We start from the raw sequence: 115,343 nt of genomic DNA, 5'->3' as shown, positions 1-115,343 counted from the left end.
CCGGCACGTCGGCCGACGACACGCCCGCCATGGGCTCGTCGAGCAGCACGACGCGCGGCTCGGTCGCGAGGAGCACCGCGATCTCGAGCTTGCGCTTGTCGCCGTGGGACAGGTCGCCGGCCGCGACGTCGGCGCGGCGCGTGAGCCCCACCGTCTCCAGGTGCCGGTCCGCCTCCCGCGTCGCGGCATCGCCACGGCGCGGGAAGCGCAGCACCGACAGGGCGCCGCCGAGGCGCCCCTGCGCGGCGAGCCGCACGTTCTCCCGGACGCTCAGGCGCGGGAACAGGCTCGACGTCTGGAACGTGCGGCCCAGCCCGGCGCGGGCGCGCGCGGCCACCGAGGTGGTCGTCACGTCCGCGCCCTCGAGGAGCACCGCCCCGCTCGTCGGGCGGTGGATCCCCGACACCAGGTTGAAGAGCGTCGTCTTGCCCGCGCCGTTCGGCCCGATCACTCCGAGCATCTCGCCCCGCCCGACGGCGAGGCTCACGCCCTGGAGGATGCGCGCCCCGCCGATCTGGAGGCCGAGGTCGCGGACCTCGAGCGCGGGGAGGGTGTGCGGCTCGCCCACGTCAGCCCGCCTCGGCCGGCGCGACGTCCTCGCCCGGCACCTCGGTGACGAGCTCGGGCACCCAGGCGTCGCCGTCGGCGACGAGCTTCACCTGGTACATCGGCTGGATGAGCGCGTGGTCGGACGCGCGGACCGTCGTGGTGCCCTTGGGGCCGTCGAAGCTCCAGCCCTCGAGCGCGTCGACCATGGCGTCGACGTCGTCGCCGCCCTCCTCGATCGCGTGGACGATCATCTGCGCCGCGACGAACCCGTCGGGCGTGAAGAGGTCCGCCTGCTTGCCGGCCTCCTCGACCGACGCGAGCATCGCGGCCTCGACCTCGGTGCCCGCCGCGCCCGGGAAGTAGTGGTTGAGGAAGTCGACCTTGCTCGCCGCCGCGCCGTACGCGCCGTAGGTCGCGACGTCGCCGAGGCCGGTGACGACCGTCGTCGAGTCGAGCACGCCCTGCTGGTCGAGGCCCTGCCACATCGCGCCCGACGTCGCCCCGGCCCACGCGACGAACACGAGGTCGGGCGCGGCGTCGACGATCTGGTGCGCGAACGGCGTGAACTCCGTCGCGTCCTCGGGCACGAGCACGCTCGTCACCTCGGCGCCCTGCGCGCCGAGGACGGCCTCGACCGCAGCGAGGTTGCCCTGGCCGAACGCGTTGTCCTGGGCGAACACGACGACCTTCGCGCCGTCGGGGTCGACGAACGTGCCCGCGGTCGCGACGTCCTGGAGCGACTGGCGGCCCGAGCGGAACGTGTAGTCGTTGATGCCCGTGAGCGCGTCGACCGCGGCCGGGCCGGAGATGTAGAGGACCTTGTTCTGCTCGGCCTGCTCCGCGAGCTTGAGCGCCACGCCGGACACGACCGTGCCGCCGAGGATCTGGTAGCCCTTGCCGATGAGGTCCTTCGCCTGGCCGACCGCCTTGTCGGGGTCGCCGCCGTCGTCGTGGAACGTCACGTTGACCGGGCGGCCGTCGACCTCGCCCGTGCCGTCGGTCGCGTAGTCGAGGCCGGCCTGGAAGCCCTCGTAGTAAGCCTCGCCGTAGGCCGCGAGCGGCCCGGTCTTGGAGTAGATGATGCCGACGTCGACCGGGTCGGCGCTCGTGCTGCTCTCGCCTCCGGTCGTGTCGCCGCCGGTCGCGTCGGTCGGCGCGCACGCGGCGAGCACGAGGCTCGCGGCCGCGAGCGCGGCGACGGCGAGTGCCGGCCGCTGGGACTTCTTCGTCCGCATGACTTCGCCCTTCGTTGGGTGGTCCTGGGGGGAGCGCCACTCAAACATGAGAGGCGATTCAGGTTGCGGGAATCATGGATCGGCCACGGACGCGGTGTCAACCCGCGCCGGTCACGATCCGGCCACGAGGTGCACAAGCGGATGTTGACAGGTGATTCAGGTCACACGTAACGTCCGGTGCGCCCGGGTCCGGCGCGCGACGGTGCGCGCCGCGGCGCGTCCCGCGCCGCTGGCGACCCGACCTCGACGTGGAGGTTCAGATGGTCACGCACTCCCTCAGGCGGCGCGCCCGCCGGTCCGCGGCCGCGCTCGCCCTCGGCACGGCGCTCGCCGTCGTGCTCGCGCCGCTCGTCACGGCCCCCGCGTCCGCGACCGGCTCCTGGTCCCAGCGCTCCGCGGGCGGCATGTCGGTCGAGCTGTACCGGCCGACGACCGAGCCGGCCCTCCCCGGCGGTCGGGCGCTCATGGTCTCGCTGCACGGCTGCGTCCAGACCTCGCAGGTGCTCAAGAACGCGGGCAACTGGGCCGCCACCGCCGACGACCACGGCATGGTCGTCGCGGTCCCCGCCGCGCCGAACGGCGGCGTCCTGCTCGGCTGCTGGGACTACTACGACACGAACCACAGCCGCACGAGCCCCGCGCGGCACGACGACAACCTGCTCGACCTCGTCTCGGCGCTGCTGGCCGACGCCTCGCTCGGCATCGACCCGGACCAGGTGTACATCAGCGGGCTGTCGTCCGGCGGCGGCCAGGCGATGGTCATGGGCTGCCTCGCGCCCGACGTGTTCGCCGGCGTCGGGATCGCGGCCGGTCCGACCGTCGGGACGACGTCGGGCCAGATCGGGAGCGTCGCGACGACCCTCGCCCAGGCGCGCTCGACGTGCCGGACGTTCGCGGGGACGCACGCGCCGGACTTCGGCTCGCAGGTGACGTCCGTCGTGTTCGGCAGCGCCGACACGACCGTCGCGACCGGGTACGGGACGCTCAACGCCCAGGTCATGGCGGACCTCTACGGCGCCGGGACCACGTCGTCGTTCTCGCTCGCCGGGCTCGCGGGGGCGAACACCGCGGGCTCCGGCTCGCTGTGGTCCGACGCCGACGGCCCGCGCGTCTCGCTGATCCGGAACACCGGGCTCGCCCACGCGTGGCCCGCGGGCGGCGGCCCGGGCGGGTCGTACGTCGCGACGAACAGCGTCGACTACCCGGCGTACCTCACCGACTTCCTGTTCGCGAACAACCGCCGGGTCGACCGCGGGCCGGGCACGGGACCGGACCCGGACGTCGTCGCCCCGACGGTCGCGATCACCTCGCCGGCCGCGGGCTCGACCGTGACCGGGACCGTGCGGGTCGGGGTCGCGGCGTCGGACGACCGGGCCGTGGACCGGGTCGAGCTCAGCGTCGACGGCGCCGCGCTCGCGACGCTGCGCACCGCCCCGTACGCCTACGACTGGGACACGACGGCGCTCGGTGCGGGCGCGCACGTCGTCGCGGCACGCGCGGTGGACGCCGCGGGCAACGCGACGACGGCGCAGGTCACCGTCACGGTCCAGGCGCCGAGCGGGCCGTGGTGCGGGACGGCGACGAACGCCCAGCACCAGGCCGCCGGCCGCGCGGTCTCCTACGGCGTGAACCCGTACAACCCGTACTACGCGGTGGGCTCGCTCGCCTACCTCGGCCAGGGCGACGCGACGGTCACGACGCTGCGCGAGACGGCGCCCGGCCGCTACGAGGTAGCACCGACCTGCTGAGCGGAAGCCTCCAGGTGCCGAACCCGGGGATACGGGCGAGCTGGGCCGCTACGTCGCCCACAACCCCGGGTTCGGCGGCCCGGCGACCCCTGGGTCCGAGCGGGTCGCGTCAGTGCTCGAGGCGGTCCTTCGCGTCGCCGATGTGGTCGGTGACGTCGTCCGGCAGGTCGTCGAGGTTCATGTCGTCGGTGCGCGCACGCCGGGCGTCCCAGCGCAGCGCGACCGCGGCGAGGGCGGCGGCGATCGTCGACGCGGCGAGGACGGCGATCTTCGCCGCGTCGGTGTGGGTCGAGTCGGGGAACGACAGCTCCGCGATGAGGAGCGACACGGTGAACCCGATCCCGCCCAGCAGGCCGACCGGCAGCAGGTCGCGCACCCCGATGCCGGGCGCCAGGCGCAACGGGGTGAACCGCGTGACGAGCGCCGTCACCCCGAGCACGCCCACGAGCTTGCCCAGCACCAGGCCGAGGACGATCGCGAGCACGACCGGTTGACCGAGGACGTCACCCCCGCCCCCGACGAACGTCACGCCCGCGGCGAAGAACGCGAACACGGGCAGGGCGATCCCCTGGGAGAAGGGGCGCAGGGCGTGCTCGAACCGGTGCGTGCGCGACTCGGCCTCGCCGTGCATCGCGAGCGCCGGGACGGTGAAGCCGAGCAGGACGCCCGCGATCGTCGCGTGCACGCCGGACTCGTGCACCAGCACCCACGCGACCACCGCGACGGGCACCAGCAGCCACCAGCGCGTGCGCCGGGCCCGCACGAGCGCGGCGAACAGCGCGACCGCGACGAGCGCGAGGCCGAGGAACCCGATGCGCAGGTCCTCGGTGTAGAAGACCGCGATGACGATGATCGCGAGCAGGTCGTCCACGACCGCGAGCGTCAGCAGGAACGTGCGGATCGCGGTGGGCAGCCCGCGCCCGAAGACGGCGAGCACACCGAGCGCGAACGCGATGTCCGTGGCCGTCGGGATCGCCCATCCGTGCAGCGCGCCGTCGTCGCCCGCGAGCAGCACGACCGCCGTGAAGATCACCGCCGGCACGGCCATCCCGCCGACCGCCGCGAGCATCGGCACGCCCGCCTGACGCGGGCTCCGGAGGCTGCCCGCCACGAACTCCTGCTTGAGCTCGACGCCCACGACGAAGAAGAAGATCGCGAGCAGCCCGTCGGCGGCCCAGGTCTCGAGGCTCAGGTCGAGGTGCAGGGGCAGCGGGCCGATCGAGGCGGGCCCGACGACCGTCTCCGAGAGGGTCGTGTACGCGTCCCGCCACGGCGAGTTCGCCCACAGCAGCGCGAGCAGCGCCGCGCCGATGAGCAGCGCCCCGCCGGTGGTCTCCCTGCTCACCCAGCGGCGCAGCCGCGCACGGGGCGACGGCTGGTCGGTCGGCGGGGTGGGGTGGGTGCCGGAGGGCGGGGTGGCGTGGGTCATCGTGCTCCCGGGGTCGCTGTCGAGTCGCACGGCCCGCGGACGCGAGACCGTGGCCGACCAGACTTCCCGGCACACCGCCCTCGATTCTACGGGGCCGTACCCCGCGCGGCCGACGTGCCCGGCTCGCGATCATCCTCCCGGGCGACGCCGCGCGCGGCCAGCGCACGTGAGGATCCATGGGTGCCCGACGCCGTCCCTCGCCCCACGCCCGACCTCACGCCGACAGGGCTCACCGGCTCCGCCCCGGCCCCGGCGCCGTCCCCGGAGGCGTCGACGTCGCCGGAGGCGTCCACCGTCGTCGGGCCGACGGCGCTCGACCGCTGGCTCCTGTGGGGCGGGTCGCCGGTCGTGGGGGCGGTTCTCGCGTTCGGGGTGCTGCACCTCGCGGGCTGGATGGCGGGTCTGCCCTGGGCCCCGTTCCAGGGCCTCGCACGCGCGATCGACGAGCTCCTCGGCGAGCGCGGCGCGCTCGGTATCGGGATCTGCCTCGCCGTCGGGACGCTCGCCGGGCTGGCGTTCGCCGCGCACGCGGTGCGGGACATCGCGCTCGTGACCGTCGACCCCGAGCGCACGACCGTGACCCTGCGCGACGAGCGCACCGAGCTGGACCGGGGCGACGTCACCGCCGTGCTCGTCGACCGCAAGGACCTCGTCGTGCTCGGCCGTCGTGCGGCGGCGACCGCCGACCGGCCGGCGTCGCCCGCGTCACCCGCGGCGCGCGCGTCGACCCCGGCCGCCAGCACCGCGGAGGGTGATCCTGACGACGCCCCGGTCGTCGAGCTCCTGCACGTGCGCACGGAGCTCGCGACCGACCGTCTCGCGAGTGCGTTCCGATCGCACGGCTGGCCGTGGCACGACGACGACCCCTGGGCGGAGGAGTTCCGACGCTGGGTCCCCGGCGACCTCTCGCTGCCGCCGAGCGCCGACGCCGTGCTGCGCGCCCGCGCCGCCATGCTCCGGTCCGACAAGACGTCCGACGCCGCGGACCTGCGGCGCGAGCTCGCCCGCCTCGACGTCGTCGTGCGCGACGTCGACAAGGTCCAGCACTGGCGCCCGGCCACCCCGCCCAGGTTGAACCATGGTCTGCCGAGGTAGAGCCCTGGTCGCGCGAGGTAGAGCCCTGGTCGCGCGAGGTAGAGCCCTGGTCGCGCGAGGTAGAGCCCTGGTCGCGCGAGGTAGAGCCGTGGTTCTTGTGCCCGACGGCGCGTGGTTGCGTGGGGTGGTCGGGGTGGGTGGTGGTGCCGCGTCTACCATCCGCCGCTCGTTCCTCGCGGCTCCCGCCAGGCCCGCCACGACGCGGCACCACCACCCACCCCGCCCTACGTCGTCTCGCCCTGGTCGTCGCTCACCCCGGGCGACCACCCGCCGTGTCGGTCTCGCGAGCCCGGGTCCCGTCGCCGCATCCGGTCTCGGCGCGACACTTCCCGCATCGCCGCATCGCCGCATCGCCGCATCGCCGCATCGCCGCATCGCCGCATCGCCGCACTGCCGCGCCGCCGCGTCGTAGGTCGCGCCACGGCCGCGACCGTCCCGGTCGTCGCGACGTCGCACGAGTCGTCGCGAGGTCGCGCCGCGCAGGTGGTCGGCGCTGGGCCAGGGCGGCTGACGAGCCGTGGTCGCCTGTTCGGCGGGCAAGGACCGGCTGGCCGGCTCGCCGCCGAGCCATGGTGAGACGACGGCCGAGCGGTGGGGGTGGGCTCGGATGCGAAGGGGCGTGAGAGCGGCGCTCCTCGAACCCACGGCCGAAGGGCCGGGACGACGGCGCCGCAGCCCCGAGCACCGAGACCACCGGCGCCGCGGACCCGACCCCGCGAGCTTGAAGCCCGACCGCGCCCACCTCGCCGGACCACGGCTCTACTTCGTCGGACCACGGCTCTACTTCGGCGGACCATGGCTCTACCTCGCGTGACCACGGGTGTAGCTCGGCGGGTCCGGTCAGGCGGGGGTGTCCTCGGCCAGGGTGAGGAGGCGGGTCATGGTGTTCCAGTTGCGGCCTGTCACCGGGGTGCCGGCGGCCTTCGAGAGGACCGCGGTCGTGAGCTTCGAGCGGCCGATGCCGTCAGGGTAGGCGACGTAGAGGACGCCGTTGGCGACGGCCGCGCGCTCGGTCCCGCCGCGGTCGTCGAGCGCGGCGGCGCCGTCCGGGTCGACCGGGGTCTCGCCCACGAGGACGAGGAGCGCGGCGGGCCGCTCCTGCGCGTCGTCGGGGAGGGGGTTGCCGCGCACGATCTTGCGCAGGCGCTCTGTGGTGAGCACGGCGACGGCGGCGTCGACGCCGAAGCGTTCGGCGACGGCGTCGTGCAGGAGACGGGCGACGTCGTCGGGCCCGGACGCGCCGGACGTGCCGGGCGCGAGGACGAGGTTGCCGCTGTTGACGACCGTGCGGGCGTGCGCGAACCCGAGCTCGCCCGCGAGCTCGCGCAGCGCGGTGGACGGAACCTTGCGCCCGCCCACGTTCACGGCGAACAGCAGGGCGACGTAGGCGGTCACGACGACGCCCCCGGTCGTCGGTGGGACCACGGCGCGGCCTCCTCGAGGCGAGCGGCGAGGTCGAGGAGGAGCGCGTCGCCGCCGTGGTCGGCGCCGAGCATGACGCCGACCGGGACGGTGGTGGAGGTCCCGTCGGGGTCGGTCACGCGCACCTCGCCGAGCGGGAGCGAGATCGCGGGGCGGCCCGTGAGGTTCCAGACGCTCGTCCACGGCGTGAACGCGGTCTGGGCCGCGAAGTCGGCGGCCGGGTCGTCGTCGGCCCGTTGGCTCCCGACGAGCGCGGGGGGCTGGGCGAGCGTGGGGGAGAGCACGACGTCGACCCCGCCCCAGGCGGCGGCGACCTCCCGCGTGAGCTGCTGCACGCCGGCGAGGGCCGTGGCGTACGCGAGCCCGCTCACGCCGCGCCCACGCTCGCGCAGCCACCGGGTGAGCGGCACGAGCAGGTGCTCGCGGTCCGGGGGCACCGGGGCCTGGAGCGCGCCGACCGACCACAGCGCGGCGAACGCGTCCCAGCGCTCGGCGCCGAAGGGTGGGGGCAGCTCGACGACGTCGTGCCCGAGCCCGGCGAGGAGCGACGCGGTCGCTCGGGCGGCGTCGACGCACGCCGGGTGCACGGGAGCGTCGGCGGCGATCACGGGGTCGAGCAGGAGCCCGACCCGGAGCCGCCGCCCGCCCGGCGCGGCCGCGAGGCGTGCCGTGAAGGTCTCACCCGGCCACGGCCGGGCGAGCACGTCGAGGAACGCCGCGGCGTCGCGCACCGACCGGGTGAGGACGCCGTGCGTGGCGAGCCCTGCGCCGTCGACCCCGTACGGCCCCGGGCTCACGAGCCCGCGCGACGGCTTGAGCCCGACGAGCCCGCAGGCGCTCGCCGGGATGCGCAGCGACCCACCCCCGTCGCTCCCGTGCGCGACGGGGACGACGCGCGCGGCGACGGCCGCCGCCGCGCCTCCGCTCGACCCGCCCGCGGACCGCGCGAGGTCCCAGGGTGTCCGGGCCGTGGGCCCGACGTCGGGCTCGGTGTAGCAGGGGAGCCCGAGCTCGGGGGTGGTCGTCTTGCCGACCATGACCGTGCCCGCGGCGCGCAGGAGCGTCACGACGCCGTCGTCGTAGGGGGCCGGGACCGGGTCGATCGCTGCTGATCCTGCACGGATCGGCACGCCCTCGACCATCGTGAGGTCCTTGACCGGGCAGGGGACGCCGAGGAACGGGGGGAGCCCGTCCGGACGACCGGGCGGGGCCCCCTCGACCGCGCTCCCCGCGCGCCGCGCCGCGACGAGCGCCGACTCGGCGGCGAGCGCCTGCGTGCGCGCGAGGTCGGCGGCGAGGACGGCGAACGCGCCGACGTCTGCGCCGACGCCCCCGGCGGCGTCGAGAGTGGCGTCGAGCACCTCGGTGGGGGAGGTGCCGCCGGTGCGGAGCGCGCGGGCGAGGGCGGTCGCGTCGAGGTCGAGCAGCTCGGTGACGCTCATGGCTCGTGAACCTACGCGGCGGGCCACGACCGCGCGAACCGTCCGGGGTCGACTCCGCGCCCGGTCGAGGCGTATATTCCAAGCGGAATATTCCACACGGACCTCCCCGTCCGGGCCGCTCGCCCGCACCGTCCGTCGCTCCCGTCCGTGAAACCGTCCCCGGAGACGACCGTGCCCGCACCGCGCCTCAGCCCCACGGCGACCCTCGTGCTCGCCGTGCTGCTCGACCAGCCCATGCACCCGTACGAGATGCTCGTGCGTCTGCGCAAGCGGCGCGACGACCGTCTCGTCCGGCTCAACCCGGGCGCCGTGTACCACGCGGTCGACCGGCTCGAGCGCGACGGCCTGGTCGAGCGCGCGGGCGTCGACCGCGACGGCAACCGGCCCGAGCGCACGGTCTACGCCATCACGGACGCGGGGGTCGCCGCGCACCACGACCGCACGCGCGAGCTCGTGCGGGAGTCGCCGCCCGAGTACCCGGCCTTCCCCGTCGGGCTCGCGCTCCTGCACGACCTCCCGCGCGACGACGCCCTCGCCCTCCTGCGGGAGCGTCGCGCCGCGCTCGCCGCCGCGATCGATGGGGTGCCCGAGCACCTCGACGGCGTCGTGGCGCGCGGGCTGCCTCGCCGCATCCTGCTCGACGCGTCCTTCCAGCTCCACCAGACGGCGGCCGAGATCGCGTGGCTCGACGCGACGATCGCCGACGTCGAGTCGGGCGCGCTGAGCTGGACCGAGGAGCCCGCGGACGCCTTCCGCTTCCCCCGCACTGCCTCACCTCAGGAGACCTCGTGACCACTCCCACCCCGGGCAGCAGCCCGAGCACGGCCCCGGCGCCCGCCGACGCCGGCTCGCGCGTCGTGCCCCTCGTCGACCTCCACGGCCGCAGCGCCTGGAGCATCCTGCCGCCGCTGATCCTCGGTTTCTTCATGATCATGGTCGACACGACGATCGTGAACATCGCCGTCCCTACGCTCCAGACCGAGCTCGACGCGTCGCTCGTCGCGGTGGGCTGGGTGAACAGCGCCTACCTGCTCTCCTACGCGGTGCTGCTCCTGCTCGCCGGGCGCCTCGGCGACCGGTACGGCCCCAAGCCGGTGTTCGTCGTCGGTCTCGCGGTCTTCACGCTGGCGTCGGCCTGGTGCGGGCTCTCGGGCTCCATCGAGATGCTCATCGCCGCGCGCGTGGTCCAGGGGGTCGGCGCGGCGCTCATGACGCCGCAGACCATGGCGATGATCACGCGCGTCTTCCCGCCCCGGCAGCGCGGCGCGGCGATGGGCCTGTGGGGCGCCACCGCCGGGGTCGCGACGATCGCCGGACCGCTGCTCGGCGGCGTGTTCGTCGAGTCGTGGGGCTGGGAGTGGATCTTCTTCGTCAACGTGCCGGTCGGCGTCGTGGCGCTGTGGTTCGCGCTCGTCCGGCTGCCGCGCCTCGCGACGAACAAGCGCTCGTTCGACGTGCTCGGCGTCGTGCTCTCGGTCGTCGGCCTGTTCGCCGTCGTCTTCGGCCTCCAGGAGGGGGAGACGTACGACTGGGGCACCATCACCGGACCGATCACTGTCTGGGGCGTCATCGGTGCGGGGCTGCTCGTGCTCGTGGGCTTCGTCCTGTGGCAGCGCCGCCTCGGCGACGGCGCGCTCCTGCCCCTCCGACTCTTCCGCTCCCGCAACTTCTCGCTCGCGAACGTCGCCGGCATGTCGGTCTCGTTCGCGATGATCGGGATCTTCTTCCCCCTGACGATCTTCCTCCAGTCGATCCTCGGCCTGTCGCCGCTGCACGCCGCCCTCGTCAACCTGCCGGGGTCCCTCGTGTCGGGGATCGTGGCGCCGCTCGCGGGACGCCTGTCCGACCGGGTCCCGGCCAAGTGGGTCGTCGCGACGGGCTTCGGCGTCCTCGCGGTCGCGATCGGCTGGCTCGCCGCGGTCGTGGGCCCCGGGGTGTCGGTCGTGACGATCGTGCTGCCCATGACGCTGTTCGGCATCGGCACCGGGTGCGTGTTCTCGCCGCTCGCCAACCTCGCGACGTCGGGCCTCGACCACCGCACGGCGGGAGCCGGGGCGGGCGCGTTCAACACCACGCGCCAGGTCGGCGGCGTCATCGGCTCCGCGGCGATCGTCGCGACGCTCACCGCGCGTCTGGCCGTCACGCTCCCCGCCGCCGCGCAGGATGCGGCGGCCTCGATCCCCGAGCAGTTCCGCCGGCAGTTCGTCGACGGGTTCGCGAACGCGGGCTCCCTCCAGGGCGGTGCGGGCGGGTCGTTCGACCTCCCGCCGGGGGTGCCCGACGACGTCGCGCGCCAGGTGACCGACGCCGCCACCGCCGCGTTCCACCAGGGGTTCGCGACCGCCGTCGGACAGACGCTCGCGGTCACGGCCGCCGTGCTCGTCCTCGGGTTCGCGTGCGCGGTCGCGATGGCGCCGAAGCACGTCGAGCACTGAACCCCCCAGAGCGGCCTGTGCGGCACGACATCGACCCTCCGAGGGTCGATCTCGGGCGCCCGGGTCGATCCCGTGGAGCACTCGTCCGGGCCGCGGCGTGAACGGAGGGTTAAACCTCGCCCCGGAGGTGTGTCGGGGGTGGTGAGCGGAATCACACGGGCGTAGTTTCGAGGGGATGGACGGCACCACTGCCGTCCTCCGGGAGGCCAGCCGATGGGGTTCACGCTCCGCCCAGGAGGGCCGGCACCGGCGCTGCTGAGCCGTGGCACCCACGGCCCGACGGCCGGTCGCCCGCCTCGCCCAGAGAGAGAACGGCGCCCGCGCGCCGGAGGGGAGCCCTCGTGGTCCATTCCTCACCCACCCCCGGTACCTCACCCACCTTGCAGGACGATGCGAGCGACGACGCGCGCCGTACGTTCGTCGTCGACACCTCCGTCCTGCTGAGCGACCCCCGCGCGATCGGGCGGTTCGCCGAGCACGACGTCGTCCTCCCGGTCGTCGTCATCACCGAGCTGGAGGCCAAGCGCCACCACGCCGAGCTCGGGTACTTCGCCCGCAGCGCGCTGCGCATGCTCGACGACCTGCGCGTCAAGCACGGTCGGCTCGACGCCCCGATCCCCGTCGGCGACGTCGGCGGCACCCTGCGCGTCGAGCTCAACCACACCGACCCGGACGTCCTGCCCGCCGGCTTCCGGCTGGGCGACAACGACACGCGCATCCTGTCCGTCGCCGCGAACCTCGCGGCGGAGGGGCACGACGTGACGGTCGTGTCCAAGGACCTGCCGATGCGGGTCAAGGCGTCGGCGGTCGGGCTGCGCGCGGAGGAGTACCGCCACGAGCTCGCCGTCGACTCGGGCTGGACGGGCATGGGCGAGATCTCCTTCACCGACGCGGAGGCCGCGGCGCTCTGGGAGCACGAGTCCGTCGAGCTGACGAGCCTCGACCCGGAGGTCGTCGAGGCCGCCGGGCCGCTGCACTGCCACACGGGCCTCGTCGTGCACTCGCCGCGCGGCTCGGCCCTCGGCCGGGTCACCGCGGACAAGCACGTCCAGCTCGTGCGCGGCGACCGCGAGCTCTTCGGGCTGCACGGTCGCTCGGCAGAGCAGCGCGTCGCGATCGACCTGCTCCTCGACGAGTCCGTCGGCATCGTGTCGCTCGGCGGCCGGGCAGGGACGGGCAAGTCGGCGCTCGCGCTGTGCGCGGGGCTCGAGGCGGTGATGGAACGCCGCCAGCACCGCAAGGTCATGGTGTTCCGCCCGCTCTACGCGGTGGGCGGCCAGGAGCTCGGGTACCTCCCCGGTTCCGAGGCCGAGAAGATGAACCCGTGGGCGCAGGCGGTCTACGACACGCTCGGCGCGCTCGTCTCGCCGCAGGTGCTGGACGAGGTGATCGACCGCGAGATGCTCGAGGTGCTGCCGCTCACGCACATCCGCGGGCGCTCGCTGCACGACGCGTTCGTCATCGTCGACGAGGCCCAGTCGCTCGAGCGCAACGTGCTGCTCACGGTCCTCTCCCGCATCGGGCAGTCGTCGCGCGTCGTCCTCACGCACGACGTCGCGCAGCGCGACAACCTGCGGGTCGGGCGGCACGACGGCGTCGCCGCGGTGATCGAGGCGCTCAAGGGCCACCCGCTGTTCGCGCACGTCACCCTCACACGCTCCGAGCGCTCGCCCGTCGCGGCGCTCGTCACGGAGATGCTGGAGTCGATCGAGGTCTGACCCGCCGCGAGGTAGAGGCCTGGCGATGACCAGGCCTCTACCTCGCGGTACCCGGCCTCTACCTCGGCGGGCCGGGGACCTTCCTCGTGCGGGGGCGGGAGCGTGGGTGGACGAGGACCACGGCGAGGACGCCGACGACGGCACCCAGGACCGTGTCGAGCGCGCGGTCGAGCGCGAGCGCGGCGGGGGCGGCCGGGTGCGCGAGCGAGGTCATGAGGAGCGCCATGGGCGTGATGGTGAGCATCGCGAGCCCGTAGTGGCGTCCCACGATCGTCTCGGTCACGGTCTGGAGCACCACGACGACCGCGGCCGTCCCCCAGAAACCGAGCGGCGCCGCGAGCAGCGGCCACGCGAGCAGCGCGCCCGCGACGGTGCCGGCCCCGCGCTGGACGGCCCGCACGACGGCGTGGCGCGTCGACTCGCCCTGGAGGACCGCAGTCGAGCCCATGGTCGCCCAGGCCGCGTGCCCGAGGCCGGCGACGGCGGCGACCCCGCCGGCGACGAGCCCGGCGACCCCGACGCGCGCCGTCGCGAGCCGCCACGGGCCACGGGCGCGGGACCGCGCCTGGGCGGTGAGCGAGGCACGGACGGGCGCCGTGGCGTCCTCGCGCGGCACGCCCAGGCCGTCGAGCGCCCGCTCGATCTCGTCGAGCTCGCGGGAGAGCGCGGGGACGGCGCCTCGGGGCAGACGCCACGACGCGTCGTCGGCGAGCACCTCGCGCGCCCGGGCGACTGCGGCGCGCGCGGCGTGCGTGCCGCGTGCGCTCGACGCGGGGTGCCCGGTGGGAGGTCGTGCGTCCGTGGCACGGGTGGGACCCACCTCGCGCCCGACCGAGGAGGCGGCCGCCGCCTCGCGAGCGACCACCTCGACGGCGTCGGCGGCGCGCCGGACGGCGAGGCGTGCGGGCGCCGTCGGCCGCACGAGCGCACCGGCCATGCAGACGAGCCACGCGAGGAGCGCGCCGGACGCGCCGGCGAGCACGCGGGGACCGAGGTCCACGAGCGTGGGGGAGCCGGCGAGTCCGGCTCCGGCGGCGAAGACGACGATCGTCGCGCCCGGCGGGCCGGTCCGGGCGAGGAAGCAGAAAGCGGTCGCGCCCGCGGCGAGCGCCGCGACCGCCGACGTCGTGGCGAGCGCGGGCGCGCCGACGACCGCGAGGAGGGTGAACGCCGCGATCGTGGCGGTCATGAGCGCGCCGACCGTGGCGAGGAGGCTGGCGCGGCGGCGGTAGGGGTCGTACCGGCCGTAGAGCGACGTGAGCGCGCCGAGCGACGCGAACGCCGCGAGGTCGGGTCGGCCGAGCAGGCCTGGGAGGGCGATCGCGAGGGCGACCGCCGCACCGCACCGCAGGGCGGCGGCGAGCGTCGCGTCGGCCGGGCTCGCACGCAGCGCGGCCCGCAGGTGGGCGGGGTCGAGGACGTCCTGGGCCGCGGTGCGCACCGGCGCGAGCGCGGCACGCGCGGGGGCGGGGAGGGGAGTGAGGAGAGGCATGTCCTCTCCAGGCTACCGGTGCTTCAATGATGTTTTACCAGTGAACTACTGTGATGCCCGCCCTATCCTGGGACCGTGGACTACGTGGACCGCGTGCGTGCGGAGTGGGCCGAGCAGCGACCGGACCTCGACACCTCGACCTCCGCCGTCGGGGCGCGGCTGCGCCGCGCTGCCGGTCTCCTCGAAGGCGCGCTCGAACGCTCTGCGGCACGCCACGACGTCTCGCGTGCGGAGTTCGACGTGCTCGCCGCCCTGCGACGCGCCGGGAGACCGCTGCGCGCGGGCGAGGTCACGACGATGACCGGCGCCCCCGGTGCGTCGATCACCAAGCGTCTCGACCGGCTCGAGCGCGCCGGGCTCGTCGAGCGGACCGTCGCCGAGCGGGACCGCCGCGGCGTTCTCGTCGCCCTCACGCAGGACGGCGTCGCGCTCGTCGACGAGGTGTTCCCGCAGCAGCTCGACCGGGAGCGCGCGGCGCTCGCGGACCTCGACGACGCCGAGCGCGCCGAGCTCGCGCGACTGCTGGGCGTCGTCCTGCGCCGCCTCGACCCGGTCGACTACTGACCGTCCGCGGCCGCAGACGCCGAGAGCCGGGCGGGATGCGTGCGCACCCCGCCCGGCCCTCGGGCGCGACGTTCGGTCCGGCGGATCAGGCCTGGGGCGGGCGCGTCATCGACAGCACGTCGAGCGCCTCGTCGAGCTGCGCCTCGGTGACCTCGCCGCGCTCGACGAAGCCGAGGTCGATCACGGCCTGGCGGACGGTGAGGCCCTCCTTGACCGAGTGCTTCGCGACCTTCGCCGCCGCCTCGTAGCCGATCACGCGGTTGAGCGGCGTGACGATCGACGGCGAGGACTCGGCGAGCGCGAGGGCCCGCTCGACGTTGGCGGTGATGCCCGCGACGGTCTTGTCGGCGAGCACGCGCGACGCGTTCGCGAGGAGGCGGATCGACTCGAGCACGCCCTGCGCGATGACGGGGATCTGGACGTTGAGCTCGAACGAGCCCGACGCGCCGGCCCATGCCACGGTCGCGTCGTTGCCGACCACGCGCGCGGCGACCATGAGCACGGCCTCGGGCACGACGGGGTTGACCTTGCCCGGCATGATCGAGCTGCCCGGCTGCAGGTCCGGGATGAAGATCTCGCCGAGGCCCGTGTTCGGGCCCGAGCCCATCCAGCGCAGGTCGTTGCAGATCTTGGTGAGCGACACCGCGATCGTGCGCAGCGCGCCGGAGAGCTCGACCAGACCGTCGCGCGAGGACTGCGCCTCGAAGTGGTCGCGCGCCTCGGTGAGGGGCAGGCCCGTGTCCTCGACGAGCAGCGCGATGACGCGCTGGGGGAACCCGGCGGGCGTGTTGATGCCCGTGCCGACGGCGGTGCCGCCGAGCGGGACCTCCGCGGCGCGGGGGAGCGCCGACTCCAGACGCTCGATGCCGTAGCGGATCGCGGCGGCGTAGCCGCCGAACTCCTGGCCGAGCGTCACGGGCGTGGCGTCCATGAGGTGCGTGCGCCCCGACTTCACGACGGTGGCGAACTCCGCCGACTTCGCCTCGAGCGCCTCGGCGAGGTGGCCCAGCGCGGGCACGAGGTCGCGCACGACCCCGGCCGTCGCGGCGACGTGCACCGACGTGGGGAAGACGTCGTTCGAGGACTGCGACGCGTTGACGTGGTCGTTCGGGTGCACGTCGCGCCCGAGCGAGCGCGTGGCGAGCGTCGCGAGGACCTCGTTCGTGTTCATGTTCGACGACGTCCCGGACCCGGTCTGGTAGACGTCCACCGGGAAGTGCGCGTCGTGCGCGCCCGACGCGACCTCGTCGGCCGCGGCGACGATGGCGGCGGCGACGTCCTCGTCGAGCACGCCGAGCTCGGCGTTCGCCCGGGCCGCGGCCTTCTTCACGCGCGCGAGGGCCTCGATGTGGCCGCGCTCGAGCGGGGTGCCGGAGATCGGGAAGTTCTCCACGGCGCGCTGCGTCTGCGCGCGGTAGAGAGCCTGCGCGGGGACGCGCACCTCACCCATGGTGTCGTGCTCGATGCGGTACTCGGTCGTCGGTGCGGCCTCGCCGGCGGCGGCGCCGGAGGCCTCGGGAGATGCAGTCATGGGGCCATCCTGCCGCACCGCCTGCGGGCGCCCGCAACCCGCGTGACCGAGGTCACGCGGGCCGCGGGGCGGGCTGATCCCGCGCCGCCGTCGGGGCCTCAGGCGTCGGCGAGCGGTGCCTCGCCGACGTCGCCCACGACGTCGACCAGGTGGGCGCGGCCCTCGGCGAAGTCGTACTCGACGCCGACGATCGCGCAGCGCCCCTCCGCGACCGCGGCCGCGAGGCCGGCGGAGTACGAGTGGAGCATGTCGACCGTGTTGCGCACGTGCTCACGGCGCAGCACGGCGGGGTCGAGGTTCTCCAGCGAGCCGTTCCCGGCGCCCGTGATCTTCGCGATCGACGGGATGACCCGGTCGACGACGGCCCGGACGAAACCGTCCGCCTGGGCGCCCGTCGTGAGCGTCTCCACCGCGGCGCCCACGGCGCCGCACGAGTCGTGCCCGAGGACCACGACGAGCGGCGCGGACAGGATCTCCACGCCGTACTCGATCGACCCGAGCACGGTCGTGTCGACGACGTGCCCCGCGGTGCGCACGACGAACATGTCGCCGAGGCCCTGGTCGAAGATGATCTCCGCCGCGACGCGCGAGTCGGAGCACCCGAACAGCACGGTGTGGGGGTGCTGTGCTGCGGAGGTCTCACGCCGTCGGTCCGCACCCTGCGACGGGTGGAGCGGGGCGTCGGCGACGAAGCGGTCGTTGCCGGCTCGCAGCGTCGCCCACGCCTCGGCGGGGGTGAGCGAGCGGACCGGCTGTGCGGGGGCGGGAGAGGTCATGGCTCCCATCATCGCGCAGGTCGGGGCGTGCCCGACGTGCCCGTTCGCATGGCGGGCCGGGCCGGGGAGCGGTATCCATGAGGGGTGACACCCCGGAGACGGGGAAGCCGCGACCGAGGGGAGCTGACGTGCGTCGACGCACCCGAGCGCTCGCCGTCCTGGTCGCCGTGGGGCTCGTGGCGCCGCTCGCCGCGTGCGGCCCGGGCGACGACGGGACGCCGGTGCTCACGTGGTACATCAACCCGGACAACGGCGGCCAGGCCGACATCGCCGCCTCCTGCACGGAGGCCGCCGGGGGTGCGTACCGGATCCAGACCGAGCTCCTGCCGCGCGACGCCGCGTCGCAGCGCGAGCAGCTCGCCCGCCGCCTCGCGGCGAAGGACTCGTCGATCGACATCATGAGCCTCGACCCGGTGTTCATCGCCGAGTTCGCGGAGGCCGACTTCCTCGCCCCGGTGCCCAGCGACGTCGCCGACGCGACCACGCAGGACGTCGTGCAGGGCGCGATCGACGCGTCGACGTGGAAGGACGAGCTGGTCGCCATCCCGTTCTGGGCCAACACCCAGCTCCTCTGGTACCGCAAGTCGGTCGCCGAGGCCGCAGGGCTCGACATGTCGCAACCCGTCACGTGGGACCAGATCATGAAGGCCGCGCAGGACCAGGACAAGCTCCTCGCGGTCCAGGGCGCCAAGGCCGAGTCGTTGACGGTGTGGATCAACGCGCTCGTCGAGGGCGCGGGCGGGCACATCCTCGAGAACCCGGAGGCGCCGGCGGACGAGGTGAAGCTCGGCCTCGACACCGACGCGGGCAAGGCCGCCGCGACCATCATCGGCGAGATCGGCACGTCCGGCGTCGGCGGCCCGGGGCTCCCGAGCGAGGACGAGCCGGCATCCCTGACGAAGTTCCAGGGCGACCGCGGGTCGTTCATGGTCAACTGGCCGTTCGTCTGGTCCTCCACCCAGGGCGCGGTCGACGCGGGGTCGCTCGACCAGTCCTTGCTCGACGACATCGGCTGGGCCCTCTACCCGCAGACCGCCGAAGGCGAGGACGCCCGCCCGCCCTACGGCGGCATCTCGCTCGGCATCGGCGCGTTCGGCAAGCACACCGACCTCGCGTACGAGGCGGCGCAGTGCATCGTCAGCCCGGAGAACCAGGCCGAGTACTTCGTCACCAACGGGAACCCCGCCGCGAGCATCGAGGCCTACGACGACCCCGACGTCCAGAAGGCGTTCCCCATGTACGACGTCATCCGCGACTCGCTCGACCAGGCCGCCCCGCGCCCGCAGACGCCGTTCTACAACGAGGTCTCCACGGGCCTCCAGCAGACGTGGTACCCGCCGGCGTCCGTCGACCCCGACACGACGCCGCAGGAGTCCACCGAGTTCATCACCGCCGTCCTGCGAGGGGAGCGACTCCTGTGAACGCCGGACCTCCTGTCGAGCCCGCACCCCGCGGCCGGCACGCCTCCACGCCCTCGACCACCACCGAGGACGCGCCGACCCGCCGCGAGGACGGGTCCCGTCGTGAGTCCCGGGCGGACTCCCGCGGCGCGCCCGATGCCGCCGCGAAGGCCGCGCGCAGCGACCGCGCCCGCGCCGAGGCGCGCCTCGGGTGGTACCTCGCCGGACCGGCGTTCGTCGTCATGCTCGCCGTGACGCTGTACCCGATCCTCCAGGCGGTCTACGACTCGCTCTTCAACTACAAGCTCACCGCCCCGGACGACCGCGCGTTCGTCGGTCTGAACAACTACGTCGTGATCCTCACGGACTCGGTGTGGTGGCGCGACCTCGGCGTCACGCTCTTCATCACGGTCGTCACCGTGCTCATCGAGCTCGTCCTCGGGTTCGCGCTCGCGCTCGTCATGCACCGCGCGATCAAGCGCCTCCGCGGGCTCCTGCGCACCGCGATCCTCGTGCCGTACGGCATCATCACCGTCGTCTCGGCGTTCGCGTGGTTCTACGCGTTCGACATCACGTCCGGGTACGTCAACCACTGGTTCGACTGGGTGCCTGGCATCGGACCGGACCTCAACTGGTTCGCGCAGCAGGGCACGAGCCTGTTCGTCATCATCGCGTCCGAGGTGTGGAAGACGACGCCGTTCATCTCCCTCCTGCTGCTCGCCGGATTGGCGCAGGTGCCGGGCGACCTCGAGGAGGCTGCCAAGGTCGACGGCGCGACCGCCTGGCAGCGGTTCACGCGAGTCATCGTGCCGAACATGAAGGCCGCGATCATGGTCGCCGTGCTGTTCCGCGCGCTCGACGCCTTCCGCATCTTCGACAACGTCTTCATCATGACGAACGGTGCGAACGGCACCGAGGTGCTGTCCCTGCTCGCCTACCGGACCTCGATCGGTCAGCTCCAGATCGGCATGGGCTCGGCCATCTCGGTACTGCTGTTCCTGTGCGTCGTGCTCATCTGCTTCATCGCGATCAAGCTCTTCAAGGTGGATCTCGCCGGCGCGAGGGGGGAGAAGTGATGGGCAGCGTCCTCAGCACCCGAGCCAAGATCTGGTGGGCCGTCATCACGGTCGTCGTCCTCGTCGGGGCGCTGTTCCCCGTGCTGTCGATCTTCATGACGAGCTTCAAGGGCCCCAGCGACATCAATTCCGGGACGTTCCTGCCGCCGCAGTGGAGCACCGCGAACTACGAGCAGATCCTCGCGAGCGGCGGGTCCGCCCAGGAGCTGTTCCTCTCCGCGCTGCGCAACTCCATCGGCATCTCGCTCATCGCGACCGTCATCGCCGTCGTGCTCGCGACGCTGTGCGCGTACGCGATCGCGCGCCTGAACTTCCCGGGCAAGCGCCTCATCCTCACGACGGCGCTCGGCGTCTCGATCTTCCCGGTCGTCTCGATCGTCACGCCGCTGTTCAACCTGTGGCGCAACATCGGCCTGTACGACACGTGGCTCGGCCTCATCATCCCGTACCTGTCGCTCACGCTCCCGATCTCCATCTGGACGCTCGCGGCGTTCTTCCGGCAGATCCCGTGGGAGCTGGAGCAGGCGGCCCAGGTCGACGGCGCGACCCCCTGGCAGGCGTTCCGCAAGGCCATCGTCCCGCTCGCCGCGCCCGGCGTCTTCACGACGGCGCTCATCGCGTTCTTCATCGCGTGGAACGACTTCGTCTACGGCATCTCGCTCACGTCGACGAGCGCGGCCCGTCCGGTCCCGGCGGCGCTCGCGTTCTTCACCGGCGCGTCGTACTTCGAGGAGCCGACCGGCGCGATCTCCGCGGCGGCCGTCGTCGTGACGATCCCGGTCGTCGTGCTCGTCGTGCTGTTCCAGCGCCAGATCGTCTCGGGTCTGACCCAGGGGGCGGTGAAGGGATGAGCACCACCGATCGCCGCTCGGCCGCCCGGCAGCCGACCCCGCAACCCGCCGCGGCACCGCCGCTTCCCGCCCGCGTCGTCGGGCACCGTGCCGCACGCCGAACCCGAGGAGAGAGCTGATGGCGTCGATCACCCTCAAGGACATCGTCAAGCGCTACGGCGACGGGTTCCTCGCGGTGGACCGCGTGAACCTCGACATCGCCGACGGCGAGTTCGTCATCCTCGTCGGGCCGTCCGGCTCGGGGAAGTCGACGGTCCTGCGCATGATCGTCGGGCTCGAGGACATCACGTCCGGCGAGCTCGACATCGACGGAACGCGCGTCAACGAGAAGGCGCCGCGCGAGCGCGACCTCGCGATGGTGTTCCAGAACTACGCGCTCTACCCCCACCTCACGGTGGCCGAGAACATCGCGTTCCCGCTGCGCCTCGCCAAGGGCAAGCACAGCGAGGAGGAGATCCGCGAGAAGGTCGAGCGCGCGGCCGACATGCTCGACCTGCGCGAGCACCTCGACCGCAAGCCCGCGAACCTCTCCGGCGGCCAGCGCCAGCGCGTCGCGATGGGACGCGCGATCGTGCGCGACGCGAAGGCGTTCCTCTTCGACGAGCCGCTGTCGAACCTCGACGCGAAGCTGCGCGGGCAGACCCGCACCGAGATCGCGCGGCTCCAGCGGCGCCTCGGCACGACGACCGTCTACGTCACGCACGACCAGACCGAGGCCATGACGCTCGGCGACCGCGTCGCCGTGCTCCGGCGCGGCGTGCTCCAGCAGGTCGCGAGCCCGCGCGGGCTCTACGAGCAGCCGGTCAACCTGTTCGTCGCGGGGTTCATCGGCACGCCGCCCATGAACTTCCTGCCGGGCGAGGTGTCGGGCGGGCGGATCACGCTGCCGTTCGGCGAGTTCGACATGCCGGAGAACGTCGCGTCGGTCGTGGGGGACCGCGGACTGGTCATCGTGGGGCTGCGTCCCGAGCACTTCGAGGACGCGCGGCTCGTCGACCCGTCCAAGAAGGACCGGGGCCACACCTTCGAGGTCCAGATCGACGTCACCGAGTGGCTCGGGGCGGAGCTCTACGCCTACGTGCCGTTCGACATGCACGAGTCCGTGAAGGGCCAGCTCGAGGAGCTGGACCGCGAGCTCGACGGCGAGGGCCTGCGCAGCCAGTTCGTCGTCGCCCTCGACTCCGCGTCGCGCGTGCGCGACGGCGACACCACGGAGCTCTGGTTCGACCCGACGAAGATGATGATCTTCGACCCCGAGACGAGCGAGAACCTCACGCGCGACGACGCCGAGGCCGACCGCATCGAGGAGGAGAACGCCGAGGACCGCCGGCGTTCGCTGGAGCGCGCGCAGAAGCAGGAAGCCCAGGTCTGAGGGCGCCCGGCGGCGGGCGCCGCCCGGGCGGCTCGCCCGGGCGGCGCCTGTGTGTCCCCGATGCGCGCCGGCCGCCGATCAGGCGGACGCGAGCTCGGCTCGGCGGGGCGGGTTCGCGCCGGCGCGCGAGACGGTGACGGCGGCGACGGCGGCGCAGCGTTCGAGGAGGGCGGTCAGCGTGGCGGGGTCGATCGCGTGCAGGGCGTCGCGCCGGTCCGCGCCGAGGAGGCCCGCGTCCCAGAGCCCGTCCAGGAGCGCGCCCATGAAGGAGTCGCCCGCCCCGACGGTGTCCACGACGTCCACGCGGGGGGCGGTGACGCGCTGCTCCCCGGCGGCGGTGAGGGCGAGGGCGCCCTCGCCGCCGAACGTCACGACGACGAGCGCGGGGCCGAGCGCCAGCCACCGGTGGGCGAGGTCGACGGGGTCGGTCTCGGGGGCGAGCCAGGCGAGGTCCTCGTCGCTGACCTTGACGACGTCGGCGAGCGTGACGAGCGCCTCGATCCGGGTGCGGGCGTGGGCGGGGTCGCCCATGAGGGCGGGGCGGGCGTTGGGGTCGTAGGTGATCGTGGCGGTGGCGCGGGCGGCGGCGACCAGGGCGCGCACGTCGGACGCTCCGGGCTCCAGGACGGCGGCGATCGAGCCGGTGTGCACGGCGAGAGTGCGGGCGTCCGGGGCGGTGCTGGCGGGGACGCGCCACTCCAGGTCGAAGTCGTAGGTCGCGGCGCCGTGGGCGTCGAGGTGGGCGGTGGCGACGCTCGTCCGGTCGGCGTCGGTGCTGCCGGGGGCGAGGGTCACGGCGGAGTCGTGGAGCCAGGCCCGGATCGCGTCGCCGTGCGCGTCGGTCCCGAGCCAGGTGGCCAGGCGTGCGTCGCGGCCGAGCCGCCCGAGGGTGAGGGCGACGTTGGCCAGGCTCCCGCCGGGGTGCTCGTCGACGCTGCCGTCGGCGCGGTGCACGACGTCGATCAACGCCTCTCCGACGACGAGCACGTGCTCGCCCTGCGCAGGGGCGCCGTCGGTCGCGGGGGCGGCGGGGGAGGTGGTCATCGGTCGTCTCCGGTGGTGTCGTCGGGGGTCTCGTCGGGCTCGTCGTCCGTGCGTCCCTCCGGGGCGCGTGCCGCGTCGAGCCGGGCACGCGCGCCGTCGAGCCACTCCTGGCAGCGCGCGGCCAGCGCCTCGCCGCGCTCCCAGAGCGCGAGCGACGCCTCGAGCGGCTCGCCGCCGGCCTCGAGCCGCGCGACGACCTGCACGAGCTCGTCGCGCGCCTGCTCGTAGGAGAGCGTCGCGACGTCGGGCGTGACAGCGTTGTCAAAGAAAGTCACGGCAGTATTCAACCCCATCTGTGCGTCGTGGTCGGACCGGGCGTCCGGGAGCCGGACACCTCGGGGTGCGGGACGCGCCTCACGACGCGTCCCGAGAAGCGCCGGTCGCGGGCCCGTCGTCGTGCGTGGCGGTGACCGCCGCGTCGAGCGCACCGCGAGCGAGCCGCACGTGGACCACGTCTCCCGCCGCCACGTCGTCGGGGGAGCGGACCACGTGGCCGTCCGTCCGCTGCACGACGGCGTACCCCCGCTCGAGCGTCGATGCCGGCGACAGCGCGCGGACCTGGGCCTCCAACCGGCCCACCTCGCCCGAGGCGCGCACGAGCCGCGTGTCGAGGGCGCGTCGAGCGCGGTCGCGCAGCCCGGCCACGCGCTCGGCGTGGTCGGCGAGCATCGTGTGGGGCGCGGCCAGGACCGGGCGGGACCGGACGCCGTCGAGCAGGGCTTGTTCCCGCGCCACGCGCCCCGCGATCGCCGTCCGCAGGCGCTGACGGCCCTGCGCCACCCGGGCCCGTTCCTCCGCGACGTCCGGGACGACGCGCTTCGCCGCGGCCGTCGGGGTCGACGCGCGGTAGTCCGCCACGAGGTCGAGGAGCGGGCTGTCCGTCTCGTGCCCGATCGCGCTCACGAGCGGGGTCCGGCACGCCGCCGCGACCCGGACGAGGGCCTCGTTCGAGAAGGGCAGCAGGTCCTCCACCGCGCCTCCGCCGCGCGCGACGACGATCACCTCGACGTCCGGGTCGGCGTCGAGCGCCCGGATCGCGTCGCCGACCTGCTGGACGGCGTGCGCGCCCTGGACCGCGACCTCACGGATCTCGAACCGGACCCGGGGCCAGCGGGCGCGGGCGTTGACCACGACGTCGTGCTCCGCCTTGGACTCCCGGCCGCACACCAGCCCGACGACCTTCGGCAGGAACGGCAGCGCCCGCTTGCGGTCGGCGTCGAACAGCCCCTCTGCGGCGAGCACGCGCTTGAGGTGCTCGATGCGTGCGAGAAGGTCGCCGACGCCCACCGGACGGATCTCGCGCGCCTGGAGCTGGAACGTGCCGCGCCGCGTCCAGAAGACCGGCTTGGCGTGCACGACGACGTGGGCGCCCTCCGCGAGCGGCGTCCCGTCGAGCACGCGCGTGGCCGCGGCCACGGGCAGCGACATGTCCAGGTCCGTGTCGCGCAACGTGAGGAAGGCGGTCGACGTGCCCGGTCTCCGGTTGAGCTGGACGATCTGCCCCTCGACCCACACGGGTGCCATCCGCTCCACGTACTGCTCGATCTTGCGGGCGAGGAGCCGCACGGGCCACGGGTGCTCCGCGCTCGTCTCGAGCGCGCGCGCCGGCAGCGGGCCGCGGTCCCCGGGCCGAGGAGACCGCAAGGACGGCGTGCCCGGCCGCGGGACGTCGTCGGGCTGGGGGAGCGAGGTGGTCACGGGACCAGCCTGCCGCACCCCACCCACGCCCACCCGGCGCGCCCACCGCTCGGAGCGGGCGTCGCCGTCGCCGGGCGACCGCTCACGGCGCGAGCAGGTCGACCGTCACGAGCGTGTACCCCTCGGCGCGCAGGTCGTCGATGATGCCGGGCACGGCGTCGACCGTCGTGGTGTGGATGTCGTGCATGAGGACGACGCTGCCCGGCCTGGCGCCCTCGACGGCCCGTCGTCGGGTCTCCGCGGCGTCCTTGGTCTTCCAGTCGAGGGTGTCGAGGTTCCACAGGATCACCTGGAGCCCCGTGCGCGTCGCCACCGACCGGACGCGCTCATCGACGTCGCCGTACGGAGGCCGGAGGAACGTGGGCGTCTCGCCGGACGCCTTCGTGATCGCCTCCTGCGTGCGCTCGAGCTCGGCGCGCACCTCGTCGTCGTCGAGCGTGGTGAGCTGCGGGTGGTCCCACGTGTGGTTCGCGAGCAGGTGGCCCGCGGCGGCGGTGTCCCGCACCACGTCAGGGCGCTTCTCGACGTTGGTCCCGACGAGGAAGAACGTCGCGGTGACGTGCTTCTGCGCGAGCGTCTTCAGCAGGCGCTCGGTGTCCGCGCCCGGCCCGTCGTCGAAGGTCAGCGCGACGCACCGGTCGACCGTGCAGTCCACGCCCTGCGCGCGCCCCAGCTCGCGGCGCTGTTGCAGCGTCAGCGCCAGCCGGTCGCTCCACACCGCCTCGGTGGCGTCGAGCACGGCGTCCCGCTGCGCCACGGTCTCGGCGACGGGGGCACCGCCCGCGCCGGCCTCCAGCGTGCTGCCCGCGGCCGCGAGCGCGGCGTCGAGCGACGTGCGGTGCGCCTCGTCGGAGACGAGCCCCGCCGACTCGGTGAGCACCGGGCGGCCCTCCTCGACGGCGTCCTCGAGCCCGTCGTACACCCACTGCTGCCACGCCGACGCGACGTCCTGCGTCGCCCCGACGACCGCCGCCGTCGCGTCGTCGAGCGCCTCGGGCGACGGCGTGGATTCCGTGACGACCTCGAACCGGCGCTCCGGCAGGGTGCGGGGGAAGAAAGGGTTCGGGCGCGTGAGCGCGTCGACCGTGCGGTCCTCGACCGGGTACTCGACGGGCGCGCCGACGAGCGTCGCGGCCTCCGGCAGCGCCGCCGCCAGCGGGTCGCGCACGGCGGGGTCCTCGACCTGGCCCTCGCTCTGCGCCAGCACGGCGCCACCGACCACCCCCGCCACGGCGAGCGTCGCGAGGCGGGGCAGGTAGGCCGCCTCCGCCTGGGCGCGGGCGGTCACGGCGTCGCGCTCGGCCTGCGCGACGTCGGCGTGGTACCGCTCGACGGACCCGACCCACCGGTCGTGCTCCAGCGACGCCGCGAGGACGAGCGCCCCCGCCACCACGACCGCGACGGCGGGCACGAGCCACGGCCACACGCGGCGCCGTCGCGTCGGCTCGGCGGGATCTGCGGGTCCCCCGGACGCGCGGTGGTCGGACGCGTCAGGGGTCTGGGGGTCGGTCGGGTCGAGGTCGTCGGCCATCACTCGATCCTCCGGGGCGGTCGGAGGTCCGGCGACCCGGAGCGCCGTCCCACCCGGGTGAGATCCGTCTCCCGTCCCGGTGTCCGTGCCCCTCGTGCGGGCGAGTCGCGGAGGGACGGTGGAGCAGCGGCGTCGGTGCTGTGACGAGCGCGGGAGGAGCGCGGGCGCGGCCGGCGGTGACACGCCTCACCGGGGTCGGTGCGCGAGCGCTCGCCTAGACTCGGTGGCGTGAGCGACCTCCCCGCCGGCTCGTCCGCGCACCCGTCCGACCGCCCCGCCGTCCCGTCGGAGGCGGCCCTGCAGAACGCGGCACCCCGCAAGCGCGTCCTGCTGGCCGCGCCGCGCGGCTACTGCGCGGGCGTGGACCGGGCCGTCGTCGCGGTCGAGAAGGCGCTCGAGCACTACGGCGCGCCGGTGTACGTGCGCAAGGAGATCGTGCACAACAAGTTCGTCGTCGAGACGCTGAGCGAGCGCGGCGCGGTGTTCGTCGAGGAGACCGACGAGGTGCCGGAGGGCGCGCGCGTCGTGTTCTCGGCGCACGGCGTCTCGCCCGCGGTCAAGGCCGCCGCGGCGGCGCGCAACCTCGACACGATCGACGCGACGTGCCCGCTCGTGACCAAGGTGCACAAGGAGGCCGTCCGTTTCGCCAAGGACGACTACGACATCCTCCTCATCGGTCACACGGGGCACGAGGAGGTCGAGGGCACGGCGGGCGAGGCGCCCGACCATGTCCAGGTCGTCGACTCGCCCGACCACGTCGACGACGTCGTGGTCCGCGACCCCGACAAGGTCGTGTGGATCTCGCAGACCACGCTCTCCGTCGACGAGACCATGGAGACCGTCCGCCGGCTGCGGGAGAAGTTCCCGACCCTCCAGGACCCGCCGAGCGACGACATCTGCTACGCGACGCAGAACCGCCAGGTCGCGGTGAAGAAGCTCGCGCCGGACGCGGACGTCGTCATCGTCGTCGGCTCGGCGAACTCGTCGAACTCGGTGCGCCTCGTCGAGGTCGCGCTCCAGGCGGGTGCCGGGGCGTCGTACCGGGTCGACCGCGCGAAAGAGATCGACCCGGCCTGGCTCGACGGCGCGACGACCGTCGGGGTGACGTCGGGCGCGTCGGTGCCCGAGATCCTCGTGGACGACGTGATCGCCTTCCTCGCGGAGCGGGGGTTCGGCGAGGTCGAGGAGGTGCGCACCGCGACGGAGGACCTCATGTTCTCGCTGCCTCGCGAGCTGCGCGCGGACCTCAAGTCGTCCGGGTCCGACGGCGGTCGTCCGACCCGCGGGGGCCGCACCTCGCTCTCCGTCCAGCCCGTCTGACGGTCGGGGTCGCCCGCCGCCGCCGGCACCGGGCGGGCGGTCAGGCGCTCGCCCCGCCGGCCGACGGCTCCCGACGGGAGTCCTCACGGTCCTCGGGGCGCTCGTCGATCGCGACCACGGACTCGTTGACGGACGCGAGCAGCTCGGGCGCGCTCACGGCGCTGAGCTGCGGGTTCACCGTCGGCGGCGTCGTGAGGTCGTCGTCCACGACGTGCAGGTCCGCGAACCGGCGCGCGCTGACGAGCACGCGCGTCTCGAGCGAGCCGACCGTCCGGTTGTAGGAGTCCGCGGCGCTCTGGAGCTGGCGTCCGAGCTTGGCCAGGTGCGAGCCCATGACCGCGAGGCGGCCGTGCAGCTCCTTGCCGAGCGTGAGCACCTGCTGCGCGTTCGTGGCCAGGGCGTCCTGTCGCCACGCGTACGCGATGGTCCGCAGCATGGCGACCATGGTCATGGGCGTCGCGATGACGACGTTCTTGGCGACGGCGTGCTCGAGCAGCGACGGGTCCTGCTCGACGGCGGCCGAGAGGAACGACTCCGCCGGGACGAACATGACGACGAACTCGGGCGCGGGCCCGAACTGGTCCCAGTACCGCTTGGCGCCGAGGTCGTCGACGTGCTTGCGCATGTGGCGGGCGTGCGCGGCGAGCCGGTCGGCGCGCACGGCGGGGTCGGTCGCGCCCTGCGCGTCGAGGTAGCCGAGGAACGCGACCTTGGCGTCGACGACGACCTGCTTGCCTCCGGCGAGCCGCACCACCATGTCGGGGCGCAGCGCGCCGTCGTCCGTGGCGACCTGGTCCTGCTCCACGAAGTCGACGTGGGGGAGCATCCCGGCCGCCTCGACCACGCGGCGGAGCTGGAGCTCGCCCCACGCCCCGCGCACCTGCGAGGACCGCAGCGCGGTGACGAGCTGCGAGGTCTCGGCGCGCAGCAGCTCCGACGCGTCGCGGACCCCGCGCACCTGCTCGGCGAGGCTGCCGTGCGCCGCGAGCCGCGCGCGCTCGGCCTCGGCGACCTCGGCCCGCACCTTCTCGAGAGCGCCCGCGAGAGGTTCCACGAGGTGCCGCACGGCCTCCTCGCGGCGCTCGAGCTCGGCCGCGCCCTGCTCCTGGCTGCGGCGCAGGCGCTCCTCCGCCTGGACGAGGAACTGCTCGGTGCCCGCGGCCAGCACCTTGCGCGAGAGCGCCTCGAACTGCGCCTCGAGCCGGCGGTGGTCGCCCTGGACCTCCTCGACGCGGCGCTCGGCCGCCGCCCGCAGCTCGGCGAGCTGCTGCTCGTGCGTCGCCCGCGCGAGGTCGAGGCGCTCGTCAGCGCTGCGCTGCGCCGCGCCGAGCTGGCGCACGAAGCCCTCGCGCTCGGCCTCCAGCCGCTCGGCCAGACCGGCGCCGCGCGCCGCCTCCTGCTGCGCCTGCCCCAGGAGCTGGGTGAGCCGGCGGACCTCCGCCGCGGCGGCGTCGGGCGAGGCGCGCCGCACGGTGAGGACGAGCGCGGCACCGCCGACGAGCCCCAGCACGAGGCCGACCGCGAAGAGCAACCATCCCGAGGTGTCCATGGCGGCACCTTCCCACGGGGGACCGACACGACGGCTCCCGACACGTCGCGCGCGCCCTCGTGGACAGGTCGTGACAAAAGGCACCGGCCGAGGTCGGAGGCCTCGGCTACGTTGGCCGCATGGTCGATCCCACCCCCGTACCACCCGTCGCGCCGGCCAGCGCCCCCGCACCAGGCCTGGCGCACGGCGCCGCACCAGAGCCGCTCCCCGGCACGCCGCCCGGCCTCCCGACGCCGCCCGACCCCGCTGCCGCGCTCTCGCTGCGCGGTCTGTGGAAGCGGTTCGGCGAGAAGATCGCCGTCGCCGGCATCGACCTGGACGTCCCTGCGGGCTCGTTCTACGGGCTCGTCGGGCCCAACGGCGCGGGCAAGACGACGACGCTGTCCATGGCGACCGGGCTGCTGCGCCCCGACGCGGGCTCCGCGCACGTGCACGGCACCGACCTCTGGGCCGACCCCGTCGCGGGGAAGCAGCAGCTCGGCGTCCTGCCCGACGGCGTCCGGCTGTTCGACCGGCTGACCGGCGCGCAGCTCGTCACGTACGCGGGCCTGCTGCGCGGCATGGACCGGGACACCGTGGCCGAGCGCACGGCAGAGCTGCTCGCGGCGCTCGACCTCGCCAAGGACGCGAACACGTTCGTCGTCGACTACTCCGCGGGCATGACCAAGAAGATCGCGCTCGCGACCGCGCTCATCCACGCCCCGCGGACGCTCGTCCTCGACGAGCCGTTCGAGGCCGTCGACCCGGTCTCGGCCGCCAACATCCGCGACATCCTCGCGGGCTACGTGGCGAGCGGTGGGACGGTCGTCGTCTCGTCGCACGTCATGGACCTGGTCCAGCGCATGTGCGACCACGTCGCCGTCGTCGCGGGCGGGCACGTCCTCGCGGCGGGCACGGTCGACGCGGTGCGCGGCGACCAGAGCCTGGAGGACCGTTTCGTCGACCTCGTCGGGGGTCGGCAGAGCACGGAGGGCCTGGCGTGGTTGCGCAGTTCGTAAGGCTCAAGCTCACCCTGATGGGCAACACGTTCCGACGGAGCGTGTGGCAGACCATCGGGTTCCTCGTCGGGGCGCTCTACGGGCTGTTCGTCGTCGGGATGCTGGTCGTCGGGATGGTGGTCCTCGGCACGGACGACCCCGCGCTCGCGGGGTCGATCATGATCCTCGTCGGGGCGCTCGCCGTCCTCGGGTGGTGGGTGATCCCGCTCTTCGCGTTCGGCGTCGACGCCACCCTGGACCCGCAGCGCTTCGTCCTGTTCGGCATCCCGCAGCGCCGGCTCCTCGCCGGGCTCGCCGTCGCGGGCGTCGTGTCGATCCCCGGGATCGTGACGGCGGCGGCCGCGCTCGGTGTCTCCTTCGCCTGGTGGCGCACGCCCCTCGCGGTGCTCGCCGCGCTCGTCGGCGCCGTCCTCGCGGTGGCGCTGTGCGTCGTCGGCTCGCGGGCCGCGACGACGGCGCTGGCCCCGCTGCTCGAGTCGCGCCGCTACCGCGAGGTCGTGACCATCGCCGCGTTCGTGCCGCTCGTCCTCGTCGGCCCGGCCTTCGCGTGGGTCGGCTCGCAGCTCGGCGAAGGACCGGTGGACGGCGACGCGGTGCGGGGCATGGTGTCGCGACTCGCCGAGATCGCGGCCTGGACCCCGTTCGGCGCCCCCTGGGGCCTGGGCGCCGCGGTGCACGACGGCGCGTGGGGCCTCGCGCTCGCGCGGCTCGTCGTCGCGCTGGCCACCCTCGCGCTGGCGTGGGTCGTGTGGGACAAGGCGCTCGCCCGCGCGCTCGTGACCCCGCCCGCGGCGGGTTCCGGGGGACGGGCCAAGGGGCTGGGCTTCTTCTCGCGGTTCCCCGCGACGCCGACCGGGGCGGTCGCGGCGCGCACCGCGACCTACTGGCTCCGCGACCCGCGATACTCGGGGTCGATCGCCGTCGTCCCGCTCATCCCGGTCGTGCTGCTCGTGGTGGGCGGCGGTTCGGGCTCTGAGATCTTCCTCGCGCTCGCGCCGTTCACCGCGTGGATCCTCGGCTTCTCGATCTCGGCCGACATCGCGTACGACCACACGGCGTTCGCGCTGCACGTGTCGACGGGGGTGTCCGGCCGTGCGGACCGGTGGGGCCGCGCCCTCCCGGTGCTCGTCGCCGGGGGTGCGGTGTCGCTCCTGTTCGCGGTGGTCTCCGTCGCCGTGGCGGGACGCTGGGACGCGCTGCCCGCGCTGGTCGGCCTGACCGTCGGCACGCTCCTGGTCGCGACCGGTGTCTCGAGCGCGACGTCGGCGCGGCTGCTGTACCCGGTGCCCAAGCCCGGCGACAGCCCGTTCAAGCAGCCGCAGGGCGCCGCGATGGCGACGCTCGTCGCGCAGTCGGTCGCGATGCTGCTCGTCCTCGCGCTGTCGCTCCCGTTCCTCGTGCCTGGTCTCGTCGCGATCCTGGCCGACGTGCCGGTCGTGGGCTGGGTGACGCTCGTCGTCGGTGTCGCGGTCGGGGTCGTCGTCCTGCTCCTCGGCGTCCGCTGGGGCGCCCGCGCGTACGACCGGCGCGCGCCCGAGCTGCTCCAGAAGGTGATGTCCGCGGCCTGAGCCCCGGGCCGGGGTCCGCGCACCGCGGCCCCGGCCCGTAGACTCGGGCGACGTGGCACTCACTATCGGCATCGTCGGCCTGCCCAACGTCGGCAAGTCCACCCTGTTCAACGCCCTGACGCGCAACCAGGTCCTCGCCGCGAACTACCCGTTCGCGACGATCGACCCGAACGTCGGCGTCGTCTCGCTCCCCGACCCGCGGCTCGACAAGCTGGCCGAGATCTTCGGCAGCCAGCGCATCCTGCCCGCGACCGTGTCGTTCGTCGACATCGCCGGGATCGTCAAGGGCGCGAGCGAGGGGGAGGGGCTCGGCAACAAGTTCCTCGCGAACATCCGCGAGGCCGACGCGATCTGCCAGGTGACGCGCGCGTTCGCCGACCCGGACGTCGTCCGCGTCGAGGGCTCGACGGACGCCGAGGGAGACATCGAGACCATCAGCACCGAGCTGATCCTCGCCGACCTCCAGACGCTCGAGAAGACGGTCCCTCGCCTCGAGAAGGAGGTGAAGATCAAGAAGGGCGACGCAGCGCTCCTCGACGCCGCCCAGAAGGCGCAGGCGATCCTCGAGGCCGGCACGACGCTCTTCCAGGGCGCCGCCGCAGCCGGGCTCGACCTCGCCGACGTCGCGAGCCTCCAGCTCCTCACGGCCAAGCCCTTCATCTACGTCTTCAACACCGACGACGCAGGACTCGCGGACGACGGCATGCAGGACCGCCTGCGCGCGCTCGTCGCGCCGGCCCAGGCGATCTTCCTCGACGCGAAGTTCGAGTCCGAGCTCGTCGAGCTCGAGCCGGACGAGGCGAAGGAGATGCTCGCCGAGTCGGGGCAGGACGAGGCCGGGCTGGACCAGCTCGCGCGCGTCGGGTTCGACACCCTCGGGCTCCAGACCTACCTCACCGCGGGTCCCAAGGAGGCGCGCGCCTGGACCATCCGCAAGGGCTGGACCGCGCCGCAGGCCGCGGGGGTCATCCACACCGACTTCGAGCGTGGCTTCATCAAGGCCGAGGTCGTCTCCTTCGAGGACCTCGTCGCGACGGGGTCCGTCGCGGCCGCGCGCGCCGCGGGCAAGGCGCGCGTCGAGGGCAAGGACTACGTCATGGCCGACGGTGACGTCGTGGAGTTCCGCTTCAACGTCTGAGTCCAGGTCACGGGCCACGGCGCCCGCCGCATCGTGAGATGCGGCGGGCGCCGTCGTGTCGGGGCAGCGGCGTTTCGCGCGTGTTTCGCTGCCGTCGCGAGGTGGAAACGCACCCGTACCGGCCAGTATCAACTCGGTAACGATCGACCGCAGCAACCGGGCAAGGGGGAGAAGCCACGCAACTTGCTGGGTAGCGTTGCCTCAAACCGTGGTGGGCATACCCGTCCACGCGCGCCGACACCAACCGGACGCGCGGGCGACGGGGCGGCCGGGGGGCGAACGACGCCCGTCCGTCCGCGCCCACCATCCCTTGGAGGAGGAACATTGAAGATCAGGCGCACGAGTGCCGCCCTCGCGGTGACGGTCACCGGAGCACTGCTGTTCTCGGCGTGCAGCGGCACGTCGGGTGACGGCGACACCGAGACCGACGACGCGGGTATCAACACCGAGTCGGCCGTCACGGTCGCGTGGGAGGCCCCCCTCAACGAGCTCAACCTCAGCTCGTCGAACGGCAACGCGACGCAGAACGCGATCATCAACTACGTGCTGAACTCCGGCTTCAGCTACTACGACGCCGACCTGAACCTCGTCCAGGACGAGTCGTTCGGTACGTACGAGAAGGTCTCGGACGACCCGCTGACCGTCAAGTACACGTTCGGTGACGACACCAAGTGGTCGGACGGCACGCCGGTCGACGCGACGGAGCTGCTGCTCGACTGGGCCGGCCAGTCCGGCAAGTTCAACACGGTCGAGGCCGAGACGGACCCGGAGACCGGCGAGGTCACGAACCAGGCCGAGGTGGACGCTGGTGTCTACTTCGACGGCTCGGACCCGGGTATCGCCCTGATCTCGCAGAACCCCGAGATCTCCGAGGACAACAAGTCCATCACGGTCGTCTACGACAAGCCGTTCGGTGACTGGGAGCTGAGCTGGACGAACGAGTTCGTCCCCGCCCACGTCGTCGGCCAGAAGGCGCTCGGCATCGAGGACGCGGAGGAGGCCAAGGCCGCCGTCCGCGACGCGATCCTCAACAACGACACCGCCGCGCTGTCGAAGATCTCGAAGTTCTGGAACGAGGGCTTCCAGTTCACCTCGCTCCCCGAGGACCCCTCGCTGTACGTCTCGAACGGTGCCTACACGCTCGAGGACTACAAGGAGAACCAGTACCTCACCCTGAAGGCGAACCCTGACTTCAAGGGCAAGAACAAGGGCTCGGTCGACACCATCACGGTCCGCTACATCGACGACCCGATGGCCCAGGTCCAGGCGCTCGAGAACGGTGAGGTCGACCTCATCGGCCCGCAGGCCTCGGCCGACGTCCGCACCGCGCTCGAGGCGCTCGACGGCGTCGAGACCCACTCGGGCATCGAGGGCACGTACGAGCACGTCGACCTGGTCTTCCAGAACAAGGGTCCGTTCGACCCGCAGACCTACGGCGGCGACGCGGAGAAGGCCAAGGCCGTCCGCCAGGCGTTCCTGCTGACGATCCCGCGCCAGACGATCGTCGACAACCTCATCAAGCCGCTCAACCCGGACGCCGAGGTGCGCAACTCGAACATCCTCATCCCGGGCTCGCCGAACTACGACCAGATGGTCGCCGAGAACGGCTCGGACTTCTACGACCCGTCGAAGGCCGCCGAGAACATCGAGAAGGCGAAGCAGCTGCTCGCCGACGCCGGGGTCGCCACGCCGGTCAAGGTGCGCTTCGCGTACAACAACGAGAACACGCGCCGCGTGAACGAGCTCGCGCTCATCACGGACACCGCGTCGCAGGCCGGCTTCGAGATCGTCGACACGGGCCGTCCGGCCGCCGAGTGGGGCACCCTGCTCGCCACCGGCCAGGACCAGTACGACGCCTCGCTCTTCGGCTGGCAGTCCACGTCGACCGCGGTCACCGAGTCGGACGCGAACTTCCGCTGGACGCCGAACCCCGGCGTCAACAACTACGGCCAGTACAACAACCCGGCCGTCGACGCCGCGCTGGACAAGCTCCAGGTCTCGACCGACCCCGAGGAGCAGTTCCAGCTCCAGCTCGAGGTCGAGAAGAACCTGTGGGCGGACGGCTTCGGTGTGACGATCTTCCAGTTCCCGGCCATCCAGGGCTGGGACGAGAACCTGAAGGGCGTCGAGTCGATCACGATCAGCCCGACGATCTTCCACGGTTTCTGGAACTGGACGTTCGAGGGCTGAGAGTCCTGAACACCGCCTGACGAGGCCCGTCGCCGTCCGCGAGGACGGCGGCGGGCCTGTCCGGACGCAGGAGACCGGGGGTCTCCGACGGCCCGCCGTCGGGACCCCCGGTCCTCGCGTGCTCCCGAACCCCGACGTCCTCACCACGGCGTCCCGTGCCCCTCGGTTCACGATCGCGCGAGACCCGCGCGTAGAATCGACCGGCCCCAGACCCGGGGTCCCTACCGACCAGCGAGGTAAGACCTCCGATGTTCTCCTTCATCTCGCGGCGTGTGCTGGCAGGGTTGGCGACCCTCCTCGTGTCCACGTTCGCGATGTTCCTGCTCGTCGACGCCGCGATCCGGCCGTACATCTTCATGGATCTCGAGTCGAGCACGAAGCCCAACAAGGCGCAGCTCATCGCCCAGCGCACCGCCGAGCTCGACCTCGACACGCCCTCGGTGATCCGCTACTTCAAGTGGCTCGGCAACTTCGTCACCGGTGACCTCGGGACGGCCTGGCAGAGTGGCCAGTCCGTCACGACGCTTCTCCAGGGCGCGGTGATCTCGACCATCCAGCTCGTCGCCGCGGCGACCGTCCTCGCCGTCGTGTTCGGCGTCATGGTCGGCATCGTCAGCGCGCTGCGGCAGTACAGCACGTTCGACTACCTGACGATCTTCGTCTCGTTCGTGCTCTACTCGCTCCCGGCCTTCTGGGTCGCCGTCCTGCTCAAGCAGTGGGGCGCGATCGGCTTCAACGACTTCCTCCGGGACCCGAACCTCTCGATCCTCGTGATCGCCGTGATCGGCGTCGTGATCGGCCTGTTCTGGTCGCTCGCCTTCGGCGGGACGCTCAGGCGCCGGCTCACCGTGTTCGCGATGGGCTTCGCCGCCAGCGCGCTCGCGCTGCTCTACCTCCAGCTCTCCGGGTGGTGGGCCGAGCCGAACCTCGGACCGGTCATCATCATCGTCACGGGCACGGCCCTCGCGTTCGCGATCACCGCCCTCGTGTCCGGGCTGAAGAACCGCCGCGCGCTCTACGCGTCCCTGACCACGGTCCTGGTCGGCGTCGTCATCTACTTCCCCATCCAGTCCGTCCTCAAGCAGGTGGACAACTGGTGGCTCGTGCTCGTCCTGGGGGTCGTCGCCGTCGGCGTGGGCATCGGGATCGGGTACGCGTGGGGCGGCCCGGACAAGGGCGTGTCCGCGCGTGCCTCCGGCATCACGGCGTTCCTCGTGGCGTCGATGATCTTCGTCGACAAGGTCATGGGCGTCTGGCCCGCGTACTTCAACGCGACGGCGATCAACGGCCGGCCCATCCCGACGATCGGCAACAGCACGCCGAACCTCGGCGGGAACTTCTGGGTGCAGGTCCTCGACCAGTACACGCACCTGCTCCTGCCGACCATCGCGCTCGTGCTCATCCAGTTCGCCGGCTACACGCGCTACTCGCGCGCCAGCATGCTCGAGGTGATGAGCCAGGACTACATCCGCACGGCGCGCGCCAAGGGCCTGCCGGAGCGGACCGTCGTCATGCGCCACGGCTTCCGCAACACGCTGATCCCGCTCGCGACGATCGTCCCCATCGACGTCATCACCCTCCTGGGCGGCGCGATCATCACCGAGAAGGTCTTCGCCCGACCAGGCATGGGCCTGCTCTTCCTCAACTCGCTGCAACGAGGCGAGATCGACCCGGTCATGGCGTACCTCGTCATCGTCGCGGCCCTCGCCATCATCGCCAACATCGTGGCTGACCTCATCTACGCAGCCCTCGACCCGCGGATCCGGGTGAACGCATGAGCAACACACCGAACGACGCGTCGCAGAGCGGCGCGACCGAGAACCAGATCGAGCTCCTCGAGGTCGAAGGACTGTCCCAGGGGCAGATCGTCCGACGGCGCTTCTTCCACCACAAGGGCGCGGTCGTCGCGCTCGTCTTCCTCGTGGGCATCGTCGCGCTCGCGATCACGTCCATCGGGATCGGCGGCTGGGACGGGTGGTACGCCTACAAGGCGTCCGGTCAGGGCTCCACGTACCCGCTCGTCAACGGGGGAGCGCCCTCGCCCGAGCACGTCTTCGGTCAGGACGAGGCCGGCCGCGACGTGTTCGCGCGCGTCATGCAGGGCACGCAGACCTCGCTCCTCGTGGTCCTCTCGGTCGGCGTCATCGCGACGGTGGCCGGCGTCCTCTTCGGCGCGCTGTCCGGGTACTACCGCGGTCGCGTCGACTCGTGGCTCATGCGCTTCACGGACCTCGTCATCACGATGCCGGTCATCGTCATCGGCGCGGTGCTCGCGCTCCTGTCGGGCGGCAGCAACGCGCTCATCCTGGGTGCGTTCCTCGGGCTCGTCCTGTGGCCGCCGCTCGCGCGCCTCGTGCGCGGCGAGTTCCTCTCGCTGCGCGAGCGGGAGTTCGTCGACGCCGCCCGCGTCGCGGGCGCGAGCGACCGGCGGATCATCTTCAAGCACATGCTGCCCAACGCGGTGGGCGTGATCATCGTCAACGTCACGCTGCTCATGAGCTCGGCGATCCTGCTCGAGACGGCGCTGAGCTACCTCGGCGTCGGCATCCAGGCGCCGGCGACCTCGCTCGGCAAGCTGATCAGCGACTACCAGGAGGCGTTCGCGACGCGACCGTGGCTGTTCTGGTGGCCGGGTCTGTTCATCGTCGCGATCGCGCTGTGCGTCAACTTCATCGGCGACGGTCTGCGTGACGCGTTCGACCCGCGCCAGAAGCGGATCCCGTCGGAGCGCAAGATGGCGCGCGCTCAGCGCGTCGCGCGTCCCACGGCCGCCGCCGCGCCGGGCGCGACCGGTGAGGCCGGGGCGAGCTGATGACCGCCGTCGTCGCCGCCCGCCCGGGAGGTCGTGGACCTCTCGGGCGGCGCGGCGCGCCGACGAGGTCAGGCGGTGAGCGCCACGACCGTCCCCACGACGAGCGCGCCCAGCACGGCGAGCTGCACGACGTGCCACGTAGTGCGGGCACCGGGAGCCCCCGGCACCGCACGGTCGAGGTGGCCGGCGGCCGCGAGCAGGCCGTGCCGCTGCGTGACGGCCTCGGCGACGGCCTCGGCGTTCGCGCCGGTCACCACGCGCTCGCGGTCCACGGGGTTCCTGCGGGAGCTGCGCAGCCAGCGAGCCGATCCGCTCGACCGGGGTGCCGCCCAGGCGGTCACCGTGCCGCCCTGGTAGCGCACCTCGAGCGAGTACCGGGTCTCGACGCCCTCGTACACGGTCCACGGCACGTGGACCGTGCGGGCGACGTTGCGGACCTCGATCCCGCCGTCGGACACCTCCACGGCGGGACGCCAGAACAGCATCCAGACGAGGTACGTCACGAGCGCGGCGGGGAGCAGAGCCCCCAGGACCGCGACGACGTCCCCCGTCACGGCCGTGACCACGACCAGGGCGACGGCGACGGCGCCCGTCGCCAGCGTGAGGACTCGGCCGTACGTCGAACGGAAGACCAGCGTGGGACCCATGCGCCCATGCTCGCAGAGTCGAGGCGCCACGAGCGCCGGCTCCAGCAGGAAGGACACTGATCAGCGTGGCCATCGAGACGTCTCCCGCGGCCCCGGCCGCGCGCCAGGGCAGCCCCGTGCTGACCGTGCGCAACCTCGGCGTGGACTTCTACGTCGACAAGGCCTGGTACCCCGCGGCCACGGACGTGAGCTACGACCTCCACTCCGGTGAGGTCCTCGCGATCGTCGGCGAGTCCGGCTCGGGCAAGTCCCAGTCGTCGCTCGCGCTGCTGGGCCTGCTCCCGCCGAACGGTCGCGCGCGCGGCTCCGCCAAGCTCGGCGACCGCGAGCTCATCGGCATGTCGCACGGCTCGCTGCGGCACGTCCGCGGCAAGGAGATCTCCATGATCTTCCAGGAGCCGATGACGGCGCTGAACCCCGTGTACACGGTGGGCTTCCAGATCGTCGAGACCATCCGGACGCACTTCAACGTCGGCCCCGCCGACGCGAAGAAGCGCGCGATCGAGCTCCTGCGCCTCGTCGAGATCCCGGAGCCGGAGCGGCGCTTCGACGCGTACCCGCACCAGCTCTCCGGCGGCCAGCGCCAGCGCGCCATGATCGCCCAGGCCCTCGCGTGCGACCCCAAGCTCCTCGTCGCGGACGAGCCGACCACGGCGCTCGACGTCACGGTCCAGGCCGAGATCCTCAAGCTCCTGCGCGACCTGCGGTACCGGGTCGACGCGGCGATCATCCTCATCACGCACGACATGGGCGTGGTGGCGGACATGGCCGACTCGATCATGGTCATGAAGGACGGCCAGGTCGTCGAGCGCGGCACGTCGGCCGAGATCTTCGGCGCGCCGAAGCACCCGTACACGGTGCGTCTCCTCGAGGCGGTGCCGCACCTGGGCTCCGCGCGTGAGGCGACCACGGCGACGGACCGCGTCCCGGCAGCCGGGGCGCAGGAGCGCCCGCTCGTGCTCGACGCGCAGGACATGGTCATCGAGTACCCCGGCCGACGCCGCCAGGCCGCCTTCCGTGCGGTCGACGAGGTGTCGATGCAGATCCGCCAGGGCGAGGTCCTCGGGCTCGTCGGCGAGTCGGGATCGGGCAAGACGACGATCGGTCGTGCGGCCGTCGGCCTCCTCCCGGTCACCGGGGGGTCGCTCGAGATCGTCGGCAGGAACATGGTGGGCGCCACGTCCAAGGACCTCAAGCCGCTGCGCACCGAGGTCGGCATCGTGTTCCAGGACCCGGGGTCGTCGCTCAACCCGCGCCTGCCGATCGGTGAGTCCATCGGTGAGCCGCTCATGCTGCACAAGGGCGTGAAGGGCAAGGAGCTCAGCCGTGAGGTCGAGCGCCTGCTCGACCAGGTCGAGCTGCCGCGCGCGATGCGCAACCGCTACCCGCACGAGCTCTCGGGCGGTCAGCGCCAGCGCGTCGGCATCGCCCGTGCGCTCTCGCTCGAGCCCAAGCTGCTCGTGGCGGACGAGCCGACGTCGGCGCTCGACGTGTCCGTGCAGGCCAAGGTCCTGGACCTCTTCACGGACCTCCAGCGCGAGCACGGCTTCGCGTGCCTCTTCATCTCGCACGACCTCGCGGTCGTCGAGATGCTGTCCGACCGCATCGCCGTGATGCACAAGGGCAAGCTGGTCGAGGTGGGCGCGACGTCGCAGATCGTGCACGCTCCCCAGCACCCGTACACGCAGCGGCTCCTCGCCGCGGTGCCGGTGCCGGACCCGGCGGCGCAGCGCGAGCGCCGTGCCGCGCGCGACGCGCTGCTCGAGGCGGCGGCGCGCGACATCGCGAACGACGAGCTGTCGTCGCTCGTGGACGAGGAGCGCTCGCTCGCGGAGCAGCGCGACGACATCGACCACGAGCGGAGCGCGCCGCCCACCGCGGGCGCCGGGTTCTGACCGCACCCCCGCACCGACGTGCGGGACCGGACGACGCCTCGGGGGCGGCTGCGCACGCAGCCGCCCCCGAGGCGTTCCGGTTGCCGGGGGGACCGCGCGCGACAAGCCTTGAGCCCATGAGCGCGCCGGAGCACGAGACGCCCCCTGAGCCCTCCGACGTGGGCTCTCCCGCCCGCGGAGCCACGGCGGCCGACGACCTCGACAGCCCGCGCACCGGGAGACCCGACCCTCGGGTCTTCTACCCGGCGGCCGGGATCATCCTGCTCTTCGTGCTCGCGACCATCCTCTTCACCGACACGGTGACGGCGCTCATGGACACGCTCCAGCGCGACGTCATCGGCGTCTTCGGCTGGTACTACGTGATCGTCGTGGCGGGGTTCGTCGTCTTCTCGCTGTGGATGGGCCTGAGCCGATTCGGCGACATCGTGCTCGGCAAGGACGAGGACGAGCCCTTGTTCCGGCTCCCCGTGTGGTTCGCGATGCTCTTCGCGACGGGCATGGGGATCGGGCTCGTGTACTGGGGCGTGGCGGAGCCGCTGTCGCACTACGTGAGCCCCAAGCCGGGCGTCGAGGGGAGCGACCCGGCGCTCGCCCAGGCCGCCATGGGGCAGAGCTACCTCCACTGGGGCGTCCACGCGTGGGCGATCTACGTCGTCGCGGGCCTCGCGCTCGCGTACGCGATCCATCGCAAGGGCAGGCCGGTGTCGATCCGCTGGGCGCTCGAGCCGCTGTTCGGCGACCGGGTGAAGGGTCGGCTCGGTGACGTCATCGACGTCGTCGCGATCATCGGCACGGTGTTCGGGGTGGCGACGTCGCTCGGCTTCGGCGTCCTCCAGATCGCCGCCGGCCTCGGGTACCTCGACGTGGTGCAGCCGAGCACGGCCCTAGAGATCGGGCTCATCGCGGCGATCTCCGCGCTCGCGACGATCTCGGTCGTGTCAGGGCTGGGCAAGGGGATCAAGTGGCTGTCCAACGGCAACATGATCCTGGCCGGGGTCGTCCTGGTCCTCGTGCTGGCCCTGGGGCCGACCCTCTTCCTCCTGCGCGAGTGGGTCCAGTCCCTCGGCTACTACGTCCAGAACATCGTCCGGCTGTCGTTCGACACGACCGCTTTCCAGGGCGAGGCCGGGCTCGAGTGGCAGTCGTCGTGGACGATCTTCTACTGGGGCTGGTGGATCTCCTGGGCGCCGTTCGTGGGTGTCTTCATCGCCCGGATCTCGCGTGGGCGCACGGTGCGCGAGTTCGTCCTCGGGACCCTGCTCGTCCCGACGATCGTCACGACCCTGTGGTTCTCGGTCTTCGGCGGGTCGGCCCTCTACCGCGAGCTGACCGAGCCGGGGAGCATGCTCGTCGACGGCGCGGTCGACACCGACACGACGCTGTTCCAGCTCTTCGACGGCCTGCCGCTCGGGAACGTCCTCTCGGTCGTGGGGATCCTGCTGATCGTCGTGTTCTTCGTGACGTCGTCGGACTCCGGATCGCTCGTGGTGGACATGCTCGCGAGCGGGGGCAACCCGAACCCGCCCACGTGGAGCCGCATCTTCTGGGCGGGCGTCTCGGGGCTGCTCGCGATCGCGCTCCTGCTCGCCGGCGGGCTCCAGGCGCTCCAGACCGCGGCGATCCTCATCGCGCTGCCGTTCTCCGTCGTCATGATCGGGATGGCGGTCTCCACCGTCCGCGCCCTGCGTGCGGAGCACGCCGCGATCCTGCGCGCGGAGCGCAGGGCGGCGCGCACGGCGCTGACGGAGCACGTGACGACCCGCGTGTCGGAGAGCATCTCGGAGCAGTGGGAGGAGCTCTACCCGGACCGCCCGGACCGGTGGCGCACGCTGGGTCGGCGCCCGCGCAAGGGCTCGCCGCCGTGACGCCGTCGGCGCCGCGGCGGGATCGGCGCGGAGACCGGGCGCGGCGAGCGCGGCGGGGGAGTGACGCGGGTCATGGTGGCGGGAAGCGCGACCCGGTAGGATAGCCGTGCCCGGGTGACGGCCCGTGCTCCGTGATGCCGCGGCGGGCTGCTCCCGCGCCGTGCGCGCAGAGGTGGCCGGCCGTCGTCGCCCCTCGAACCCCACGAAATGAGAACCGTAGATGTCTGTGCGCTCCGACCTGCGCAACGTGGCGATCGTCGCCCACGTCGACCACGGCAAGACCACGCTCGTCGACGCGATGCTGCGCCAGTCCGGCGCCTTCTCGGCGCACCAGCACGTGGACGACCGCGTCATGGACTCCGGTGACCTCGAGCGCGAGAAGGGCATCACCATCCTCGCGAAGAACACCGCGGTCCGTTACGCCGGCCCGGCCGCCGCCGCGGTGGGGGAGCCCGACGGCATCACGATCAACGTGATCGACACCCCCGGCCACGCCGACTTCGGCGGCGAGGTCGAGCGCGGCCTGTCGATGGTCGACGGCGTCGTCCTGCTCGTCGACGCGAGCGAGGGCCCGCTCCCGCAGACCCGGTTCGTGCTGCGCAAGGCGCTCGCCGCGAAGCTCCCGGTCATCATCGTCGTCAACAAGGTCGACCGTCCGGACTCGCGCATCACCGAGGTCGTCGCCGAGGCCACGGACCTGCTGCTCGGCCTCGCCTCCGACCTCGCGGACGAGGTGCCCGACCTCGACCTCGACGCCATCCTGGACGTCCCCGTCGTCTACGCGTCGGCCAAGGCCGGGCGCGCGTCGCTCGACCAGCCCGTGGACGGCCAGCTCCCCTCGAACGAGGACCTCGAGCCGCTCTTCACGACCATCCTCGAGAAGATCCCCGCGCCGACGTACGACGAGGGCGCGCCGCTCCAGGCGCACGTCACGAACCTCGACGCGTCGCCGTTCCTCGGCCGCCTCGCGCTGCTGCGCATCTTCAACGGCGAGCTCCGCAAGGGCCAGGTCGTCGCGTGGGCCCGGCACGACGGCACGCTCCAGAACGTGAAGATCACCGAGCTCCTCGAGACCAAGGCGCTCGACCGCGTCCCCACGGAGTCGGCCGCGCCCGGCGACATCGTCGCCGTCGCGGGCATCGCGGACATCACGATCGGCGAGACGCTCACCGACCCCGAGGACCCGCGGCCGCTCCCGCTCATCACCGTCGACGACCCGGCGATCTCCATGACCATCGGGATCAACACGTCGCCGCTCGCGGGCAAGGGCGGCAAGGGCCACAAGGTCACGGCGCGCCAGGTCAAGGACCGTCTCGACTCCGAGCTCGTCGGCAACGTCTCGCTGCGCGTGCTCCCGACCGAGCGCCCCGACGCCTGGGAGGTCCAGGGCCGTGGCGAGCTCGCGCTCGCGATCCTCGTCGAGCAGATGCGCCGCGAGGGCTTCGAGCTCACGGTCGGCAAGCCGCAGGTCGTCACGCGCACGATCGACGGCAAGACGCACGAGCCGATGGAGCGCATGACCATCGACGTCCCCGAGGAGTACCTCGGGAACGTCACGCAGCTCCTCGCGCAGCGCAAGGGCCGCATGGAGACCATGTCCAACCACGGCACCGGCTGGATCCGCATGGAGTTCATGGTCCCGGCGCGCGGGCTCATCGGCTTCCGCACGCGCTTCCTCACGGAGACGCGCGGCACGGGCATCGCGGCCTCGATCTCCGAGGGCTACGAGCCGTGGGCAGGGCACATCGAGACCCGCACGACGGGCTCGCTCGTGGCCGACCGCGCCGGCAAGGTGACGCCGTTCGCCATGATCAACCTCCAGGAGCGCGGCTCGTTCTTCGTCGACCCCACCCAGGAGGTCTACGAGGGCATGATCGTCGGCGAGAACTCGCGCAACGAGGACATGGACGTGAACATCACCAAGGAGAAGAAGCTCACGAACATGCGGTCCTCGACGGCCGACAACTTCGAGAACCTCATCCCCCCGCGCCACCTCACGCTCGAGGAGTCGCTCGAGTTCGCGCGCGAGGACGAGTGCGTCGAGGTCACGCCCGAGGTCGTGCGCATCCGCAAGGTGCTGCTCGACCAGACCGAGCGCGCCCGCGCGGTCTCGCGCGCCAAGCGCGCCTGACGTCGCCTCACGGGTGACCGTCCCGTCCTTCCGGCAGGCCGCCGTCGAGCCCGACGGCGGCCTGCTGGCCGTGCACGCCCACCCGGACGACGAGACGCTCGCCACGGGTGCGCTCCTCGCGACGTGGGCGCGCTCCGGGCAGCGCGTCACCGTGGTGACGTGCACCCGCGGCGAGCGGGGCGAGGTGATCGACACGCCCGCGCACCCGACCGGCGTCGGTCACCTCGAGGGCGACGGCCCCGCCCTCGCCGCGCACCGCGAGGGTGAGCTCGCCCGCGCGCTCGCCGCCCTCGGCGTCGCGGACCACGTCTTCCTCGACACGGTCGCGCTCCCCGCGGCGAGCGCGGTGCCCGACGCCGCGGCCCCGCCTCGGTTCGAGGACTCCGGGATGGCCTGGGTCGCGCCGGGCGTCGCGAGCGCCGCGGAGGACCTCCCGCCGCGGGCGTTCGTCGGCGTCGCGCTCGACGAGGCGGCCGCGCGGCTGGCCGCCGTCGTGCGCGACCGCCGTCCTGCCGTCGTCGCGACGTACGAGCCCGGGGGCGGCTACGGGCACCCCGACCACGTGCGTGCGCACGACGTGACCGTCCGGGCGCTGCAGCTGCTCGAGGACGCGGGCGAGCCCGTGCCCGCGCTCTGGCTCACCGTGGCCCCCGAGAGCGCGGTGCGCGCCGCGCGACGAGCCCTGGCCGTGCACCCCGCGGTCCGGGCGCTCCTCGCGGCCGACGCCGACCTCGTCCTGCCCGACCCGGACGACGACCTGCCGCCGGTCGCGCGCCCCGAGGCCTCGCTGCCTCCGCTCGTGACCGTTCCGGTGGCGCCCGTCCTCGACGAGCTTCTTGCCGCGATGCGGGCGCACGCGACGCAGGTCCAGCGCGTGACCGCCGCGGTCGGCGCAGCGGCGTCGGGCGCGGGGGAGGACCCCGTCGGCCTGCTGGGCTGGTACGCGCTCAGCAACGACGTGCTGGCCCCCGTCCCTTCACACGAGTTCTACGCTCCCTCCGGCGGCGCTCTCCCGGGCGACCAGGTCCGGCCCTGGTCCACGCGCTAGCCTGGGGCCCGTGGAGACCGGTATGGGGCGGCTCGTCGGCCGCGGGGTGGCGTGCGCGCTCGTCGGTGTGATCGTCGGGCTCGTCGGTACCGTCGCGCACCGGGCGCACCTGCTCGGCGTCGACCTACCAGGAGACGTCGGGCTGGGCATCGTGCTCGCGCTGCTGACCGTCTTCGCCGCCGGCACCCTCGCCCGCGCCTGGGGCGGCATGGCCGGCCTGCTCGGCTACGGCATCGGGTGGGTCGTCGTGGTCCAGCTGCTCTCGCTCGAGGGCCCCGGCGGTGACGTCCTCGTGCCCAGCGAGCCGGTGGGGTACGTCTGGATCTACGGGGGCCTGCTCGTCGTCGCGGCGGTCGCGTTCCTGCCGCGCTCGTGGTTCAGCGACCGACCCGTTCGGTCGGCGCTCCACGGCCGTCCCACCAGGCACGACGGACCCGAGGACCCCCTCGCGTCCCGCTAGAATTCGCGGTGCGGATCCCCGCACACCCCTCGTCGTCGCGCGCTCGATCGCGCGCCTTTCGTCACGGAGACAGTGGATGGGTCAGCCGACCGACCGAGACGCCGAACTCGACTCCCCGCAGGGCGTTGCGCCCGGTCAGGTGCCCGAGCCCGCTGTGCCCGGTCAGGAGCCCGCTCGGGCGTCGGAGCCGGTGCCCACCGACGAGGCCTGCGCCGAGGTACCCGCGACCGACGACGACGCCGCGGGGGCCGAGGCCGACGCGGTCCGCCCCGACGAGACGGACGAGGACGCGGCGCCGGTCGAGGACGCGGCGCCGAGCGAGAAGGATGAGGCTCCCGTGGTGGCGGAGCCGGACGACGTGCCCGAGGAGCCCGCGGCATCGGTCGGTCAGGACGAGGACTCCGCGGAGCCGGTGACGGCGGCCGACCAGGGCGCGACGGTGGAGACCACTGCCGACCAGGTCGAGGAGCCGCGCGTCGCGACCGAGGAGTCCCCCGGGGACGTCGCCGACGAGGCCTTGCCGGAGCCCGCCGAACCAAGCCCGCCCTCGGCCACGGACGTGCCCGAGGTCGCGGAGCGAGCCGCGGCCGAGACGCCCGCGGCTGACGAGGACGTCGCCGTCGTGGCTGCAGAACCCGAGGGCGACCCGGCCGGCGACGGCGCTCCTGAGGCGACCCCGCCCGCCGACGCGGCGGTGACGGCAGAGGGGCAGGCCGACGTCCCCGGACCGGAACCCGTACCGGCGCCCGAGTCGTCGACGGGGGTGGACGGCGACGGGGCGCCTGCGGCGCAGGACGACGACGAGGACGAGCCGTACGTCCCGCGGGTCTTCGCGTTCGACCCCAGCGTGCCGGCCGTGCTCGTCCCGCCGCCCGCTCCCGAGGCGCAGCCCGCCGCGGCGACGGGCGACCCGGGCGCCGAGCACGCGGCCGCCCCCGCTGCAGAGCAGGACCCTGCGGAGCCGGGCGCCGTCGCCCCCGACAGGGTGGCCGCAGCGGTGCCCGTGGCGCAGGAGCCTGACGTCGAGCAGACGGCGGTCGTGCCGGTGGTGCCCGCGACCGAGGCCGCGCCGGGTGCCGCGGAGCCGGCCCCGCCGACGCCGGCGGACGCCACGCAGGTGATCCCGCCCGTCGACCCGTGGTCGCGCCCGGCCCCTGTCGTCCGGACGTCGGTCCGGCCGACCGCCCCGGTCGGGTCGGAGGCTGCTGGGGACCCGACGGCGACCCCGGCGGTCGCGCCGACGGCAGGCCTGGGGAGCGCGTTCGGCCCGGTCCCGCCCGACGACTCCCGCGAGACCTCGCCCTTCGAGGGCTTCGAGGAGGAGGCTCCGCGCCGCGGCTGGGTGCGCGGCCTGCTCTGGACCGGCGTCGGGGTGCTCGTCCTCGGCGGCCTGTACACCGGCGCGCAGTGGTTCTACTCGGACAAGGTCCCGAGCGGGACGAGCGTCGCCGGCGTGGACGTCGGCGGCCTGACCCGGACGGCGGCGCAGGACACGCTCGAGGCCGAGCTCGGGCCGCGTGCGGCCGAGCCGGTCGCGCTCACGGCGGGCGAGGCGAGCACGACGCTCGACCCGGCGGCCGCGGGCCTGACCTTCGACGCCGCGGCCACCGCCGAGGAGCTCACGGCCTTCTCGATGAGCCCGGCCCGCCTGTGGCAGCACCTCTTCGGCGGTGAGGACGAGGCCCCGGTGGTGGCGGTCGACGACGCGGCGCTCGACGCCCAGGTCGAGGCGCTGCGCGGGAGCCTCGAGATCGCTCCCGTCGACGGCACGGTCCAGTTCGTGGACGGCGCCCCGACGAGCACCCCGGCCGCCGACGGCTCGGCGCTGGTGACGGACGAGGTCCCGGCGGTCATCACGGAGAGCTGGCTCGTCACGGACGGGCCGGTGACGCTCCCGACCGAGCCTGTGGAGCCGGCGATCACGCAGGAGGAGACGGACGCCGGGCTCGCGCAGGCGGAGAAGGTCGTGTCCGCGCCCGTCGTCGTGTCGGTCGGGGGCCAGAACGCCGAGCTCCCGCCGGAGGCCCTCGCCGCCGCCGCGTCGTTCCCGGCGACGGACGGCGTGCTCACGCTCACCTTCGACGGGGCGACGCTCGTGGACTCCGTGGTCGACCGGACGAACGACCTGCTCACCGCCGCGGACGACGCGCACTTCGTCTTCCAGGACGGGGCCCCGGTGATCGAGGGCGGGGAGCCCGGGACGACGATCGACCCGGCAGCCATCGCGGCGGCCGTCACGACGGCGGCGTCCGGCGACGAGCGGACCGCGACGGTCGAGCTCGTCGAGTCGGACCCCGAGCAGTCGGTCGCGGCGCTCGAGGCGCTCGGGATCAAGGAGAAGGTCTCGGAGTTCTCGACCCCGGTGCCGAACGTCCCGGTCCGCACCGCGAACCTGCGCCGCGGCGCGGAGAAGGTGACGGGGACCCTCGTGAAGCCGGGCGAGACGTTCTCGCTCGTCGACACGCTGTCGCCCATCACGCTCGAGGGCGGCTACTTCGCGGCGGGCATCGTCGAGAGCGGGCGGCACACGGAGGGTGTCGGCGGCGGTCTGTCGCAGATGGCGACGACCACGTACAACGCGGGCTTCTTCGCCGGGCTCGAGGACGTCGAGCACCGGCCGCACAGCTACTGGTTCGAGCGTTACCCCGCGGGGCGCGAGGCGACGATCTTCGTCGGGTCGATCGACATGAAGTTCAAGAACGACACCCCGTACGGCGTCCTCATGCAGTCCTGGGTGGGCGGCGGCGAGCTGCACGTCGCGATCTGGAGCACGAAGTACTACGACGTGGAGACGTCGTCGAGCGGCAAGTCGAACGTGGTCCAGCCGACGACGGTCACGCACTCGGGGGCCGACTGCGCTCCCACGCCCGCGGGCAGCCCGGGCTTCTCCATCACGAACTACCGCAAGGTCTACCGCGAGGGAGAGCTCGTCAAGGACGAGTCCTACCGGTGGACGTACAAGCCGGACAACGCGGTCGTCTGCGAGTAGACGCCCCGGTCCACCACACACACGGAGGTCCCATGCTCGGACGGAGCGAACGGGAGTCGGGCGCGCAGGCGCTGCTCGCGGCCACGGCGGCCGGCTGGGTCGAGGGCGACCCCGCCGAGGCGGACGCGCTGCTCGACCTCGGGTCGACGACCGCCACGCTGTCGACCGTCGCGAGCATCGACGGGCTGTCCGCCGTCGTGCACCTGGGGCACCCGGCGCAGCCGTCGCACGAGCTGGAGCGGGCGCTGCTCGCCGCGCCGCCCTCCCTCGTGCTCACAGGGGCGTCGGCCGTCCCGGCGCAATGGGTCTGGGTCGGGCGCTCGGGCGCCGCGCGGGACCTGACGGGGCACGTCGTCGTGGACGAGGCGGGCATGCGCGACCGCCGCCACGTGCTGCGGACGATGGGCGTGAGCCCGTCCCTCGTCCCGACGCGGACGAGCCTGGAGGAGCGCATCGCGCTCGCCGGCCCCGACGGCAGCCTCGTCGTCGAGCGCTCCGTCGCCGCGGGACCGCTCGCCGCGCTCGGGTACGCGGAGCTCGCCGGGAGCGAGGTCCTCGGCGACGGCGCGCCCGTCTGGTACGGCCTCCTGGAGAGCCGGGGCGCCGTGCCGCGGGCCGAGGGCGTCGCCCAGGTCTGGCTCGCGTTCGGGCCGCGGGACGACCACCGCGGCTCGCTCCAGGAGACGCTCGCGCTCGTCGCCCAGGCCGGCATCGACCTCCAGCACCTGCGCAGCCACCGCTCCCAGGCCGGGCCCCACATCTTCTTCTGCGCATTCTCCTGCCCCGACGCGGAGACGCTCGACGGTCTCCTCGCAGGCTTCGCGGAGCGGGGCGTCGCGCACCGCCTGCTGGCAGTCCTGCCCGGGCAGGAGTTCGTGCCCGGGCCGGACGCGCTCGCGCCGCGCTGGGCGTCGGCGCCGGACCCCGTGCGCGCGTGAGCGTCGTCGGCTACCTCGGCCCGGAGGGGTCGTTCACCCACCAGGCGGCCGCCGTGTGGTGCGCCGACCACGCGGACGGCCAGGCCGACCGGTCCACCGGCCTCGCCGCGCGCACGACGGTGGCGGACGTGTTCGCCGGGGTCGCCACCGGAGAGCTCGCGCGCGGCGTCGTCGCGATCGAGAACACGGTCGAGGGCTACGTGGTGCCGTCGCTCGACGCGATCGTCGGGAGCGCGACGGTCGTCGCGGTCGACGAGGTCGTGCTCGACATCTCGTTCGACGCGTTCGTACGGCCCGGCCACGCGGAGCTGACGGAGGTCACCGCCCACCCGCACGGCCTCGCGCAGTGCCAGGAGTTCGTCCGCCGGACGGGCCTCGCCCCGCTCGCTGCGTCGTCGAACGCGGCGGCGTGCCGGGACGCCGGGCCGCACCAGGTCGCGCTCGGGCCGACGATCTGCGGCGAGCTCTACGGGCTGGAGACGTTCGAGCGCGCGGTCGAGGACTTCGCCGGCGCCCGGACGCGCTTCCTCGTGCTCGCCCCGCGGACGGAGGCGTCCGCGACGCTGGAGGACGCGCGCACGCGCGGGGACCGTCCGTGGCGCACCATGCTCGCGGTGACACCGGTCGTCACGGGGCCGGGCGTGCTCGCCCGGATCACCCGGTCGTTCGGCGAGCGCGGCGTCAACCTGTCGAGCCTCATCACGCGACCGCTCAAGGCGGTGGCCGGCACGTACGTGTTCGTCCTGACCGTCGACGGCGCCCCGTGGGACGCGCCGGTCCGCGCCGTGCTCGACGACCTGGTCCGGGCGGGGGACTCGCTCAAGACGCTCGGGGTCGTGCCCGCGCGCGGCGAGCTGGACGAGTCGGTGCACGCCGACGTCGACGTCGCGCACGTCCCGGTGGGCAGCGTGGACGCCTCGTCGGACCCGGCCGCGCTGGCGGCGGGGCTGCTGTGGTGACGGTCGACGCCGCGTCGGCGGCGGGCGCCGGGCTGCGGGTCGGGGTCGTCGGGCTCGGGCTGGTCGGCGGCTCGGTCGCGCGGCTCCTGCACGAGCAGGGCATCGACGTGACCGCCCACGACACGACGGCCACCACGCGCGCCGCGGCCCGCGCCGCGGGCCTCCGGGTCGTCGGCGACGTGGCCGACGTGTGCGCGGCGGAGCCCGACGTCCTCGTGCTCGCGGTCCCGCTGCGGGCGATGCGGGCGGTCGCGACGGAGGTCGCGCGGCACGTGCGCGGCGCGACCGTCGTCACCGACGTCGGGAGCGTGAAGGGCGCGGTGCGCGACGCCGTCCTCTCGGCGGGTCTCGACGCACGCTACGTCGGGGCGCACCCCATGGCCGGCACCGAGCACTCGGGGTTCGAGGCGTCCGACCCGGGGATGCTCGACGGCGCCCGGTGGGCGGTCACGGTCGACGGGGCGACGCGCCGCGAGGCGTTCGTCACGGTGCTGCGGCTCGTGACCGGGCCGCTCGGCGGGACGGTGCACGTCCTCACCGACGACGTCCACGACGAGTCGACGGCGCTCGTCAGCCACGTCCCGCACGTGCTCGCCACCGAGCTCCTCGGCGTCGTCGCGGACGCCCCGGTGCGCGACGTCGCGCGCGGGCTCGCCGCGGGCAGCTTCCGCGACGCGACGCGGGTGGGGCGCACGGACCCGCGGCGGACCGAGGCGATGGTCACCGACAACGCCGCCTGGGTGGCGTCCGCGCTGCGTGTCGTGGTGCGTGACCTCGAGCAGCTCGTCGCGGCGCTCGAGTCGAACGCCCCGGTGGGGGAGTTCTTCGACCGACCCGACCCCGTGCGCGCCCCGGCCGGAGAGCCGGGGACCGGTGAGCGCCTGCGCGTCGTGCTCGACGACGCGGGGGACTGGCGTGGGGCGGTCGCCGCGGCGGGGGCCCGAGGGGCCGTCGTCGTGGCCGTCGAGGACGACGCGGTCGTCGTCGCCTGAGGCGCCGGACCGCCGGGTCAGGCGGGCCGACGTGGTGGGCGCGGGGGGACGGGCTTGCCGGCCACGATCGCGTCGAGCGGGACGACGACCAGAGGCGGGACGGCGTCGTGCACGCCGTGACCCCGGTGCGGCGGGGCGGCGCTCCCGCCCGCGTCCTCGCGCAGCACCAGCTCGGTCGCGGTCGTCCGCACGACGACCCCGATGACGTCCGTGAGGGGCTTGCCCGCGGCGGCCGCCTCGTCGGCGGTGAGGCGACGGCGGACGACCACCCGGGTGCCCGGGGCCCACGCGGTCCAGGGTGCGTCGGGCACTGCAGGCGCTCCTCGGGTCTGTGACGTTCGTCCACGGGCTGGTCAGAGAGGGTCGGGCACCGCCCGACCTGAGCGATACTAGTCCTGCGTCTCCCTGTCGTGACCTCGCCCCTCGCCGGGTCGGGGTCCGGACGAATCCAGAAAGGTACTCGGTCGTGACTTACGTGATCGCTCAGCCGTGCGTGGACGTCAAGGACAAGGCGTGCATCGAGGAGTGTCCTGTCGACTGCATCTACGAGGGCAAGCGGTCGCTGTACATCCACCCCGACGAGTGCGTCGACTGCGGCGCGTGCGAGCCGGTCTGCCCGGTCGAGGCCATCTACTACGAGGACGACGTCCCGACGGAGTGGAGCGACTACTACCGCGCCAACGTCGAGTTCTTCGACGACCTCGGCTCGCCCGGCGGCGCCGCGAAGATGGGTCTCATCGAGAAGGACGACCCGATGATCGCCGCCCTGCCGCCGCAGGCCTGAGCACCCCGCACCGCCGCACGTGGGACTCGCCGACCTCTCCGGTCTCGCCTATCCCTGGGACACGCTGACCCCGTACGCGGAGCGCGCCCGCGCGCACCCGCGCGGCGTCGTCGACCTCTCGATCGGGACTCCCGTCGACCCGACGCCCGCCGTCGTGCGTGACGCGCTCGCCGCGGCGTCCGACGCGCACGGCTACCCGACGACGCACGGGACCCCGGCGCTGCGCGAGGCCGTCTCCGGCTGGTTCGCCCGCCGGCGCGGCGTCCCGGGCCTCGACCCCGACGCCGTCCTGCCGACCGTCGGCAGCAAGGAGCTCGTCGGGCTGCTGCCGTCGCTCCTGCGCCTCGGGCCAGGCGACGTCGTCGTGCACCCGCGCACCGCCTACCCCACGTACGACGTGGGCGCGCGCCTCGCCGGCGCGACGCCGCTCGCGACCGACGACGTCGACGAGTGGGCGGGCAGGGCGGACGTGCGCCTCGTCTGGGTGAACTCCCCGAGCAACCCGACCGGCCGCGTGCTCGACGCCGCCCACCTCGCGCGGGTCGTCGCCGCGGCGCGCGAGATCGGCGCGGTCGTCGCGAGCGACGAGTGCTACGCGGAGCTCGCGTGGGCCGAGCCCTACGCGTCGCAGGGCGTGCCGAGCCTGCTCGACCCGGCCGTCTCGGGCGGGTCGCACGACGGGCTCCTCGTCACCTACTCGCTCTCCAAGCAGTCGAGCATGGCCGGCTACCGGGCCGCGTTCGTCGCCGGCGACCCCGCCCTCGTCGCCGACCTGCTCGCGACGCGCAAGCACCTCGGCATGATCGTGCCCGCGCCCGTCCAGGCGGCGATGGTCGCCGCCCTGTCCGACGACGCGCACGTCGCCGCGCAGCGCGACGTGTACGCGCGCCGGCGCGAGGTGCTCGTCGCGGCGCTCGGCGACGCCGGGCTCCAGGTCGACCACTCCGACGCGGGCCTCTACCTGTGGTCACGACCGGCGGGGGACGACGGCGGCGACTGCTGGCGGACCGTGTCCGACCTCGCCGACCTCGGCATACTGGTGGGGCCCGGGGCGTTCTACGGACCGGAGGGCGCGGGGCACGTGAGGGTCGCGCTCACCGCGACCGACGAGCGCGTCCACGAGGCCGCGGCTCGACTCTCCGGAGCCTGATCTCTGGCGTGACCTGCCTCACAGAGGTGTGGTGTTCTCGTGACGGTTCAGGATTGGTCACGTGCGGGTGAAGCGGGGTACGGTCGACCGCGCGGCAACGGCGCGAGCAGCAGCAGGAAGGGAACCATGACCACCACTCAGCAGGCGAAGGTCCGCCTCCTCGTCGACGACCAGGCGCAGGACCTGCCCGTGGTCGCGGCGACCGACGGCAACGACGGCATCGTCGTGTCCTCCTTGCTCAAGTCGACCGGCCTCGTGACCGTCGACCCGGGCTTCATGAACACGGCGTCGTGCGAGTCGAGCATCACCTACATCGACGGTGACGCCGGCATCCTGCGGTACCGCGGGTACCCCATCGAGCAGCTCGCCGAGCAGTCGAGCTTCCTCGAGGTGGCCTACCTGCTCATCCACGGCGAGCTCCCGGACACCCCGACCCTCGAGGCCTTCGTCGAGCGCGTCAACCGCCACACGCTCGTGCACGAGGACTTCCGGACCTTCATGGGGACGTTCCCGCGGGGCGCCCACCCGATGGCCGTGCTCTCGTCCGCGATCAACGCGCTGTCGACGTTCTACCCCGAGTCGCTCGACCCGTTCGACGACGAGACCGTCGAGCTCGCGACGGTCCTGCTCCTCGCGAAGTCGCGCACCATCACGTCCTACCTGCACCGCCGCCGTGTCGGTGAGCCGCTGCTGTACCCCGACTACTCGCGCGGCTACGTCGACGACTTCCTGCGCATGACGTTCGCGACGCCGTACCAGCAGTATGAGGCCGACCCGGTCGTCGTCGACGCGCTCGACAAGCTGCTCATCCTGCACGCCGACCACGAGCAGAACTGCTCGACGTCGACCGTCCGCGTCGTCGGCTCGTCGCACGCCAACCTCTACGCCTCCGTCGCGGCGGGCGTCAACGCGCTCTCCGGCCCGCTGCACGGCGGCGCCAACGAGTCCGTCCTGACGATGCTCGACAAGATCGCGGGTGCCGAGTACGACGTCGACACCTTCATGAAGAAGGTGAAGAACAAGGAGGACGGCGTCCGCCTCATGGGCTTCGGCCACCGGGTCTACAAGAACTACGACCCGCGCGCGGCCATCGTCAAGAAGTCCGCGGACGCCGTGCTCTCGACCCTCGGCAAGAAGAACCAGCTCCTCGACATCGCCATGGGCCTCGAGGAGATCGCGCTCAACGACGACTACTTCATCGAGCGCAAGCTCTACCCGAACGTCGACTTCTACACGGGCCTCATCTACAAGGCCATGGGCTTCTCGCCCGCGATGTTCACGCCGCTCTTCGCCCTCGGCCGCATGCCCGGCTGGATCGCGCAGTGGCGCGAGATGATGAAGGACCCGCAGACCAAGATCGGCCGCCCGCGCCAGGTCTACGTCGGCGAGACCGAGCGGGACTACGTCCCGGTCTCCGACCGCTGACACCCGCTTCCCGGTCGCCGCGTCGCTCACCCCACGGTGAGCGGCGCGGCTTCCGTCGTTCTGGCACGCGTGCACGACGAGTGCGACGACGGCGGTCGACCGGCGCTCCTCGGGCCGTCGTCAGGACTCGTCGGGGACGGCGACGTGCACGCGAAGGAGGCCGGGGTCGAGCGGGGCGAGCTCCTCCGGGTCGAGCGCGGTCCAGGTCGAGTCGTCGCGGGACCAGCGGCGGTCGCCCACCTCGACGGCGACGACGTTCGTCGCGTTCGCGGTGGCGACGGCCCATTGGGCGACCGCCCACGCGGCGCGGTCCGGACCGCCGTCCTCGCCCGCGGCGAGCAGGCCCGAGGCGTCGACCTGCACGGTGCCCCCGTCCCCGCCGTCGAACGGGGACACCCGCGCCCCGTCGCCGAGGTCGCGGGCGACACGGTCCTGGAACGGCTGCGTCGCCGCGCCCTCGGACGGGACCTCGGTCGCGGCCACGGGCGCGAGGTCGCACGTCAGGGAGGCGGGGGACCAGCCCGTGAGCGCGGACGCCCAGGCGCGGGACCGGGGTTCGTGCTGCGCGTACGCGTCGGGGAACGCGGAGCGCTGGACGGTCTGCGCCGCGACGGTGACCTCCATGGCCTCGTAGCCCTCGACCGTCTCGAGCACGTCGTAGAACGCGTCGGTCGAGTACACGGGGTCCATGATCTGCTCGACGGTGCCCCAGCCCTGGGACGGGCGCTGCTGGAACAGGCCGACGGAGTCGCGGTCGCCGTAGTCGATGTTGACGAGCCGGGACTCCTGGAGCGCGGTCGCGAGGCCGATCGTCGCGGCGCGGGCCGGGAGCCCTCGGCGCACGGCCGTGCCTGCGACGAGCGCCGCGTTGTCCGCCTGGGTGACGGACAGGTACCAGGTGCGGCCGTCGGCGGCCGCGGCGCAGCGCTCGGCGACGGGCGTCTCGTCGTCGAGCCGGTTGAGGGCGACGACGACGCCGCCCACCGCGACCGCGGCCACCGTGAGGAGGGTGACCGCGGCGCGGAGCGGGCGACGCCGGGGGCGCGCACGGCCGACGTCCGGCAGGTCCCGGGGGCGGGGGGCTCGGGTCGTGGTCATGCGGGACGCCGTCGTGCTCGTCGGTGGGGGGTCAGTTCGCGTGCAGCGCGGCGTTGAGCTCGACGCCGGCGCCCGTGCGGGACACGGCCTCGACGCCGCCGGTGAGCGAGTTGCGGCGGAACAGGATGCCGGAGCGGCCGGAGAGCTCGCGCGCCTTGACGACGAGGGGCTCGCCCGCGGCGTCGGCCTGGCCGACCACGGTCACCTTGGTCCCCGCGGTGACGTACAGGCCGGACTCGACGACGCAGTCGTCGCCGAGGGGGATGCCGAGGCCTGCGTTGGCGCCGAGGAGCGAGCGCTGCCCGACGGAGATGACCTCGCGGCCACCCCCGGAGAGGGTGCCCATGATCGACGCGCCGCCCCCGACGTCGGAACCGTCGCCGACGACGACGCCCGCGGAGATGCGGCCCTCGACCATCGACGTGCCGAGCGTGCCGGCGTTGAAGTTGACGAATCCCTCGTGCATGACGGTCGTGCCGGGAGCGAGGTGGGCCCCGAGCCGCACCCGGTCGGCGTCGGCGACGCGGACGCCTGAGGGGACGACGTAGTCGACCATGCGCGGGAACTTGTCCACGCCGTACACGGTCACGGTCTGCCCGGTCGCGCGCAGGCGCAGGCGCGTCTCCTCGAAGCCGTCGACCGCGCACGCGCCGTGATTGGTCCAGACGACGTTCGTCAGGACGCCGAAGAGCCCGTCGAGGTTCTGGCCGTGCGGGGGGACGAGGCGGTGGGAGAGCAGGTGGAGGCGCAGGTACGCGTCGGCGGTGTCGGCGGGGGCGGCGTCGAGGTCGATCTCCGTCCGGACCACGACGACGTCCACGCCACGCAGCTCGTCGCGCTCGGCGAGCGCGTCGAGCGAGGCGGGGACGGTCGTGTCCGCCGGGGCGGCGCCGAGCGCCGGGGCGGGGTACCAGACGTCGAGGGTCGTGCCGTCGTCGGTGACGGTCGCCAGGCCGTAGCCCCACGCCGTACGCGGCTCGGACGCGGCCGCCGAGGGGGCGGTCGCGGGGGTCGCAGAAGTCATGCGCCCCACCCTATCCGCCGCCGGTAGGGTGCTGGCGTGACCTCTCCCACCGCTGCCGCCCTGCCCGTGCTCGACCTTCGCGGCGATCTCGTCGCCCTCTTCCGCGCGGTGTGCGACACGCCGTCGGTGAGCGGCGACGAGCGTGCGCTGGCGGACGCGGTCGAGACCGCGCTGCGGGCGTGCCGGCACCTCGAGGTCGTGCGCGACGGCGACACGGTCGTCGCGCGCACGGCGCTCGGCCGGGAGCGGCGCGTCGTGGTCGCGGGCCACCTGGACACGGTGCCGCTCACGGACCCGCCGAACCTGCCCACGCGCGTCGTGGGGGAGGGGGCGCACGCCGAGGTCTGGGGCCGTGGGACGGTCGACATGAAGGGCGGCGTCGCGGTCGCGCTCGCGCTCGCGGCCGAGCTGGACGCCCCGGCGCAGGACGTGACGTGGGTGTTCTACGACAACGAGGAGGTCGCGTCCGACCTCAACGGGCTCGGGCGCCTCGCGCGCAACCGTCCCGACCTGCTCGCGGCCGACTTCGCGGTCCTCGGCGAGCCGACGTCCGCCGGCCTCGAGGGCGGGTGCAACGGCACGCTGCGCGTCGACGTGCGCGTCCCCGGGGTCGCCGCCCACTCCGCGCGCTCCTGGACGGGCGCCAACGCGATCCACGCGGCGCACGAGGTGCTCGACCGCCTGGCGGCGTACGTCCCGCAGCAGATCGAGGTCGACGGTCTGGTCTACCGCGAGGGCATGAACGCGGTCGGCATCTCCGGTGGGATCGCCGGCAACGTCGTGCCGGACGAGTGCGTCGTCACGGTGAACTTCCGGTTCGCGCCGTCGCGCACGGTCGGCGAGGCGGAGCAGCACGTGCGCGAGCTCTTCGCCGGCTTCGAGGTGGTGCTCACCGACGCTGCGCCGGGCGCCCGCCCCGGTCTCGACGACCCGCTCGCGGCGGACTTCGCCGCCGCGGTGCTGGGCGTGACCGGCGGAGCGCCGGCGCCGAAGTACGGCTGGACCGACGTCGCCCGCTTCGCGGAGCTCGGCGTCCCCGCGGTGAACTTCGGCCCCGGGGACCCGTTGCTCGCGCACAAGGACGACGAGCGCTGCCCGGTCGGCGAGCTCGCGCTGTGCCGCGACGCGCTGCGAGCGTGGCTCACGGCCGCCCCCGCGGCATAGGCTCGTGACCATGAGCGACACGGTGCGTGACCAGGGTTCCGACGACGGCCTGCCCCAGGCGGGCACGGGGTACCGGAAGGGGCCGGTGCTGCTGCGCGGGGACCAGATCCCGCGCCAGACGACGGACCAGCGACTCCTCGACACGGGCGGCAGCGCGGACTGGGTCCACTCGGACCCGTGGCGCGTCATGCGGATCCAGAGCGAGTTCGTCGAGGGGTTCGGCGCGCTGGCGGAGGTCGGCCCGGCCGTGTCGGTGTTCGGCTCGGCCCGGACCAAGCCGGACCACCCGGACTACGCGCTCGCCGAGGACGTCGGCCGTCGCCTCGTCGACGAGGGTTTCGCGGTCATCACGGGCGGGGGCCCGGGCATCATGGAGGCGGCCAACAAGGGCGCGTCCGAGGCGGGCGGGCTGTCGATCGGTCTCGGCATCGAGCTCCCGTTCGAGCAGGGCATGAACCGGTACGTGAACCTCGGCGTGAACTTCCGCTACTTCTTCGCCCGCAAGACGATGTTCGTCAAGTACGCGCAGGGCTTCGTCGTCCTGCCCGGCGGGTTCGGCACGTTCGACGAGCTCTTCGAGGCGCTCACGCTCGTCCAGACGCACAAGATCACGGAGTTCCCGGTGGCGCTCGTCGGCACGGACTACTGGAGCGGGCTCCTCGAGTGGGCCCGGACGGCCGTCGCCGGGCGCGGCATGATCAGCGCGCACGACCTGGACCTCGTCCACCTGTGCGACGACCCTGCCGAGGCCGTCGAGTACGTGTGCGACCGCGGTGCCGAGCTGCGCGCCGAGGAGCTCGAGGCGACCGAGGAGCTCGCCCGGGCGCAGGCCGGCGACGCGAGCTGACGGCCCCGGCGCGATGACCCCACCCGGCCCCGCCGCGCCCGGGGAGCCGTCGGGCGGGCACCCCGCCGACGCACCCGAACCGCTGCCTCCCCTCGGGGTCCCACCTCGCGGCACGTCGCTCGTGCTGCGCGGGCGGGTCCTCGAGCGGCCCGCGGTGATGGCGATCGTCAACCGCACCGACGACTCGTTCTACGCGGGCGCGCGCCAGCTCGACGACCGGGAGGCTCTCGCCGCGGTCGAGCGCGCGGTCGTCCAGGGCGCCGAGATCCTCGACGTGGGGGGAGTGCGCGCAGGCGTCGGTCCCGTGGTGACGCCCGACGAGGAGGTCCGTCGCGTCGTGCCGTTCGTGGCTCGGGTGCGCGCGGAGTTCCCCGACCTGCTCGTGAGCGTCGACACGTGGCGGGCGGAGGTGGCGCACGAGGCGGCGCTCGCGGGCGCCGACCTCATCAACGACACGTGGGCGGGCCACGACCCGCGCCTGGTCGAGGTCGCGGGCGAGCACGGTGTCGGGGTCGTGTGCTCGCACACGGGGGGCGCGACACCCCGCACCGACCCGTTCCGCGTCGCCTACCCCGCCCGGCCCGGTGCCGCCGACCCGCGCGACGGCGTCGTCCAGGACGTGGTGGCGACCCTCCGGGCGGCGGCGGAGCGTGCGGTCGCGTGCGGGGTCCCGCGGGCGTCGGTCCTCGTCGACCCCACGCACGACTTCGGCAAGAACACGTGGCACTCCTTGCACCTCCTGCGTCGGACCGAGGTCCTCGCGGGCCTCGGGTTCCCGCTCCTCATGGCCCTGTCCCGCAAGGACTTCGTGGGCGAGACGCTCGACCTGCCGGCCGACGAGCGGCTGGAGGGCACCCTCGCCGCGACGGCCGTCGCCGCGTGGCTCGGCGCGCGCGTCTTCCGCGCGCACGACGTCGCGGCGACCCGGCGCGTCCTGGACCTCGTCGCCGCGGTGCGCGACGAGGCGCCTCCGGCGGCCGCCCTGCGAGGCCTCGCGTGACCACGCGGCGCGCCGCGGCCGGCCCGGGCGAGCGTGCGCGGCTGCGGCGTCCGGCCTCCTGGCCGTGGTGGGCGCAGGTCCTCGCGGTGTACGGCCTTGCGCGCGCGGTGAGCGCGGTGATCCTCCTCGTCGTCGCGAGGTCCCAGGAGGCGAACCCCTGGACGGACGCCGCGCCGTCGTACCTGCCGTACGTCGCGCGCATGTGGGACGCGAGCTGGTACGAGCAGATCTACGCGTCCGGCTACCCCGACACGCTCCCTGTGGGTCCCGACGGCGCCGTCGAGCAGAACGTCTGGGCGTTCTTCCCGCTCTTCCCGGCGCTCGTCCGTGCCCTCGACGCCGTCACCGGTCTGGGGTGGGACGTGCTCGCGCCCACGGTCGCGCTCGTGTGCGGTGCCGGCGCCGTCTTCGTGATCCACCGGCTGGTCGCGACGGCGGGCGCCGCGGCCGTCGAGCGCCGGCCGGGCCTGCCGCTGGCGACCGTCCTGCTCGTGAGCGTCTTCCCGTCCAGCCCCGTCCTCCAGGTCGCGTACACGGAGTCCCTCGCGCTCCTCCTCGTGGCGTCCGCGCTCCTGCTGCTGGCGCGCCTCCGCTACGGGTGGGCCGCGCTCGTCGTCGTCCTCCTCGGCTTCTCTCGCGCCGTCGCGCTGCCGATGGCGGCGGTCGTCCTGTGGCACGGGATCGTGCGCTGGCGGCGCGGCGACCTGCGCGGGCCGGACGCCGCGCGGGTGAGCGGTCTCCTCGCCGTCGCCCTGGCGAGCGGGTTCGTGTGGCCGTGGGCGTGCAGCGTCGTCACGGGCGTGCACCAGGGGTACTTCCGCACGCAGGAGGCGTGGCGCGGGGGAGCGGAGGTCGTGCCGTTCGTCCCGTGGGTCGACGTGTCGCGGTGGCTGATGGGCGACGTCGGCCCGTGGGCCCTCGCGCTCGCGCTGCTCGCGACGGCCGCCCTCGTGCTCAACCCCGTCGCGGCGCGGCTCGGCCCGGAGATGCACGCGTGGTCCGGCGCATACCTCGCCTACCTGGTCGCGGCGATCCAGCCGGGCACGTCGCTCGTGCGGTTCCTGCTGCTCGCCTTCCCGCTCGCGGCCGTGACCGTCGGGTGGACGCGGTCCCGACTGTGGCTGGCCGCCGTGACCGTCGCCGGCGTCGCGGGTCAGGTGTGGTGGGTGTGGTCGCTGTGGCGGCTCGTCCCACCGTCCGGCTGGCCGCCGTGACCCGGACGCCCGGGATGTCGGCACGGGTGAACTAGACTGTCCTCGGGCGTCGTCCGAGGTCGGACGCCCCTCCTCGCGCGTGCGGGGTGGACTCGGGACAACGGAAATGGAGTGCCATCGATGGCTGCGATGAAGCCGCGGACGGGTGACGGGCCGCTGGAGGTCACCAAGGAAGGGCGAGGCATCGTCATGCGGGTCCCGCTCGAGGGTGGCGGACGCCTGGTGGTCGAGCTCAACGCGACCGAGGCCAGCGAGCTGGGTGAGGCGCTCCAGGCCGTGGTGGGCTGATTGCCCGCACGTGAGCGCCGGGCCTCCGGTCTCCCCGGGCTGCCGCGCACGCTGCCCGAGGTGGTCGGTGCCCGGGGCGCTCTGAGCGACGCGGCACTCCTCGACGACGCGCAGGTCGACGCGGTCGTCGTGGCCGTCGCGCCTCCGCGCGAGGCCGAGGACGGGTTGCAGCCGCGTGCCGGCACCGTCGACGCGACGGTGCGCTACGGCGTCGACCTCGCGGAGCTCGCCGAGCGTGCGGGCGGGCGGAGCTTCCGCGGTGCGTCGGGAGAGGTCGTACGCGTCGACCTGCCGCGCGCGCACGCCGGGTCCGCGACGCGGCTCCCGTGGGCGGGCCTGCCCCCGCGGATCCTGCTGCTCGGGGTCGGTGCCGGGACGGCGCAGGACCTCCGGCGCGCCGGTGCGGCCCTCGCCCGTGCGTCGCGCGGCCTGGAGCGCGTCGTCAGCGCGGCCACCGCCGACGCCGGTCCTGACGGGATCCGCGCGTTCGTCGAGGGCTACCTGCTCGCCGCGTACGACCAGCCCCGGCAGAGCGGGTCCGCACCGTCCGCGGCCGAGTCGGCCGCGGAGCAGCTCGTCCTGCTCGCGCCCGAGGACCGACCCGACGTCACGGCGACGATCGAGACCGCGCAGCGCGCCGCGGCGGCGACCTGGCTGGTCCGCGACCTCGCCAACGTCCCCTCCGACATCAAGGACCCGGCCTGGTTCGCCGACCGCGCCGTGGAGCTGGCCGACGCGCTCGGGCTCGACACGACCGTCCGAGGCCCTGCCGAGCTGGGTTCGGAGGGCTTCGGGGCGCTCCTGGCCGTGGGTGCGGGCTCGGCACGACCGCCGCGGCTCGTGACCGTCACCTACGACCCGGCGGACCACGGAGTCCTCCCTGCGGGCGCCGACGTCCGGCACGTCGTCGTCGTCGGCAAGGGCATCACGTACGACACCGGCGGCCTCTCCATCAAGCCGCGCGAGGCGATGGTGCCGATGAAGACCGACATGGCGGGCGCGGCCGTCGCGCTCGCGGTCGTGCTCGGCGCCGCCCGCGCCCGCGCCGACCGCCGGGTGACCGCGGTGCTCCCGCTGGCCGAGAACCACGTGGGCGCCGCTTCCTACCGCCCGGGGGACGTCCTGCGCACCTGGTCGGGCCGGACGGTCGAGGTCGCGAACACCGACGCGGAGGGCCGCCTCGTCCTCGCCGACGCGATCGCGTACGCCGTGGCCGAGCTCGCACCCGACGTGCTCGTCGACGTCGCGACCCTCACCGGCGCGGCGAGCCTCGGCCTGGGGCGCGGGCACGGCGCGCTGTTCGCGACGGACGACGCCGTCGTCGACGCCCTGGAGGAGGCCGCGCTGGTCACCGGCGAGCGCGTGTGGCGCATGCCGCTCGTCGAGGACTACACGGGCGCGCTGCGCTCCGACGTCGCCGACCTCCGGCACGTGCCCGTCGACAGCCCGGGCGGCGGGTCGATCACGGCCGCGCTGTTCCTGCGCGAGTTCGTCGGGGACGTGCCCTGGGCGCACCTCGACGTGGCCGGCCCCGCACGGGCGACCGCCGACCGGCACGAGGTCGTCGCCGGGGCCACGGGGTACGGGGCGCGGCTCCTGCTCGAGGCGCTCGACCGGCTCTGACCGGCGAGTCCCCTCGTCCGCCGGGTCGTCTCAGCGGCGCACGGCGAGCAGCAGGCCGTCGCCGCTCGGGAGCAGGGCGGGCAGCACGCGCTCGTCCGACCGCAGCGACCGGCCGACCTCGCGGACGATCGTCGTCACCTCGTCGCGCCGCGCCGGGTCGGCGACCCGGTCGTGCGACAACGCGCCGTCGACCGCGAGCACGCCGCCCGGGCGCAGCAGGCGCAGGCCCTGCTCGACGTACTCGGGGTAGCTGTGCTTGTCCGCGCCCACGAGCACGAGGTCGTAGGCGCCGTCGGTGAGCCGGGGGAGGACCTCGCTCGCGCGACCCGGGATGGTGCGGGTGCGTGCCGAGGGCACGCCCTCCTCCGCGAAGGCCTCCTTGGCCGCGCGCTGGTGCTCGACCTCGACGTCGATCGTCGTCAGCACGCCGTCGGCCGGCATGCCACGCAGGAGCCAGAGCGACGCCACACCCGTGCCGGTGCCGATCTCGACCACCGCGCGGGCGGCCAGCGATGCGGCGAGCACCTGGAGCACAGCCCCCACGCCCGGGAGCACCGTCGGGCAGCCGAGCTCGGCTGCCCGGTCGCGCGCACGCAGGAGGACCTCGTCCTCGGGGACGAACTCCTCGCTGTACACCCAGCTCGCCGCCTTCGCGCTGCGGTGGGTGCCGACGTCGCTGGTGATCGGTGCCTCCTGGTGGTCCGTCGTCCGCGCGTGCGGCCCGGGGAGGGTTCCCCTGGCGGGTGCGCTGTCTCGGATCGTACCCGTCCCCTCCCACGGCGGCCCGCTCCCGCGCCGCGCGTGTGTGCACACGCCGTGGACGTCGCGCGCACGTCCCGCGGGAGAGGGGGAACACCGGGAGGGAGCCAGGCGTTCTTCTGGGACGATGGACGACGTGGACGACGCACGACCAGGGACGAGCACGCACGGGACGCACGACGGGAGCGCGTGGGTGCCGCCGTCGTGGGACGAGATCGTTCGGGAGCACTCGGCACGCGTCTACCGGCTCGCGTACCGCCTGACCGGGAACCGGCAGGATGCCGAGGACCTCACGCAGGAGACGTTCGTCCGGGTGTTCCGCTCGCTGTCGAGCTACACCCCCGGCACGTTCGAGGGCTGGCTGCACCGCATCACGACGAACCTCTTCCTCGACCAGGTCCGGCGCAAGCAGCGCATCCGGATGGAGGCCATGGGCGACGACGACGGGCAGTACCCGGCCCGTTCCGAGGCCCAGCCGGAGCGCGGCTTCGAGCACGCCAACCTCGACCACGACGTCCAGCGCGCGCTCGACGCGCTCTCGCCCGAGTACCGGGCCGCCGTCGTGCTGTGCGACATCGAGGGCCTGTCCTACGAGGAGATCGCCGTGACGCTGGGGATCAAGCTCGGCACGGTCCGGTCCCGCATCCACCGCGCGCGGTCCCAGCTCCGCGCCGCGCTGCCGCACCGCGACCCCGCGGACCGCCCGGCGTCGGACGACGTCCCGACGCCCGTGGCCGCCCGGGGGGTGGCGTGACGCACCTCGGCTCCCGCCTCTCCGCGCTCGTCGACGGGCAGCTCACGCCCGCCGAGGCGGAGCGTGCCCTCGAGCACGTGGCGTGCTGCCCGCGCTGCGCCGCCGAGCTGTCGGCGGCGCGCGCCGCCCGGCGAGCCCTGAGCAGCGCCGGCCCGGTCGAGCCCGCGCCCGACCTCGCGGCGCGCCTCCTCGCCCTGTCGGCGCAGATCCCCTCGACCGACGGCGACCCGCTCCGCTCGGCGCCCGTGACGAGCGACCCCTGGGCGCAGCCGGTCCCCCTCCCGCGCGGTGCGTGGAGCGGGGAGGTGCGCCGGGGAGCGGTGCGGCGCCGGGTCGTCGGTCTCGTCGTCGGGGGGGTCGGCGTCGCGGCGGTCGGCCTCTTCGCGCTGGGGGAGAGCCCGCTCGTCACTCCGGAGCTCCACCGCAGCGACCCGCTCAGCGTGCTCGCGCAGGCGGCGCCCCGGACCACCGGGGCGCTCGTCGTGGGAGGGGTGCGCACCGCGGACCAGGCCGCGGGTGAGGGTGCCGCTCCCGACGGCACCGCGGCGCTCGCGGCGCTCGACGCCCAGGGCTGGACCTGCCCCACGGCGCTCCCGGAGGGCTTCAGCGTGGTCGACGTCCGGGACGACGCCGCGCGCGGGGTCGTCGAGATCGACCTCGAGGCGCCGGGCGGCGAGGCCGTCGTGCGTGAGCAGTCGGGTCTCCTGGACACCGCCTCGCTCGCGGGCGGGGAGACGTGGGACGTCGACGGCCGCCGGGTGCACGTGCTGTCCGATCAGCCGTGGCACGTGGTCTGGCAGTCCGGCGACACGGTGATCGACGTCGTCGCCGACACCGAGCAGGAGACGGTCGCGGCCCTCGTGGCGGCCTTCCCGGCACGTGACTACGATGCCGGGGTCCCGGCGCGCATCTCCCGGGGCTGGACGACCATGACAGGAGCGCTCGGCACCTCATGACCGACCCCCAGACCGGCCCTCAGACCGGCCCGGAGCACGCCGGGGCGCCCGACCCCGCACGGAACCCGTTCGCGCCCCCGTCCGCGTACCGCAGCGTGCCGCCCGTCCCGCCGTCGACGCCGGTCGGCCCCGGCCCGGTCCCGCCCCCGCCGAGCGCGACCGTCCCGCCGCCGAGCGCGACCGTCCCGCCGCCGAGCGCGACCGTCCCGCCGCCGAGCGCGGTCCCGTCGCCGGTCCCCGCCCCGGCCGCGGCTCCGGCCGGCACGCCGGGGCCCGTGGACCCGTGGCAGACCCTGCGCTCGTTCGGCGAGCCCGAGCCGCCGACGGCGCCGACGCGACCCGGCGGGTCGGTCGACCCGGCGCTCGTCGGGGTCCCGCGGGGCGCTGCCGGCCCGCCGCCCGGGCGCGGGCTGCGTCCCGCCGTGGTGGCAGGCGTCGCCGCGGTCGCCCTCGTGGCAGGCGCCCTCGGCGGTGTCGCGGCCGACCGGCTCCTCGGGCAGGACTCGCCCGGCCCGTACACGTCGGCGCTGCCGCCCGCCAGCGTCGAGCCGGGCGCGGACCGCCCCGCGGGCTCGGTGGCGGACATCGCCGCCACGGTGCTGCCGAGCGTCGTCTCGCTCCAGGTCCGCGGGACCGACGGCGTCGCCACGGGTTCCGGCTTCGTCCTCCGCGAGGACGGGTACATCCTCACGAACAACCACGTGGTCGCGTCGGCCGCCGACGGCGGGGACGTCGTCGTGCTGTTCTCCGACGGGCACGAGAGCCCGGCCGAGCTGGTCGGGCGGACCGTCGACTACGACCTCGCGGTGGTCAAGGTCGAGGACGCGGGGCTCACGCCGCTCGCGCTCGGCGACTCCGACGCCGTCGTCGTCGGGGACCCCGTGGTCGCCGTCGGTGCCCCGCTGGGCCTCAACGGGACCGTCACCACGGGCATCATCAGCGCGCTCAACCGGCCGGTCCAGGCCGGCGCCGCGGCCGAGACCGCGTTCATCAACGCGATCCAGACCGACGCGGCGATCAACCCCGGCAACTCCGGAGGCCCGCTCGTCAACGGGCGCGGCGAGGTCGTGGGCATCAACTCCGCCATCGCCCAGCCGCCGGGCAGCCAGTCGGCGACCGGGAGCATCGGGCTCGGCTTCGCCATACCGTCCAACCAGGCGCGCCGGACCGCGGAGCAGCTCATCGCCGACGGCGTCGCGACGTACCCGGTGATCGGCGTGCTGCTCGACCAGGGGTACCAGGGCGAGGGCGTGCAGGTCTCGACGCAGGCCCAGGCCGGCAACCCCGCGGTGACGCCCGACGGACCAGCCGACGCCGCGGGGATCCGGCCCGGGGACGTGATCCTCTCCATCGACGACCGGCCCGTCACGGAGTCGGACGAGCTCATCGTCGCCATCCGGGCGAAGGCTCCGGGGGACGCCGTGACCCTGCGCGTCCGCTCGGGCGACCGGGAGCGCGACGTGCGCGTCGTCCTCGACGAGGCCACGAGCGAGTAGTCTGTCGGCGTGTTCGGGATCAACGGAGCCGAGTTCGTCGTGCTCCTCGTCGTGGCGGTCGTCGTCATCGGTCCTGAGCGCCTGCCACGCTACGCGGAGCAGCTCGGGTCGTTCGTCCGGTCCGCCCGGGGGTACCTGCGGGACGCCAAGGCCCGTGTGGACGCCGAGATCGGGGACGAGATCGGGGACGTCGACTGGTCGAAGCTCGACCCCCGCCAGTACGACCCGCGCCGGATCGTGCGCGAGGCGCTCCTCGACGACGAGCCCGTGCGCGAGCGGGTCGCCCCGCCCCCGCCGCCGGCCGCCTCGACCGTCCCGCAGGGCGGCCCGGCGCCGTTCGACGACGAGGCCACCTGAGGCGACCGAGGTCGCCCTCGACCTCCCGTGCGACGGGAGGCGATTCGTTCCGGCGCGGCACCACCTGTCAGAATGGGGCAATGTCCATCGAGGCGACGCACACCGGTCCGGCACCGGTCCCGGAGACCGCGCAGGCGACAGGGGACCCGACCAGCACCAAGCCCCGGATCCTCTCAGGCATGCAGCCCACGGAGGACTCGCTCCAGCTCGGGAACTACATCGGTGCCCTGCGCCAGTGGGTCGCTCTCCAGGACTCCTACGACGCGCTGTACTGCGTCGTCGACCTCCACGCCCTGACGGTCAACCCCGACCCGGAGCGTCTGCGCGAGCGCACGCGCCGCACGGCGGCTCAGTACCTCGCCGGCGGTGTCGACCCGGAGCGCTCCGCCCTGTTCGTGCAGTCGCACGTGCCGCAGCACGCGGAGCTCTCCTGGGTGCTGTCCTGCCAGACGGGCTTCGGCGAGGCCGGTCGTATGACCCAGTTCAAGGACAAGTCCGCGAAGCAGGGCGCTGACGGCACGACCGTCGGTCTGTTCACCTACCCCGTCCTCATGGCGGCTGACATCCTGCTGTACGACGCGGCCCTCGTGCCGGTCGGGGAGGACCAGCGCCAGCACCTCGAGCTCACCCGTGACCTCGCGGAGCGCCTCAACGCCCGCTTCGGCGACGGGACCGCCGTCGTGCCCGAGGCCCACATCGTGCGCTCGGTCGCGAAGATCTACGACCTGCAGGAACCGACGGCGAAGATGAGCAAGTCGTCGTCGAACGGCAAGGGCGTCATCTGGCTCCTCGAGGACCCGAAGGTCGCCGCGAAGCGGATCCGGTCCGCCGCGACGGACTCGGACTCCGAGATCCGGTACGACCCGGTCGCCAAGCCCGGCGTGTCCAACCTCCTCACCATCTACTCCGCGCTCACCGGTCGCGACGTCGAGGCGATCGCCGCCGAGTACGACGGCCAGGGATACGGACGGCTCAAGGTCGACCTCGCGGACGTCGTGGTCGACTTCCTCGTGCCGTTCCAGGAGCGTGCCAACACCTACCTCGCGGACCCCGCGGAGCTCGACGCGGTGCTCGCACGGGGCGCCCAGAAGGCGCGTGACATCGCCGCCGGGACGCTCGCACGCATCTACGACCGCGTCGGCCTCCTGCCCGTCGGAGGGCCGACCGCGTGAACCTCCCGGAGCGTGGGCCGGACCAGGTGCGGATCGGCATCGCGATCGAGGTGCCGGAACCGTTCGCGACGCAGCTCCAGGACGCGCGCGCACGGTTCGGCGACCCGCTCGCGCGGTCGATCCCGCCCCACGTCACGCTCCTCGGGCCGACGGTGCTCGACCCGGCCGAGCTCGACTCGGCACGGGCGCACCTCACCGCGGTCGCCGCCACCGCCGCGCCGTTCCGGGTCCACCTGCGTGGCTCCGCCACGTTCCGCCCGATCTCGCCCGTGGTCTTCATCCAGGTGGTCGAGGGCATCGCCGAGTGCGAGCACCTCGAGAGCACCATCCGCACCGGTCCGCTCGCCCAGGACCTCCGGTTCAACTACCACCCGCACGTGACCGTCGCGCACGAGGTGCCGGACGCCGCGCTCGACGCCGCGTTCGACGAGATGGCCACCTACGAGGCGCGGTTCGAGGTCGCCGGGTTCTCCCTCTACGAGCACGGTGACGACGGCGTGTGGCGCCCGGAGCAGGTCTTCCCGTTGACCGCGGATGCCGGGACCGCGACCGCCTCGTAAGGTTCGGGGCGTGACGTCGGCCCCCTCCGCCACCCCGAGCGCCGCCCGGCGCACGAGGGAGCGCGTCGGGGTGCTCGTCGAGTGGTGGAAGGACAGCCGTCCCGGACGCGCGACCTACCGCTACCTCTACGCGCGCGGTGCGCTGCTGTGCGGCGGCATCGCCTACTCGGCCCTGTTCTCCCTCTTCGCGGCGCTGACGATCGGGTACACCGTCTTCATGCAGGTCCTCGGCGGGAGCCAGGAGCTCATGGACGCCGTGTTCGGCGAGATCAACGAGCTCGTCCCCGGCCTCATCGCGGTCGACGGGGAGAAGGGCGTGATCGACCCCGATCTGCTGCTCCTCGACGCCGGGCTCAGCGTCACCAGCATCGTGGCCGGAGTCGTGCTGCTCTTCTCCGTCGTCTCTTTCATGTACCACCTGCGCGGCGCTGTCCGGACCATGTTCGGCGTCAGCGACGTCGGCCAGAGCGCGCTGCTCGCCCGGGCACGCGCCCTGCTCGGCTTCTTCCTGCTCGCGCTGAGCATGCTCGTCTCCGCCGTCGCGAGCATCGCCGTCTCCTCGATCGGCTACCAGGTCCTGGAGGCGCTCGGGCTCTCCGGCGGGCCCGCGATCCTCGTCACGGGCGCCGGCCTCGTGGTGAGCGTCCTGCTCGACGCCCTGGTCGTCGTCGTGGTGGTCACGCTGCTGGCCGGCGTGCGCGTCCGCCGACGCGACCTGCTCGTCGGTGCGTTCACCGCCGCAGTGGCGTTCGGCGGTCTGCGCTACCTCGGGTCGTCGTTCGTCGCGGGCAGCGCCAGCAGGAACGCGCTCCTCGCGTCCTTCGCCGTCCTCGTCACGCTCCTCGTCCTCGTCAACTTCACCGCGCGCATCCTCCTCGCGGTGTGCGCCTGGATGGCGAACCCGCCCCGCCCGCCCGACCCGGAGCCCGACGGACCTCGGCACGCCCGCGACGGCCGCCCCGAGCTCCCGATGGTCGACGGCACCGCCACGACCGACGCGCGGCACGTGCGCGCCGCCCGGCACGCGGCGACCGGCGACGCCGAGCGCTCGGCGGTCGTCATCGCCTCGGTGGAGGAACGACTCCGTGCCGGCCAGGGCTCCGGCAAGCCCTGGAGCCCGATCGTCCGCGGCGTCCGGCGCGCCCGCCTCCCGCGCGGCACGTAGCAGCCGACGTCGGTGCCGGGTGCGCGATCACCGACCGCGGCCACCAGGCACAGCCACTGCGGCGGGAACCCCCCGGCCCGGGCCGTCCCGACCACACCATGCGGAACGTGCCTCGAGCACGACGGAGGGCGCCGACCTGTTGGTCGGCGCCCTCCGTGCGGGACGTGCGAGAGATCAGAAGGCACGCGTGATCATCGCGCGCTTGACCTCCTGGATCGCCTTGGTGACCTCGATGCCGCGGGGGCAGGCCTCGGTGCAGTTGAAGGTCGTGCGGCAGCGCCACACGCCCTCCTTGTCGTTGAGGATCTCCAGGCGCTGCGTGGCGCCCTCGTCGCGGCTGTCGAAGATGAAGCGGTGCGCGTTGACGATGGCAGCGGGGCCGAAGTACTGGCCGTCGGTCCAGAACACCGGGCACGACGACGTGCACGCCGCGCACAGGATGCACTTGGTGGTGTCGTCGAAGCGCTCACGCTGCTCGGCGGACTGGAGGCGCTCCTTGCTGGGCTCGTTCCCGGACGTGATGAGGAACGGCATGATCTCGCGGTAGGACGCGAAGAACGGCTCCATGTCCACGACGAGGTCCTTGACCACGGGCAGGCCCTTGATGGGCTCGACCGTGATGGGCTTGTCCGGGTTGACGTCCTTGAGCAGCGTCTTGCACGCGAGGCGGTTGCGGCCGTTGATGCGCATCGCGTCGGAGCCGCACACGCCGTGCGCGCACGAGCGACGGAACGTGAGCGAGCCGTCGTTCTCCCACTTGATCTTGTGGAGAGCGTCGAGCACGCGGTCGGTGCCGTGGGCCAGGACGGTGAACTCGTCCCAGTACGCGTCCTCGCCGTGCTCCGACTCGGGGAGGTAGCGCCGGATCCGGAGCGTGACCTCGAACGAGGGGATCTCGCCGGCCTTGGCCTCGGGGGCGGGGCTCTCGAGTGTGGCAGTCATCAGTACTTCCGCTCCATGGGCTCGTACCGGGTCTGGGTGACGGGCTTGGAGCCCAGGGCGACCTTGTAGCCGTCGAACGCCTCGACGTGGTCGAAGTAGCCGGCGACGTGACCGTCGGCGACGTCGCTGGCCGACGTGGGGCGGCGGTACGCCATCGTGTGCAGCATGTAGTTGGCGTCGTCCCGGTCCGGGAAGTCCTCGCGGTAGTGGCCGCCGCGCGACTCCTTGCGGTTGATCGCCGCGACGACCGTGACCTCCGCGATGTCGAGCAGGAAGCCGAGCTCGATGGCCTCGAGCAGGTCGGTGTTGAACATCCGGCCCTTGTCCTGGACCGAGACGTTCTTGTACCGCTTCTGCAGGTCGCGGATGTCCGCGAGGGCCTGGTTGAGCGACTCACCGGTGCGGAACACCTGGGCGTTGGCGTCCATGGTCTCCTGGAGCGCCTTGCGGACGTCGGCGACGCGCTCGCCGTCGGGGCGGTTGCGCATCTCCTCGAGCTGCGCGATCACGGCCGCTGCGGGGTTCTCCGGGAGCTCGGTGTACGACGCCGTCGCGGCGTACGCGGCGGCCGTGCGGCCGGCGCGCTTGCCGAAGACGTTGATGTCGAGCAGCGAGTTGGTGCCGAGGCGGTTGGAGCCGTGGACGCTGACGCACGCGACCTCGCCGGCGGCGTACAAGCCCTTGACGACGTTGTGGCTGTCGCGCAGCACCTCGGCGTCGACGTTGGTCGGGATACCGCCCATCGCGTAGTGCGCCGTCGGGTACACGGGCACGGGCTCGGTGTACGGCTCGATGCCCAGGTAGGTCCGTGCGAACTCGGTGATGTCGGGGAGCTTGGCGTCGATGTGCGCGGGCTCGAGGTGCGTGAGGTCGAGCAGGACGTAGTCCTTGTTCGGCCCGGCGCCGCGGCCCTCGCGGACCTCGTTCGCCATCGACCGGGCGACGATGTCGCGCGGTGCGAGGTCCTTGATGGTGGGCGCGTAGCGCTCCATGAACCGCTCGCCGTCGGCGTTGCGGAGGATGCCGCCCTCGCCGCGCGCGGCCTCGGACAGGAGGATGCCGAGGCCGGCGAGACCTGTCGGGTGGAACTGGAAGAACTCCATGTCCTCCAGCGGCAGGCCGCGGCGGTACGCGAGAGCCATGCCGTCGCCCGTGAGCGTGTGCGCGTTGGACGTCGTCTTGAAGATCTTGCCCGCACCGCCGGTGGCGAAGATGATCGCCTTCGCCTGGAAGACGTGGATCTCGCCGGTCGCCAGGTCGTAGGCGACGACGCCGGTCGCGGTGACGGTCTCGCCGTCGGCGATCTCGCCCGCGGCCAGGTCGTGATCGGTGATGAGGTCGAGCACGTAGAACTCGTTGAAGAACTCGACGTCCTGCTTGACGCACTGCTGGTAGAGCGTCTGGAGGATCATGTGGCCGGTGCGGTCCGCGGCGTAGCAGGAGCGGCGCACCGCGGCCTCGCCGTGGTTGCGGGTGTGCCCGCCGAACCGGCGCTGGTCGATGCGGCCCTCGGGGGTGCGGTTGAAGGGCAGGCCCATGCGCTCGAGGTCGAGGACCGCGTCGATGGCCTCCTTGGCCATGATCTCCGCGGCGTCCTGGTCGACGAGGTAGTCGCCGCCCTTGACCGTGTCGAACGTGTGCCACTCCCAGTTGTCCTCCTCCACGTTCGCGAGGGCGGCGCACATGCCGCCCTGCGCGGCGCCCGTGTGCGAGCGCGTGGGGTAGAGCTTGGAGATGACGGCCGTGCGGACCTTGCCGGACGACTCCAGCGCCGCGCGCATCCCGGCGCCGCCTGCGCCGACGATGACGACGTCGTACTGATGGGTTTGCATCGGGGTCGATGCCTCCTGGGAGAGAGCCGGGTGGAGCGAGAAGACGGGGGCGAGTTGCGGGAGGTGCTCAGGCCGTGCAGAACGACGCGAGCAGCTCGGCCGGCGCGTTCGCGGGGCACGGGTCGAACGTGAAGATCACGAGCGTGCCGAGCACCGTGACGATCGTGAACGCGAGGTACAGCGCGAGCTTGAGGACGAGGCGAGTGCCGTCACGCTCGGCGTAGTCGTTGATGATCGTGCGGACGCCGTTGGTGCCGTGGAACATGGCCAGCCACAGCATGAGCAGGTCCCAGATCTGCCAGAACGGCGAGGCCCACTTGCCGGCGACGAAGCCGAAGTCGATCGCGTGCACGCCCTCGCCCACCATGAGGTTGACGAAGAGGTGCCCGAAGATGAGGACGATCAGCACGACGCCGGAGGCGCGCATGAAGATCCAGCTGTACAGCTCGTAGTTGCTGCGCGTGGCCTTGCGACGCTTGTACGGGTCGCGCGGGCTCGCCACCGCCGAGGCCGTGGTCGTGGTCGACATCAGTGCCCCCCTCCGAAGACGTTCATGAGGTGACGAGGCAGGAAGCCCGCCATCGTCACGACGAACAGGCCGACGACGATCCAGAGCATGGTGCGCTGGTACCGCGGGCCCTTGGCCCAGAAGTCGACGAGGATGATGCGGATGCCGTTGAAGGCGTGGAAGACGATGGCCGCGACCAGCCCCGCCTCGCCGAGGCCCATGATCGGCGTCTGGTACGTCCCGATGACGGCGTTGTAGGCCTCGGGCGAGACCCGGACGAGCGCCGTGTCGAGCACGTGGACGAGCAGGAAGAAGAAGATGAGCACGCCGGTCACGCGATGCGCGACCCACGACCACATGCCTTCACGGCCGCGGTAGAGCGTGCCAGCTGGTGCACTGGGCACTTTGGGGGCCTCCTGTGGCGAGATCAGGGGGGAGATGTCACGTCCGGCCGTGGACCGGAACTCCCTCAGTCCGGACCGCGGGACCGTCGTCGGCATCGGTCTCTGGGCTTCCACCATAGTGACATCGGCGTCATGATGCGGACCGCCGGGGGCGGCGGAGCGGCCCTGCGCGGGGGGTTTGTGACTGATCCCACAGCCCGCGGGGGAACTGCGCGCCTCACTATGCTGCCCCTATGGCCTCTTCGCCTCACCCCTCGTCCGCCGCGGCCGCGTCGCCGATCCCCGGGTTCCACGCCGTCGTCCCGGCGGGAGGGGCGGGCACGCGGCTGTGGCCGCTCTCGCGCGCGGGCTCGCCCAAGTTCCTCCTCGATCTCACCGGGTCGGGCCGCTCGCTGCTCCAGGCGACGGTCGACCGGCTCGTGCCGCTCGCGGGAGAGCAGGGCGTGGTCCTCGTCACCGGGGACCGGCACGTCGCCGCGGCACGAACCCAACTTCCCGGGCTCCCGGCCGAGAACGTCCTGGCTGAGCCGTCGCCGCGGGACTCGATGGCGGCGATCGGCCTCGCCGCGGCCGTCCTCGAGCAGCGGCACGGCGACGTCGTCGTCGGGTCGTTCGCCGCGGACCAGGTCATCACGGGCCGCGAAGCGTTCGAGTCGTCGGTCCGCGAGGCGGTGGAGGCGGCGCGCGCGGGCTACGTCGTGACGATCGGCATCGCGGCGTCCCGACCGTCGACGGCGTTCGGGTACGTCCACAGCGGTGCGCCGCTCGGCGTCGCGGGGGCGCCGAGCGCGCAGCACGTGCGCGGCTTCACGGAGAAGCCGGACGCCGCGACCGCCCAGCGCTACCTCGCGTCCGGCGAGTACCGGTGGAACGCGGGCATCTTCATCGTGCGGTCCTCCGTGCTGCTGGGGCACCTCGCCGACCAGCGTCCCGAGCTGCACGACGGCCTGCGTGCGATCGCCGCCGTCTGGGACGGCCCGGACCGCGACCGCGTGCTCGCCGAGCGCTGGCCCGCGCTCGAGCGGATCGCGATCGACCATGCCGTCGCGGAGCCGGTCGCCGCCGTCGGCGGCGTGGCGGTGGTGCCCGGCACGTTCGGCTGGGACGACGTGGGCGACTTCAACTCGCTCGCCGCGCTGCTGCCCTCGGTCGACGGTGCCGGCTCGAAGGTCCTCGGCGACACGGGCCGCGTCGTCCGGCGGGAGAGCGCGGGGTCCGTGGTCGTGCCCGCGAGCGATCGCGTCGTCACGGTGCTCGGCCTGGACGACGTCGTGGTCGTCGACACGCCGGACGCGCTGCTCGTCACCACGCGCGCCCGGGCCCAGCAGGTGAAGTCGATGGTCGAGACGGTCCGCGAGCTCGGGATGGACGAGCTCCTGTGACCGCCGACGTCACCCTCGCCGCCCGTATCGCCGCCGCGGCGGCGCGCCACGTGGACGAGGTCGTCGCGATCCGCCGCGACATCCACGCTCACCCGGAGGTCTCGCGCGCCGAGACGCGGACGACGGCGCTGCTCGCCGACCGGCTGCGGGCCGCGGGGCTCGAGCCGTGGCTCCTGCCCGGCACGGGCCTCGTGTGCGACGTCGGCCCCGAGCCGGGCGACGTGACGGCCACGGGGACGCCCGACGGCGCGCCGTCGCCCGGGCGCGTGGCCCTGCGCGCGGACATCGACGCGCTCCCGCTGCAGGACAGGTGCGACCTCCCGTGGACCTCGACGGTCCCCGGCGTGGCGCACGCCTGCGGCCACGACGTGCACACCGCGGTGGTGCTGGGTGCCGGGCTCGTCCTCGCCGACCTTCACGCGCAGGGCGAGCTGCGGCGCGGCGTGCGGCTCGTGTTCCAGCCCGCGGAGGAGGTCCAGCCCGGCGGGTCGCTCGACGTCCTCGCCGCGGGCGCGATGGACGGCGTCGACGAGATCTACGCGGTGCACTGCGACCCCAAGGTCGACGTGGGCCGCATCGGGACGCGCATCGGTCCGATCACCTCGGCGTCCGACGAGGTCTCCGTGACCATCGCGTCGCCCGGCGGGCACACGTCGCGACCGCACCTCACGGGCGACGTGGTCTACGCGCTGGGCCAGGTCATCACCCAGGTCCCCGCGGTGCTGGGCCGTCGCCTCGACCCGCGCTCGGGCGTGAATCTCACGTGGGGCGCCGTGCACGCGGGGTCCGCGCACAACGCGATCCCGAGCACCGGGACGGTGCGCGGGACGCTGCGCTGCCTCGACGTGCGCGCGTGGGAGTTCGCGGGGCAGGTGCTGCACGACGCCGTCGAGCAGGTCGTCGCGCCCTACGAGGTGGAGGTGACCGTGCACCACACGCGCGGCGTCCCGCCCGTGGAGAACGACGAGCGCTGCACGGGCCTGCTCGAGGCCGCGGCCCGCGACGTCCTCGGCCCGGACTCGATCCTCCTGACCGAGCAGTCGCTCGGCGGCGAGGACTTCGCCTGGTACCTCACGAAGGTCCCGGGCGCGATGGCGCGGCTGGGCACGCGGACCCCCGGTGGGCGCAGCTACGACATCCACCAGGGCGACCTCCAGGTCGACGAGCGTGCGGTGGACGCGGGGATGCGCCTGCTCGCCCGTGTCGCCGCCGGTCAGGACGGGTGAAGCGGTCCCGACCCGTGGACAGGGGTGTGTCACGCCTCAGACGTAAAGTGACGCTTGCATAACGAAGCAGCGGCGTTACCGACAAGTAACGTGCAGGACCCCTCCGGCTGATTAGTGTTCGGTCCTATAGAGGCCGACGGACCGGTCCTCCCGTGCAACGACGCTCGGGAGGGCCCAGGGGTCCTTCCCTGCGCGGCCCTGCTACGAGAACGACAGGAGCTATCAGGTGAAGAGAGCGACTCAGGTCACCGCGCTCGCGGCCGTCGCCGCGCTCGCGCTGGCCGCGTGCGGCGCCGCACCCGAGGACGACGAGACGACCGGCGGCGGCGACAACACCGCGGGCGGCAACTCCGACTTCTCCGCGTGCATGGTGTCCGACGCCGGCGGGTTCGACGACCAGTCCTTCAACCAGGCCGGTTTCGAGGGCCTGGAGCAGGCGAAGACCGAGCTGGGGATCACGGCCACCGAGGTCGAGTCCTCGGCGGACACGGACTACGCGCCGAACATCGACAACCTCGTCCAGCAGGGCTGCAACCTCGTCATCGGCGTCGGGTTCCTCCTCGAGGACCCGATCCAGGCGGCGGCCGAGGCGAACCCCGACACGAACTTCGCGCTCATCGACTCGTCGTTCACCGACGCGGACTTCAACCCGGTCGAGATCGACAACGCCAAGCCGATCCTCTTCAACACGGCCGAGGCCGCGTTCCTCGCGGGCTACCTCGCTGCGGGCATGACCGAGACGGGCACGGTCGCCACGTTCGGCGGCATCCAGATCCCGTCGGTCGCCATCTTCATGGACGGCTTCGTCGACGGCGTCGCGAAGTACAACGAGGACAACGGCACCGAGGTCAAGACCCTCGGCTGGGACAAGGAGGCCCAGACGGGCTCCTTCACCGGTGACTTCGACAACCAGGCCAACGGCCAGAACCTCGCGCAGGGCTTCATCGACCAGGGTGCGGACATCATCATGCCCGTCGCCGGCCCGGTGGGTCTCGGTGCGGCAGCCGCCGCGCAGAGCGGTGGCGCGAAGATCATCTGGGTCGACTCGGACGGCTTCCTCACGACGGAGTACGGCGACATCATCATCACCTCGGTGATGAAGCAGATCGGTCCGGCGGTCTTCGACACGGTGAGCGAGTCGGTCGACGGCAACTTCACCAACGAGCCCTACGTGGGCACGCTCGAGAACGAGGGCGTCGGCCTCGCGCCGTTCCACGACTTCGAGGACAAGGTGCCGGCCGAGCTGCAGGACATGCTCGCCCAGTACCAGGAGCAGATCATCGCGGGGGACCTGGTCGTGGAGTCGACCAACACCCCGTGACGACCTTCTGAGACCGTCGGTCCCGCGGCCCCTGCGGCTGCCGGGACCGGTGGGACGGTGGCCCGGGCGAGCCCGCCCGGGCCACCGTCGTCATGAGGCGACGCACGAGGCGACGGCGCGACGGAAGTACGGTTCGATGGAGTTCCCTGTTCTGAGAGAGGCCGCCCGGTGAAGCTGGAGCTGCGCGGGATCACGAAGGTGTTCGGGTCCCTGGTCGCGAACGACCACATCGACCTGGTGATCGAGCCAGGCGAGATCCACGCCCTGCTGGGCGAGAACGGTGCGGGCAAGAGCACGCTCATGAACGTGCTGTACGGCCTGTACGACCCGGACGACGGCGAGATCCTCGTCGACGACCAGCCGGTCGCGTTCACCGGCCCCGGCGACGCCATGGCAGCAGGGATCGGGATGGTGCACCAGCACTTCATGCTCGTCCCGGTGTTCTCGGTGGCGGAGAACGTCGCGCTCGGGCACGAGCCGGTGAAGGGGGCCGGTCTCATCGACGCCCGGCGCGCGCGCCGGCTGGTCCAGGAGATCTCCGACCGCTTCGGGTTCGAGGTCGACCCGGACGCGATGGTCGAGGACATCCCGGTCGGCGTGCAGCAGCGCGTCGAGATCATCAAGGCGCTCTCGCGCGACGCGCGCGTGCTCATCCTCGACGAGCCGACCGCGGTCCTGACCCCGCAGGAGACCGACGAGCTCATCGCGATCATGCGCCAGCTCAAGGCCGCGGGGACCTCGATCGTCTTCATCACGCACAAGCTGCGCGAGGTCCGCGCCGTGGCGGACCGCATCACGGTCATCCGCCGCGGGAAGGTCGTGGGGACCGCGGACCCGAGCGCGAGCGAGACCGAGCTCGCGTCGCTCATGGTCGGCCGGTCCGTCTCGCTCGGCGTGGAGAAGGCGCCCGCCGAGCCAGGCGACGCGACGTTCCGGGTCACCGACCTCACGGTCATGGACGACCTCGACACCGCGGTCGTCGACCGCGTCAGCCTCGACGTCGCGCGCGGCGAGATCCTCGTCCTCGCGGGCGTCCAGGGCAACGGGCAGACCGAGCTCACCGAGACGATCGTGGGCCTGCGCCGGCCCGTGGCCGGCTCCATCACGCTCGACGGCAAGGAGCTCGTCGGCCGCGGGGTGTCGGACGTCCTCGCCGCCGGTGTCGGGTACGTGCCGGAGGACCGGAGCACGGACGGCATCGTCGGGACGTTCTCCGTCGAGGAGAACCTCGTCCTCGACCTCTTCGACCGTCCCCCCTACTCGCGCGGCGGCGCGCTCAACCGGGCCGCGATCCGCGACAACGCCGAGCAGCGAGTGGTCGAGTTCGACGTCCGCACCCAGACGGTCGAGGTGCCCGCCGGGAACCTCTCGGGCGGCAACCAGCAGAAGGTCGTCCTCGCGCGCGAGATGTCGCGCCCGCTGCGCCTGCTCATCGCGTCGCAGCCGACGCGCGGGCTCGACGTCGGGTCGATCGAGTTCGTCCACAAGCGCGTCGTCGAGGAGCGCGACAACGGCACCCCGGTGATCATCGTCTCGACCGAGCTCGACGAGGTGCTCGCCCTCGCGGACCGGATCGCCGTGATGTATCGCGGACGCATCGTCGGCGTTGTCCCGGGCGACACGGACCGCGACGTGCTGGGTCTCATGATGGCGGGGGTCCCGCTCGACGAGGCCGTCGCGCAGGCGGCCGAGCACCGTACCACCCTCGGCGAGGCCGACATCGAGGCGGGAGACGCGCCGTCGAGCGCCGGGGTCGACGTCGACCTGGCCGACGCCGACGCCCGCGAGGAGGAGATCCAGTGACCCAGCAGGCCATGCCCGACGACGCGGCGGCCGTCCCGCCGACGCCCGCGCCGCCGAGCGACACCACGAAGCCCCGGCCGCCGGCCGGAGCGAGCGTCCTGCGCGAGATGCTCGAGAGCAGCTGGCTCGTCTCGCTGCTCGCGATCGTCGCGGCCCTCGTCCTCGGCGGCGTGCTCATCGCGGCGGCCGACCCGGAGGTCCAGGAGGCCGCGACCTACTTCTTCGCGCGGCCCGCGGACTTCTTCGAGGCCGTCTGGAACGCCGTGTTCGGCGCCTACAGCGCGCTCTTCCAGGGCTCCGTCATCAACTTCCAGGCGCCCGACCTCCAGCGGGCCCTCCGCCCGCTGACCGAGACCATGACGGTCTCGACCCCGCTCATCCTCGCGGGCCTCGGCCTCGGCATCGGGTTCCGCGCGGGCCTGTTCAACATCGGTGCGCAGGGCCAGATCATCCTGGGCGGCATCTTCGCCGGGTTCATCGGTTTCACGTTCTCCCTCCCTCCCGGCCTGCACCTGCTGCTGGCGGTCCTCGGCGCCGCGCTCGGCGGGGCGATCTGGGCGAGCATCGCGGGTGTGCTCAAGGCCCGGACGGGCGCGCACGAGGTGATCGTCACGATCATGCTCAACAACATCGCGGTCTACCTCGTGGCGTACCTGCTCACGACGCCCGCGTTCCAGCGCCCGGGCAGCAGCAACCCGATCAGCCCGCCCATCCCGGGCTCGGCCACGTTCCCGCTGCTGCTCGGCGAGGGCTTCCGCCTGCACCTCGGCTTCGTGCTCGCCCTGCTCGCGGCCGTGGGCGTGTGGTGGCTCATGGAGCGCTCGACGCTCGGCTTCCGCTTCCGCGCGGTCGGCGAGAACCCGCACGCGGCGCGCACCGCGGGCATCTCCGTGGCGTGGGTGACCGTGTGGGTCATGGCCATCGCCGGTGCGCTCGCCGGCCTCGGGGGCGCCGCGCAGGTGCTCGGCACCGAGAAGGTCCTCACCGCGGGCATCGCCGCGAGCTTCGGGTTCGACGCGATCACCGTGGCGCTCCTCGGCCGCTCCCGGCCGCTCGGCACCGTCCTCGCCGGTCTGCTCTTCGGTGCGCTCCGCGCGGGCGGCTTCGCGATGCAGGCACGCACCGGGACGCCGATCGACATCGTGCTCGTCGTGCAGTCCCTCATCGTGCTCTTCATCGCCGCCCCGCCGCTCGTGCGGGCGATCTTCCGCCTGCCCACCCCGGGCGGCCCGACGCGCGCCGAGCGGCACGCCGCGAGACGGCGCGCGAAGGCGGCCACGACCACCCCGACGACGCAGGAGGCCGGAGCATGAGCACCGCGACCACCACCCCGGCGCCGGCCGCCGCGCCGGAGCGCGCGGCCAAGCCGCTCCCGCCGATCAGCTGGAAGGCCCCCGTCGCGTACGCGGTCATCGGGCTGCTGTCGCTCGTCTTCTTCGCCCTGCTCCCCGCCGGGGAGCAGCAGACGACGTTCCGCCTCTCGACGGCGAACGACTTCTTCCAGATCGAGCCGATCACGGTCAGCTCGACGGGAGCGGCCCTGTTCCTGTCGATCCTCGCGCTCCTGCTCGCAGGGCTGTCCTTCTGGGCGGCGCGCGACCGGCGCAAGGTGGGCGTCTGGCTCCCCATCGTGTTCGGCGTCGCCGTGGTCTTCGCCTTCCTGAGCTGGGCGGGGGCGGGCAAGTCCGCGATCCCGCTCACGGGGCTGCTGCAGGGGTCGCTGTTCCTGGCGGTCCCGCTCGTGTTCGGCGCGCTCTCGGGCGTGCTGTGCGAGCGCGTCGGCATCATCAACATCGCGATCGAGGGCCAGCTCCTCGCCGGGGCGTTCCTCGCCGCGGTCGTCGCGTCGCTGACGTCGTCCGCGTACGCCGGCCTCATCGCGGCCCCGATCGCGGGTGCCCTCGTGGGCGTGCTGCTCGTGATCTTCTCGGTGAAGTACTGGGTGAACCAGATCATCGTCGGCGTCGTGCTCAACGTGCTCGTCGTGGGCGTGACGAGCTACCTGTACTCCACGGTGCTCACCGAGGACCCGGGCACGTGGAACACGCGGACCCCGCTCCCCGTGATCGAGATCCCGGTGCTGTCGCAGATCCCCGTCGTGGGGCCGGTGCTCTTCCGCCAGACGTTGCTCGTCTACATCATGTACGTCGTCGTGATCCTGCTCCAGGTCTTCCTCTTCCGGAGCCGGTGGGGCCTGCGCCTGCGCGCGGTCGGCGAGCACCCCAAGGCCGCCGACACCGTGGGCATCAAGGTCAACGCGACCCGCGTGCGCAACACGATCCTCGGCGGGGCGGTCGCAGGCCTCGGCGGCGCGTTCTTCACGGTCGCGGCGGGGCTCGCGTTCGGCAAGGAGATGACGGGCGGCAAGGGCTTCATCGCCCTCGCGGCCATGATCCTCGGGCGGTGGAACCCGGTCGGCGCGCTCGTCGCAGCTCTCCTGTTCGGGTTCTCGGACAACCTCCAGACGGTGCTCGGCATCGTCGGCACGCCGATCCCGAGCCAGATCATGCTCATGACGCCGTACGTCGTGACGATCTTCGCCGTCGCGGGCCTCGTCGGGCGCGTGCGCCCGCCGGCCGCCGAGGGCATCCCCTACGTGAAGTGAGGCCACGGTGCCGATGACAGACCTGCCGCACGTGCACGACGCCGAGCCCCGGCCGGGTGAGGGGACGGACCAGGGGGGGACCGCCGTCGGGCCGTCCGTCGACTGGGACGGCCTGCGCGACGCCGCACGCGAGATCATGACCCGCGCGTACGCCCCCTACTCGGGATTCCCCGTGGGCGCCGCCGCGCTCGTGGACGACGGGCGCGTCGTCGTCGGGTGCAACGTCGAGAACGCCGCGTACGGCGTGACGCTGTGCGCCGAGTGCTCGCTCGTGAGCTCGCTCGTCGGGACCGGCGGGGGTCGCCTCGTGGCGTTCGCGTGCGTCGACCGGCACGGGGCCACGTTGATGCCGTGCGGGCGCTGCCGACAGCTCCTGTGGGAGCACGGAGGCCCCGACCTGCTGGTCGACACCGTGCGTGGTATCAAGACGATGAGGGACGTGCTGCCCGACGCCTTCGGGCCCGAGGATCTGGAGGAGCGGTCGTGACCAGCGACGACGTGACCCCGCAGGGTGGCGGGACCGAGGACCAGGACGCGACGGCGGAGGCGCCCGTCGGGGACGGTGGCGACGCCGGGGGAGCGGACAGCGAGGGGCCGGCTCCCGAGCCGTTCGACGCCGTCGACGTCATCCGGACGAAGCGCGACGGTGCGCGGCTCGACGCGGCCCAGATCGACTGGGTGATCGACGCCTACACGCGCGGCGTCGTGGCCGAGGAGCAGATGGCCGCGCTCGCGATGGCGATCTACCTCAACGGCATGGACCGGACCGAGATCGGCCGCTGGACGCAGGCGATGATCGCCTCGGGCGAGCGGATGGACTTCTCGGGGCTCTCTCGGCCGACCGCGGACAAGCACTCGACCGGGGGCGTGGGGGACAAGATCACGCTCCCGCTCGCGCCGCTCGTCGCGGTGTACGGCGTCGCGGTGCCGCAGCTCTCCGGGCGCGGACTCGGGCACACGGGCGGCACGCTCGACAAGCTCGAGGCGATCCCGGGCTGGCGCGCGTCGCTCACGAACGCGCAGATGATGAACGCGCTCGAGCATGTCGGCGCGGTGATCTGCCAGGCGGGCTCCGGCCTCGCGCCCGCAGACCGGCTCCTGTACGCGCTGCGCGACGTCACGGGAACGGTCGAGTCCATCCCGCTCATCGCGAGCTCGATCATGAGCAAGAAGATCGCGGAAGGCACCGGGGCCCTGGTGCTCGACGTCAAGGTCGGGTCCGGCGCGTTCATGAAGGAGCTGGGCTCGGCGCGCGAGCTCGCGCGGACCATGGTCGACCTCGGGACCGACGCCGGCGTGCGCACGGTCGCGCTGCTCACCGACATGTCGACGCCGCTCGGCCTCACCGCGGGCAACGCGCTCGAGGTGCGCGAGTCCGTCGAGGTGATGAAGGGTGCGGGGCCGCAGGACGTCGTCGACCTCACGGTCGCCCTCGCGCTCGAGATGCTCGCCGGAGCGGGCCGGCCGCAGGACGAGGAGGACGTGCGGCACGCGCTCGTCGGCGGGCGCGCGCTCGACAAGTGGCGCGAGATGATCGCCGAGCAGGGCGGCGACTCGCGGGCCCCGCTGCCGGTGGCGCGCGAGCGGGAGCACGTCGTCGCCGACCGCGACGGCGTGCTCGAGCGGCTCGACGCATACGCCGTCGGGGTCGCCGCGTGGCGCCTGGGCGCGGGCCGTGCGCGCAAGGAGGACCCGGTGCAGGCGGGCGCGGGCGTCGAGCTGTTCGCCAAGCCGGGGGACCCGGTGCGCAAGGGGCAGCACCTCATGACGCTGCACACCGACACGCCCGAGCGCTTCGAGCGGGCCGTGCAGGCGCTCGAGGGGGCGTGGGCGATCGCAGACCCGGGGACCGTCGTCGAGCGCCGGCCCGTCGTCCTGGACCGCGTCGACTGAGCGTGGCATCGGACGAGCCGAGCGCCGACGAGCCGGCGGACACGCGTCGGCCGCGCTCCGTGTACGGGGTCGGCACCGAGCCCGACGCGCGGTTCAGCCTCGCCAACGAGCGCACCGCGCTCGCGTGGGTGCGCACCGGCCTCGGCCTCGTCGCCGGGGGCGTCGCACTGACGTCCTTCGCGACGTTCGCCGACATGCCGGGCGTGCTCGACGTCGTCGCCGGCGTCGCGTGCCTCGTAGGCGCCGGGTTCGCGGGGTACGCGCTGGTCTCCTGGCGCCGCAACGAGCGCGCGCTCCGCCTGCGCCGGCGGCTGCCCGCCCCGAGCGGGCTGCCCGTGCTCGTGGTGGGGGTCGTGGTCCTGGCGCTGCTGCTCGCGGGGTACGCCGTGGGATCGGCGACCGGTCCGTGAGCCTGCCGACCGGGGAGGGGCCCACGCCGGTCCGGGACGAGGGCATGCAGCCGGAGCGCACGGCGCTCGCGTGGCAGCGGACGGTGCTCGGGGTGGTCGTCGGGTCGCTCGTCCTCGCCGCCGCCGGTCTCCGCTCCGGGTCCACGGTGACCGTGTGCGCGGCGGTCGCCGTCGGCGTGCTGGCGCTCGTCCCCGCCGTGCTCCGGCCACCGACCGGCGGGCTGCCCGGGAGCGGCCGTCTGTACTCGTGGTCGTTCCTCGTGCGCGTCGCGAGCCTCGTTGTCGTCCTGGCCCTCGTGGGCGCTGTCTGGGCGCTCGGCCGGGCGCTGGGAGCGGCATGAACGTCCCCGGCGCGCTCGGCGCGCTCCGGGTCACCGACCTCGCGCGGCTCGTGCCCGCCCGGGCGGTGCCGGGACCACCGCCCGCCGCCCTCTACCGGCCCGACGGCGGCACGGAGCACGCGCTCGACCTCGCCCGTCGCGCGGGCCACCCCGTCTCGCGGGTGCGTGCCCTCGCCACGACCCTCGGTGCGCTCGACCCGAGGACCCGGCGTGTCGTCGTCGACCCGCTGGGCCGTGCCGCCCCCGAGGCGTCACGCGACCGCCGGGTCCGACCGCTCGAGCTCGGCGGAGATCCCGCGCGCCAGACCGACGCGACGACGTGCGGCTCGGCGGTGCTCGGGCTGCTCGCCGCTGCCGGCGACCCGGTGCTCGCCCTGTGGCTCGCCACGGGCCTGCGCCCCGGGGACGACCCGCGGCCTGGCGGCCGGTCCTGGTCGGGCGGTGCGGCACGGTTCGGGGAGCTTCAGCAGGCGGTGAAGCGGCGCACCAACCATGCCGCCCTCGGCCCGCTGCCGTGGCCCGCGTCCCTCGGGACGCCGCCGTGGGGCGCCGCGCGGACCGCGCGCTACGCGGACGTGCGCTACGACGAGCGTGTCGTCACGAGCGCCGGAGGTGACAGGAGCCCCGTGGTCCGGGCTGCTCTCGTCGCGGCGGCGCGCGGTGTGCCGGTACCGCTGTTCACGGGCGGCGACCTCGCCCTCGGGTTCGCGACCGCCGTGCCGCGCCACGTCGTGCTGCTCACCGACGCCGACGCGCAGGCGCGGCGCTGCCGGGTCTACGAGCCGTCGTCGGGCACCGTGCACGACCTGGACGCGGTACACCTGCTCGAGGGCGCCCGCTCACCCGCGGTGCGGCATGCGCTCGGAGGCTGGCCGCACGTCTGCTGGGCCCTCCTCCCGGCCGGACGGTAGGGCTGGCGAGCCCCCGCGCGCGGCGCGACGATGGACGTGGCCGCCACGTCCGTGGAACGTGCCGAGTCGTCAGGTGAGGAGTCGCGATGAGCACCGTGCCCGGGAACGACGCGTGGCGGGACGCCGGCCTCGTCGAGCAGGACGACGAGGTCGTGAGCCTGGCCGAGGAGTCGGAGGACGACGGCCCCGGCGTCGACGACGCCGAGCACGAGGGCGACGAGTACCGTCCGCGCACCGCGCGACCGGACCTCGAGGGCGAGGCGAACGAGGCCGACGTCGTCGAGCAGGCGTCCGCCGTGCCGGGCGAGGAGGACGACTACGCCTGACCGGCCGGGCCGGTGCGACCGCTCGGCGCGAGCGCAGGCGTACCGGCCGGTACCGTGAGCGCATGACCACCGAGAACGCCCCCCTGACGGTCGACGTCATCCGCTCGCTGCCCAAGGTCGTGCTGCACGACCACCTCGACGGTGGGCTCCGCCCCGCCACGATCCTCGAGCTCGCCGCCGACGTCGGGCACCAGCTCCCCGCGGGCGACGCCGAGTCGCTCGGCGCCTGGTTCGCCGAGTCCGCAGACTCCGGCTCGCTCGTGCGCTACCTCGAGACGTTCGACCACACCATCGCGGTCATGCAGACCCCCGCGGCGCTGGCCCGCGTGGCGCGCGAGGCGGTGCTCGACCTCGCGCGCGACGGCGTCGTGTACGCCGAGCAGCGCTGGGCGCCCGAGCAGCACCTCCAGCGCGGGCTGACGCTCCAGGAGACCGTCGACGCCGTCCAGTCCGGCATCGAGCAGGGCGTCGCCGAGGCCGCCGCCGAGGGCCGGACCATCCGCGTCGGGCAGCTCGTCACCGCGATGCGCCACGCGGACCGGTGGCAGGAGATCGCCGAGCTCGCCGTCGCGAACCGCGCGAACGGCGTCGTCGGGTTCGACATCGCCGGTGCCGAGGACGGGTTCCCGCCCTCGCGCCACGCGGAGATCTGGCGCTACCTCGCCGACCAGAACTTCCCCGTCACCATCCACGCGGGCGAGGCCGCCGGCCCGGAGTCGATCGCCCAGGCCGTGCACCTCGGGCAGGCGAGCCGCATCGGCCACGGCGTGCGCATCGTCGAGGACATCACGTTCGATCCCGAGTTCCCGCACAGCGCCGAGGGCGAGTCCGGGACGGCCGCGCTCGGCCTCCTCGCGCACTGGGTGCGCGACCACCAGATCCCGCTCGAGCTGTGCCCGTCCTCCAACGTGCAGACCGGGGCGGCCACGTCGATCGCGGCACACCCGATCACGCGCCTCAAGGAGCTCGACTTCGCGGTCACGCTCAACACCGACAACCGGCTCATGTCGCGCACGACCATGACGCAGGAGATGGCGCTGCTCGTCGAGCACGCCGGGTGGACGATCGACGACCTCGCGGACGTGACGATGAACGCCGCGTGGAGCGCGTTCGTCCACCACGACGAGCGCCGCGCGCTCGTCGACGACGTGATCCTCCCGGGCTACCAGGAGGTCCAGGGCGCGCAGCTCTGAGCAGACCGGCGGACCGGCCCGGTGGCCGCACATGACGGTGGTGCCGTGATCGACGCGATCACGGCACCACCGTCGTGCTCGGCGGCGGTCAGACGCCCTTGGGGTGCCAGACCGTCTTGGTCTCGGTGAACGCGAGGATGCGCTGGGGGCGAGGGGCCTCGGTCCAGTCGGGCTCGGCGTCGTCGCCGCGGCGTCCGACGGCGGGGCGCAGGACGCGCTTGACCGAGTCGGCCGCGGCGGCCTCCAGATCGCCCCACACGACGCCCTCGGCGCCGACGGCGCCCGCGAGGTCGATCGCGTTGACGTCGAGGTGCGAGGCGAGCGGGGGAGCGAGCTCCTGGGTGAAGCCCGTGAGGACGTTCACGACGCCGCCCGGGACGTCCGACGTCGCGAGCACCTCGGACAGCGTGACGGCCGGGATCGGGCGCCCCTCGCTCGCGACGACGATCACGGCGTTGCCCGTGACGAGCGGCGGGACGATCGTCGAGACGAGGCCGAGCAGCGACGAGCGCTGCGGGGCGAGCACGACGACGACGCCCGTCGGCTCGGGCGAGGACAGGTTGAAGTACGGTCCGGCGACCGGGTTGGCCGAGCCGGCGACCTGCGCGACCTTGTCCGTCCAGCCCGCGTACCAGACCCAGCGGTCGATCGCCTCGGAGACCGCGACCTCGGCCTGACGCGCCGTGAGCCCCTCGCCCGCGACGACCTCGGCCACGAACTGCTCGCGGCGCCCCTCCAGCATCTCCGCGACGCGGTAGAGCACCTGGCCGCGGTTGTACGCCGTCGCGCCGGCCCACTTGGCCTGCGCCGCGCGGGCCGCGACGACGGCCTCGCGCGCGTCCTTGCGCGAGCCCTGGGCGACGTTCGCGAGGAACCGTCCCTTGGCGTCCGTCACCTCGTACGTGCGGCCCGACTCGCTGCGGGGGAACTTCCCGCCGACGTAGAGCTTGTACGTCTTGCGCACGCCCAGGCGCTCGGGCGCGGTGCGGGTCGCGCTGGTGGGCGCCTTCGTCGTGCGGGCCATCAGTAGGTGCTCCCCTCGATCAGGTAGGGCGCCAGGCCGTGCCGGCCGCCCTCGCGTCCGTAGCCCGACTCCTTGTAGCCGCCGAACGGGCTGGCCGGGTCGAACCGGTTGAAGGTGTTGGACCACACGACGCCCGCGCGGAGCTGGTCGGCCATCCAGAGGATGCGCGACCCCTTCTCGGTCCAGATCCCGGCCGACAGGCCGTACGGGGTGTTGTTCGCCTTGGCCACGGCCTCGGCGGGCGTCCGGAACGTCAGGACGCTCAGCACCGGGCCGAAGATCTCCTCGCGCGCGATGCGGTGCGCGGCCGAGACGCCCGTGAAGAGCGTCGGGGCGAACCAGTACCCCGACGACGGCAGCTCGCAGTCGGGGCTCCAGCGCGTGGCGCCCTCGGCGGTGCCCGCGTCGGTGAGCTCGGTGATGCGCGCGAGCTGCTGCGGCGAGTTGATCGCGCCGACGTCGGTGTTCTTGTCCATCGGGTCGCCGACGCGCAGCGTCCCGAGGCGCGCCTTCAGGCGGTCCACGAGCTCCTCGGCGATCGACTCCTGCACGAGCAGGCGCGACCCGGCGCAGCACACCTGGCCCTGGTTGAAGAAGATGCCGTTGACGATGCCCTCGATCGCCTGGTCGATCGGCGCGTCGTCGAACACGATGTTCGCGGCCTTGCCGCCGAGCTCGAGCGTCGCGTGCTTGCGCGTGCCCGCGATCTCCTGGGCGATGCGCTTGCCGACCGGGGTGGAGCCCGTGAACGCGATCTTGTCGACGTCCGGGTGGTTGACCAGCGCTGAGCCGGTGGCGCGCGCGCCCGTGACGATGTTGACCACGCCGGCCGGCAGCTCGGCCTGGCGGAGGAGGTCCGCGAAGAGGAGCGCGGTGAGCGGCGTCGTCTCGGCGGGCTTGAGCACGACCGTGTTGCCCGTCGCGAGCGCCGGCGCGATCTTCCACGCGAGCATGAGCAGCGGGAAGTTCCACGGGATGACCTGGGCGGCGACGCCGTGCGGGCGCGGGTCGGGGCCGTAGCCTGCGTGCTCGAGCTTGTCCGCCCAGCCCGCGTAGTAGAAGAAGTGCGCGGCCGCCGTCGGGACGTCGACGTCGCGCGACTCGCGGATCGGCTTGCCGTTGTCGAGCGTCTCGAGCACCGCGAACTCGCGCGAGCGCTCGGCGAGCAGGCGCGCGATGCGGAACAGGTACTTGGCGCGCTCACGGCCCGGCATGGGGCCCCACACCTTCTCCTGCGCGCGGCGCGCGGCGCGGACGGCGCGGTCGACGTCCTCCTCGGTCGCCTCCGCGACCTCGGCGAGGACCTCCTCGGTGGCGGGGTTGACGGTCTTGAACGAGCCGGAGTCCGACGCCGGGGTGAACTCGCCGTCGATGAACAGGCCGTACGACGACGCGATGTCGACGACGGCGCGCGACTCCGGGGCCGGCGCGTACTCGAACGGCGAGCCGGCCGTGCTAGCTGTGGTGGTCATGGTGTCCTTCAGTCCGGCTCAGTCGACGGTCACGTAGTCGGGGCCCCAGTAGGTGCCGGTGGCGAGCTTGTTGCGCTGCATGAGCACGTCGTTGAGCAGCGACGACGCCCCGAACCGGAACCAGTCCGGGTCGAGCCAGTCGCCGCCCGCGGTCTCGTTGACCGCGACGAGGTACTTGATCGCGTCCTTCGACGTGCGGATGCCTCCGGCGGGCTTGACCCCGATCGGGACGCCCGTGAGCGCCCGGAAGTCGCGCACGGCCTCGAGCATGACGATCGTCACCGGGAGCGTCGCCGCGGGGGAGACCTTGCCGGTGCTCGTCTTGATGAAGTCGGCGCCCGCGAGCATCGCGAGCCACGAGGCGCGCCGCACGTTGTCGTACGTGGCGAGCTCGCCCGTCTCGAGGATGACCTTGAGGTGCGCATGGTGCCCGTTCGCGCGGCACTCCTCGCGCACGGCGACGATGTCCTCGTAGACCTGGGAGTAGCGCCCCGAGAGGAACGCGCCGCGGTCGATGACCATGTCGATCTCGTCCGCGCCGGCCTCGACGGCGTCACGCGTGTCCGCGAGGCGTACCGCGCGGCTCGCGCGACCCGACGGGAACGCGGTCGAGACGGCGGCGACCTTGACGCCCGTCCCGGCGAGCGCTTCCACGGCGACGGGCACGAGGTCGTTGTACACGCACACGGCGGCGGCCGACGGGCACGACGGGTCCGCGGGCTCGGGGCGCACCGCCTTCGCGGCGAGCGCGCGCACCTTGCCGGGCGTGTCCGCGCCCTCGAGCGTCGTGAGGTCGACCATCCGGATGATCGTGTCGAGCGCCCAGGCCTTGGACGTCGTCTTGATCGAGCGGGTGCCCAGGGCTGCCGCGCGGCCGTCGGCGCCCACCTTGTCCACCCCCGGCAGCCCGTGCAGGTAGCGGCGCCAGGCGGTGTCGTCGAGGAGGGCGGAACCTGTCACGGAGCGCGCGAGATCGGCGATCTCGGCAGCGGACCGGTCGGCCGAACCCGGGGTCGCCGGTGCCGTTCCGGTGCCCGCCCGGCCGGTCTCGGCGACCGACGTCGGTGTCGTTGTGCTCATCGCCCCAGGTTACCCGCCGGTACGCCTCGCGGCGGGCCGCGGGCCTGCTCGTCACCTGACAGCATGGGCTCCGTGACGACGAGCCTCGACCTGTTCCTCCGCGAGACGGTCGACGCACGCACGCGGGCCCGGATCCTTGCGTTCGCGCGCTCCGAGGCCGGCTACCTCGAGGTCCCGGGCGACGTGTACGGCGCCGACCTCTACCGCGAGGACCAGGTCGCGGTCGTCTGGGACGGCCTCCACCCGACGAGGGAGGAGCGCGTCCCGTGGGACGAGTTCATGCGTCGCGTCCTCGAGCTTCCCGAGCGCTGAGCCTCAGAGACCCAGAGCCCGCTGCATGTCCGCCTTCACGCGGTCGAGGCGGTCGCGTGCGGCGGCGCGGGCCGCCGTGAGGTCGTCGTGCGACGCGTCGGGGGCGACGGGGAGCACGACCTCGAGGTAGCACTTCACCTTCGGCTCGGTCCCGCTGGGGCGCACGATGACGCGCGTCCCGTCGGCGGTGAGGATCCGCACGCCGTCGGTGGGCGGCAGGCCGTCCAGCCCGGCGGACAGGTCGGCGACGTCCGCGACGCCTGCGCCCGCGAGCGTGCGCGGGGGAGCGGCGCGCAGGTGCGTCATCGTCTCGCCGATGCGGTCGAGGTCGGTGAACCGCGCGGAGAGCTGGTCGCTCACGTGGAGGCCGTGCTGGCGCGCCAGGTCGTCGAGCGCGTCGACGAGCGAGCGGCCCTCGGCCTTGAGGCGGTTCGCGAGCTGCGCGACGAGCAGCGCGGCGCTGATCCCGTCCTTGTCGCGCACGTGCGCGGGGTCGACGCAGTACCCGAGCGCCTCCTCGTAGCCGAAGACGAGCCCGTCGACCCGCGAGATCCACTTGAAGCCCGTGAGCGTCGTCGCGAAGCCGAGGCCGTGCGCGGCCGCGATCTTCCCGAGCAGCCGCGAGGACACGACCGAGCAGGCGAGCACCCCGCCGGCGGCGCCGGACGCCGCGACGCGCCGCGCGACGTCGTCGCCCAGCAGCGCGCCCACCTCGTCGCCGTGGAGCATGCGCCACCCGTTGGAGCGGGCGGTCTCCGCGCCCTGGTAGGTGCCGACGCGCGGGTCGAACACCGCGACGGCGCAGCGGTCGGCGTCGGGGTCGTTGGCGAGCACGACGTCGGCAGCGGAGTCCTGCGCGACGGCGAGCGCGAGGTCCATCGCGCCCGGCTCCTCCGGGTTGGGGAACGCGACGGACGGGAAGTCGGGGTTCGGGTCGAGCTGCTCCTCGACCGGGACCACGGTCGTGAAGCCCGCGTCCCGCAGCACGTGGGCGACGGTCTCGCCACCCACGCCGTGCAGCGCGGTGGTGACGACCTTGAGCCGGCGGGGGGCGCCGTCGGACAGCGCGAGGACTGAGCGGACGTACGCGTCGACGACGTCGCGGCCCAGGACGGTCCAGCCCTCGCTCGCGCGCGGGACCGACCGCGCCGGCCCGACGGCCGCGATCGCGGTGGCGATGCGCGCGTCGTACGGCGGCACGATCTGGGCGCCCTGCCCGGAGTCGGTGACGACACGCCCGCCGAGATAGACCTTGTACCCGTTGTCGGCGGGTGGGTTGTGGCTCGCGGTCACCATGACGCCCGCGTCCGCGCCGAGGTGGCGCACCGCGAACGCGAGCACCGGCGTCGGCAGGGCGGACGGAAGGACGAGCACGTCGAGCCCGGCCGCCGTGAGCACGGCCGCGCTGTCGACCGCGAAGGCGCGCGAGCGGTGCCGCGCGTCGAAGCCGACGACGACGCGCGGGCGGGCAGCGCCGCCGGCGCCCGCGGGGCCGAGCGTGTCGAGGAGGAACGCCCCGAGACCCGCCGCCGCGCGGATGACGACCGCGCGGTTCATGCGGTGGGGACCGGCGGCCATGCGGCCGCGCAGGCCCGCGGTGCCGAACTCCAGCGGCCCCGAGAACCGGTCCTGGAGCTCGGTGAGGGCCGCGACGCGCACGTCGTGCTGGCGCGGGTCCGGCGAGTCGGCGAGGTCGAGCAGGTGCCGCAGCTCGTCCTGGTCGCCCGTGTCGACGTCGTCGTCGATCCACGCGGCGACGCGCTCGAGGAACGCGCCGCGGTCGGTCCCGGGGTCGAACGTCGGGTCGTCGGCAGGGTCGGTGCGGTAGCCCGCGGTGCGGTCCGTCATGTCACACCAGCTTCGCGATGTCGGCCAGGAGGGCGCTGATCCGCGGTCCCGCGGCCTGGCCGGCCTCGATGACCTCGGCGTGGGAGAGCGGCGTCGGGCTGATCCCGGCGGCGAGGTTCGTCACGAGCGAGACGCCGAGCACCTCGAGGCCGCAGTGGCGGGCCGCGATGGCCTCGAGCGTCGTCGACATGCCGACCAGGTCGGCGCCGAGGATCCCGGCCATGCGCACCTCGGCCGGGGTCTCGTAGTGGGGTCCGGGGAACTGCGCGTACACGCCCTCGGGGAGGGTCGGGTCGACGCGGTGCGCGAGCTCGCGCAGGCGCGGCGAGTAGACGTCGGTGAGGTCGACGAACGTCGGTCCCTCGAGGGGGCTGCGGGCCGTGAGGTTGATGTGGTCGGCGAGCAGCACGGGCGTGCCCGCGCCCCAGTCCTGGTTGAGGCCGCCGCAGCCGTTCGTGAGGATGAGCGTCTCCGCGCCCGTCGCGGCCGCCGTGCGCACGCCGTGCACGACGGCGCGAACGCCCTTGCCCTCGTAGAGGTGCGTGCGCGAGCCGAGCACGAGCGCGTGCCGCACCGAGCCGTCCGCCCGCTCGACCCGGATCGACCTGGTCACCGAGAGGTGGCCCGCGACCGCAGGGGCGGAGAAGCCGGGGATCTCGTGCGTCGGGACCTCCGCGACGACCTCGCCCAGGAGCTCCGCGGCGCCGCCCCACCCCGAGCCGAGCACGAGGGCCATGTCGTGGCCGTCGACCCCCGTGGCCTGTGCGATGTGGTCGGCGGCGGCCCGCGCCACGAGGAACGGGTCGGTCGCGGGATCGTCGAGCGGGGGTGTGCTCGCAGGCGTCGTCGTCATGGTCGCAAGGCTAGTCCGTCCCCGGGCGCGCGACCCGACGAGGGGCGGCGCCGCCGCGCGGCCCTCACCGGCCCCGACGTCTCGCATGCTGACACCGCCGGACGCGACGGCCTGACAGAATGTCCGGCGTGACGCACGCGAGCATCGACCACCAGGCCACCCGCATCGTCGTCCTCGGAGGTGGGCCCGGAGGGTACGAGGCCGCTCTCGTCGCCCGCCGGCTCGGCGCCGACGTGACCGTCGTCGAGCGCCACGGCCTCGGCGGCGCGGCCGTGCTCACCGACGTCGTCCCCTCCAAGACCCTCATCGCGACCGCCGACTGGATGACGATCGCCGAGCGCGCCGCCGAGCTCGGGATCCGCCTGCCCGTCGACACGGCCAAGGCGCAGCACCCCGCGATGCGGCGCCACATCGTCGACCTCGAGGCCGTGAACACCCGCGTCATGGCGCTCGCGGCCGCGCAGTCGGCGGACATCCACGCGCGCCTCGAGCGCGAGGGCGTGCGCGTCGTCATCGGCGCGGGTCGCCTCGACGGCCCGGCGCGCGTCGTCGTCGACGCGCCCGACGGCGCGGACGGGCCCGTCGTGCTCGACGCCGACGTGATCCTCCTCGCGGTCGGCGCGACGCCGCGCGTCCTGCCGACGGCGCAGCCCGACGGCGAGCGCATCCTCACGTGGACCCAGCTCTACAACTTGTCCGAGCTCCCCGAGCGGCTGATCGTCGTGGGGTCGGGCGTCACCGGCGCCGAGTTCGCGGGCGCGTACAACGCGTTGGGCTCGGACGTCGTGCTCGTGTCGAGCCGCGACCGCGTGCTGCCCGGCGAGGACGCCGACGCGGCCGAGCTGCTCGAGGGCGTCTTCCGCTCGCGCGGCATGACGGTCATGTCGCGGTCGCGCGCCGAGTCCGCCGAGCGCACCGAGGACGGCGTGCGCGTCACCCTGTCCGACGGCCGCGTCGTCGAGGGCTCGCACGTCCTCATCGCCGTCGGCGCCATCCCGTCGACGAGCGGCATCGGGCTCGAGGAGGCCGGAGTCCGGCTCACGCCGAGCGGGCACGTCGAGGTGGACAAGGTGTCGCGCACGTCGGTGCGCGGCATCTACGCGGCAGGTGACTGCACCGGCGTCCTGCCGCTCGCGTCGGTCGCGGCGATGCAGGGCCGCGTCGCCATGTCGCACGCGCTCGGCGACGCCGTCGTGCCGATCAAGCTGCGGACGGTCGCGGCGAACATCTTCACCGCGCCCGAGATCGCGACCGTCGGGTACAGCGAGGAGCAGCTCAAGGCGCAGAGCAGCAAGTACGTCACGACGGTCCTGCCGCTCGCGCGCAACCCGCGCGCCAAGATGCTCGGCATGCGCGACGGATTCGTCAAGCTCTTCGCGCACCCCGAGGCGGGCGTCGTGCTCGGCGGCGTCGTCGTCGCGCCGCGCGCGAGCGAGCTCGTCTTCCCCATCACGCTCGCCGTGTCCCACCGGCTCACGGTCGACGACGTCGCGTCGGCCTTCACCGTCTACCCGTCGCTGTCGGGGTCCATCGCCGAGGTCGCGCGCATGCTGCACCACCGCGAGGACTGAGCGCGGCGGCTCCCCTCAGCCGAGCTCCTCAGCCGAGCATGTCGACGAGCCGCCGGGCGCTCGCGGCCGGGTCGTCCGCGCCCGTGAGGAAGGTGCGGTGCGCCAGACCGCGCGTCCCCACGTCGTCGTACCACTCGGCGAGGAAGTCGTGGCCGTCACGGACCCAGTCCGTGCCCTTCGACGCGACCGACCGCGCCCGCAGCACCGTCAGGGCGTGCTCGCGGTCGACGCCGGGCAGGACGAGGACGGTGTGCGGCACGGGCGCGAGCGCCGCACGGACGCGGTCCAGGCACGCCGGTTCCGTGTACGACGCGTGCCCTGCACCCAGCGCGAGCACCGCGCCGGGGTGGTCGGCGACCGCACGCTCGACGGCGTGCGCCCGCGCCGGCTCCCACTCGCGCTCCGCCGCGACCCGGCCGACCACCGCGATGCGCTCGACGAGCCGGTCGACGCTCCACCCGACCTCCGGGTAGTAGCGGTCGGCGACGGCGTCGAGGTCGACGAACGCGACCCCGAGCAGACCGGCCACGAGCTCGCCGAGCGTGGACTTGCCGGTGGCCGCAGGGCCGAGCAGGACGAGGAGCGGCGCGACGGCCCGGCCGTCCGCCCGCTGGCGCGACACCTCAGAGGCGGCCGTCCAGGCGCAGCGTCCCGTCCGCGAACGCGAGCTCGGTGAGCTGGAACCCCGGGAAGGTGTGCTCGAGCACGCCGCCGAGAAGGGCCTGCACGTCGACCGCGACCCGCGCGTCGGGGAGCACGCGCACCGCCTGGGGCGGCAGCCCGTGCGAACGCAGCGCGCCCTGGAGCGGGGCCTCGACGAAGCCGAGCAGCTTGTGCGCGGGCAGTCCGGCGGCGTTGGCCTCGACCGCGAGCACGGCGGTGCCCGCCACGACCGACTCGACGTGCAGCGTGGCCCGCACCACGGGGACCAGCCGGGCGGCGAGCTTGAGTGCCGACGGCGGGTCGGGCACCTCGCGCAGGTCGACGACGACCCGCACGTCGTCGCCCTCGCTCGTCACGGAGCGCACGTAGGGCGGTAGCCCGCCCGTCGCGCGCGCGATCTCGACAGCCTCGGTCACGGTCAGCTCGATGCGCACCCGCCGACCCTAACGCGGCCAGGTGAGAGCCGAGTCGCGCGAGGTAGAGCCGAGTCGCGCGGCCACGGGTCTACCGGACCGCGGGCGTCAGTCGCGCGCGCGGAGCTCGGCGAGCAGCGGACGGTGGTCGGAGGCGGTGACGTCGAGGACCTCGAAGGAGCGGAAGGTCACGACGTCGGAGCCGAAGACCCAGTCGATGCGATGGGCGGGCGCGACCGAGGGCGACGTGAGCGCGTCGGGGTCGCCGGCGGCGTCCTGACCGCTCTCGAGGCCCTGCTCCTCGAGGAAGGTGATCTCGTCCCAGCCGGGCTCGGCGTTGAGGTCTCCCGCGAGGACGTACGCGCCCTCCACGGGCTCGTCGGCGAGGAGCGTCTCGAGCTGGTCCAGGCGGGTCGGGGTGTTCTCCTCGCGGTGCTGGAGGTGCACCGACGTCACGCGCACGGGGACGCCCGCGGCGTCGAGCGTCGCGGAGATCGCGGAGCGCTCCTGCGGCCCGGCGCCGTACGGCAGGGCGTGGCGCACGACGTCGTCGAGGTCGCCGCGCAGCGGGTCCCAGAGGATCGCGTTGCCGAACTGCCGGTCGGCCGCGGGGACGAAGGCGACGCGCATCCCGGTCTCGCGCGCGAGGTAGGTCGCCATGTCCGCACCACCGCCGAGCACCCAGCCGCGAGACACCTCCTGCAGCGTGACGACGTCCGCGCCGGAGTCCTCGACGGTCGCGACCATCTCGTCGAGCCGGACCGACGGGTCGGCGCTCACGCCGTAGTGCAGGTTCCAGTCGAGCACGCGCAGCTCACCGACCGGGTAGTCGGCGACGGCCGACGTCGTCGTCGGTACGTGGACCTGCGTGATCCCGACGAGCGCGAGCACCGCGACCGCCCCGCCGAGTGCGAGAGCGGGGGCACCGAAGGCGTCGTCGGCGGACGTCGTGCCCGAGGCCGCGGTGTCGGTCGTGGACGCCGACGCACCTCGGGTGCGAAGTCCGGTGACGACCGCGGGCACGGCGAGCGCGAGCGCGGCGGCGACGGGGACGAGCGTGTGGGGGACGGGGAGCGGGACGTCGTACTCCAGCTGGTACCCGAGCAGGGGAACGGCGGCCGTGAGCCCGGCGACGCTGGCCGCGCCTGCGAGCCGCAGCCACGTGAGCGGGCGCGCGGCCTTCGTCAGGGCGAGGGCGAGCGTCCGCGCGGCCGCGGGGACCAGCAGCACGAGCAGCGCGAGGAGCGCCCAGCCGCCGACCGTCCCGGGACCGTCGAGGCGTGGCACCGCGAGGAACACCACCGCGACACCCGCGACGAGCACGGCGGGGGACAGCCACGGCGACCCGGGCCGGCTCGACCGGCCCGCCCACGGGACGAACCACGCGGCGAGCACCGCCGCGACGGCCAGGGCGGCGACGGCGAACGGCAGCGCGACGCCCGCCTGGGACGCGGCGAACGCCGGGTTGGCGAGCACCTGCACCGCGAGCGCGACGAACGGGCCGAGCACCCACAGGCCGCGCGCGCCCGGCCACGCGGCGCGGCCCCGCAGCACCCACGCGCACGCGACCGCGGCGCCGGCGACGGCGACCGTCACGACCCACGCCGCGACGTCGGACCGCCAGTAGGCGTCCCACGTGCCGAGGGCGGCGCTCACCGCCCCGGCGAGCAGGGCGCCGAGCACGACGCCGAGCGCGACCAGCGACCCGCGCGCGAGGCGCCCGTCCGGTCGGACTGGCGCAGCCTCGGGCGCGCCGTCGCTGCCGGGTGCGGGGTCGAGGTCCGTGCCGTCTCGGGTCGGAGTCCCGCTCGCGAACGCGGCCACGAGCACGAGCACGCCGATCCCGAGCGCGACGGTCGCGAGCCCGACGCCGTACCGCACGAGTCCGAGGTCCACGCCCGCGGAGATCGCCGCGCCGAGGCCCTGGAGCGCGAGGCGGGCCACGACGAGCGCGGCCACGGCGAGCAGCACGACCCTCCCCGTGAGCTCGAGGCGCGCCGCGATCATCACGACGAGGACGCCGGGGGCGGCGTACGTCGCGAGCGCCGTGAGGGCCACGGTGACGACGCCGGCGGAGAACGCGTGGTCGAGCAGCGGGCCGCTCGACCGGACGAGCTCGACGACGATCGCGGTGACGGTCACGACGAGCAGGAGCGGGACGAGGGTCGCGCGGTCGAACCGGGGAACGGGCCGGGCGGACGGGGGCTGCGCTGCGCTCACGAGGCACGACGCTACCGGGCGGGCGCTGTGATCCGCACCACACGAACGCGCCTTCCGTGCCAGACTGAGGGATCGGCTGCGACGGCGCGCCACCACCTCGGCGCGCGAGGAGGCGAGGACGTGGAGACGACCGCTGGGATCTCCCCGCACGCGCAGGGCGCCACGAGCGCCCCGACCGCGACGGACGGCGGGCAGGGACGCGACGGGCAGTCGCGCATCGGGCACTGGGTCGCGGGTCGCGCGCGGCCCGACGCGGAGCGGTACGGACCGGTCCACGACCCGGCGACGGGCGCGGTCACGGGGCGGGTCGCGCTCGCGTCCGTCGCGGACGTCGACGCCGCGGTCGCCGCGGCGCGGGACGCGTTCCCCCCGTGGCGCGCGACGAGCGTGTCCCGTCGCGTCGAGATCCTGTTCGCGTTCCACCAGCTCCTCGTCGACCACCGCGACGAGGTCGCGGCGGTCGTGAGCGCCGAGCACGGCAAGGTGCTCTCCGACGCCGCGGGCGAGGTCGCCCGCGCGCTCGAGTGCGTCGAGTTCGCGTGCGGGATCGGCCAGCTCCTCAAGGGTGGGTACACCGAGCAGGCGTCGTCGGGCGTGGACGTGCACGAGGTGAAGCAGGCCCTGGGCGTCGTCGCCTGCATCACGCCGTTCAACTTCCCCGCCATGGTGCCGCTGTGGATGATCCCCAACGCGATCGCGTGCGGGAACACGGTCGTGCTCAAGCCGAGCGAGCGCGACCCCTCGGCGTCGCTCGTCGTCGCGCGCCTGCTCCAGGAGGCCGGCGTGCCGGACGGCGTGGTGAACGTCGTGCAGGGCGACCGGGTCGCGGTCGAGCGGCTGCTGGAGCACCCCGACGTCGAGGCCGTGAGCTTCGTCGGCTCGACGCCCGTCGCCCGGCACGTCTACGAGACGGGGACGCGGCACGGCAAGCGCGTCCAGGCGCTCGGCGGGGCGAAGAACCACATGGTCGTGCTGCCCGACGCCGACGTGGACGTCGCGGCCGACGCGGCGGTCTCCGCAGCGTACGGGTCGGCCGGCGAGCGCTGCATGGCGGTCTCCGTGCTCGTCGCCGTCGGCGCGGTGGCCGACCCCCTCGTCGAGGCGATCCGCGAGCGCGTGGCGCGCCTCGTCGTCGGGCCGGGCTCCGACCCCGCGTCGCAGATGGGCCCGCTCATCACGGCCGAGCACCGCGACCGGGTCGCGGCGCGCATCGGGACCGCCGCCGAGGAGGGCGCGGCGCTCGTCGTCGACGGGCGCGAGGCCCCCGACGGTGCGGGGGATCTCGGGGAAGGGTTCTTCCTGCACCCCACGCTCGTCGACCACGTGCGCCCCGAGCACACCGTGTACCGCGAGGAGATCTTCGGGCCCGTGCTGTCGGTCGTGCGCGCGGAGTCCTACGACGAGGCCGTCGGGCTGGTGAACGACAACCCCTACGGCAACGGCGCGGCGATCTTCACGCGCGACGGCGGCGCGGCGCGCGCGTTCGAGGTCGACGCCCGGGCGGGCATGATCGGCGTCAACGTCCCCATCCCCGTGCCGGTCGGCTACTACTCGTTCGGGGGCTGGAAGAGCTCGCTCTTCGGGGACCTGCACGTCTACGGGCCGGAGAGCGTGCAGTTCTACACGCGCACCAAGGTCGTCACGACGCGCTGGCCCGACCCGTCCACGGCGGGCGTCGACCTCGGCTTCCCGCGGACCCGGTGAGTGCCCGATGACGACGGAGGAGCTCGCCCGGCGCACCTCGAGCACGCGCGCCGACGACCGCTACGTCTTCCACTCGTGGTCCGCGCAGGGCGCGATCGACCCGCTGCCCGTGGCGGGCGGGGAGGGCGCGTGGTTCTGGGACGAGGACGGGAACCGCTACCTCGACTTCGCGTCCCAGCTCGTCAACCTCAACCTGGGCCACCAGCACCCGCGGCTCGTCGCCGCGCTCCAGGCGCAGGCGGGCCGGCTCGCCACCGTCGGCCCGACGTTCGCGAACGACGTGCGGGGAGAGCTCGCCCGGCTCATCGCGGAGCGCGCACCAGGGGCCCGGACCGGCGGTGCCTCGACCGGCGCGGCAGGCGACGACCGGCCATGGCGGGTCTTCTTCACCAACGGTGGGGCGGACGCCGTCGAGAACGCCGTGCGGCTCGCGCGCCTGCACACGGGCCGCGCCAAGGTGCTGGCCGCCTACCGCTCGTACCACGGCAACACCACGACGGCGATCTCCCTCACGGGCGACCCGCGACGCTGGCCGAACGAGGTCTCGCCCGACCCGCACGTGCGCCACTTCCTCGGCCCGTACGCCTACCGCTCCGCGTTCGGGGCGCGCGACGACGCGGAGGAGGGTGAGCGCGCGCTCGCCCACCTGCGCGAGGTCGTGCAGCTCGAGGGGCCGGGGACGGTCGCGGCGATCCTGCTCGAGACGATCGTCGGGACCAACGGCGTGCTCATCCCGCCCGACGGCTACCTCGCGGGCGTGCGCGCGCTGTGCGACGAGCACGGCATCCTCCTGGTGACCGACGAGGTCATGGTCGGGTTCGGCCGGGTCGGCGAGTGGTTCGCGGTGGACCGGTGGGGCGTCGTGCCGGACCTCGTGACCTTCGCCAAGGGCGTGAACTCGGGCTACGTGCCGCTGGGCGGCGTCGTCATCTCGGAGCACGTCGCGCGGACGTTCGACGACCGCGTCTTCCCCGGCGGCCTCACCTACTCCGGCCACCCGCTCGCGTGCGCCGTGGGGGTCGAGTCGGTCCGCACGTTCGAGGACGAGCGGATCCTGGAACGGGTCCGGACGCTCGGCGCGGACGTCATCGGGCCGCGGCTGCATGAGATCGCGGACCGGCACCCGAGCGTCGGGGAGGTCCGCGGGCTCGGGTTCTTCTGGGCGGTCGAGCTCGTGCGCGACCGGCAGACGCGCGAGCCGCTCGTCCCCTTCAACGCGAGCGGGCCCGCTGCCGCGCCGATGGCCGCCGTCGTCGCCGCGGTCAAGGAACGCGGCGTGTGGCCGTTCGTCCACTTCAACCGCCTGCACGTCGCGCCGCCGCTCGTCACGTCCGCCGACGACCTCGAGCACGGGCTCGCCGCGATCGACGCCGCCCTCGACGTCGCCGACGAGCACACCGAGGCGGTGCGGGCATGACATGGGCCCGGTTCGCGCCCCCAGACCAGGCCCATTTCATGCCCACAACTGAGGAGGGTTCATGACCACCGTGCGAGCCGCGCTCACCCAGGTCCGCTGGACGGGCGACAAGGAGTCGATGATCGACGTCCACGAGAAGCACCTGCGCGACGCCGCCGACCAGGGCGCGAAGCTCGTGTGCTTCCAGGAGCTGTTCTACGGGCCGTACTTCTGTCAGGTGCAGGACGCCGCGTACTACGCGTACGCCGAGTCCGTCCCCGGGCCCACGGTCGAGCGGTTCTCGGCGCTCGCGGCCGAGCTGGGGACCGTCGTCGTGCTGCCCGTGTACGAGGAGGAGCAGCCCGGCGTGCTCTACAACACCGCGGCGGTGATCGACGCGGACGGACGCTACCTCGGCAAGTACCGCAAGACGCACATCCCGCACGTGCGCGGGTTCTGGGAGAAGTTCTACTTCCGCCCCGGTAACCTGGGCTACCCGGTGTTCGAGACCGCCGTCGGGCGCGTGGGCGTCTACATCTGCTACGACCGGCACTTCCCGGAGGGGTGGCGCGCGCTCGGCCTGAACGGCGCGGAGATCGTGCTCAATCCCAGCGCGACGAGCCGCGGGCTCTCCAACTACCTGTGGAAGCTCGAGCAGCCCGCGGCGGCGGTCGCGAACGAGTACTACGTCGGCGCGATCAACCGTGTGGGCGTCGAGGACCTGGGCGACGACGACTTCTACGGCACGTCGTACTTCGTCGACCCGGAGGGCGCGTTCGTCGGCGACCCCGCCGACGACCACGAGGAGGAGCTCGTCGTGCGCGACCTCGACCTGGACCTCCTGCGCGTCGTGCGCGACCGGTGGCAGTTCTACCGCGACCGCCGGCCCGACGCCTACGACGACCTCACCCGGCCGTGACCTGAGGACCCGAGAGGGGAGCACGCGATGCCGCACACGCTGATCCGGGGAGGGACCGTCGTCGGGCCCACGGGCTCGATGCCCGCGGACGTGCTGGTCGACGGCGAGCAGGTCGCCGCGCTCCTGCGGCCCGGGGACACGAGCCTGGGCGCCGACCTCGCCGCGACCGCCGAGCGCGTGATCGACGCGACCGGCAAGTACGTCATCCCGGGTGCCGTCGACTGCCACACGCACATGGAGCTGCCGTTCGGCGGGACGAACGCGTCGGACACGTTCGAGACCGGGACGCGCGCCGCGGCGTGGGGCGGCACGACGACGATCGTCGACTTCGCCGTCCAGCGCACCGGCGAGCGCGTCCAGGACGGGCTCGCCGCGTGGCACGCGAAGGCGGACGGGCAGTGTGCCATCGACTACGGGTTCCACCAGATCCTCGGGGGCGTCGACGACGACTCGCTCAAGGCCATGGACGAGCTCGTCAGCGAGGGCATCACGAGCTTCAAGCTGTTCATGGCCTACCCGGGAGTGTTCTACAGCGACGACGGGCAGATCCTGCGCGCGATGCGCAAGGCGCGCGACAACGGGTCGGTGATCATGATGCACGCCGAGAACGGCATCGCGATCGACGTCCTCGTGCGGGAGGCGCTCGACCGGGGCGACACCGCCCCGTACTTCCACGGCACGAGCCGACCGTGGGAGACCGAGGAGGAGGCGACGCACCGCGCGATCATGCTCGCGCGCCTGACCGGTGCGCCGCTGTACGTCGTGCACATGTCCGCGAGGCAGGCCGTCGCGACGCTCGCGCAGGCGCGCGACGAGGGGCACAACGTGTTCGGCGAGACGTGCCCGCAGTACCTCTACCTGTCGCTGGAGGAGCATCTCGCCGCGCGCAGCGACGAGTGGGGCGACTTCGAGGGCGCCAAGTGGGTGTGCTCGACGCCGCTGCGCTCGCGCGCGGAGGGCCACCAGGACGAGCTGTGGCGGTACCTGCGCACGGGCGACCTGTCCGTCGTGAGCACCGACCACTGCCCGTTCTGCATGAAGGAGCAGAAGGAGCTCGGGCGCGGCGACTTCTCGAAGATCCCCAACGGGATCGGCGGCGTCGAGCACCGCCTCGACCTGCTCTTCCAGGGCGTCGTCGACGGGCGCATCACGCGTGAGCGCTGGGTCGAGCTGTGCTGCACGACGCCGGCCCGCATGTTCGGGCTCGACGGCCGCAAGGGCGTGCTCGCCCCGGGCGCGGACGCCGACGTCGTCGTCTACGACCCTGCCGGGCGCACGTCGATCGGGTACGGGAAGACGCACCACATGAACATGGACCACTCGGCGTGGGAGGGGTTCGAGGTCGACGGGCACGTGGACGTCGTCATGTCGCGCGGGCGCGTGGTCGTCGAGGACGGCACGTACCACGGCAGTCCCGGCCACGGGCGGTTCCTGCGCCGCGGGCTGTCGGCGTACCTGCGCTGAGCGCGGGTCCGGATCGGAGGCGGGCATGGACCTCGGGGTGGTGCTCCAGAACGACCCGCCCGCGTGGCGGGTCGTGGACCTCGCGCGGCAGGCGGAGACGTACGGCTTCTCGCACGTGTGGACCTTCGACTCGCACCTGCTGTGGGAGGAGCCGTTCGTCGTCTACTCCCAGATCCTCGCCGCGACGCACCGGGTCACGGTCGGCCCCATGGTCACCAACCCCGCGACGCGCGACGTCACCGTCACCGCCTCGCTCTTCGCAACCCTCAACGAGATGTTCGGCAACCGGACGATCTGCGGCATCGGCCGCGGCGACTCCGCGGTGCGCGTCATCAACGGGCGGCCCGTCACGCTCGCCGAGCTCCGCGAGGCGATCGGCGTGATCCGCGGTCTCGCGTCGGGGGAGGCCGTCGAGTATCGCGGCTCGACGCTGCGTCTGCCGTGGAACCCGGACTCTCGGCTGCCCGTGTGGGTCGCGGCGTACGGGCCGAAGGCGCTCGCCCTCACGGGCGAGGTGGGCGACGGCTTCATCCTCCAGCTCGCCGACCCCGACGTCGTCGCGTGGTCCGTCGCCGCGGTGCGCGCCGCGGCCGAGCGCGCGGGTCGCGACCCGGACGCGGTGCGCATCTGCGTCGCCGCGCCCGCGTACGTGACCGACCACGCCCCGTCGGACGGCGAGGCGGGACGTCGTGCGCTCGCGCACGCCTACGACCAGTGCCGCTGGTTCGGGGGGATGGTCGGCAACCACGTCGCGGAGATCGTCGCGCGCTACGGGCCTGGTGGGTCGGAGGCGGGCGCGGGCGTGACGATCCCGCACGCGCTCACCGACTTCGTCGCGGGGCGCCAGGGCTACGACTACAACGAGCACGGACGCGCGGGCAACACCCATACGACGTTCGTCACGGACGAGATCGTCGACCGCTTCTGTCTCGTCGGACCGGCGGAACGGCACGTCGAGCGGCTGCGCGAGCTCGCCGCGCTCGGCGTCGACCAGTTCGCCGTCTACCTCCAGCACGACGCCAAGGACGAGACCCTGCGCGCGTACGGCGAGACGGTCGGCCCCGCCGTGCGCGACCTCGTCCGGGCGCGCGAGTGAGCCGCCGCATACCTGCCCTGCGTCTCCGGTCCCGCGTGATCGCCGGCGTGACCCAGCCCACGTGACCGGTGGGCGGTGGCGGGACCTTCGGCCCTGTCCGGGCGTACCGCCGGATTCCTACGGTCGGGACCGTGGAAAACCCTCGGGGCGTGACGAGCCGGACGCCGTTCCGAGCGCTCCTCGTGCTCCCCGCCGGGGTCGCGCTGCTCACGGGGCTCGCGACCGGGCTCGCCCTGCTCGGGCTCCCGTCGCCGGTCCCTGCCGTGCGGGTCCAGGACGCGCACGGCCTGCTCATGGTGCTCGGGTTCGTCGGTACGCTCGTCACCCTCGAGCGCGCCGTCGCCGTGCGGCGCCCGGTCGCCTACCTCGCACCCGCCGCGCTCGGGCTCGGCGCGCTCGCGCTCCTCTCGCCCGCGCCCGGCGCGGTCGGGCAGGGGCTGCTCGTCGCGGGGACGCTCGGGCTCGTCGCGATCTACGCCGTCGTGTGGCGGCGGCAGCCCGCCGTCGCGACGGCGATCCAGGCCGCAGGGGCCGTGCTGGCTGTCGGCGGAGCCGCGCTCTGGGCGGCGGGCGTCGCGGTCCCGGACCTGCTGCCGTGGCTCGTCGGGTTCGTCGCCTGGACCGTGCTGGGCGAGCGCGTCGAGCTCGCGCGGCTCGAGATCGACGCCCGCACCGAGCGCGGGGTCCTCGCCGGGGCGCTGGTGTACGTCGGCGCGGCGTGCGTCGCCCTGCTCGCGCCCGCACCCGGGTACGCGCTCGCCGGAGCGGCGCTCGCGGCGTCGGCCGTCGCGTTGCTGCGGCAGGACGTCGCGCGCCGCACCGTCCGTGGTCGCGGCCTGCCGCGCTTCGCCGCGGCGGCGATGCTCGCGGGCTACGCGTGGCTCGTCGTCGCGGGCGCGGCCTGGGTGTTCCTCGCGGCGGGGGCCGGTCCTTCCGGGCTCGGCCCGGCGGTGACGCTCCGCTCGGGGACGACGTACGACGCCGTCGTGCACGCCGTGTTCCTCGGGTTCGGGCTGTCGATGATCATGGCCCACGCGCCGCTCATCCTCCCGGCCGTGCTGCGCCGTCCGCTCCCGTACCGCGCCGCGATGTGGCGGCCGCTCGTGCTGCTGCACGTGTCGCTCGCCGTCCGGGTCGCCGGCGACCTCGCGGGCGACGGCCCTGGTGCTGTCGCGGCTGTCCGCGTGGGCGGGGCGGGGAACGTCGTCGCCGTCCTCGGGTTCGTCGGGGTCGCGGTCTGGTCTTCGCTCCGAGGTGTGCGGTCAGCCGCTCGGCCCACCCTGGCGCGCACGTCAGTGGACCAGGGCCCCTCGTCGCGTGATCAGGGTTCTCCCTCGGCAGACCAGGGCTCTACCTCGCGTGACCAGGGCTCTACCTCGGCAGACCAGGGTCCTCCCTCGGCAGCTGCCGCACTCCCGATCGTCTCCGGAAGGTGACCGTGCCCGCCTCGCCCGAGCGACCCTCGCTCCTGTCCGCCCGGCCCGCCGGACCGCTGCCCGGGACGCAGAAGGTCGGGGGCACCGCGCGCAACCTGTGGCTCCACGCGCTCGTCCTCGGCTGGTTCGTGGCCGAGGCAGTGCTCGTCGTCGTGCACCGGTTCGTGCCCGAGGCCGTGTGGCTCATGGTCCACGTCCTCATGCTCGGTGCCGTGAGCACGGCCATCCTCGTGTGGAGCCAGCACTTCGCCGACACGATGCTGCGCCGCCAGGCACCGGGCGGACGCCCGCTGCACGTCGCGCGGCTCGCCGCGCACACGGTCGGTGCGCTGCTCGTCGTCGCGGGGCTGCTGACCGACGTGTGGTCCCTCGTGGTCGCGGGCGGGGTGCTCGTGGGCGCGGGGGCGGTGACGCACGCGACGGTGCTCGCGCTCCAGGGCCGCGGTGCGCTGCCGTCGCGCTTCGGCCGGCTCGTCCGGTACTACGTCGTCGCCGCCGCGTGCCTGCCGGTCGGCGTGACGCTCGGCGTCCTCATGGCCCGCGGCGGCGCGGGGACGGAGGCGTACGGCCGCCTCTACGTGGCGCACGTGACGCTCAACGTCCTCGGGTGGGTCGGTCTCACCGTGCTCGGCACGCTCGTGCTGCTGTGGCCGACCGTGCTGCGCACGCGCATCGAGCCCGACGCCGACGTCGCGGCCCGCCGCGCGCTGCCGGTCCTCACCGCCGGGTTCCTGCTCGTCGTCGCGGCGTGCGCGGTCGGCTGGCGGCCCCTCGTCGCGGCCGGGGCGGCCGTCGTGCTGGGCGGTGTCGTGCTGGTCGGGCGGCACCTCGCGGCGCAGGGTCGGTCCGCGCAGCGCGGCGCCTGGGGGTTCGCCGCGTGGAGCCTCGCCGCGTCCGTGGCGTGGTTCGCCGGGAGCGTGGCCGCGTTCGGGGCGGGCGTCGCGACGGCGCCGTCGTGGGCCGCGGCGCAGGACGCGATCGGCGGGCTGCTGCTCCCGTTCGTCGTCGGGTTCGCCGCGCAGGTGCTCCTCGGCGCGCTCACGTACCTCGTCCCCGTCGTGCTCGGCGGGGGTCCGGCACGACGCCGCCGCACCGAGGCCGTCGTCGGGGCGGGTGGCGCGTACCGGGTGCTCGTCGCGAACGGCGGCCTCGCGCTGTACCTCCTGCCGCTGCCGTCGTGGGTGCGGGTCGGCCTTTCGCTCGTCGTCTTCGCGACCTTCCTCGCCTTCCTCGTGCTGGCGCTGCGCGCCGTGGTCGTCTCGCGGGGCGACACGGTCACGCGGGGCGACACGGTCACGCGGGGCGACGCGGTCTCGGGGGGTGGCGCGTCCGAGTCGACGGCGGCCCCGTCTCCGGCACAGCCATCCGACCCCGGTGCGGCGAGCGTCATGACGGGCGCTCCGCCGTCGGGCACGCGCCGCGGCGACGCCGATCGCGCCGTCACCGCACGCCGGGACGCGCAGGCGCGCCGGCCCCTCGCGGGCGCGGTGACGGCCGCCGTCGCGACGCTGGCGCTCGCGGTCGTGGGCGGCGTCGCTGCGGACCCGGTCGCGGCGGGCGTCGGGTCGGGCGTGGTGGGGGGTGGCGCCGTCGCCGGGACCGGAGGGGCCGGCGTGCCGGTCGCGGCGACCGGCCGCACGACGACCGTGCAGGTCGAGGCCGCCGACATGCGGTTCGTCCCGGACACGATCACCGTGCCCGCGGGCGACCGGCTCGTCGTCGAGCTGACCAACACCGACGACGACGTGCACGACCTGGTCCTCGAGGACGGCACGACGTCGGGCCGCGTCGCACCGGGGGAGACCGCCACGGTCGACGTCGGCGTCGTGAGCGGTCCGCTCGACGGTTGGTGCTCCGTCGCCGGGCACCGGCTCATGGGCATGACGCTCACGATCGACGTCGAGGGCACCGGCGGCTCGGACGGCTCCGGCGAGACGGACACGGCGGACGACGGTGGCCGCGACGAGCACGATGCGCACGGCGGGCACGCGAGCACGGGTTCGGGCGGGGCCCACTCGCTGGCCGCGTCCGACGTCGACCTCATGACGCACCCGGGCGACGGGTTCACCGCGCGCGACGCGACCCTCGCACCGGCCGAGATCGATCCCGCGGGCGAGCCCGTCGTGCACCGGCGCACCCTCACCGTGACGGAGGAGGTGCAGGAGGTGGCGCCCGGCGTCGAGCAGACGGCGTGGACCTTCGGCGGGACCGCGCCCGGGCCCGTGCTGCGGGGGAAGATCGGCGACGTCTTCGAGATCACGCTCGTCAACGACGGCACGATCGGGCACTCCGTCGACTTCCACGCGGGCGCGCTCGCGCCCGACGAGCCGATGCGGACCATCGCGCCGGGGGAGTCGCTCGTCTACCGCTTCACGGCGACCCGCGCCGGGATCTGGATGTACCACTGCTCGACCATGCCCATGTCGCTGCACATCGCGAACGGCATGTTCGGCGCGGTGGTCGTCGACCCGCCGGACCTCGCACCCGTGGACCGCGAGTACGTCGTCGTCCAGTCCGAGCTCTACCTCGGCGCGCAGGGCGCGTCCGCCGACGACGCGAAGGTCGCGGCCGCCGAGCCCGACCTGCTCGCGTTCAACGGCTACGCGAACCAGTACCGCTACGACCCGCTCGAGGCGCGGGTCGGCGAGCGCGTCCGCGTGTGGGTGCTCGACGCCGGGCCGAACCGCCCGAGCGCGTTCCACGTCGTCGGCGGCCAGTTCGACACCGTCTACCACGAGGGCGCGTACTCGCTCCCGGCCGGGAGCTCCGGCGGGAGCCAGGCGCTCGGCCTGCTGCCCGCGCAGGGCGGCTTCGTCGAGCTCGCGTTCCCCGAGTCCGGGACCTACCCGTTCGTCACGCACGCCATGTCCGACGCCGAGCGCGGCGCGTCGGGCGCGTTCGCCGTGACGCCCTGACCGTCTCACCCGCCGGCGTGGTCGTCCGTGCCGGCGGACCGCAGACCCAGCACCCCACCCGGCGCTCGCGCCACGACCAGGAGGACCACCATGGCAGCAGAACCGATCGAGATCACCGAGCCCCCGCAGCACGGGGCTGTGCACGGCGAAGGATCTGAGGAGGGGCACACCTGCGGGTGCGCGCACGACGAGGCCGAGATCGTCCTCGACGTCCGCACGATCCCGCACGCCGTGCGACACGGCGTCGTCTTCGGGGCGCTCGAGGCGCTCGCGCCCGGGGACGGGCTCGTCCTCGTCGCGCCGCACGACCCGCTCCCGCTGCTCGCACAGCTCGAGGGGCGCGAGCCCGGCGCGTTCGACCGCGAGTACCTGTCGCGCGAGGCGACCGCGGTGAGCATCCGCCTCACGCGCCGGCCGGTACCCGCGCAGGGCTGAGGAGCCCGGGCCGGCCCGACCGGCTCGGCGCGCGAGGACGCCCGGCGGCACGGAGATGGCCGCCGGGCGTCGTTGTGCGCACGTGCGTTTCGCACCATCCTCGGCTCAAGAAACGTCCGAACTTGAATGATGTCCTGCCAAATTACGCGCTATCGACGCACCGTCGCCGCGCGCTTGACCATCTCGCGATGCTCGCCAGCATCGCGGTGAAGACCATTCTCAAGCGCCCGGTTCACCCACGCCTCCTTTTGCAGCGAGATCGTCTTGTCAAAGGACTCCATCTCACCGGTGCGCACGATGTGAACACCACGCGCATCCAGGCGTTCGAGGAATCGGATTGCGGCAGCTGAGGGCTTGCCGGGAGAAAGCACCGCAGTGCCCGATTTCTTAGCTGTCTCGCGGATGTTGCTATCTGTAATGTCTTGCTTGATCAAGTTAAAGTCATTCAAATCCTCGGCATCCCAGACCTCACCGAGGGCCTCAAGGACTCCCTTGATCTTCACGGGCTCATCCAGGAGGAGATCGAAGTCGGCTATTACGCTCACCGAAACGTGGAGTTTTGCTAGCGCGCGGACACGCGATTCGATTCCTGACTTGCCAGCCGAAGGAATGAATAGGGTCTCGTTTGCTGAGCGGTGGATCTCGGACGACTCTAAAAGGTCGTCCAGCACGGCTCCATAGAAACGGCAGTCGGCGTCAGATTCGCATGCAATAACCTTACGATAAAATAACCCAGAAAGCACGCTTGAATAGCGAAGAACGGCGCTGTTCCAGATCCACTTGACATCGTCGGTGTTAACCTGGGAAAGGCGATTTCCGGCGCCTTCACGTGCAATGCGAACGAATCGCAGCGGCGCTTTGCTCTCGAGCAGTCCAACGACAAAGTCGCGGTCGTGGGTGACTACAATAACTTGGCGATCTCTAGCGCTTGACTCCCTCCCGACAATTCGACCGAGTGCTCGAGCCTGCGGTGGATGGAGATATGTTTCGGGCTCATCAAGAAGCAGCACCTGAGCACCCCCCAGCAATAAGGTGGCCACGGGTCCCACGAACGACTGCATCCCGTTACCCTGTAGCGCAAGTTTCGGCAGCCTGCGCATGGCTTCCGTATAGGCTTCGGTAAACCGCCCGTCCTCCACGAGTGACTTATCCACGGTGCCGAGTCGAAGTCCGTAGAATCCGGTTGCCTGGTCGTACACGAGAGGCTCTCCGAAAACTTCATTAAACACGGATGAAATCTCCGCCTCAGCCTTGTCATGGCTCCGGTGGATAATTGCCATGAATGTTGCGTCAGTGTCGCCCCCGCCTTCCATGGAGTGGAAGGACCCGCTGAGGCTTCCCATTCCCACGCTCGAGTCGTTGAGGAAGAACGGTGCCACGTCCGGCTGTAACCGCTCGGTGCTGATCCCCTGGAAGAAGGTCGTCGACGTTACCGGAATGCCGCCACCTCTCGGGGCGTACTTAACGACACCCTGATAGTCCGGCCCGTGTGCGCCTGAATGCTCTTCGAGCCATGCCACGAGATTCGGATCTGAATCGGGAGCCCATGTGCGGGCATGAAAGGCGGCGAATTTCTCTACTCCGAGTTGATTGATGAGAGGTTCGCGTGTTTCGACTGAGTTCAGAACCATTTGCTGATCGTCATCAACAGCAACCAGGAAGCGCCGGATCTCACGGAGTAGCTTCGACTTCCCTACGTTGTTTGGTCCGACTATGCAGGTGATGCCGGCGTCGTCAAGGTCTACGACGTCTCCGAGATTTGATGTCAGTCTGGCAATTCGAAACTTGAGGTCCACGTCATGATCATCTCCTACGGCTACGGATTTCGCTAGGCCATCGAAGCGATCTTGTGTTTGGCCGCAATGGGATGTCGACCCTTGGGAACCCGTTCACGTACTCGTCGGCGTGGCCCCTCCAGCGGATTGCGCCGTCGAGGCTGGAGCAGGGCTAGGGTGCGCTCGGGGGCTCCCAGCCGCGGCGCGGGGCGCGCGACGATGTCGCGACGGCGCGGCGCCGGTAGACGACGTAGGGGCGCGTGAGGTAGCCGAGCGGCGCGGAGAACACGTGCACGAGGCGCGTGAACGGCCACAGCGCGAACAGGGCCAGGCCGCACAGGACGTGGAGCTGGAACGCGAGCGGGACGTCGGCCATGAGGGACGGGTCCGGCTGGAACGTGAGCAGCGAGCGGAACCACGGCGAGATCGAGCCGCGGTAGTCGTAGCCGCCGCCGAAGATCTGGTGCTGGACCGTCGCGAGGGTGCCGAACCCGATCGCGGCGCCGAGCACGACGTACATGAGCTTGTCCGTGCGCGTGGTCACGCGGAAGACCGCGCCGGAGAGCCTCCGGCGCAGGACGAGGATCACGAGCCCGACCACCGTGAGCACGGCCGCGAACGTCCCGGCGATCGTCGCGACGAGGTGGTAGGCGTGCTCGTCCACGCCGACGGCCTCGAGCCACGGGCGCGGCACGAGGATGCCGACGACGTGGCCGCCGATGACCATGAGGATGCCGACGTGGAAGAGCGGCGAGCCGAGGCGGAGCCAGCGGCTCTCGTAGAGCTGCGACGAGCGCGTGGTCCAGCCGAACTGGTCGTAGCGGTACCGCCACACGTGGCCGACGACGAACACGGCCGCCACCGCGTACGGGACGGCGACCCACAGCAGGACGTCGAGCGGGCTCATCGTCGGGTCTCCTCGGTCAGGCTCGGGATCGTGGCGAACGGGGTGAGGTGGGACAGGTCGCTCAGGCCGACGAGCTCGGTGGGCGGCCCCGCCGCGACCAGGTCGCGGAAGCGCGCGGCGGTCTCCGACTGCAGCGCTGGCAGCGTCGCGACGAGCGCCGCGACGACGTGCGCGTACGGGCTGCGGACGGTCTCGAGCGCGGCGCGCAGGACCTCGATGCCGTCGCGGTGCGCGTCGAGCACCATGCCGGCGATCTCGCCGTCCGTGCGCGCGGAGAGCTCGAGCACCGTGGGCAGGTGGTCCGGCAGCTCGGAGCCGTCGGTCTCCCACCCGGCGGCGCGGAACGCCTCGACGAACGTGACGAGCGCGGCGCCGCGCTTCCGGGTGTCCCCGGCCGCGTAGTACGACAGGTAGAGCGAGCACCGGCGCTTGAGGTCGAACGTCGTGACGTAGGCGGCCTGGAGCTCGCGGAGGGGCACGGACGCCGTGGCGTCGAGGAACGCGCGCAGGGGCCGCCGCACGTCCGGTGGCAGCCCGGCGACGACGTCCTCGACGTCCGCGCGATGGGCGGCGGTCTCCGCGGTGGGGTAGTCGAGCAGGAGCGAGATCACGGTGTGCGCGGCGCGACGCTGGTCGTCCGGCAGGGGACCGGGCGACGCCGCGCTCGTCGAGGACGCCGGCCTGGACCGGGCCGCGCGTCTCATGCCGCACCCCCCGAGGGCTCGGGGCCGCCTGCCGGTCGCGACGGCGGGAAGAGCCCGCCCGGGGTCCCGTCGCCGTTCCAGTCGAGCAGGTTGACCCGGCCCGACGTGGACGGCGTGTACGGGCTCGTAGCGCGCTCCTGCGCGCCGACCGCGTGGAACGACTCGCCCGTCGTCGGTCCCGCGCCACCCATCCCCGGCCCGCCGTCGTAGTCCAGCGAGCAGGAGAGCTCGTCGAGCTCGCGGGCGATCTCGGTGTGGGCGGTGGGGATGACGTACCGGTCTTCGTACTTCGCGATGGCCAGGAGGCGGTACATCTCCTGGACCTGTTGCCCGGTCATGCCGACCGCGGCCGCGGTGCGTTCGTCGGGTTCGCGGCCGAGGTTGAGGTCGCGCATGTAGGAGCGCATGGCGGCCAGGCGGCGCAGGACGCGTTCGACGGGGGCGGTGTCGCCGGCGGTGAACAGGCCGGCGAGGTACTCGAGGGGGATGCGCAGCTGGGAGATCGCGGCGAACAGGGTGCGTCCGTCCTCGCCGTCGTTGCCGGAGGCGGCGACGACGTCGACGACGGGGGACAGGGGTGGGATGTACCAGACCATGGGCAGGGTGCGGTACTCCGGGTGCAGGGGCAGGGCGACCTCGTACTTGGTGATGAGGTCCCAGATGGGGGAGCGTTGGGCGGCGGTGATCCAGTCCTCGGGGATGCCTTCCGCGCGTGCGGCGGCGATGACCTGGGGGTCGTTCGGGTCGAGGAAGACGGCGCGCTGGGAGGCGAGGAGGTCGTGCTCGTCCGCCACGGACGCGGCTTCGGTGACCTTGTCCGCGTCGTAGAGGACGAGGCCGAGGTAGCGCAGGCGTCCGACGCAGGTCTCGGAGCACACGGTGGGCAGGCCGACCTCGATGCGCGGGTAGCAGAGCGTGCACTTCTCGGCCTTGCCGGTCTTGTGGTTGAAGTAGACCTTCTTGTAGGGGCACCCGGTGACGCACATGCGCCAACCCCTGCACTGGTCCTGGTCCACGAGGACGATGCCGTCCTCGGCCCGCTTGTACATGGCCCCTGAGGGGCAGGACGCGACGCAGGCGGGGTTGAGGCAGTGCTCGCAGATGCGGGGCAGGTAGAACATGAACGTCTTGTCGAGCTCGGTCGCGACGTGCTCGGACATGTGCGCCAGGATCGGGTCCTGGTCCATGGTGGCGGTGGAGCCGGCGAGGTCGTCGTCCCAGTTCGCCGACCAGGAGATGTTCATGTCCTTGCCCGTCAGCAGAGACTTGGGGCGGGCGACGGGGGTGTGCTGCCCT

At 73.4% G+C, this 115,343-nt stretch carries 100 protein-coding genes (1 of these 100 running past the window's edge); 65 read left to right on the top strand and 35 right to left on the bottom strand.

Annotated elements, in window-relative coordinates:
• Positions 1-568: the 5' portion of an ABC transporter ATP-binding protein gene (locus AC6CH9_RS06665; RefSeq protein WP_498154213.1), read on the bottom strand. It extends 209 nt beyond the left edge of the window; only the first 568 of its 777 coding nucleotides appear in the window; its start codon is at positions 566-568; its stop codon lies off the left edge, out of view.
• Position 569: 1 nt separating this feature from the next.
• Entirely contained in the window at positions 570-1,784 is a 1,215-nt protein-coding gene (locus AC6CH9_RS06660; protein ID WP_498154212.1) for a substrate-binding domain-containing protein, read from the bottom strand.
• Positions 1,785-2,044: 260 nt separating this feature from the next.
• On the opposite strand from AC6CH9_RS06660, the gene AC6CH9_RS06655 reads away from it, so the two are divergent.
• Complete coding sequence (locus AC6CH9_RS06655; protein WP_498154211.1) at positions 2,045-3,532, top strand: extracellular catalytic domain type 1 short-chain-length polyhydroxyalkanoate depolymerase; 1,488 nt, start codon at positions 2,045-2,047, stop codon at positions 3,530-3,532.
• A gap of 109 nt (positions 3,533-3,641) precedes the next feature.
• On the opposite strand, the gene nhaA is transcribed toward AC6CH9_RS06655, so the two are convergent.
• Entirely contained in the window at positions 3,642-4,961 is a 1,320-nt protein-coding gene (nhaA, locus tag AC6CH9_RS06650; protein WP_498154210.1) for a Na+/H+ antiporter NhaA, read from the bottom strand.
• A gap of 180 nt (positions 4,962-5,141) precedes the next feature.
• Here nhaA and AC6CH9_RS06645 point away from each other — a divergent pair, with 180 nt between their 5' ends.
• The gene (locus AC6CH9_RS06645; RefSeq protein WP_498154209.1) at positions 5,142-6,056 is read left to right on the top strand and encodes a YqeB family protein; all 915 of its coding nucleotides are present in this window, start codon (positions 5,142-5,144) and stop codon (positions 6,054-6,056) included.
• Between the two features lie 840 nt (positions 6,057-6,896).
• Here AC6CH9_RS06645 and AC6CH9_RS06640 read toward each other — a convergent pair.
• Together AC6CH9_RS06640 and AC6CH9_RS06635 are read right to left on the bottom strand one after the other, a co-directional pair.
• The gene (locus tag AC6CH9_RS06640; RefSeq protein ID WP_498154208.1) at positions 6,897-7,481 is read right to left on the bottom strand and encodes a DUF1697 domain-containing protein; all 585 of its coding nucleotides are present in this window, start codon (positions 7,479-7,481) and stop codon (positions 6,897-6,899) included.
• Positions 7,448-8,920: an amidase gene (locus tag AC6CH9_RS06635; protein WP_498154207.1), complete on the bottom strand. Its 1,473-nt coding sequence runs from the start codon at positions 8,918-8,920 to the stop codon at positions 7,448-7,450. The genes AC6CH9_RS06640 and AC6CH9_RS06635 overlap by 34 nt, the downstream gene beginning before the upstream one ends.
• 171 nt (positions 8,921-9,091) lie before the next feature.
• Here AC6CH9_RS06635 and AC6CH9_RS06630 point away from each other — a divergent pair, with 171 nt between their 5' ends.
• From AC6CH9_RS06630 to phoH2, 3 genes are all read left to right on the top strand, one after another.
• The gene (locus tag AC6CH9_RS06630) at positions 9,092-9,712 is read left to right on the top strand and encodes a PadR family transcriptional regulator (protein WP_498154206.1); all 621 of its coding nucleotides are present in this window, start codon (positions 9,092-9,094) and stop codon (positions 9,710-9,712) included.
• A gap of 134 nt (positions 9,713-9,846) precedes the next feature.
• Positions 9,847-11,355, top strand: a complete 1,509-nt coding sequence (locus tag AC6CH9_RS06625) for a DHA2 family efflux MFS transporter permease subunit (RefSeq protein WP_498154430.1) — start codon at positions 9,847-9,849, stop codon at positions 11,353-11,355.
• 380 nt (positions 11,356-11,735) lie between these two features.
• Entirely contained in the window at positions 11,736-13,073 is a 1,338-nt protein-coding gene (gene phoH2 / locus AC6CH9_RS06620; protein WP_047232762.1) for an RNA 5'-3' helicase PhoH2, read from the top strand.
• Positions 13,074-13,131: 58 nt separating this feature from the next.
• Here phoH2 and AC6CH9_RS06615 read toward each other — a convergent pair whose 3' ends face one another.
• A complete protein-coding gene (locus AC6CH9_RS06615; protein ID WP_498154205.1) occupies positions 13,132-14,565 on the bottom strand; it encodes an FUSC family protein in 1,434 nt (477 codons plus the stop codon).
• A gap of 75 nt (positions 14,566-14,640) precedes the next feature.
• Here AC6CH9_RS06615 and AC6CH9_RS06610 point away from each other — a divergent pair, with 75 nt between their 5' ends.
• Positions 14,641-15,129, top strand: a complete 489-nt coding sequence (locus AC6CH9_RS06610; protein ID WP_064315107.1) for a MarR family winged helix-turn-helix transcriptional regulator — start codon at positions 14,641-14,643, stop codon at positions 15,127-15,129.
• 85 nt (positions 15,130-15,214) lie between these two features.
• On the opposite strand, the gene AC6CH9_RS06605 is transcribed toward AC6CH9_RS06610, so the two are convergent.
• Both AC6CH9_RS06605 and AC6CH9_RS06600 read right to left on the bottom strand, forming a co-directional pair.
• Positions 15,215-16,660, bottom strand: a complete 1,446-nt coding sequence (locus AC6CH9_RS06605) for a class II fumarate hydratase (RefSeq protein ID WP_498154204.1) — start codon at positions 16,658-16,660, stop codon at positions 15,215-15,217.
• Between the two features lie 98 nt (positions 16,661-16,758).
• A complete protein-coding gene (locus AC6CH9_RS06600; RefSeq protein ID WP_389280101.1) occupies positions 16,759-17,436 on the bottom strand; it encodes a carbonic anhydrase in 678 nt (225 codons plus the stop codon).
• A gap of 128 nt (positions 17,437-17,564) precedes the next feature.
• On the opposite strand from AC6CH9_RS06600, the gene AC6CH9_RS06595 reads away from it, so the two are divergent.
• The 4 genes from AC6CH9_RS06595 (at position 17,565) to AC6CH9_RS06580 (ending at position 22,135) form a co-directional block, all read left to right on the top strand.
• Positions 17,565-18,857 (top strand): sugar ABC transporter substrate-binding protein, encoded by a 1,293-nt coding sequence (locus AC6CH9_RS06595; protein ID WP_498154203.1) that lies wholly within the window; start codon positions 17,565-17,567, stop codon positions 18,855-18,857.
• A complete protein-coding gene (locus AC6CH9_RS06590) occupies positions 18,854-19,912 on the top strand; it encodes a carbohydrate ABC transporter permease (RefSeq protein ID WP_498154202.1) in 1,059 nt (352 codons plus the stop codon). The genes AC6CH9_RS06595 and AC6CH9_RS06590 overlap by 4 nt, the downstream gene beginning before the upstream one ends.
• Positions 19,912-20,763, top strand: coding sequence for a carbohydrate ABC transporter permease (locus AC6CH9_RS06585; RefSeq protein ID WP_498154201.1), 852 nt, complete (start codon positions 19,912-19,914; stop codon positions 20,761-20,763). Before AC6CH9_RS06590 ends, AC6CH9_RS06585 begins: the two co-directional genes overlap by 1 nt.
• A 118-nt stretch (positions 20,764-20,881) precedes the next feature.
• Positions 20,882-22,135 carry an ABC transporter ATP-binding protein gene (locus AC6CH9_RS06580; protein ID WP_498154200.1) on the top strand — a complete coding sequence of 418 codons (1,254 nt, stop codon included), beginning with the start codon at positions 20,882-20,884 and terminating at the stop codon, positions 22,133-22,135.
• 78 nt (positions 22,136-22,213) lie between these two features.
• Here AC6CH9_RS06580 and AC6CH9_RS06575 read toward each other — a convergent pair whose 3' ends face one another.
• The 4 genes from AC6CH9_RS06575 to AC6CH9_RS06560 form a co-directional block, all read right to left on the bottom strand.
• Entirely contained in the window at positions 22,214-23,179 is a 966-nt protein-coding gene (locus AC6CH9_RS06575) for a carbohydrate kinase family protein (protein ID WP_498154199.1), read from the bottom strand.
• A complete protein-coding gene (locus tag AC6CH9_RS06570; RefSeq protein WP_498154198.1) occupies positions 23,176-23,472 on the bottom strand; it encodes an exodeoxyribonuclease VII small subunit in 297 nt (98 codons plus the stop codon). The genes AC6CH9_RS06575 and AC6CH9_RS06570 overlap by 4 nt, the downstream gene beginning before the upstream one ends.
• A gap of 61 nt (positions 23,473-23,533) precedes the next feature.
• Positions 23,534-24,877, bottom strand: a complete 1,344-nt coding sequence (xseA, locus tag AC6CH9_RS06565) for an exodeoxyribonuclease VII large subunit (protein WP_498154197.1) — start codon at positions 24,875-24,877, stop codon at positions 23,534-23,536.
• 82 nt (positions 24,878-24,959) lie between these two features.
• Positions 24,960-26,408, bottom strand: a complete 1,449-nt coding sequence (locus AC6CH9_RS06560) for a polysaccharide deacetylase family protein (RefSeq protein ID WP_498154196.1) — start codon at positions 26,406-26,408, stop codon at positions 24,960-24,962.
• Between the two features lie 297 nt (positions 26,409-26,705).
• Here AC6CH9_RS06560 and AC6CH9_RS06555 point away from each other — a divergent pair, with 297 nt between their 5' ends.
• Positions 26,706-27,728 (top strand): 4-hydroxy-3-methylbut-2-enyl diphosphate reductase, encoded by a 1,023-nt coding sequence (locus AC6CH9_RS06555; RefSeq protein WP_498154429.1) that lies wholly within the window; start codon positions 26,706-26,708, stop codon positions 27,726-27,728.
• A gap of 40 nt (positions 27,729-27,768) precedes the next feature.
• Here AC6CH9_RS06555 and AC6CH9_RS06550 read toward each other — a convergent pair whose 3' ends face one another.
• Positions 27,769-29,277 carry a DNA recombination protein RmuC gene (locus tag AC6CH9_RS06550; protein ID WP_237842156.1) on the bottom strand — a complete coding sequence of 503 codons (1,509 nt, stop codon included), beginning with the start codon at positions 29,275-29,277 and terminating at the stop codon, positions 27,769-27,771.
• A 119-nt stretch (positions 29,278-29,396) separates the two neighbouring features.
• Between AC6CH9_RS06550 and AC6CH9_RS06545 the strand changes: the two genes are divergently transcribed.
• From AC6CH9_RS06545 to AC6CH9_RS06520, 6 genes are all read left to right on the top strand, one after another.
• Positions 29,397-30,275 (top strand): ABC transporter ATP-binding protein, encoded by an 879-nt coding sequence (locus tag AC6CH9_RS06545; RefSeq protein ID WP_498154195.1) that lies wholly within the window; start codon positions 29,397-29,399, stop codon positions 30,273-30,275.
• Positions 30,257-31,843, top strand: coding sequence for a hypothetical protein (locus tag AC6CH9_RS06540; RefSeq protein ID WP_498154194.1), 1,587 nt, complete (start codon positions 30,257-30,259; stop codon positions 31,841-31,843). The genes AC6CH9_RS06545 and AC6CH9_RS06540 overlap by 19 nt, the downstream gene beginning before the upstream one ends.
• A gap of 52 nt (positions 31,844-31,895) precedes the next feature.
• Positions 31,896-32,981 carry a redox-regulated ATPase YchF gene (gene ychF / locus AC6CH9_RS06535; protein WP_498154193.1) on the top strand — a complete coding sequence of 362 codons (1,086 nt, stop codon included), beginning with the start codon at positions 31,896-31,898 and terminating at the stop codon, positions 32,979-32,981.
• A 324-nt stretch (positions 32,982-33,305) separates the two neighbouring features.
• Positions 33,306-35,171, top strand: coding sequence for an ABC transporter family substrate-binding protein (locus AC6CH9_RS06530; protein WP_498154192.1), 1,866 nt, complete (start codon positions 33,306-33,308; stop codon positions 35,169-35,171).
• 248 nt (positions 35,172-35,419) lie between these two features.
• Complete coding sequence (locus tag AC6CH9_RS06525) at positions 35,420-36,949, top strand: ABC transporter permease (RefSeq protein ID WP_498154191.1); 1,530 nt, start codon at positions 35,420-35,422, stop codon at positions 36,947-36,949.
• Entirely contained in the window at positions 36,946-37,983 is a 1,038-nt protein-coding gene (locus AC6CH9_RS06520; RefSeq protein ID WP_498154190.1) for an ABC transporter permease, read from the top strand. Before AC6CH9_RS06525 ends, AC6CH9_RS06520 begins: the two co-directional genes overlap by 4 nt.
• A 68-nt stretch (positions 37,984-38,051) precedes the next feature.
• Here AC6CH9_RS06520 and AC6CH9_RS06515 read toward each other — a convergent pair whose 3' ends face one another.
• Positions 38,052-38,630: a PH domain-containing protein gene (locus AC6CH9_RS06515; RefSeq protein WP_498154189.1), complete on the bottom strand. Its 579-nt coding sequence runs from the start codon at positions 38,628-38,630 to the stop codon at positions 38,052-38,054.
• A 65-nt stretch (positions 38,631-38,695) separates the two neighbouring features.
• Here AC6CH9_RS06515 and AC6CH9_RS06510 point away from each other — a divergent pair, with 65 nt between their 5' ends.
• The 9 genes from AC6CH9_RS06510 (at position 38,696) to AC6CH9_RS06470 (ending at position 51,907) form a co-directional block, all read left to right on the top strand.
• Entirely contained in the window at positions 38,696-40,525 is a 1,830-nt protein-coding gene (locus AC6CH9_RS06510) for an ABC transporter ATP-binding protein (protein WP_498154188.1), read from the top strand.
• Positions 40,526-40,641: 116 nt separating this feature from the next.
• The gene (locus tag AC6CH9_RS06505; protein ID WP_498154187.1) at positions 40,642-42,390 is read left to right on the top strand and encodes a BCCT family transporter; all 1,749 of its coding nucleotides are present in this window, start codon (positions 40,642-40,644) and stop codon (positions 42,388-42,390) included.
• 220 nt (positions 42,391-42,610) lie between these two features.
• On the top strand, positions 42,611-44,521 hold the full coding sequence (gene typA, locus AC6CH9_RS06500; protein WP_047232779.1) for a translational GTPase TypA: 1,911 nt from the start codon (positions 42,611-42,613) through the stop codon (positions 44,519-44,521).
• 13 nt (positions 44,522-44,534) lie between these two features.
• Positions 44,535-45,569 carry a PIG-L family deacetylase gene (locus AC6CH9_RS06495; RefSeq protein WP_498154186.1) on the top strand — a complete coding sequence of 345 codons (1,035 nt, stop codon included), beginning with the start codon at positions 44,535-44,537 and terminating at the stop codon, positions 45,567-45,569.
• 10 nt (positions 45,570-45,579) lie between these two features.
• Positions 45,580-46,029: a hypothetical protein gene (locus tag AC6CH9_RS06490; RefSeq protein ID WP_498154185.1), complete on the top strand. Its 450-nt coding sequence runs from the start codon at positions 45,580-45,582 to the stop codon at positions 46,027-46,029.
• 190 nt (positions 46,030-46,219) lie between these two features.
• Positions 46,220-49,018: a VanW family protein gene (locus tag AC6CH9_RS06485; protein ID WP_498154184.1), complete on the top strand. Its 2,799-nt coding sequence runs from the start codon at positions 46,220-46,222 to the stop codon at positions 49,016-49,018.
• 32 nt (positions 49,019-49,050) lie between these two features.
• Positions 49,051-49,956, top strand: a complete 906-nt coding sequence (locus tag AC6CH9_RS06480) for a hypothetical protein (protein ID WP_498154183.1) — start codon at positions 49,051-49,053, stop codon at positions 49,954-49,956.
• Positions 49,953-50,915 (top strand): prephenate dehydratase, encoded by a 963-nt coding sequence (locus AC6CH9_RS06475; RefSeq protein ID WP_498154182.1) that lies wholly within the window; start codon positions 49,953-49,955, stop codon positions 50,913-50,915. The genes AC6CH9_RS06480 and AC6CH9_RS06475 overlap by 4 nt, the downstream gene beginning before the upstream one ends.
• Positions 50,912-51,907 carry a prephenate dehydrogenase gene (locus AC6CH9_RS06470; protein ID WP_498154181.1) on the top strand — a complete coding sequence of 332 codons (996 nt, stop codon included), beginning with the start codon at positions 50,912-50,914 and terminating at the stop codon, positions 51,905-51,907. Before AC6CH9_RS06475 ends, AC6CH9_RS06470 begins: the two co-directional genes overlap by 4 nt.
• A 17-nt stretch (positions 51,908-51,924) precedes the next feature.
• Here the strand turns inward: AC6CH9_RS06470 and AC6CH9_RS06465 are convergent, their stop codons facing one another.
• Positions 51,925-52,218: a putative acetyltransferase gene (locus tag AC6CH9_RS06465; RefSeq protein WP_498154180.1), complete on the bottom strand. Its 294-nt coding sequence runs from the start codon at positions 52,216-52,218 to the stop codon at positions 51,925-51,927.
• Between the two features lie 155 nt (positions 52,219-52,373).
• Here AC6CH9_RS06465 and fdxA point away from each other — a divergent pair, with 155 nt between their 5' ends.
• From fdxA to AC6CH9_RS06450, 3 genes are all read left to right on the top strand, one after another.
• Positions 52,374-52,691, top strand: a complete 318-nt coding sequence (gene fdxA, locus AC6CH9_RS06460) for a ferredoxin (RefSeq protein ID WP_024841122.1) — start codon at positions 52,374-52,376, stop codon at positions 52,689-52,691.
• 19 nt (positions 52,692-52,710) lie between these two features.
• The gene (gene dapC / locus AC6CH9_RS06455) at positions 52,711-53,841 is read left to right on the top strand and encodes a succinyldiaminopimelate transaminase (protein WP_498154179.1); all 1,131 of its coding nucleotides are present in this window, start codon (positions 52,711-52,713) and stop codon (positions 53,839-53,841) included.
• Between the two features lie 126 nt (positions 53,842-53,967).
• A complete protein-coding gene (locus tag AC6CH9_RS06450; protein WP_498154178.1) occupies positions 53,968-55,266 on the top strand; it encodes a citrate synthase in 1,299 nt (432 codons plus the stop codon).
• 120 nt (positions 55,267-55,386) lie between these two features.
• Here AC6CH9_RS06450 and AC6CH9_RS06445 read toward each other — a convergent pair whose 3' ends face one another.
• The gene (locus AC6CH9_RS06445; protein WP_498154177.1) at positions 55,387-56,364 is read right to left on the bottom strand and encodes a hypothetical protein; all 978 of its coding nucleotides are present in this window, start codon (positions 56,362-56,364) and stop codon (positions 55,387-55,389) included.
• 31 nt (positions 56,365-56,395) lie between these two features.
• Complete coding sequence (gene dapD, locus AC6CH9_RS06440) at positions 56,396-57,388, bottom strand: 2,3,4,5-tetrahydropyridine-2,6-dicarboxylate N-succinyltransferase (protein ID WP_389277851.1); 993 nt, start codon at positions 57,386-57,388, stop codon at positions 56,396-56,398.
• A 36-nt stretch (positions 57,389-57,424) separates the two neighbouring features.
• Here dapD and dapE point away from each other — a divergent pair, with 36 nt between their 5' ends.
• The 6 genes from dapE (at position 57,425) to AC6CH9_RS06410 (ending at position 63,524) form a co-directional block, all read left to right on the top strand.
• On the top strand, positions 57,425-58,552 hold the full coding sequence (gene dapE / locus AC6CH9_RS06435) for a succinyl-diaminopimelate desuccinylase (RefSeq protein WP_498154176.1): 1,128 nt from the start codon (positions 57,425-57,427) through the stop codon (positions 58,550-58,552).
• A gap of 10 nt (positions 58,553-58,562) precedes the next feature.
• Entirely contained in the window at positions 58,563-59,399 is an 837-nt protein-coding gene (locus AC6CH9_RS06430; protein WP_047233518.1) for an LOG family protein, read from the top strand.
• Positions 59,400-59,412: 13 nt separating this feature from the next.
• Positions 59,413-60,399, top strand: a complete 987-nt coding sequence (gene folP, locus AC6CH9_RS06425) for a dihydropteroate synthase (RefSeq protein WP_498154175.1) — start codon at positions 59,413-59,415, stop codon at positions 60,397-60,399.
• A complete protein-coding gene (locus AC6CH9_RS06420) occupies positions 60,396-61,613 on the top strand; it encodes a hypothetical protein (RefSeq protein ID WP_498154174.1) in 1,218 nt (405 codons plus the stop codon). The genes folP and AC6CH9_RS06420 overlap by 4 nt, the downstream gene beginning before the upstream one ends.
• Positions 61,614-61,733: 120 nt before the next feature.
• The gene (locus AC6CH9_RS06415) at positions 61,734-61,901 is read left to right on the top strand and encodes a DUF3117 domain-containing protein (RefSeq protein ID WP_064506638.1); all 168 of its coding nucleotides are present in this window, start codon (positions 61,734-61,736) and stop codon (positions 61,899-61,901) included.
• On the top strand, positions 61,902-63,524 hold the full coding sequence (locus AC6CH9_RS06410; RefSeq protein WP_498154173.1) for a leucyl aminopeptidase family protein: 1,623 nt from the start codon (positions 61,902-61,904) through the stop codon (positions 63,522-63,524).
• A gap of 30 nt (positions 63,525-63,554) precedes the next feature.
• On the opposite strand, the gene AC6CH9_RS06405 is transcribed toward AC6CH9_RS06410, so the two are convergent.
• A complete protein-coding gene (locus AC6CH9_RS06405; protein WP_269430019.1) occupies positions 63,555-64,160 on the bottom strand; it encodes an O-methyltransferase in 606 nt (201 codons plus the stop codon).
• Positions 64,161-64,410: 250 nt separating this feature from the next.
• On the opposite strand from AC6CH9_RS06405, the gene sigE reads away from it, so the two are divergent.
• Both sigE and AC6CH9_RS06395 read left to right on the top strand, forming a co-directional pair.
• A complete protein-coding gene (gene sigE / locus AC6CH9_RS06400; RefSeq protein WP_498154172.1) occupies positions 64,411-65,037 on the top strand; it encodes an RNA polymerase sigma factor SigE in 627 nt (208 codons plus the stop codon).
• Positions 65,034-65,993, top strand: coding sequence for a zf-HC2 domain-containing protein (locus tag AC6CH9_RS06395; protein ID WP_498154171.1), 960 nt, complete (start codon positions 65,034-65,036; stop codon positions 65,991-65,993). The genes sigE and AC6CH9_RS06395 overlap by 4 nt, the downstream gene beginning before the upstream one ends.
• A gap of 19 nt (positions 65,994-66,012) precedes the next feature.
• Here the strand turns inward: AC6CH9_RS06395 and AC6CH9_RS06390 are convergent, their stop codons facing one another.
• Positions 66,013-66,258, bottom strand: a complete 246-nt coding sequence (locus AC6CH9_RS06390) for a hypothetical protein (protein WP_498154170.1) — start codon at positions 66,256-66,258, stop codon at positions 66,013-66,015.
• A 10-nt stretch (positions 66,259-66,268) separates the two neighbouring features.
• Between AC6CH9_RS06390 and AC6CH9_RS06385 the strand changes: the two genes are divergently transcribed.
• The 5 genes from AC6CH9_RS06385 to AC6CH9_RS06365 all read left to right on the top strand — a co-directional run bounded on the left by AC6CH9_RS06385 (position 66,269) and on the right by AC6CH9_RS06365 (position 70,743).
• Positions 66,269-67,489, top strand: a complete 1,221-nt coding sequence (locus AC6CH9_RS06385; RefSeq protein ID WP_498154169.1) for a S1C family serine protease — start codon at positions 66,269-66,271, stop codon at positions 67,487-67,489.
• Positions 67,490-67,498: 9 nt separating this feature from the next.
• The gene (locus tag AC6CH9_RS06380) at positions 67,499-67,846 is read left to right on the top strand and encodes a twin-arginine translocase TatA/TatE family subunit (protein WP_498154168.1); all 348 of its coding nucleotides are present in this window, start codon (positions 67,499-67,501) and stop codon (positions 67,844-67,846) included.
• Between the two features lie 80 nt (positions 67,847-67,926).
• The gene (trpS, locus tag AC6CH9_RS06375) at positions 67,927-69,018 is read left to right on the top strand and encodes a tryptophan--tRNA ligase (protein ID WP_498154167.1); all 1,092 of its coding nucleotides are present in this window, start codon (positions 67,927-67,929) and stop codon (positions 69,016-69,018) included.
• Positions 69,015-69,578: a 2'-5' RNA ligase family protein gene (locus tag AC6CH9_RS06370; RefSeq protein WP_498154166.1), complete on the top strand. Its 564-nt coding sequence runs from the start codon at positions 69,015-69,017 to the stop codon at positions 69,576-69,578. The genes trpS and AC6CH9_RS06370 overlap by 4 nt, the downstream gene beginning before the upstream one ends.
• 10 nt (positions 69,579-69,588) lie before the next feature.
• Entirely contained in the window at positions 69,589-70,743 is a 1,155-nt protein-coding gene (locus AC6CH9_RS06365) for a YihY/virulence factor BrkB family protein (protein ID WP_498154165.1), read from the top strand.
• A 174-nt stretch (positions 70,744-70,917) separates the two neighbouring features.
• Here AC6CH9_RS06365 and AC6CH9_RS06360 read toward each other — a convergent pair whose 3' ends face one another.
• The 4 genes from AC6CH9_RS06360 to sdhC form a co-directional block, all read right to left on the bottom strand.
• Positions 70,918-71,685, bottom strand: a complete 768-nt coding sequence (locus AC6CH9_RS06360; protein WP_087471552.1) for a succinate dehydrogenase iron-sulfur subunit — start codon at positions 71,683-71,685, stop codon at positions 70,918-70,920.
• Positions 71,685-73,517, bottom strand: coding sequence for a succinate dehydrogenase flavoprotein subunit (gene sdhA / locus AC6CH9_RS06355; RefSeq protein ID WP_498154164.1), 1,833 nt, complete (start codon positions 73,515-73,517; stop codon positions 71,685-71,687). The genes AC6CH9_RS06360 and sdhA overlap by 1 nt, the downstream gene beginning before the upstream one ends.
• A gap of 67 nt (positions 73,518-73,584) precedes the next feature.
• The gene (locus tag AC6CH9_RS06350) at positions 73,585-74,046 is read right to left on the bottom strand and encodes a succinate dehydrogenase hydrophobic membrane anchor subunit (protein WP_047233508.1); all 462 of its coding nucleotides are present in this window, start codon (positions 74,044-74,046) and stop codon (positions 73,585-73,587) included.
• Positions 74,046-74,429 (bottom strand): succinate dehydrogenase, cytochrome b556 subunit, encoded by a 384-nt coding sequence (gene sdhC / locus AC6CH9_RS06345; protein WP_081772373.1) that lies wholly within the window; start codon positions 74,427-74,429, stop codon positions 74,046-74,048. Before sdhC ends, AC6CH9_RS06350 begins: the two co-directional genes overlap by 1 nt.
• 233 nt (positions 74,430-74,662) lie before the next feature.
• Between sdhC and AC6CH9_RS06340 the strand changes: the two genes are divergently transcribed.
• From AC6CH9_RS06340 to AC6CH9_RS06280, 13 genes are all read left to right on the top strand, one after another.
• Positions 74,663-75,811 (top strand): mannose-1-phosphate guanylyltransferase, encoded by a 1,149-nt coding sequence (locus AC6CH9_RS06340; RefSeq protein ID WP_498154163.1) that lies wholly within the window; start codon positions 74,663-74,665, stop codon positions 75,809-75,811.
• A complete protein-coding gene (locus tag AC6CH9_RS06335; protein WP_498154162.1) occupies positions 75,808-77,037 on the top strand; it encodes an amidohydrolase in 1,230 nt (409 codons plus the stop codon). The genes AC6CH9_RS06340 and AC6CH9_RS06335 overlap by 4 nt, the downstream gene beginning before the upstream one ends.
• Before the next feature lie 226 nt (positions 77,038-77,263).
• The gene (locus AC6CH9_RS06330; protein ID WP_498154161.1) at positions 77,264-78,358 is read left to right on the top strand and encodes a BMP family lipoprotein; all 1,095 of its coding nucleotides are present in this window, start codon (positions 77,264-77,266) and stop codon (positions 78,356-78,358) included.
• 168 nt (positions 78,359-78,526) lie between these two features.
• Entirely contained in the window at positions 78,527-80,161 is a 1,635-nt protein-coding gene (locus tag AC6CH9_RS06325; RefSeq protein WP_498154160.1) for an ABC transporter ATP-binding protein, read from the top strand.
• An 11-nt stretch (positions 80,162-80,172) separates the two neighbouring features.
• Positions 80,173-81,474, top strand: a complete 1,302-nt coding sequence (locus AC6CH9_RS06320; protein WP_498154428.1) for an ABC transporter permease — start codon at positions 80,173-80,175, stop codon at positions 81,472-81,474.
• Positions 81,471-82,766: an ABC transporter permease gene (locus tag AC6CH9_RS06315; RefSeq protein ID WP_498154159.1), complete on the top strand. Its 1,296-nt coding sequence runs from the start codon at positions 81,471-81,473 to the stop codon at positions 82,764-82,766. Before AC6CH9_RS06320 ends, AC6CH9_RS06315 begins: the two co-directional genes overlap by 4 nt.
• A 13-nt stretch (positions 82,767-82,779) precedes the next feature.
• Complete coding sequence (locus AC6CH9_RS06310; protein WP_498154158.1) at positions 82,780-83,253, top strand: cytidine deaminase; 474 nt, start codon at positions 82,780-82,782, stop codon at positions 83,251-83,253.
• Complete coding sequence (locus tag AC6CH9_RS06305; RefSeq protein WP_498154157.1) at positions 83,250-84,659, top strand: thymidine phosphorylase; 1,410 nt, start codon at positions 83,250-83,252, stop codon at positions 84,657-84,659. Before AC6CH9_RS06310 ends, AC6CH9_RS06305 begins: the two co-directional genes overlap by 4 nt.
• 2 nt (positions 84,660-84,661) lie before the next feature.
• On the top strand, positions 84,662-85,069 hold the full coding sequence (locus AC6CH9_RS06300) for a YidH family protein (protein WP_498154156.1): 408 nt from the start codon (positions 84,662-84,664) through the stop codon (positions 85,067-85,069).
• Positions 85,066-85,410, top strand: coding sequence for a DUF202 domain-containing protein (locus tag AC6CH9_RS06295; RefSeq protein WP_498154155.1), 345 nt, complete (start codon positions 85,066-85,068; stop codon positions 85,408-85,410). Before AC6CH9_RS06300 ends, AC6CH9_RS06295 begins: the two co-directional genes overlap by 4 nt.
• Entirely contained in the window at positions 85,407-86,321 is a 915-nt protein-coding gene (locus AC6CH9_RS06290) for a hypothetical protein (RefSeq protein WP_498154154.1), read from the top strand. The genes AC6CH9_RS06295 and AC6CH9_RS06290 overlap by 4 nt, the downstream gene beginning before the upstream one ends.
• An 86-nt stretch (positions 86,322-86,407) precedes the next feature.
• Entirely contained in the window at positions 86,408-86,647 is a 240-nt protein-coding gene (locus tag AC6CH9_RS06285) for a hypothetical protein (RefSeq protein WP_498154153.1), read from the top strand.
• Between the two features lie 62 nt (positions 86,648-86,709).
• Positions 86,710-87,840: an adenosine deaminase gene (locus tag AC6CH9_RS06280; protein ID WP_498154152.1), complete on the top strand. Its 1,131-nt coding sequence runs from the start codon at positions 86,710-86,712 to the stop codon at positions 87,838-87,840.
• Between the two features lie 88 nt (positions 87,841-87,928).
• Here the strand turns inward: AC6CH9_RS06280 and AC6CH9_RS06275 are convergent, their stop codons facing one another.
• The 3 genes from AC6CH9_RS06275 to deoC are packed head-to-tail and all read right to left on the bottom strand — an operon-like array spanning position 87,929 to position 91,416.
• Complete coding sequence (locus AC6CH9_RS06275) at positions 87,929-88,864, bottom strand: aldehyde dehydrogenase family protein (protein ID WP_498154151.1); 936 nt, start codon at positions 88,862-88,864, stop codon at positions 87,929-87,931.
• Entirely contained in the window at positions 88,864-90,336 is a 1,473-nt protein-coding gene (locus AC6CH9_RS06270) for an aldehyde dehydrogenase family protein (RefSeq protein ID WP_426311323.1), read from the bottom strand. The genes AC6CH9_RS06275 and AC6CH9_RS06270 overlap by 1 nt, the downstream gene beginning before the upstream one ends.
• Before the next feature lie 18 nt (positions 90,337-90,354).
• Entirely contained in the window at positions 90,355-91,416 is a 1,062-nt protein-coding gene (gene deoC, locus AC6CH9_RS06265; RefSeq protein WP_498154150.1) for a deoxyribose-phosphate aldolase, read from the bottom strand.
• Positions 91,417-91,488: 72 nt separating this feature from the next.
• On the opposite strand from deoC, the gene AC6CH9_RS06260 reads away from it, so the two are divergent.
• Complete coding sequence (locus AC6CH9_RS06260) at positions 91,489-91,728, top strand: hypothetical protein (protein WP_498154149.1); 240 nt, start codon at positions 91,489-91,491, stop codon at positions 91,726-91,728.
• Positions 91,729-91,731: 3 nt separating this feature from the next.
• Here AC6CH9_RS06260 and AC6CH9_RS06255 read toward each other — a convergent pair whose 3' ends face one another.
• Both AC6CH9_RS06255 and AC6CH9_RS06250 read right to left on the bottom strand, forming a co-directional pair.
• On the bottom strand, positions 91,732-93,576 hold the full coding sequence (locus AC6CH9_RS06255) for a phospho-sugar mutase (protein WP_498154148.1): 1,845 nt from the start codon (positions 93,574-93,576) through the stop codon (positions 91,732-91,734).
• Position 93,577: 1 nt separating this feature from the next.
• Positions 93,578-94,429, bottom strand: coding sequence for a purine-nucleoside phosphorylase (locus AC6CH9_RS06250; RefSeq protein WP_498154147.1), 852 nt, complete (start codon positions 94,427-94,429; stop codon positions 93,578-93,580).
• Positions 94,430-94,548: 119 nt separating this feature from the next.
• Between AC6CH9_RS06250 and AC6CH9_RS06245 the strand changes: the two genes are divergently transcribed.
• Complete coding sequence (locus AC6CH9_RS06245) at positions 94,549-96,000, top strand: NAD(P)H-quinone dehydrogenase (protein WP_498154146.1); 1,452 nt, start codon at positions 94,549-94,551, stop codon at positions 95,998-96,000.
• 28 nt (positions 96,001-96,028) lie between these two features.
• On the opposite strand, the gene AC6CH9_RS06240 is transcribed toward AC6CH9_RS06245, so the two are convergent.
• The 3 genes from AC6CH9_RS06240 to AC6CH9_RS06230 all read right to left on the bottom strand — a co-directional run bounded on the left by AC6CH9_RS06240 (position 96,029) and on the right by AC6CH9_RS06230 (position 99,296).
• The gene (locus AC6CH9_RS06240; protein WP_498154145.1) at positions 96,029-96,622 is read right to left on the bottom strand and encodes a hypothetical protein; all 594 of its coding nucleotides are present in this window, start codon (positions 96,620-96,622) and stop codon (positions 96,029-96,031) included.
• Position 96,623: 1 nt separating this feature from the next.
• Positions 96,624-97,097, bottom strand: a complete 474-nt coding sequence (locus AC6CH9_RS06235; RefSeq protein ID WP_047233494.1) for a hypothetical protein — start codon at positions 97,095-97,097, stop codon at positions 96,624-96,626.
• A gap of 87 nt (positions 97,098-97,184) precedes the next feature.
• Entirely contained in the window at positions 97,185-99,296 is a 2,112-nt protein-coding gene (locus AC6CH9_RS06230) for an endonuclease/exonuclease/phosphatase family protein (protein ID WP_498154144.1), read from the bottom strand.
• Between the two features lie 216 nt (positions 99,297-99,512).
• Between AC6CH9_RS06230 and AC6CH9_RS06225 the strand changes: the two genes are divergently transcribed.
• From AC6CH9_RS06225 to AC6CH9_RS06190, 8 genes are all read left to right on the top strand, one after another.
• The gene (locus AC6CH9_RS06225) at positions 99,513-101,000 is read left to right on the top strand and encodes a CoA-acylating methylmalonate-semialdehyde dehydrogenase (RefSeq protein ID WP_498154427.1); all 1,488 of its coding nucleotides are present in this window, start codon (positions 99,513-99,515) and stop codon (positions 100,998-101,000) included.
• 7 nt (positions 101,001-101,007) lie between these two features.
• Positions 101,008-102,417, top strand: coding sequence for an aspartate aminotransferase family protein (locus AC6CH9_RS06220; RefSeq protein WP_498154143.1), 1,410 nt, complete (start codon positions 101,008-101,010; stop codon positions 102,415-102,417).
• A 61-nt stretch (positions 102,418-102,478) separates the two neighbouring features.
• Positions 102,479-103,315 (top strand): nitrilase-related carbon-nitrogen hydrolase, encoded by an 837-nt coding sequence (locus AC6CH9_RS06215; protein ID WP_498154142.1) that lies wholly within the window; start codon positions 102,479-102,481, stop codon positions 103,313-103,315.
• 27 nt (positions 103,316-103,342) lie between these two features.
• The gene (gene hydA / locus AC6CH9_RS06210) at positions 103,343-104,779 is read left to right on the top strand and encodes a dihydropyrimidinase (RefSeq protein ID WP_498154141.1); all 1,437 of its coding nucleotides are present in this window, start codon (positions 103,343-103,345) and stop codon (positions 104,777-104,779) included.
• A 25-nt stretch (positions 104,780-104,804) separates the two neighbouring features.
• A complete protein-coding gene (locus AC6CH9_RS06205) occupies positions 104,805-105,875 on the top strand; it encodes a TIGR03842 family LLM class F420-dependent oxidoreductase (RefSeq protein WP_498154140.1) in 1,071 nt (356 codons plus the stop codon).
• A 149-nt stretch (positions 105,876-106,024) separates the two neighbouring features.
• Positions 106,025-107,311: a DUF8744 domain-containing protein gene (locus tag AC6CH9_RS06200; RefSeq protein ID WP_498154139.1), complete on the top strand. Its 1,287-nt coding sequence runs from the start codon at positions 106,025-106,027 to the stop codon at positions 107,309-107,311.
• Positions 107,308-110,226 (top strand): multicopper oxidase domain-containing protein, encoded by a 2,919-nt coding sequence (locus AC6CH9_RS06195; protein WP_498154138.1) that lies wholly within the window; start codon positions 107,308-107,310, stop codon positions 110,224-110,226. Before AC6CH9_RS06200 ends, AC6CH9_RS06195 begins: the two co-directional genes overlap by 4 nt.
• Positions 110,227-110,316: 90 nt before the next feature.
• Positions 110,317-110,661, top strand: a complete 345-nt coding sequence (locus AC6CH9_RS06190; protein WP_498154137.1) for a DUF2249 domain-containing protein — start codon at positions 110,317-110,319, stop codon at positions 110,659-110,661.
• 149 nt (positions 110,662-110,810) lie between these two features.
• On the opposite strand, the gene AC6CH9_RS06185 is transcribed toward AC6CH9_RS06190, so the two are convergent.
• The 4 genes from AC6CH9_RS06185 to narH all read right to left on the bottom strand — a co-directional run.
• A complete protein-coding gene (locus AC6CH9_RS06185) occupies positions 110,811-112,457 on the bottom strand; it encodes an ATP-dependent nuclease (protein ID WP_498154136.1) in 1,647 nt (548 codons plus the stop codon).
• 151 nt (positions 112,458-112,608) lie between these two features.
• Entirely contained in the window at positions 112,609-113,343 is a 735-nt protein-coding gene (gene narI / locus AC6CH9_RS06180) for a respiratory nitrate reductase subunit gamma (protein WP_498154135.1), read from the bottom strand.
• Entirely contained in the window at positions 113,340-114,047 is a 708-nt protein-coding gene (gene narJ / locus AC6CH9_RS06175; RefSeq protein WP_498154134.1) for a nitrate reductase molybdenum cofactor assembly chaperone, read from the bottom strand. The genes narI and narJ overlap by 4 nt, the downstream gene beginning before the upstream one ends.
• On the bottom strand, positions 114,044-115,343 hold a 1,300-nt coding region (narH, locus tag AC6CH9_RS06170), incomplete at its 5' end, for a nitrate reductase subunit beta (protein WP_498154133.1). The genes narJ and narH, both read right to left, overlap by 4 nt.

Source organism: Cellulosimicrobium sp. GQ32, from assembly GCF_059758455.1.
This window is presented reverse-complemented; position numbering and strand designations above follow the sequence as displayed.

What these genes read in the sequence shown, in the direction of transcription:
- AC6CH9_RS06660 (WP_498154212.1), bottom strand. Translation starts at nt 1,784, where the DNA reads ATGCGGACGAAGAAGTCCCAGCGGCCGGCACTCGCCGTCGCCGCGCTC.
- AC6CH9_RS06655 (WP_498154211.1), top strand. Translation starts at nt 2,045, where the DNA reads ATGGTCACGCACTCCCTCAGGCGGCGCGCCCGCCGGTCCGCGGCCGCG.
- nhaA (WP_498154210.1), bottom strand. Translation starts at nt 4,961, where the DNA reads ATGACCCACGCCACCCCGCCCTCCGGCACCCACCCCACCCCGCCGACC.
- AC6CH9_RS06635 (WP_498154207.1), bottom strand. Translation starts at nt 8,920, where the DNA reads ATGAGCGTCACCGAGCTGCTCGACCTCGACGCGACCGCCCTCGCCCGC.
- AC6CH9_RS06625 (WP_498154430.1), top strand. Translation starts at nt 9,847, where the DNA reads ATGATCATGGTCGACACGACGATCGTGAACATCGCCGTCCCTACGCTC.
- AC6CH9_RS06615 (WP_498154205.1), bottom strand. Translation starts at nt 14,565, where the DNA reads ATGCCTCTCCTCACTCCCCTCCCCGCCCCCGCGCGTGCCGCGCTCGCG.
- AC6CH9_RS06605 (WP_498154204.1), bottom strand. Translation starts at nt 16,660, where the DNA reads ATGACTGCATCTCCCGAGGCCTCCGGCGCCGCCGCCGGCGAGGCCGCA.
- AC6CH9_RS06600 (WP_389280101.1), bottom strand. Translation starts at nt 17,436, where the DNA reads ATGACCTCTCCCGCCCCCGCACAGCCGGTCCGCTCGCTCACCCCCGCC.
- AC6CH9_RS06585 (WP_498154201.1), top strand. Translation starts at nt 19,912, where the DNA reads ATGGGCAGCGTCCTCAGCACCCGAGCCAAGATCTGGTGGGCCGTCATC.
- AC6CH9_RS06580 (WP_498154200.1), top strand. Translation starts at nt 20,882, where the DNA reads ATGGCGTCGATCACCCTCAAGGACATCGTCAAGCGCTACGGCGACGGG.
- AC6CH9_RS06575 (WP_498154199.1), bottom strand. Translation starts at nt 23,179, where the DNA reads ATGACCACCTCCCCCGCCGCCCCCGCGACCGACGGCGCCCCTGCGCAG.
- AC6CH9_RS06570 (WP_498154198.1), bottom strand. Translation starts at nt 23,472, where the DNA reads ATGGGGTTGAATACTGCCGTGACTTTCTTTGACAACGCTGTCACGCCC.
- AC6CH9_RS06560 (WP_498154196.1), bottom strand. Translation starts at nt 26,408, where the DNA reads ATGGCCGACGACCTCGACCCGACCGACCCCCAGACCCCTGACGCGTCC.
- AC6CH9_RS06550 (WP_237842156.1), bottom strand. Translation starts at nt 29,277, where the DNA reads ATGGACACCTCGGGATGGTTGCTCTTCGCGGTCGGCCTCGTGCTGGGG.
- AC6CH9_RS06545 (WP_498154195.1), top strand. Translation starts at nt 29,397, where the DNA reads ATGGTCGATCCCACCCCCGTACCACCCGTCGCGCCGGCCAGCGCCCCC.
- AC6CH9_RS06525 (WP_498154191.1), top strand. Translation starts at nt 35,420, where the DNA reads ATGTTCTCCTTCATCTCGCGGCGTGTGCTGGCAGGGTTGGCGACCCTC.
- AC6CH9_RS06520 (WP_498154190.1), top strand. Translation starts at nt 36,946, where the DNA reads ATGAGCAACACACCGAACGACGCGTCGCAGAGCGGCGCGACCGAGAAC.
- AC6CH9_RS06515 (WP_498154189.1), bottom strand. Translation starts at nt 38,630, where the DNA reads ATGGGTCCCACGCTGGTCTTCCGTTCGACGTACGGCCGAGTCCTCACG.
- AC6CH9_RS06505 (WP_498154187.1), top strand. Translation starts at nt 40,642, where the DNA reads ATGAGCGCGCCGGAGCACGAGACGCCCCCTGAGCCCTCCGACGTGGGC.
- typA (WP_047232779.1), top strand. Translation starts at nt 42,611, where the DNA reads ATGTCTGTGCGCTCCGACCTGCGCAACGTGGCGATCGTCGCCCACGTC.
- AC6CH9_RS06480 (WP_498154183.1), top strand. Translation starts at nt 49,051, where the DNA reads ATGCTCGGACGGAGCGAACGGGAGTCGGGCGCGCAGGCGCTGCTCGCG.
- AC6CH9_RS06450 (WP_498154178.1), top strand. Translation starts at nt 53,968, where the DNA reads ATGACCACCACTCAGCAGGCGAAGGTCCGCCTCCTCGTCGACGACCAG.
- AC6CH9_RS06445 (WP_498154177.1), bottom strand. Translation starts at nt 56,364, where the DNA reads ATGACCACGACCCGAGCCCCCCGCCCCCGGGACCTGCCGGACGTCGGC.
- dapD (WP_389277851.1), bottom strand. Translation starts at nt 57,388, where the DNA reads ATGACTTCTGCGACCCCCGCGACCGCCCCCTCGGCGGCCGCGTCCGAG.
- AC6CH9_RS06430 (WP_047233518.1), top strand. Translation starts at nt 58,563, where the DNA reads ATGAGCGACACGGTGCGTGACCAGGGTTCCGACGACGGCCTGCCCCAG.
- folP (WP_498154175.1), top strand. Translation starts at nt 59,413, where the DNA reads ATGACCCCACCCGGCCCCGCCGCGCCCGGGGAGCCGTCGGGCGGGCAC.
- AC6CH9_RS06415 (WP_064506638.1), top strand. Translation starts at nt 61,734, where the DNA reads ATGGCTGCGATGAAGCCGCGGACGGGTGACGGGCCGCTGGAGGTCACC.
- sigE (WP_498154172.1), top strand. Translation starts at nt 64,411, where the DNA reads ATGGACGACGTGGACGACGCACGACCAGGGACGAGCACGCACGGGACG.
- trpS (WP_498154167.1), top strand. Translation starts at nt 67,927, where the DNA reads ATGTCCATCGAGGCGACGCACACCGGTCCGGCACCGGTCCCGGAGACC.
- AC6CH9_RS06360 (WP_087471552.1), bottom strand. Translation starts at nt 71,685, where the DNA reads ATGACTGCCACACTCGAGAGCCCCGCCCCCGAGGCCAAGGCCGGCGAG.
- sdhA (WP_498154164.1), bottom strand. Translation starts at nt 73,517, where the DNA reads ATGCAAACCCATCAGTACGACGTCGTCATCGTCGGCGCAGGCGGCGCC.
- AC6CH9_RS06350 (WP_047233508.1), bottom strand. Translation starts at nt 74,046, where the DNA reads ATGTCGACCACGACCACGGCCTCGGCGGTGGCGAGCCCGCGCGACCCG.
- AC6CH9_RS06340 (WP_498154163.1), top strand. Translation starts at nt 74,663, where the DNA reads ATGGCCTCTTCGCCTCACCCCTCGTCCGCCGCGGCCGCGTCGCCGATC.
- AC6CH9_RS06320 (WP_498154428.1), top strand. Translation starts at nt 80,173, where the DNA reads ATGCCCGACGACGCGGCGGCCGTCCCGCCGACGCCCGCGCCGCCGAGC.
- AC6CH9_RS06315 (WP_498154159.1), top strand. Translation starts at nt 81,471, where the DNA reads ATGAGCACCGCGACCACCACCCCGGCGCCGGCCGCCGCGCCGGAGCGC.
- AC6CH9_RS06310 (WP_498154158.1), top strand. Translation starts at nt 82,780, where the DNA reads ATGACAGACCTGCCGCACGTGCACGACGCCGAGCCCCGGCCGGGTGAG.
- AC6CH9_RS06290 (WP_498154154.1), top strand. Translation starts at nt 85,407, where the DNA reads ATGAACGTCCCCGGCGCGCTCGGCGCGCTCCGGGTCACCGACCTCGCG.
- AC6CH9_RS06285 (WP_498154153.1), top strand. Translation starts at nt 86,408, where the DNA reads ATGAGCACCGTGCCCGGGAACGACGCGTGGCGGGACGCCGGCCTCGTC.
- AC6CH9_RS06280 (WP_498154152.1), top strand. Translation starts at nt 86,710, where the DNA reads ATGACCACCGAGAACGCCCCCCTGACGGTCGACGTCATCCGCTCGCTG.
- AC6CH9_RS06275 (WP_498154151.1), bottom strand. Translation starts at nt 88,864, where the DNA reads ATGGCCCGCACGACGAAGGCGCCCACCAGCGCGACCCGCACCGCGCCC.
- AC6CH9_RS06270 (WP_426311323.1), bottom strand. Translation starts at nt 90,336, where the DNA reads ATGACCACCACAGCTAGCACGGCCGGCTCGCCGTTCGAGTACGCGCCG.
- deoC (WP_498154150.1), bottom strand. Translation starts at nt 91,416, where the DNA reads ATGAGCACAACGACACCGACGTCGGTCGCCGAGACCGGCCGGGCGGGC.
- AC6CH9_RS06255 (WP_498154148.1), bottom strand. Translation starts at nt 93,576, where the DNA reads ATGACGGACCGCACCGCGGGCTACCGCACCGACCCTGCCGACGACCCG.
- AC6CH9_RS06250 (WP_498154147.1), bottom strand. Translation starts at nt 94,429, where the DNA reads ATGACGACGACGCCTGCGAGCACACCCCCGCTCGACGATCCCGCGACC.
- AC6CH9_RS06245 (WP_498154146.1), top strand. Translation starts at nt 94,549, where the DNA reads ATGTCCGGCGTGACGCACGCGAGCATCGACCACCAGGCCACCCGCATC.
- AC6CH9_RS06220 (WP_498154143.1), top strand. Translation starts at nt 101,008, where the DNA reads ATGACGACGGAGGAGCTCGCCCGGCGCACCTCGAGCACGCGCGCCGAC.
- AC6CH9_RS06215 (WP_498154142.1), top strand. Translation starts at nt 102,479, where the DNA reads ATGACCACCGTGCGAGCCGCGCTCACCCAGGTCCGCTGGACGGGCGAC.
- hydA (WP_498154141.1), top strand. Translation starts at nt 103,343, where the DNA reads ATGCCGCACACGCTGATCCGGGGAGGGACCGTCGTCGGGCCCACGGGC.
- AC6CH9_RS06205 (WP_498154140.1), top strand. Translation starts at nt 104,805, where the DNA reads ATGGACCTCGGGGTGGTGCTCCAGAACGACCCGCCCGCGTGGCGGGTC.
- AC6CH9_RS06190 (WP_498154137.1), top strand. Translation starts at nt 110,317, where the DNA reads ATGGCAGCAGAACCGATCGAGATCACCGAGCCCCCGCAGCACGGGGCT.
- narI (WP_498154135.1), bottom strand. Translation starts at nt 113,343, where the DNA reads ATGAGCCCGCTCGACGTCCTGCTGTGGGTCGCCGTCCCGTACGCGGTG.
- narJ (WP_498154134.1), bottom strand. Translation starts at nt 114,047, where the DNA reads ATGAGACGCGCGGCCCGGTCCAGGCCGGCGTCCTCGACGAGCGCGGCG.